At 48.8% G+C, this 88,098-nt stretch carries 86 protein-coding genes and 1 pseudogene (1 of these 87 running past the window's edge); 69 read left to right on the top strand and 18 right to left on the bottom strand.

Features of this window, described 5'->3' with window-relative positions:
* Positions 1–57, top strand: a pseudogene (locus MK323_05555) (hypothetical protein); it begins 1,470 nt to the left of the window's first position.
* Entirely contained in the window at positions 54–1,235 is a 1,182-nt protein-coding gene (locus tag MK323_05560) for a hypothetical protein (GenBank protein ID MCH2481623.1), read from the top strand. The pseudogene MK323_05555 and the gene MK323_05560 overlap by 4 nt, the downstream one beginning before the upstream one ends.
* A 27-nt stretch (positions 1,236–1,262) precedes the next feature.
* Here MK323_05560 and trpA read toward each other — a convergent pair whose 3' ends face one another.
* Together trpA and trpB are read right to left on the bottom strand one after the other, a co-directional pair.
* Positions 1,263–2,099 carry a tryptophan synthase subunit alpha gene (trpA, locus tag MK323_05565; GenBank protein MCH2481624.1) on the bottom strand — a complete coding sequence of 279 codons (837 nt, stop codon included), beginning with the start codon at positions 2,097–2,099 and terminating at the stop codon, positions 1,263–1,265.
* Entirely contained in the window at positions 2,096–3,316 is a 1,221-nt protein-coding gene (trpB, locus tag MK323_05570) for a tryptophan synthase subunit beta (protein ID MCH2481625.1), read from the bottom strand. The genes trpA and trpB overlap by 4 nt, the downstream gene beginning before the upstream one ends.
* A 210-nt stretch (positions 3,317–3,526) precedes the next feature.
* Between trpB and truA the strand changes: the two genes are divergently transcribed.
* From truA to purF, 7 genes are all read left to right on the top strand, one after another.
* Positions 3,527–4,324, top strand: a complete 798-nt coding sequence (truA, locus tag MK323_05575; protein ID MCH2481626.1) for a tRNA pseudouridine(38-40) synthase TruA — start codon at positions 3,527–3,529, stop codon at positions 4,322–4,324.
* A 64-nt stretch (positions 4,325–4,388) separates the two neighbouring features.
* Positions 4,389–5,039, top strand: coding sequence for a phosphoribosylanthranilate isomerase (locus MK323_05580; protein ID MCH2481627.1), 651 nt, complete (start codon positions 4,389–4,391; stop codon positions 5,037–5,039).
* Positions 5,040–5,041: 2 nt separating this feature from the next.
* Positions 5,042–5,929 carry an acetyl-CoA carboxylase, carboxyltransferase subunit beta gene (accD, locus tag MK323_05585; protein MCH2481628.1) on the top strand — a complete coding sequence of 296 codons (888 nt, stop codon included), beginning with the start codon at positions 5,042–5,044 and terminating at the stop codon, positions 5,927–5,929.
* A gap of 70 nt (positions 5,930–5,999) precedes the next feature.
* A complete protein-coding gene (locus MK323_05590; protein ID MCH2481629.1) occupies positions 6,000–7,298 on the top strand; it encodes a bifunctional folylpolyglutamate synthase/dihydrofolate synthase in 1,299 nt (432 codons plus the stop codon).
* Positions 7,299–7,880, top strand: a complete 582-nt coding sequence (locus MK323_05595) for an SPOR domain-containing protein (protein ID MCH2481630.1) — start codon at positions 7,299–7,301, stop codon at positions 7,878–7,880. It abuts the gene before it with no gap.
* A 41-nt stretch (positions 7,881–7,921) separates the two neighbouring features.
* Positions 7,922–8,437 carry a CvpA family protein gene (locus tag MK323_05600; protein MCH2481631.1) on the top strand — a complete coding sequence of 172 codons (516 nt, stop codon included), beginning with the start codon at positions 7,922–7,924 and terminating at the stop codon, positions 8,435–8,437.
* A gap of 56 nt (positions 8,438–8,493) precedes the next feature.
* Positions 8,494–10,011 carry an amidophosphoribosyltransferase gene (purF, locus tag MK323_05605; GenBank protein ID MCH2481632.1) on the top strand — a complete coding sequence of 506 codons (1,518 nt, stop codon included), beginning with the start codon at positions 8,494–8,496 and terminating at the stop codon, positions 10,009–10,011.
* Here the strand turns inward: purF and MK323_05610 are convergent.
* Positions 10,005–10,760, bottom strand: a complete 756-nt coding sequence (locus tag MK323_05610) for a UDP-2,3-diacylglucosamine diphosphatase (GenBank protein ID MCH2481633.1) — start codon at positions 10,758–10,760, stop codon at positions 10,005–10,007. The genes purF and MK323_05610 overlap by 7 nt on opposite strands.
* Before the next feature lie 369 nt (positions 10,761–11,129).
* Between MK323_05610 and ilvB the strand changes: the two genes are divergently transcribed.
* The 17 genes from ilvB (at position 11,130) to radA (ending at position 27,446) form a co-directional block, all read left to right on the top strand.
* Complete coding sequence (ilvB, locus tag MK323_05615; protein ID MCH2481634.1) at positions 11,130–12,866, top strand: biosynthetic-type acetolactate synthase large subunit; 1,737 nt, start codon at positions 11,130–11,132, stop codon at positions 12,864–12,866.
* Between the two features lie 4 nt (positions 12,867–12,870).
* Positions 12,871–13,362 (top strand): acetolactate synthase small subunit, encoded by a 492-nt coding sequence (ilvN, locus tag MK323_05620; GenBank protein MCH2481635.1) that lies wholly within the window; start codon positions 12,871–12,873, stop codon positions 13,360–13,362.
* A 67-nt stretch (positions 13,363–13,429) separates the two neighbouring features.
* On the top strand, positions 13,430–14,446 hold the full coding sequence (ilvC, locus tag MK323_05625) for a ketol-acid reductoisomerase (protein MCH2481636.1): 1,017 nt from the start codon (positions 13,430–13,432) through the stop codon (positions 14,444–14,446).
* Between the two features lie 56 nt (positions 14,447–14,502).
* Positions 14,503–15,138 carry a phosphatidylserine decarboxylase gene (locus MK323_05630; protein MCH2481637.1) on the top strand — a complete coding sequence of 212 codons (636 nt, stop codon included), beginning with the start codon at positions 14,503–14,505 and terminating at the stop codon, positions 15,136–15,138.
* A 2-nt stretch (positions 15,139–15,140) separates the two neighbouring features.
* A complete protein-coding gene (gene pssA / locus MK323_05635) occupies positions 15,141–15,968 on the top strand; it encodes a CDP-diacylglycerol--serine O-phosphatidyltransferase (protein MCH2481638.1) in 828 nt (275 codons plus the stop codon).
* A gap of 294 nt (positions 15,969–16,262) precedes the next feature.
* Positions 16,263–17,810 (top strand): 2-isopropylmalate synthase, encoded by a 1,548-nt coding sequence (locus MK323_05640; GenBank protein MCH2481639.1) that lies wholly within the window; start codon positions 16,263–16,265, stop codon positions 17,808–17,810.
* A gap of 79 nt (positions 17,811–17,889) precedes the next feature.
* A complete protein-coding gene (locus MK323_05645) occupies positions 17,890–18,501 on the top strand; it encodes a uracil-DNA glycosylase (GenBank protein ID MCH2481640.1) in 612 nt (203 codons plus the stop codon).
* Positions 18,485–18,703 (top strand): hypothetical protein, encoded by a 219-nt coding sequence (locus MK323_05650; protein MCH2481641.1) that lies wholly within the window; start codon positions 18,485–18,487, stop codon positions 18,701–18,703. The genes MK323_05645 and MK323_05650 overlap by 17 nt, the downstream gene beginning before the upstream one ends.
* Before the next feature lie 353 nt (positions 18,704–19,056).
* Positions 19,057–19,764: a class I SAM-dependent methyltransferase gene (locus tag MK323_05655; protein ID MCH2481642.1), complete on the top strand. Its 708-nt coding sequence runs from the start codon at positions 19,057–19,059 to the stop codon at positions 19,762–19,764.
* Positions 19,765–19,799: 35 nt separating this feature from the next.
* Entirely contained in the window at positions 19,800–20,240 is a 441-nt protein-coding gene (gene rnhA, locus MK323_05660) for a ribonuclease HI (GenBank protein ID MCH2481643.1), read from the top strand.
* Between the two features lie 33 nt (positions 20,241–20,273).
* Positions 20,274–21,011 (top strand): DNA polymerase III subunit epsilon, encoded by a 738-nt coding sequence (gene dnaQ / locus MK323_05665; GenBank protein ID MCH2481644.1) that lies wholly within the window; start codon positions 20,274–20,276, stop codon positions 21,009–21,011.
* Between the two features lie 113 nt (positions 21,012–21,124).
* Positions 21,125–23,062 (top strand): acetate--CoA ligase, encoded by a 1,938-nt coding sequence (gene acs, locus MK323_05670; GenBank protein MCH2481645.1) that lies wholly within the window; start codon positions 21,125–21,127, stop codon positions 23,060–23,062.
* Between the two features lie 115 nt (positions 23,063–23,177).
* Positions 23,178–23,702, top strand: coding sequence for a 30S ribosomal protein S6 (gene rpsF / locus MK323_05675; GenBank protein ID MCH2481646.1), 525 nt, complete (start codon positions 23,178–23,180; stop codon positions 23,700–23,702).
* The gene (rpsR, locus tag MK323_05680; GenBank protein ID MCH2481647.1) at positions 23,699–23,920 is read left to right on the top strand and encodes a 30S ribosomal protein S18; all 222 of its coding nucleotides are present in this window, start codon (positions 23,699–23,701) and stop codon (positions 23,918–23,920) included. The genes rpsF and rpsR overlap by 4 nt, the downstream gene beginning before the upstream one ends.
* A gap of 36 nt (positions 23,921–23,956) precedes the next feature.
* On the top strand, positions 23,957–24,442 hold the full coding sequence (gene rplI, locus MK323_05685; protein ID MCH2481648.1) for a 50S ribosomal protein L9: 486 nt from the start codon (positions 23,957–23,959) through the stop codon (positions 24,440–24,442).
* A gap of 154 nt (positions 24,443–24,596) precedes the next feature.
* Positions 24,597–25,979 (top strand): replicative DNA helicase, encoded by a 1,383-nt coding sequence (gene dnaB, locus MK323_05690; protein MCH2481649.1) that lies wholly within the window; start codon positions 24,597–24,599, stop codon positions 25,977–25,979.
* 111 nt (positions 25,980–26,090) lie between these two features.
* Complete coding sequence (radA, locus tag MK323_05695; protein MCH2481650.1) at positions 26,091–27,446, top strand: DNA repair protein RadA; 1,356 nt, start codon at positions 26,091–26,093, stop codon at positions 27,444–27,446.
* A gap of 1 nt (position 27,447) precedes the next feature.
* Here the strand turns inward: radA and dapD are convergent, their stop codons facing one another.
* From dapD to map, 3 genes are read right to left on the bottom strand one after another with little or no spacing between them, the layout of a single operon-like run.
* Positions 27,448–28,269, bottom strand: coding sequence for a 2,3,4,5-tetrahydropyridine-2,6-dicarboxylate N-succinyltransferase (dapD, locus tag MK323_05700; GenBank protein ID MCH2481651.1), 822 nt, complete (start codon positions 28,267–28,269; stop codon positions 27,448–27,450).
* Between the two features lie 30 nt (positions 28,270–28,299).
* A complete protein-coding gene (gene glnD / locus MK323_05705; GenBank protein MCH2481652.1) occupies positions 28,300–30,954 on the bottom strand; it encodes a [protein-PII] uridylyltransferase in 2,655 nt (884 codons plus the stop codon).
* Between the two features lie 3 nt (positions 30,955–30,957).
* Complete coding sequence (map, locus tag MK323_05710) at positions 30,958–31,725, bottom strand: type I methionyl aminopeptidase (protein MCH2481653.1); 768 nt, start codon at positions 31,723–31,725, stop codon at positions 30,958–30,960.
* A 271-nt stretch (positions 31,726–31,996) separates the two neighbouring features.
* On the opposite strand from map, the gene rpsB reads away from it, so the two are divergent.
* The 20 genes from rpsB (at position 31,997) to ftsB (ending at position 55,254) form a co-directional block, all read left to right on the top strand.
* Complete coding sequence (rpsB, locus tag MK323_05715) at positions 31,997–32,884, top strand: 30S ribosomal protein S2 (GenBank protein MCH2481654.1); 888 nt, start codon at positions 31,997–31,999, stop codon at positions 32,882–32,884.
* A gap of 18 nt (positions 32,885–32,902) precedes the next feature.
* Positions 32,903–33,784: a translation elongation factor Ts gene (tsf, locus tag MK323_05720; GenBank protein ID MCH2481655.1), complete on the top strand. Its 882-nt coding sequence runs from the start codon at positions 32,903–32,905 to the stop codon at positions 33,782–33,784.
* A gap of 451 nt (positions 33,785–34,235) precedes the next feature.
* Positions 34,236–34,793 (top strand): ribosome recycling factor, encoded by a 558-nt coding sequence (gene frr, locus MK323_05725; GenBank protein ID MCH2481656.1) that lies wholly within the window; start codon positions 34,236–34,238, stop codon positions 34,791–34,793.
* Between the two features lie 63 nt (positions 34,794–34,856).
* The gene (gene uppS / locus MK323_05730; protein ID MCH2481657.1) at positions 34,857–35,594 is read left to right on the top strand and encodes a polyprenyl diphosphate synthase; all 738 of its coding nucleotides are present in this window, start codon (positions 34,857–34,859) and stop codon (positions 35,592–35,594) included.
* 104 nt (positions 35,595–35,698) lie between these two features.
* On the top strand, positions 35,699–36,535 hold the full coding sequence (locus MK323_05735; protein MCH2481658.1) for a phosphatidate cytidylyltransferase: 837 nt from the start codon (positions 35,699–35,701) through the stop codon (positions 36,533–36,535).
* Between the two features lie 4 nt (positions 36,536–36,539).
* Complete coding sequence (gene dxr / locus MK323_05740; protein ID MCH2481659.1) at positions 36,540–37,781, top strand: 1-deoxy-D-xylulose-5-phosphate reductoisomerase; 1,242 nt, start codon at positions 36,540–36,542, stop codon at positions 37,779–37,781.
* 2 nt (positions 37,782–37,783) lie between these two features.
* A complete protein-coding gene (gene rseP / locus MK323_05745) occupies positions 37,784–39,124 on the top strand; it encodes an RIP metalloprotease RseP (GenBank protein ID MCH2481660.1) in 1,341 nt (446 codons plus the stop codon).
* A 4-nt stretch (positions 39,125–39,128) separates the two neighbouring features.
* The gene (gene bamA / locus MK323_05750; protein ID MCH2481661.1) at positions 39,129–41,426 is read left to right on the top strand and encodes an outer membrane protein assembly factor BamA; all 2,298 of its coding nucleotides are present in this window, start codon (positions 39,129–39,131) and stop codon (positions 41,424–41,426) included.
* Positions 41,427–41,437: 11 nt separating this feature from the next.
* Positions 41,438–41,962, top strand: coding sequence for an OmpH family outer membrane protein (locus MK323_05755; protein ID MCH2481662.1), 525 nt, complete (start codon positions 41,438–41,440; stop codon positions 41,960–41,962).
* An 86-nt stretch (positions 41,963–42,048) separates the two neighbouring features.
* Positions 42,049–42,495 (top strand): 3-hydroxyacyl-ACP dehydratase FabZ, encoded by a 447-nt coding sequence (gene fabZ, locus MK323_05760; GenBank protein MCH2481663.1) that lies wholly within the window; start codon positions 42,049–42,051, stop codon positions 42,493–42,495.
* Positions 42,492–43,262, top strand: a complete 771-nt coding sequence (lpxA, locus tag MK323_05765) for an acyl-ACP--UDP-N-acetylglucosamine O-acyltransferase (GenBank protein MCH2481664.1) — start codon at positions 42,492–42,494, stop codon at positions 43,260–43,262. Before fabZ ends, lpxA begins: the two co-directional genes overlap by 4 nt.
* Before the next feature lie 24 nt (positions 43,263–43,286).
* Positions 43,287–44,423, top strand: a complete 1,137-nt coding sequence (gene lpxB / locus MK323_05770; protein ID MCH2481665.1) for a lipid-A-disaccharide synthase — start codon at positions 43,287–43,289, stop codon at positions 44,421–44,423.
* Between the two features lie 4 nt (positions 44,424–44,427).
* Complete coding sequence (locus MK323_05775) at positions 44,428–45,009, top strand: ribonuclease HII (protein MCH2481666.1); 582 nt, start codon at positions 44,428–44,430, stop codon at positions 45,007–45,009.
* A gap of 21 nt (positions 45,010–45,030) precedes the next feature.
* Positions 45,031–48,525, top strand: a complete 3,495-nt coding sequence (gene dnaE, locus MK323_05780) for a DNA polymerase III subunit alpha (protein MCH2481667.1) — start codon at positions 45,031–45,033, stop codon at positions 48,523–48,525.
* Between the two features lie 65 nt (positions 48,526–48,590).
* Positions 48,591–49,553, top strand: coding sequence for an acetyl-CoA carboxylase carboxyltransferase subunit alpha (locus MK323_05785; GenBank protein ID MCH2481668.1), 963 nt, complete (start codon positions 48,591–48,593; stop codon positions 49,551–49,553).
* Between the two features lie 20 nt (positions 49,554–49,573).
* Positions 49,574–50,935: a tRNA lysidine(34) synthetase TilS gene (tilS, locus tag MK323_05790; protein ID MCH2481669.1), complete on the top strand. Its 1,362-nt coding sequence runs from the start codon at positions 49,574–49,576 to the stop codon at positions 50,933–50,935.
* Between the two features lie 168 nt (positions 50,936–51,103).
* Complete coding sequence (locus MK323_05795; protein ID MCH2481670.1) at positions 51,104–52,756, top strand: CTP synthase; 1,653 nt, start codon at positions 51,104–51,106, stop codon at positions 52,754–52,756.
* Positions 52,753–53,574: a 3-deoxy-8-phosphooctulonate synthase gene (kdsA, locus tag MK323_05800; protein ID MCH2481671.1), complete on the top strand. Its 822-nt coding sequence runs from the start codon at positions 52,753–52,755 to the stop codon at positions 53,572–53,574. The genes MK323_05795 and kdsA overlap by 4 nt, the downstream gene beginning before the upstream one ends.
* Positions 53,575–53,619: 45 nt before the next feature.
* On the top strand, positions 53,620–54,954 hold the full coding sequence (gene eno, locus MK323_05805; GenBank protein MCH2481672.1) for a phosphopyruvate hydratase: 1,335 nt from the start codon (positions 53,620–53,622) through the stop codon (positions 54,952–54,954).
* A 6-nt stretch (positions 54,955–54,960) separates the two neighbouring features.
* On the top strand, positions 54,961–55,254 hold the full coding sequence (gene ftsB / locus MK323_05810; protein ID MCH2481673.1) for a cell division protein FtsB: 294 nt from the start codon (positions 54,961–54,963) through the stop codon (positions 55,252–55,254).
* Positions 55,255–55,278: 24 nt separating this feature from the next.
* On the opposite strand, the gene MK323_05815 is transcribed toward ftsB, so the two are convergent.
* Positions 55,279–56,163 (bottom strand): hypothetical protein, encoded by an 885-nt coding sequence (locus MK323_05815; GenBank protein ID MCH2481674.1) that lies wholly within the window; start codon positions 56,161–56,163, stop codon positions 55,279–55,281.
* 320 nt (positions 56,164–56,483) lie between these two features.
* On the opposite strand from MK323_05815, the gene MK323_05820 reads away from it, so the two are divergent.
* The 12 genes from MK323_05820 to pdxJ all read left to right on the top strand — a co-directional run bounded on the left by MK323_05820 (position 56,484) and on the right by pdxJ (position 67,480).
* On the top strand, positions 56,484–56,702 hold the full coding sequence (locus MK323_05820) for a DUF1674 domain-containing protein (GenBank protein MCH2481675.1): 219 nt from the start codon (positions 56,484–56,486) through the stop codon (positions 56,700–56,702).
* A gap of 46 nt (positions 56,703–56,748) precedes the next feature.
* Positions 56,749–57,129 (top strand): succinate dehydrogenase, cytochrome b556 subunit, encoded by a 381-nt coding sequence (gene sdhC / locus MK323_05825; protein MCH2481676.1) that lies wholly within the window; start codon positions 56,749–56,751, stop codon positions 57,127–57,129.
* Between the two features lie 373 nt (positions 57,130–57,502).
* Positions 57,503–59,290, top strand: coding sequence for a succinate dehydrogenase flavoprotein subunit (gene sdhA / locus MK323_05830; GenBank protein ID MCH2481677.1), 1,788 nt, complete (start codon positions 57,503–57,505; stop codon positions 59,288–59,290).
* Between the two features lie 12 nt (positions 59,291–59,302).
* Positions 59,303–60,076, top strand: a complete 774-nt coding sequence (locus tag MK323_05835) for a succinate dehydrogenase iron-sulfur subunit (GenBank protein ID MCH2481678.1) — start codon at positions 59,303–59,305, stop codon at positions 60,074–60,076.
* A 4-nt stretch (positions 60,077–60,080) separates the two neighbouring features.
* Positions 60,081–60,347 (top strand): succinate dehydrogenase assembly factor 2, encoded by a 267-nt coding sequence (locus tag MK323_05840; GenBank protein ID MCH2481679.1) that lies wholly within the window; start codon positions 60,081–60,083, stop codon positions 60,345–60,347.
* A 90-nt stretch (positions 60,348–60,437) separates the two neighbouring features.
* Positions 60,438–61,415 (top strand): N-acetyl-gamma-glutamyl-phosphate reductase, encoded by a 978-nt coding sequence (gene argC, locus MK323_05845; protein MCH2481680.1) that lies wholly within the window; start codon positions 60,438–60,440, stop codon positions 61,413–61,415.
* 224 nt (positions 61,416–61,639) lie between these two features.
* A complete protein-coding gene (lepA, locus tag MK323_05850; protein ID MCH2481681.1) occupies positions 61,640–63,445 on the top strand; it encodes a translation elongation factor 4 in 1,806 nt (601 codons plus the stop codon).
* A gap of 1 nt (position 63,446) precedes the next feature.
* A complete protein-coding gene (gene lepB, locus MK323_05855) occupies positions 63,447–64,244 on the top strand; it encodes a signal peptidase I (GenBank protein MCH2481682.1) in 798 nt (265 codons plus the stop codon).
* A 136-nt stretch (positions 64,245–64,380) separates the two neighbouring features.
* Positions 64,381–65,052 (top strand): ribonuclease III, encoded by a 672-nt coding sequence (gene rnc, locus MK323_05860; GenBank protein MCH2481683.1) that lies wholly within the window; start codon positions 64,381–64,383, stop codon positions 65,050–65,052.
* A 77-nt stretch (positions 65,053–65,129) separates the two neighbouring features.
* On the top strand, positions 65,130–65,957 hold the full coding sequence (gene era / locus MK323_05865) for a GTPase Era (GenBank protein ID MCH2481684.1): 828 nt from the start codon (positions 65,130–65,132) through the stop codon (positions 65,955–65,957).
* A 14-nt stretch (positions 65,958–65,971) separates the two neighbouring features.
* Complete coding sequence (gene recO, locus MK323_05870) at positions 65,972–66,730, top strand: DNA repair protein RecO (GenBank protein MCH2481685.1); 759 nt, start codon at positions 65,972–65,974, stop codon at positions 66,728–66,730.
* 27 nt (positions 66,731–66,757) lie between these two features.
* On the top strand, positions 66,758–67,480 hold the full coding sequence (gene pdxJ, locus MK323_05875) for a pyridoxine 5'-phosphate synthase (protein MCH2481686.1): 723 nt from the start codon (positions 66,758–66,760) through the stop codon (positions 67,478–67,480).
* A gap of 7 nt (positions 67,481–67,487) precedes the next feature.
* Here pdxJ and MK323_05880 read toward each other — a convergent pair whose 3' ends face one another.
* A complete protein-coding gene (locus tag MK323_05880; GenBank protein MCH2481687.1) occupies positions 67,488–67,763 on the bottom strand; it encodes an oxidative damage protection protein in 276 nt (91 codons plus the stop codon).
* Positions 67,764–67,897: 134 nt separating this feature from the next.
* Between MK323_05880 and MK323_05885 the strand changes: the two genes are divergently transcribed.
* The gene (locus MK323_05885; protein MCH2481688.1) at positions 67,898–68,254 is read left to right on the top strand and encodes an iron-sulfur cluster assembly accessory protein; all 357 of its coding nucleotides are present in this window, start codon (positions 67,898–67,900) and stop codon (positions 68,252–68,254) included.
* A 60-nt stretch (positions 68,255–68,314) separates the two neighbouring features.
* The gene (locus tag MK323_05890) at positions 68,315–69,613 is read left to right on the top strand and encodes an ATP-grasp domain-containing protein (protein ID MCH2481689.1); all 1,299 of its coding nucleotides are present in this window, start codon (positions 68,315–68,317) and stop codon (positions 69,611–69,613) included.
* On the opposite strand, the gene MK323_05895 is transcribed toward MK323_05890, so the two are convergent.
* Both MK323_05895 and MK323_05900 read right to left on the bottom strand, forming a co-directional pair.
* Complete coding sequence (locus tag MK323_05895; GenBank protein ID MCH2481690.1) at positions 69,588–70,148, bottom strand: hypothetical protein; 561 nt, start codon at positions 70,146–70,148, stop codon at positions 69,588–69,590. The genes MK323_05890 and MK323_05895 overlap by 26 nt on opposite strands.
* Positions 70,149–70,341: 193 nt before the next feature.
* On the bottom strand, positions 70,342–71,745 hold the full coding sequence (locus MK323_05900; GenBank protein MCH2481691.1) for an aldehyde dehydrogenase family protein: 1,404 nt from the start codon (positions 71,743–71,745) through the stop codon (positions 70,342–70,344).
* Positions 71,746–71,845: 100 nt separating this feature from the next.
* On the opposite strand from MK323_05900, the gene MK323_05905 reads away from it, so the two are divergent.
* Both MK323_05905 and MK323_05910 read left to right on the top strand, forming a co-directional pair.
* Positions 71,846–73,162, top strand: a complete 1,317-nt coding sequence (locus MK323_05905; GenBank protein MCH2481692.1) for an FAD-dependent oxidoreductase — start codon at positions 71,846–71,848, stop codon at positions 73,160–73,162.
* A gap of 145 nt (positions 73,163–73,307) precedes the next feature.
* Positions 73,308–74,507, top strand: a complete 1,200-nt coding sequence (locus MK323_05910; protein ID MCH2481693.1) for an ABC transporter substrate-binding protein — start codon at positions 73,308–73,310, stop codon at positions 74,505–74,507.
* Between the two features lie 74 nt (positions 74,508–74,581).
* Here the strand turns inward: MK323_05910 and MK323_05915 are convergent, their stop codons facing one another.
* The 5 genes from MK323_05915 to MK323_05935 are packed head-to-tail and all read right to left on the bottom strand — an operon-like array spanning position 74,582 to position 78,901.
* Complete coding sequence (locus MK323_05915; protein ID MCH2481694.1) at positions 74,582–75,592, bottom strand: branched-chain amino acid ABC transporter permease; 1,011 nt, start codon at positions 75,590–75,592, stop codon at positions 74,582–74,584.
* Position 75,593: 1 nt separating this feature from the next.
* Positions 75,594–76,484: a branched-chain amino acid ABC transporter permease gene (locus MK323_05920; protein MCH2481695.1), complete on the bottom strand. Its 891-nt coding sequence runs from the start codon at positions 76,482–76,484 to the stop codon at positions 75,594–75,596.
* A 10-nt stretch (positions 76,485–76,494) separates the two neighbouring features.
* Entirely contained in the window at positions 76,495–77,199 is a 705-nt protein-coding gene (locus MK323_05925; GenBank protein ID MCH2481696.1) for an ABC transporter ATP-binding protein, read from the bottom strand.
* Between the two features lie 3 nt (positions 77,200–77,202).
* The gene (locus tag MK323_05930) at positions 77,203–77,976 is read right to left on the bottom strand and encodes an ABC transporter ATP-binding protein (protein ID MCH2481697.1); all 774 of its coding nucleotides are present in this window, start codon (positions 77,974–77,976) and stop codon (positions 77,203–77,205) included.
* Positions 77,977–78,034: 58 nt separating this feature from the next.
* On the bottom strand, positions 78,035–78,901 hold the full coding sequence (locus MK323_05935; GenBank protein MCH2481698.1) for a dihydrodipicolinate synthase family protein: 867 nt from the start codon (positions 78,899–78,901) through the stop codon (positions 78,035–78,037).
* A 340-nt stretch (positions 78,902–79,241) separates the two neighbouring features.
* On the opposite strand from MK323_05935, the gene MK323_05940 reads away from it, so the two are divergent.
* Positions 79,242–79,661, top strand: coding sequence for a RidA family protein (locus tag MK323_05940; GenBank protein MCH2481699.1), 420 nt, complete (start codon positions 79,242–79,244; stop codon positions 79,659–79,661).
* A 36-nt stretch (positions 79,662–79,697) separates the two neighbouring features.
* Here the strand turns inward: MK323_05940 and MK323_05945 are convergent, their stop codons facing one another.
* Positions 79,698–80,162 (bottom strand): VOC family protein, encoded by a 465-nt coding sequence (locus MK323_05945; protein ID MCH2481700.1) that lies wholly within the window; start codon positions 80,160–80,162, stop codon positions 79,698–79,700.
* 386 nt (positions 80,163–80,548) lie between these two features.
* Positions 80,549–81,520 (bottom strand): ABC transporter permease, encoded by a 972-nt coding sequence (locus MK323_05950; GenBank protein MCH2481701.1) that lies wholly within the window; start codon positions 81,518–81,520, stop codon positions 80,549–80,551.
* 209 nt (positions 81,521–81,729) lie between these two features.
* On the opposite strand from MK323_05950, the gene MK323_05955 reads away from it, so the two are divergent.
* The 4 genes from MK323_05955 to MK323_05970 all read left to right on the top strand — a co-directional run bounded on the left by MK323_05955 (position 81,730) and on the right by MK323_05970 (position 86,280).
* Positions 81,730–82,770, top strand: coding sequence for a Gfo/Idh/MocA family oxidoreductase (locus tag MK323_05955; GenBank protein MCH2481702.1), 1,041 nt, complete (start codon positions 81,730–81,732; stop codon positions 82,768–82,770).
* A gap of 41 nt (positions 82,771–82,811) precedes the next feature.
* Positions 82,812–84,071 carry an aspartate aminotransferase family protein gene (locus tag MK323_05960; GenBank protein ID MCH2481703.1) on the top strand — a complete coding sequence of 420 codons (1,260 nt, stop codon included), beginning with the start codon at positions 82,812–82,814 and terminating at the stop codon, positions 84,069–84,071.
* The gene (locus tag MK323_05965; GenBank protein MCH2481704.1) at positions 84,064–85,077 is read left to right on the top strand and encodes a phosphotransferase; all 1,014 of its coding nucleotides are present in this window, start codon (positions 84,064–84,066) and stop codon (positions 85,075–85,077) included. Before MK323_05960 ends, MK323_05965 begins: the two co-directional genes overlap by 8 nt.
* 591 nt (positions 85,078–85,668) lie before the next feature.
* A complete protein-coding gene (locus tag MK323_05970) occupies positions 85,669–86,280 on the top strand; it encodes an alpha/beta hydrolase fold domain-containing protein (protein ID MCH2481705.1) in 612 nt (203 codons plus the stop codon).
* Positions 86,281–86,737: 457 nt separating this feature from the next.
* Here MK323_05970 and MK323_05975 read toward each other — a convergent pair whose 3' ends face one another.
* Positions 86,738–87,130 (bottom strand): DUF4440 domain-containing protein, encoded by a 393-nt coding sequence (locus MK323_05975; GenBank protein MCH2481706.1) that lies wholly within the window; start codon positions 87,128–87,130, stop codon positions 86,738–86,740.
* A gap of 159 nt (positions 87,131–87,289) precedes the next feature.
* Between MK323_05975 and MK323_05980 the strand changes: the two genes are divergently transcribed.
* Both MK323_05980 and MK323_05985 read left to right on the top strand, forming a co-directional pair.
* A complete protein-coding gene (locus MK323_05980; protein MCH2481707.1) occupies positions 87,290–87,475 on the top strand; it encodes a hypothetical protein in 186 nt (61 codons plus the stop codon).
* A 198-nt stretch (positions 87,476–87,673) separates the two neighbouring features.
* Positions 87,674–88,098 (top strand): hypothetical protein (locus MK323_05985; protein ID MCH2481708.1); only part of this gene is annotated, 425 nt, incomplete at its 3' end.

Below are 88,098 nucleotides of genomic sequence, written 5' to 3' on the forward strand. Positions count from 1 at the left end.
ACAATGAGAAGAATGCCTCTCAGCAGGATAGCAACACTTCAGAGCGCGCCGTGGTGACCACCTCAAATACAGTCGATGACGAGAAAGTTAAGAGTACAGGCAGCCTGGCTGTCGCAACAGAGAAGGAATCTGGACAGCAAAATACCGCTGATCGTGGACCTGTGGAGGCACTGACAGGGGTTCTTCGCAACCTAACCACAGTTGACGAACTCAAAAAGCTTTACCAAAAGGACGAGCAGCTTGTTGCTATGTTAAGCGCAGCAATCATACTGATCCTATTGCTGTTGCTACTGGTTCTGCGCAGACGACGCTTGGCCAATCAAGATAATTCGGCGTCAGCGGCGATGCCCATCGTGATGCCGGCGGTGACCGGTGGGCGTGATACCGAAATTTCTACCCAGCAGCTCCCTGGTGCGAAGCCAGGAGAAGAACCCAACGCTAGGTCTGAAGACCCAGGAATAGCAGAGAGATCAGGTGACGCGTCGCCTGATGGCGGTAAGGCGACCACCGATCCGATTTCTGAGGCGGACATCTATCTCACCTACGGCCACCGTGATCAGGCTGAGCAAGTGCTGGCGTCCGCGATTGTCAGCGAACCGACCAGAGTTGATCTCAAGCTGAAGTTGCTCGAGGTGTATCAGGCGCAAGCGAACTTGGAAAAGTTCGAACAGACGGCCAGCCAACTGTCTACATCCCTGTCGGCGGATACCCCTGAATGGGTATCGGTCGTTCAAATGGGTCGTGCCATGTCCTCGAACAATCCACTTTTCACAGCAACGTCTCTCAGTCGTCATGATCCAGACAACGACATAGCCAGTGACGACGATAGCGGGATTGAAGAAATCGGGATTGATCTTGAACTTGAGGAGCCAGGAGTGGAATTATCGACCTCTACGGCCAGTTCACAGTCAGACGTGCAAGCGAATGAAACAACGCGCTCATCGCCGGCTGATCTGGAATTTGCAGAGGACCCGGTTAAGGCAGGCGATCCGGTCAAACACCCTGCAGACGAGACAGCGTCCGGTTCGAGTGCTTCTGGTACGGAAGCTTCAACCGAAGATCCAGATAATGCCGATAGTATGGATGTTGGGACCCGTCTTGATCTTGCCCGGGCCTATGTTGAAATGGGAGACAACAGTACCGCCAAGAATTTACTCAACGAAGTGATACAACACGGCGATGCGGGTCAAAGGGCAAGTGCTCAGGCGATATTGACGAACCTCGACAGCAAATAACCTACAAATTCCCGGTTCATGGCTTGATCAGGTTCGTGCTGTACCGCTAGCCAGGCCCTGAACAAACTCGATAACGTTATCACACAGTTCTGTGGTCGGTTGCCCGCTATCATCCAGATTTGCCTTGATCTGATCGACCAGTGCGGAACCAACAACCGCAGCATCTGCAAAAAGATTGACAGTGCGAACCTGTTCGGCTGTTTTTATTCCAAATCCAACTGCAAGCGGTAGGTTGGTCATATCGCGCAGTTGAGTGATCGCCTGTTTGACACGTTCGGGATCGGCGGAGTGTGTACCAGTAATACCGGTTATCGATACATAGTAAACAAAACCACTGGTATTCTGTAGAACAGTTTTGAGGCGTTTATGGTTTGTGGTTGGAGTAACCAGGCGAATCCAGTGAAGGCCGGTCGTCAGGGCAGGATGACAAAGCTCTTCATCTTCTTCAGGAGGCAGATCTACGATAATGAGGCCATCGACACCCGATGAATAGGCATCATGCACAAATTTCTGAGTACCATACTGATAAATAGGATTGAAGTAGCCCATCAAAATAATGGGTGTCTGTGAATCTGCGCGCCGGAAATCCCTGACCATGCCAAGAGTGCTTTTCAATGTCGCACCTGCTTTCAAAGCGCGCTGACTGGCTGCCTGTATAGCTGGCCCGTCAGCCATGGGGTCAGAAAAAGGCATGCCTAGTTCAATGACGTCTGCACCGGCTGCGGGCAACCGGCTCAGAAGATCTCTGGATATGGATGGACTCGGATCCCCGGCCGTCAAAAAAGTAATCAGTCCACCCCGGGATTCACTGGCGAGCTGAGCGAATTTTCGTGTCAGCCTGGTTTCTACCCCAATGGCCTTCACAGTTCCACTCCCAATGCGTGAGCAATAGTGAAAACATCTTTATCTCCGCGGCCGCACAAATTCATGACTATCAGGTTGTCCTTATCAAGCGTAGGCGCAATCTTGGCAACGTGTGCCAGCGCGTGGGCAGGTTCAAGAGCGGGGATTATTCCCTCTGCTCGGCAACATAATTGAAATGCATCCAAAGCTTCGCTGTCAGTTACAGACACATATTCGACCCGACCAACATCATTTAGCCACGAGTGTTCAGGACCGATTCCAGGATAGTCGAGCCCGGCAGAAATAGAGTGCGCATCGATAATCTGTCCGTCGGAATCCTGTAGTAGATATGTTCGGTTACCGTGCAGTATGCCCGGTGTGCCACCTGTGAGCGATGCAGCATGTTTACCTGATTCTACGCCAAGACCTGCTGCTTCCACGCCTATGATCCTTACATTATCGTCGAGGAAGGGGTGGAACAGGCCCATAGCGTTTGAACCACCGCCAATACAGGCAATTAATATATCCGGGAATCTGTTTTCCGCCTTGAGGATCTGCTCCTTCACCTCACGACCTATCACACTTTGAAAGTCTCGAACCATGGCAGGGTAGGGATGTGGCCCTGCAACGGTGCCGATGATATAGAAGGTTTCTTCCACGTTAGCGACCCAGTCCCGAAGCGCTTCATTCATTGCGTCCTTAAGGGTCGCTGTCCCGCTCTCCACCGGGATGACTTCGGCTCCCAGTAGTTTCATTCTGAACACATTTGGCGCCTGGCGTTCTATGTCCGTTGAGCCCATGTACACAACACAGGGTAGATCGAAAAGAGCGCAAACCGTAGCAGTTGCAACGCCATGCTGACCCGCGCCTGTTTCTGCGATAATTCGTTTCTTGCCCATTCGGCGAGCAAGCAGAATCTGACCCAGTGTGTTGTTGATCTTGTGGGCGCCAGTATGGTTCAGCTCGTCGCGTTTGAAGTAAATACGAGCACCACCGAGTTCTTGAGTCAGGCTTTCAGCGAAGTAAAGCGGACTTGGGCGACCGATGTAATGTTCTGCAAAAAAGTCGAAATCTGACTGAAAGCTTGGGTCAATCTGGGCCTGGGCATAGGCCTGTTCGACCTCAAGAACCAGTGGCATGAGTGTCTCCGCCACGAAACGACCGCCAAAAATTCCAAAATGACCGGTTTCGTCCGGACCGCTACGATAAGATTCCGGCTTTGCGTTATTTGTTGACATCAGCGCGTTATAGTGTGTAGATAGATCGTGAACTATGGTCTATTGTATCAGCGTCCGCCAAGGCAACAGTAATGAACCTTGGTTTCAAATGGGGCCATATAGCACGACCCATTCACAACTGGTAGGGCTATTGTTTAGTCCGACGTTGAGTGTTTTCCCTCCAAACTTTCATTTCAACGTAACCAGGTGTTCCCGGGGGCAGTGTACAAGATGATTTCAAATAGTATATTTCGATTGGCCATGTGTCTCGAGTACGATGGTAGTCATTACCATGGATGGCAGATACAAAGTGGGGTAGTAACCGTACAAGAGACGTTGGAAGGGGCCGTGTCCAGCGTAGCAGATGAGCAGGTTCAGGTGATTACGGCGGGTCGTACAGATGCAGGAGTGCACGCGACGAGTCAGATTGTTCACTACGATACTCGGTCCGATCGGTCGAGCCAAGCGTGGCTACGGGGTATCAACTCTAATTTGCCACATTCGGTTGTTGTATCGTGGGTGGTACCGGTGCCGGCTACTTTCCATGCACGGTATTCTGCGCTCACTCGGTCCTATCGCTATGTCCTGTTGAATAGACCGGTACGGCCGACCTACCTGTCCAGGCGGGTTTCCTGGGACTACAGGCCGCTTGATCTAAACAAGATGAGGGCAGCTACGAAACCTTTGCTTGGCGAACACGACTTTAATGCATATCGTGCAGTTTCATGTCAATCAAATACATCGACCCGCACCATTCACGAGCTTGAAATCAATCAGAGAGAAAGCTGGATTTGGTTCGATGTAAAAGCAAATGGATTTCTCAAGCACATGGTTCGGAATATTGTCGGGGTCCTCGTGGCCATTGGCGCCGGTGAAGCCGAGCCGGACTGGGCCAGGGAAGTACTGGAAACACGTGACCGAACGATGGGCGGTGTAACAGCCCCTGCCGATGGACTGTATCTGTGCGGTGTTTCCTACCCGGACAGGTACAACTTACCCACAGCACCGCCGTCATGCAGGTTCTGGTAACATGAAGTTGGGACCATGTTGACATGGTTCGTCGGTTGCAAATTACGTTAACCAGTAAATCACCTTGCGAACTCGTATAAAAATCTGTGGAATTACCCGGGTTGAGGATGCTGTGACCACGGCCTCTTTTGGTGCGGATGCAATTGGCCTTATGTTTTACGGTCCGAGCCCTCGTGCAGTTAACATACGCCAGGCTGCAGATATCGTTGACAGTTTACCCGCGCTGGTTCATGTTGTTGGTGTGTTTGTGGACCCGACCGAAAAAGACGTTGATGCGGTACTCAGTGAAGTAAAGCTTACCGTGCTCCAGTTTCATGGCAGTGAGTCTGCCGAGTTTTGTAACGGCTTTGGAATACCATACATCAAAGCATTGAGGATGTCGGATGATGCCGACCCCGAATCCTATGCACGTTCCTATCCGCAAGCGTGTGCGCTTTTGTTGGATGCCTATGAATCAGAAAGATACGGTGGCACGGGTATGGTATTTTCGTGGGAACGGGCCAAACAATGTCAGAGCAGTCCCGTGATTATTGCTGGTGGTATAGACGCGAGCAATGTTTCGGCTGCGCTTTCGATATCCGGGGCCTATGCTGTTGATGTTTCAAGTGGAGTGGAAACTTCACCCGGTCAGAAGAACGCACAAAAGATCCAATCATTGATCTGTGCGGTTAGGGATCATGATCAGATTCAAAGACATGACGGTAGGGCAGACTGACCATGAACTGGTTCGAGAGACTGATACCACCTAAGATCAAAGTCCGCAGTGCAATAAATAAACGCAGTGTCCCACAGGGTTTGTGGCATAAATGTGGGGCCTGCAATGCTGTGCTGTATGGTTCGGAGCTTGAAAGGACCAGCCAGGTTTGTCCAAAGTGCGGGCATCATATGCGACTGAACGCCCGTGAGCGATTGCGGACATTGTTCGACGAGGCTAAGTTCACTGAACTGGCAAGCAGTCTACGACCCGTTGATCCGTTAAGGTTCAGGGATTCTAAAAGGTATAAAGAAAGGCTCAGTGATGCCCAGAAGGGCAGTGGGGAGTCCGAGGCGCTGATCTGTGCTCATGGAAGAGTTGATGGGTCAGAATTGGTCGCGGTCGCCTTCGAATTCAAGTACATGGCAGGATCGATGGGATCAGTGGTCGGTGAGCGTTTCGTCAGGGCGGTCGATCATGCCCTACAGACTCAGACACCTCTGGTCTGTTTCATCGCCAGCGGTGGTGCCCGAATGCAGGAGTCGATTTTGTCGCTGATGCAAATGGCAAAAACAACTGCCGCACTGAACAGACTGCACGAAGCTGGGCTACCCTACATTTCAGTTCTTACAGACCCGACAATGGGTGGTGTGTCGGCAAGCATTGCCATGCTGGGTGACGTTATCATCGCCGAACCAAACGCGCTGGTTGGGTTCGCAGGACCTCGGGTGATTGAACAGACGGTACGCGAGACTTTACCGGAAGGTTTTCAACGTGCTGAATTTTTACTTGAACACGGCGCCATTGATATGATCGTGGCAAGAGATAAAATGTCCGACACTATCGCCAGCTTATTGAAAACGTTAGCGCCTAATTCCGAGCGTAGCATAGAGGGGGAGTTGGTGTTTTAATTCTAGAGACGGTGTTTACTCTTTATCATCCAGTGTGGAAAAGAAAGTACTGCCAACAACTGAGCTGACCGTGTCCTTATCATCTCGAACACTGGATCAGTGGCTCGAATATATTCAGTCGATTCATTTTCGGTCTATAGATCTTACCTTGGATCGTGTACGGCGCGTGCTTCACCGAATGAGGCTTCGGTTGCCATGCAAAGTGATCACATTTGCCGGTACGAATGGCAAGGGTTCAACAGTCAGATTTGTCGAGTCAATTTATGTGTCGACTGGTTATAGGGTGGGTGCTTATACCTCTCCTCATCTGGTTGCCTATGGGGAAAGGATTCAACTCAATCAATGCCCTGTCGAAGAGGGCGAGTTGGTGGAGTCGTTCGCAGTAGTTGACCAGGCTCGGCAGGGCATTCCCTTGACGTTTTTTGAGTTTGGGACCTTAGCGGCGCTTTATATTTTTTCGATCAACAAGCTGGATGTGGTACTGCTAGAGGTCGGATTGGGCGGTCGATTGGACGCTGTTAATACGATGACTTCGAATCTCAGCTGTATTACCCCCGTGTCACTTGATCACGAAACCTGGCTCGGACGATCTTGTGAGCAGATAGGATATGAGAAAGCCGGCATCCTTCGCTTCGGTGGTAAAGCAGTGCTCAATGACCACAACGTGCCAGCTTCCATCGTCGATAGGGCGGTTCTGTTGAAATGTGGGATAAAACGAATCGGCATAGATTACAGTCATACAGCATTCGACGGCTACTGGGCCTGGAAACCGGATCCGTCGCGATGGGGCGGCGCAAGAACACACGATAGCCTGCAGATCCCTGGATCGGGGGGCGATGCTGTCCTGCACAACGCAGCAGGTGCGGTTGCAATCGTTGAATCGATGAACGCAGATTTGCCTGTCGATAAAGATGCAGTCGGCGAGGGTCTCGCAAACACAGAATTACCTGGTCGGATTCAGGTGTTGCCGGGCAGGGTCGAACGAATTTTTGATGTCGCCCATAATCCGGCTGCTATAGTTAATCTGGCCGCGTTCATTGATAAGCGTGATCCTGTTAGGCGTAACCTGGCTGTGTTTTCCATGTTGAAAGACAAAGACGTGGCTGAAGTCGTCCGCCTTATGGGGCCTAGAATTGCCGGCTGGCACCTGACCCAGCTGGACAGTCCTCGGGCGACTCCATTACAGGAACTGGCTGATGTAGTGGCCACTCATTCGAGTTCGGACATAAAGATGTGGTCTGATCCTTTGCATGCCTACAAAATGGCTATGCAGCTTGCACGTTCCGGCGACAGGGTAATTGTTTTCGGATCATTTTATCTTGTGGGTGCTATACTCAAATCAGTTTCAGAAGATCCTCTTCAGGCGTGAATGCCACAGCCCACCGATCATTTATTTGATTTAAAGCATCGACTTATTGGCGCGGCAGTTTTAATAATCGTTGCTGCAATTGTTCTCCCCTCGGTCCTGACTGGTCAGAAACACGATTATCGCCGTGCATCAATCAATAATGGCGAAGTGGTAGTGCCAATTCAGCAGACGTTTATCTCGCGGATTGAGGCGGGGAAGCGCGATGTTTCTGCACAACCCAGTCCTGCTGAAGCCGATAAAGATAAATCTGAATCAAGAAAGGAGTCCAATACACAAGGGCCCACTATGGATGTAAATGATCTGGGAAATAACTACAATCAGCCTGTGGCCGGCCTGGTTGGGTTGCCCTCCGGCTGGGTGGTTCGGGTGGGTGTGTTTCAGATACCTGAAAATGCGAAGAAAAGGCGATCTCTGCTTGACGAAAACGGATTTAACGTCAATCTGGAGGAAACTAAACTGAATGGCAAGACAGCGATCAGGGTATTTCTGGGCCCGTTTTCGACCGAGGAGGAGGCCGAACGTATGAAAGCTCGAGCAGTCATGGTCACAAACGATAAAGCATTTGTCGCACGCTACCCGTAGATGCCGAACAGATTAAGATCTAAGACACGAGGTAGATGCTGGTGTTGGACTCGATAAATCTCGATCAGATCGTCTGGGTTGATGCCGTCGTGCTTGCGGCCCTCGTCCTATCGCTTGGATTAGGTATTTTCCGCGGGATCGTGCGTGAGATACTGTCCTTGAGTTCTTGGATTATCTCAATATGGTTGGCCTATGTGTATGGGGACGATCTGGCCATTGTGGTCGTACCCTGGGTCGAGTCGGAACGACTCAGTGGGCTGATCGGCTACGTGGTTGTTTTTGTGACAGTTCTGGTTCTGCTTTCGCTGGTTGGCGCCCTACTGCTTAAGCTTTTTCGGATAGCCGGGCTTTCCGGTACCAGTCGTTTGCTGGGTGGGTTGTTTGGGTTTCTAAGAGGTCTCGTGATCGTAACAGTCTTGTTATTTAGTGCAGAGTGGACGCCAGCAACCAGTCAGGCATGGTTCAGAGACTCCCAGATCGTGCCATACTTCGATGTGCCGCTCACTTGGTTCAAATCCAGGGTAGTGGATCAGTTGAATGCAGCGACCTTCCAGTAAGGTAGCGAAAAGTAGAACAACAATAGTTGAACCAATAGGAATCAGAGTAACAAACCGTGTGTGGTGTCATAGGTATAGTCGGGCAATCTCCGGTCAACTATGCGATCTATGAAGCCCTGACCCTGGTGCAGCATCGAGGTCAGGATGCCGCAGGTATAGTGACCTGCGACAATCTTCGTGTCCATCTACGTAAGGACAGTGGCCTGGTCAGGGATGTGTTTCACTCCAGACACATGGAGCAGTTGGTCGGCAATATTGGCCTAGGCCACGTACGATATCCAACCGCAGGTAGTGATTCCAAAGCTGAGGCACAGCCGCTATATGTGAATTCTCCATTCGGTATTGCCCTTGGTCACAACGGTAATCTGACTAACACTGCCGAACTGAGTGAGGAATTATTTCGGGAAGATCTAAGACAACTGAACACCAACTCAGATTCTGAGGTCTTGTTGAACGTTTTTGCACATGAGCTTCGTGAGTCCGTCGGTGCCAGTCGACTCCAATTGGAGCCTGACGATGTTTTCAGGGCGGTGGGTCGTGTGTATGAACGTTGTCATGGTGCTTACGCGGTGGTTGCGATGATTGTGGGGTATGGGCTTGTTGCTTTTCGAGATGCCAATGGTATTCGCCCGTTGGTTCTCGGTGAGAAACCCGATGCTGATTATAATTCCGTGCTGATAGCGTCAGAAAGTGTTGCTTTAGATGTTCTTGGCTACAGCAATCTAGGCGATGTCGGTGCAGGAGAAGCAGTTTTCGTGGACCTTAGAGGCAATATTCACAGGAAAATATGTTCTGAGCGGTCGAGCCTTTCGCCCTGCATATTCGAATACGTGTACCTGGCCCGCCCAGATTCAATTATTGACGATGTTGCCGTCTACAAAAGTCGTTTGAGAATGGGCGAAAAACTCGGTTGGCGGCTTTTAGAGATGTGGCCGGACCACGACATAGAAACAGTGATACCCGTGCCTGATACCAGCAGAACATGTGCTCTGCAGCTGGCAAATGTTATTGGTGTTAAGTACCGCGAGGGGTTTATAAAGAACCGTTACATCGCGCGGACATTCATCATGCCGGAGCAGGCTGAACGACGTCGATCTGTCAAACAGAAACTCAATGCGATTGATCTTGAATTTCGAGGCAAGAATGTATTGTTGGTTGATGACTCGATAGTTAGAGGGACGACCTCACAGCAAATCATTCAGATGGCACGAGAAGCCGGAGCGCGAAGTGTGTACTTCGCCTCCGCTGCACCGCCGGTCAAGTATCCCAATGTATACGGAATTGACATGCCCGTGGTGGGAGAGTTAGTTGCAAATAATCGTACTACAGAAGAGGTCTGTCAGCACATAGGAGCAGACTGGTTGATGTATCAACAACTGGAGGATCTAGTTGACGCAGTTCGGGCGGGAAATCCGTCGATAAAAAGTTTTGATTCTTCCTGCTTCGACGGTAATTATGTCACTGGAGATGTTACATCGGATTACCTGAGCGAGTTAGAAAAGCAGAGAAGCGGTTCGAAAAGAAGCAGCAGGCGAAATGAACTAGACTCTATTGAGCCGAGTGTAGCTCACTGAGTAAGGACAAGCTCCTCTCGACAATCCCCGTAGGAGAGCGAGATCACATTATCGTTGAGCACTGCAGCACTGGGTCCGTTTGCCCAGTCACCAAGGACTATACGGTAAGCAGTGTCGCTGTCATTCAACTCGATCCGGTGTATACCCGGGCGGTGTGTGTGCCCGTGAATCATCACCCGGGCATTAGTCTTATTGAATTCATCTACGACTGCTGATTGATTCACATCCATTATGTCCAGGGGTTTTATTGACTTTCCATATTCACTGCGGTATCGGACGGTTTGGGCGAGCTTGTCTCGCTCCATAATGGGTTTTCGTAGAAAGTTGCGTTGCCAGTCTGGGGCTCGGACCATGTTGCGAAAGGTCTGATGCTCAATGTCATCAGTGCAAAGACTATCTCCATGGAGAAGTACCGCTTGACAGGTCTGAGTCACAAGTAAGAATGGTTCTGAGATTAAAACACAACCGGTTCGTTCGCTGAACTCAGAACCGAGTAAAAAATCACGGTTACCGTGGAGCACAGAAATCGCCATACCGATATCCGAGAAGTCTTTCAGAATCGTCTCATAATCAGATTGCCCAAGATGTTCAGATGCATCGTCACCTAGCCAGTACTCGAATAAGTCACCCAGAATAAACAGGTTTTGTATTCCCAATGACGCCAAGTCGCTGAGGTAATGCTTAAAGCGGGGTCCCAAGGCCGACTCGTCCGGGGTCAGATGGAGGTCGGAGATGAAAGCGATGCTCAATTCAGGTGTAATCCATTAAATGCACTTCGTGAATCCATGATCAGTAAACAGTTTCACCTGCCTTGGTGATTTCGTCAAATTTCAATTGCCGAGGTGCATCGAGTCGACACGTATAGTGGTTGCGAGCTACAGTCGGAGAGGCAGGGATCTCGCCTGACTCCGAAGTGACTAGAGCGTATGCGACCTACCGATCGGGGCAACCTAGTTTGGTCAAGTATGCAATTGTTTTCTTCTCGAATTCCTGTAAATGGCCCAGAAGAATCAATTTACAGCGACTCAATCATAAAGATATACTTTAAGGTTTACGGGAACTCAATTGAATAATAGTTTAAAAGCTTGCTTCGGCAGGCAGTTCGAAGAGGTGAGTACGTGACATTGACTGGTGCGGAAATCGTTGTCCAGAGCCTCAAGGATGAGGGCGTGGAATTTGTGTTTGGCTATCCAGGTGGTGCGGCTTTGCACATCTACGATGCGCTCTACAAGCAACAGGATGTCCGACATATACTTGTTCGTCATGAGCAGGGCGCAACCCATGCGGCCGATGGATATGCTCGGGCGACCGGAAAGACGGGTGTTGTGCTGGTAACGTCAGGTCCGGGCGTGACTAACGCCGTGACCGGTATTGCAACGGCCCACATGGATTCCATTCCGATGGTCGTACTGACGGCCCAGGTTCCGACTGCACTGATTGGAGATGATGCGTTTCAGGAGGTCGATACGGTCGGAATTACACGACCATGCGTTAAACACAATTTTCTCGTCGGCAGGGTTGAAGATCTTGCGGAAATAATAAAAAAAGCCTTTTATATTGCGAGTACCGGGAGACCGGGGCCAGTGGTTGTCGACATACCTAAAGATGTGACTGCGCAGATTACTGAATACGAATACCCCACCAGCGTGGAGATTCGTTCCTATGCCCCTGTCTTGAAAGGTCATCCGAAACAGATAAGTCGAGCCGCCGACCTGTTGCTGGGCGCGGATAAACCCATAATTTATAGTGGTGGCGGAATTATTCAAGGTAATGCCGCAGACGAACTGACCCAGCTTGTCAGGGAGCTCGAATTTCCATGCACTAACACCCTTATGGGGTTAGGCGGGTTTCCGTATAGCGATCCGCTGTTCCTCGGGATGCTTGGCATGCATGGTACCTACGAAGCCAATATGGCGATGTACGACTGTGATGTCATGCTGGCAATCGGAGTGCGTTTCGACGACAGGGTAACCGGAGACCTAACCAAGTTTTCTCCTAATTCAACAATTATCCACGTGGACGTTGATCCTTCTTCTATCGGAAAGAATGTAAGTGTGGAAGTGCCGATTGTGGGTCAAGCCGCATCGGTGCTCCGTGAAATGCTCAGTGTTGTGAAAGCCAGAAAGGCTGATGGGTTAATGCCTGAGATCGCACAGTGGTGGGACAGAATCAAGGATTGGCGCGCATTGAAGTCATTCGAATATGATCGTGATACCGTGGAGATAAAACCACAATATGTAATCGAAACGTTACATAAAATCACCAATGGCAGCGCTTTTGTTACTTCCGATGTAGGTCAGCATCAAATGTGGGCTGCGCAGCATTATGGATTTGGCGCCCCCCGGCGTTGGATTAATTCCGGTGGACTCGGCACCATGGGGTTCGGCCTACCGGCTGCCATGGGCGTGCAACTGGCATATCCCGATGAGCAAGTCGCCTGTGTCACGGGCGAGGCCAGCATTATGATGTGTATCCAGGAACTGTCTACCTGTAAGCAATACGATTTGCCTGTAAAGGTGATTAATCTGAACAATCGATATATGGGAATGGTGAGACAGTGGCAGGAATTTTTCTACGACAAGCGTTACTCTCATTCCTACATGGACGCATTGCCCGATTTCGTCTCTTTAGCGGAAAGTTTTGGTCATGTGGGGATGCGGGTTGAAAATCCTGCTGATGTCGAGGCTGCGCTGGAAGAAGCATTTGCACAAAAGACCCGCCTGGTCTTTATGGATTTCATTACTGACCAGACGGAAAATGTCTATCCAATGATAGCAGCTGGTGCAGGACACAACGAAATGCATCTTAAGCCTTCTGGAGCGGATAATGTTCCAGTCGAACGGGAACTTGCCTAACTGAATGAGAAGAATCATTTCTTTGCTCGTGGAGAATGAGTCTGGGGCGCTATCCAGAATAGCAGGCCTTTTTTCGGCTCGCGGTTACAACATCCAATCCTTAACTGTTGCACCTACTGAGGATGAAAGCCTCTCCAGGATGACTATAGTTACGCAGGGCTCTGATGCCATTATCGAACAGATCACCAAGCAGTTGAACAAGCTTATAGATGTTGTTCGATTGGTGGATTTAACTGAAGGTCGTCATATCGAGCGCGAGTTGATGTTGATAAAGGTTATCGCAGAACGTGGCGAGCGAGAAGAGGTTAAACGACTGACTGACATATTTCGGGGTCGAATCATTGACGTCACTAATGGCACTTATACCATCGAGTTGACTGGCCCGGGTGGAAAACTCGATGCATTTATTGAGGCGCTACAGGGAACGGAAGTGGTCGAAGCGGTTCGCTCGGGTGTATCTGGTATATCTCGCGGGGATCGAGCGTTGCGATACTAGGTTTTACCTTGCGTTCTGATCTCACTAAATCTACTGATAACTTATCCAGAATAAGGAGCATTTGTTTATGAAAGTCTTCTATGACAACGACGCTGATCATGGTGTCATCCAAGGGCGAAGGACCGCAGTTATTGGTTATGGTTCTCAAGGACATGCACACGCGAATAACCTCCGTGATAGTGGTGTAGACGTTGTTGTTGGATTGCGAAAAGAATCTTCATCATGGGGTAAGGCTGAAAACGCTGGATTAACCGTAGCTACTGTGCCTGATGCAGTAAGTGGGGCAGACGTTGTCATGATGCTGGTGCCTGATGAATTGCAACCAGACCTATTTGAATCGGAAATTATTGGCAACCTTAAACCTGGAGCGGCGCTGGCTTTTGCCCACGGGTTTAGTGTTCATTTCGGCTTTATAAAACCAAGTAAGGAGGTGGATGTCATAATGATCGCGCCGAAAGGCCCAGGTCATCTGGTTCGATCGACTTATGTGGAGGGCGGTGGTGTGCCGTGCCTGATCGCCATCAAGCAGGATGCGACGAGCAATGCCAGAGAAATAGCTTTGTCATATGCATGTGCGATCGGAGGTGGTCGTGCAGGCGTGATCGAAACGACCTACAAGGAGGAGACAGAAACAGACTTGTTTGGCGAGCAGACTGTACTTTGTGGTGGGATCACTTCTTTAATCCAAGCTGGATATGAAACGCTGGTCGAAGCTGGTTATGCTCCGGAGATGGCGTACTTCGAATGCCTTCATGAAACGAAACTGATTGTCGACCTGATTTATGAGGGTGGAGTTGCGAACATGCGTTATTCAATATCTAACACGGCAGAATATGGCGATGTTACGCGTGGGCCGCGAGTAGTCAATGATGAAACCAAAGCAGAGATGAAACGTATACTCTCCGAGATTCAGTCTGGCGAGTTTGCCAACGAGTGGATGGCTGAAAGCCGGTCAGGGGGTGAGCGGTTCAAGCAACTTAGAGCTGAAGCCCAAAGCCACCCGATAGAAGATGTCGGAGCACGATTAAGATCAATGATGCCTTGGATTCAGAAGGGTAAGCTTGTTGACAAGGATGTAAACTAGACTGGGAGATCATGCTCAGGCGTGAGATGCTTGGTTTTTTGGAAGCCTATTGACTCATGATTGCCCGAGAAGGCTGGACGCGTATAGCTTTTTTTGCGGTGTTGGCGTTAGGAGTGCAGATTTTCGCAGGCACTTTTTGGGCGCTACCCTTGTGGTTGTTGCTTCTGTTGGTAATACAGTTTTTCAGGGACCCTGATCGCGAAATACCGCAGCAGCCCGGGGCGATAGTCTCGCCAGCTCATGGGCGCGTTATTGCGATTGAAAATGTTATAGACCCCTATATAGAACGCCGGGCACTCAAGATCAGTATCTTTATGAACATATTTTCTGTTCATTCTAATCGAACTCCGGTAGATGGAGTTGTGGTTGAGAAGTGGTATGAAAAGGGTCGATTCTTGAACGCTTCACTGGATAAGGCATCTCAATTAAACGAGCGATCTGCCGTGCACTTTCGTACCAGGGATGGTTGGGATGTCACGAGTGTTCAGATTGCTGGCCTGGTTGCCAGGCGTATACTTTGTTATCTGAAAAAGGATCAGGAGGTAGTACGGGGTGAGCGTTACGGGTTTATCCGTTTTGGCTCACGAGTCGATCTATATCTGCCCGAGGATACTTATGTGGTTGCGCAACTCGGTCGCTGGGTATTGTCTGGAACCGACATAATCGGTTTTTTACCGGTCTCTGAACACTAGTCATGGAAACGGGAAAGAAAATCCACAAGCTAGAGCGAGCTGACAGAGGTCGCAAGGGGATCTATATATTGCCGAACCTGTTTACGACCGGCAGTCTTTTTGCTGCATTTTACGCGATCGTGCAGGCTACAAACGGCTTCTATGAACATTCTGCTATCGCTATAGTCGTTGCTGCCGTGCTCGACAGCCTTGATGGTAGGGTCGCGCGGATGACCAATACGGTAAGTGATTTTGGCAAGGAGTACGATAGTCTTGTTGATTTGGTAGCGTTTGGGCTAGCCCCGGCTTTGGTTTTCTATGCATGGGGACTGAAAGATTTTGGCAAAATAGGATGGTTGACTGCATTCATCTACGTCGCCACCACGGCACTGAGACTCGCCCGCTTTAATACTCAAGATACCAAAAGCGATAAATATTTTCGCGGGTTACCTTGCCCGGCGGCGGCGGTGCTGGCAGCGACAACTCTTTGGACAGTGCAGAGTTATGGCTTAACGGGTACCTGGACTGTTGTTACGGCGTTGCTGGTGATGATTCTTCTGTCAGCAGCGATGGTGAGTTCTTTCCCTTATAGGAGCTTTAAGGATCTTGATCTAAAAAACCGGGTACCATTCATGACGCTTCTCGCGCTCGTGCTAGTTTTTGTACTGATTTCATTTGATCCACCCGTCGTGCTCTTGCTGCTGTCAGTTGGTTTTGCACTATCTGGTCCAATCTTATGGTTATTTGGAAAGAAACCAGAATCTTCCGATATTGCCGATGAAGATGACTTTGAGGCTGACGATGAAGTAACAGAAATCGGGACAACAGTCAGCGGGGTTGATAAATTATGATTCGTCGTTATACTGCCCGTCCAAGGAACAAGGCCATTTAAAGTGTATCCAAGCACCTACAGATTTTGTCTTGCTAAGGAACCGCGAACAGGGTTGACACGCTCTCTTCCGCTGGGTTTAGCACTGTGTGGTCTTCTGCTGCGCCGCTAGGCGCACCATATCCCCCCTCCAACTAAAACTCAACCAGATCGACTGCTTACATCGTTGTAAAACGATGCCGCACGCAGGTTAATGAGGTGTGGCCTCTGGGTGTCAGTCTGGTATTCAGACAAATTAGCAGAAGTGAGGTGCATCATGACTGATCGGTTAATTGTTTTTGACACAACGTTGCGTGACGGCGAGCAGAGTCCTGGCGCATCGATGACGGCAGATGAAAAAATGAGGCTCGCTCGGCAACTGGAACGACTAAGAGTAGACGTTATAGAAGCCGGATTTCCAGCTGCCAGTCCCGGAGACTTTGAAGCGGTTCAAAGAATCGCAAAGCAGGTGAGAGAAAGTACGATCTGTGGTCTGGCCCGGGCTAATGCCCGCGATGTCGACCTGGCAGCCGATGCCGTCAAGCCGGCGGAATCTCCGAGAATACACACGTTTATTGCTACCTCTCCCATTCATATGCGGGAGAAGCTGAGAATGTCACCTGAACAGGTGTTGGAACAGGCGGTGTTGTCGGTTAAACAAGCCAGAAATAGCACGGGAGATGTGGAGTTCTCGCCTGAGGATGCGGGTCGTTCTGATGAGGATTTCTTGTGTCGACTACTTGAAGCAGTAATCGATGCCGGCGCAACGACGATTAACATACCAGACACTGTAGGCTATACGATGCCTAGCCAGTTTGGAGAGTTGATAGGCAATCTGATGGAGCGGATACCGAACTCCGATAAAGCAATATTTTCAGTACATTGCCATAACGATTTAGGGATGGCTGTCGCCAATTCGCTAGCCGCAGTGCTGAAGGGAGCGCGTCAGGTCGAGTGCACTGTCAATGGACTCGGAGAGCGAGCAGGCAACGCATCACTCGAAGAAATTGTGATGGCAGTCAGGACAAGACAAGATTTTTTCGACTGTGATACCAACATAGACTCGACACAGATTGTCCCAGCAAGTCGCCTGGTATCGACTATTACCGGATTTCCTGTTCAGCCCAATAAAGCGATTGTGGGTGCTAATGCGTTTGCTCATGAAGCCGGCATACATCAGGACGGTGTTCTAAAAAATCGTGAAACTTACGAAATAATGCGTGCGGAAGATGTCGGCTGGTCAGCTAACAAGCTTGTGCTCGGCAAACATTCGGGTCGTACAGCGTTTACGAAACGTCTTTCAGATTTAGGGATAGAATTTGAGTCTAAGGTCGATCGGGATGAGGCCTTTGCAAGGTTTAAGACATTGGCTGACAAGAAACACGAGATATTTGATGAAGACCTTATAGCTTTGGTCAGTGAAAGTGATTCTGAACAGGTGAATGAAAAACTTCAATTGGTGTCGTTAAGGGTATGTTCGGCAACCGGTGAGATACCGAAAGCTGTCGTTACGCTAAATATTGAGGGTACTGAGGAAACAGGATCAGCGACGGGCGACGGAGTTGTAGACGCTTCATACAAGGCTGTAGAAAGTATTGCTCCTTCAAAGAGTAACCTGCTCTTGTATTCTGTGAACAACATTACGACTGGTACAGATGCACAAGGAGAAGTCAGTGTGCGTCTGGAAAAAGATGGAAGAATCGTCAATGGTAACGGAGCAGACACCGATATTGTAATTGCCTCAGTAAAGGCGTACGTGAATGCGCTAAACAGGCTCAACCAGAGTCAATATTCCGTTCATCCACAATTGAGTGGTACGGAATAAGGTGGGCCAGCAGCTGTTGGCAATACGTTACAGATCGCAGTACTTACGGGAGATCGGGATTGTTCGCTGGCAAAGGAGAGTGTCGAGAACATCTCCAGTTAGGGCAGATGGTGACGATATCGAACTGGAGGCGCTTGCGGATAAGGTTCGGCAGTGTCAGGCATGCGGCCTTCATACGCACCGACAGAACACGGTTTTCGGTCATGGCTCCATAGACGCAGACTGGTTGTTCGTAGGTGAGGCACCCGGTTCGGAAGAGGATAAACAGGGCCTACCGTTCGTGGGTCGTGCGGGCCAGTTGTTAGATTCAATATTGTTTAGCATCGGATTGGCGCGGGACGAGGTTTATATCGCCAATGTGCTCAAATGCCGGCCGCCGCGGAACAGAGATCCGATGGGTGAAGAGGTGATTCAATGTGAGCCCTATCTGCACAAGCAGATCGACCGCATCAGACCTGAGATTATCATCGCAATGGGTCGCTTTGCAGCCCAAGCACTACTGAAGTCGACAGCGTCGATAGCGGAACTGCGTGGCCAAAGACATGAGTATTCAAAATTCAGGATTCCTTTAGTAGTAACCTATCACCCGGCATACTTACTCCGCTCACCGTTAGAGAAACAGAAGGTGTGGAAAGATCTTCAGTTCGCGCAGGTTCTGTTGCACGGATCTGAAAGTGAACGGTCAACATGATCTGGGTATAGTGCGGCCTATGGGGCATTCAGATATACCTCAAGTTGTGGAGAAAGAGCGACCAATCGTAATTCATCCGTGGTCGCAGAAGATATTCTCCGAGTGTCTTAAAGTGGGTTATCGGTATTGGGTTGTCGATACCGATGATCAGATCATCGCTTACCTCGATCAGTCGGTTCGTGGAAAGAATCGCACATCTTGAATTTGGCTGTAATATGCAATCGGCAAGGTCACGATCTCAGCCGTGGTCTTGTCAAGAAGGCATGCGATTATGCCGGCAAAAGCGGAGCGGAGAGGGTTCTGCTGGAGGTTTCCCCAAATAATTGAATCGCGCGACAGTTGTGTGTAACAGAAAGGTTTATGGTCTTTTGCCGCAAAAATAACGACTATCGTTCTGTTGGTCACTCGTCTTGGAGCGGGTTCTAGAGCCTGCTTCGGCAATGACGCATTGAATTTGATTTGTTATCCTGTAGACCGACTGATAGCACCATGATGACTAAATCGCCGGCATTAACCAGTTGTCGTGGGCTACCGGATAATTTGGGATCGTAGTTTATGCACAATTGGTTTAACACCGAGCTTGGAAACTGTTTCACTGCCGAAGCATGTGCTCACATTCCCAGTCTGGTTCCTTATGGTTATCATGGAGTGGCATTGCAGATTGGGGCAGGGGGGCAGGATTTACTGGCCGACATTGACTGTGGTGAGCGAATCTATGTTGTTCCCCCAGGCTGTAAACTGAACGGAGCGCGAGTCTGTTCTGATTGGGACGCGCTGCCTTTCGAGCGCAGGTCTATGGATCTCGTTGTCCTGTTCCACGCGTTAGATTTCGGGAAAGATCCCGGCGGAGTATTAAGAGAAGTTAGCGAGATCTTGGCGCCCGAAGGGTATTTGGTTGTCCTGGGGCTCAACCCCTTTGGTATCTGGGGTATCTGCCGGTTGCTCAAATTTCATAAAAACACAATTCCGTGGACGGCAAACTACTTTCCGCTGACGAGGGTCCAAGACTGGATAAACTTATTGGGGTTCGCAACGGTAGGAGGGACAATGTATTTCTATCGACCACCTGTCAATAATGAACTTATATTGCGTCGGCTAAAATTTATGGAGGCGGCCGGCCGGCGTTGGTGGCCCGCACTTTCTGGTGCTTATATTCTGGTTGCGAAGAACAAGGCCCTTAACACCCACACAAAACATCTGAAGAACGTGTTAAGAGGGCGCCGGCAACGACACCGGCTCCAAACATTATCGCGAAAATCCTGACTACAGTCGACAATCAGGGAAACCAGTAGAAAACAGTGGCTGAGCGATGGTTAATCTATACGGATGGGGCCTGTCGCGGCAATCCAGGGCCAGGAGGCTGGGGTGCGGTTCTGTATCGGGTAGGTGAGAAAAATGAACTCAGTGGTGCCGAGTCAAATACGACCAACAATCGGATGGAACTGACAGCACCAGTAGAGGCCCTTGACGCACTTCCGGCCTCCAGCCACGTATCCGTCTACACAGACTCACAGTACGTCAAAAATGGTATAACTCTGTGGATATCAAACTGGAAGCAAAACGGCTGGAAAACATCAAATGGCAAGCAGGTAAGAAACCAGGATCTCTGGCAAGCACTTGATCAATCCACACGGCGCCATGTTGTCCAGTGGTATTGGGTAAAAGGCCATTCTGGCGACGCTGGGAACGAAAGAGCAGATGAGTTAGCCAATGAGGCGATCGAAAGAATGCTTGCTTAGATGGCCTAAGATCAGGTACGCGACAGCAACGACATGAGACAAGTCTTTTTAGATACCGAGACAACTGGTTTAGATTGGGAACTAGGTCATCGCGTCGTCGAGATAGGCTGTATCGAGGTGTCAGCCCGGCGGATTACAGAAAATTCTTTTCATAGTTACGTCAATCCCGAAAGGCAGGTCGAGTCGGAAGCGCAAGAAGTGCACGGACTCACCACAGAATTTCTGTTGGACAAGCCAAGATTTTCAGAACTCCTAGAGGAATTCCTGTCATTTATAGAAGGCTGTGAATTGGTTATCCACAACGCATCCTTTGATATCGGGTTTTTGAATAACGAAATAAGGTTGGTGGATCCAGCGCGTGGGAAAATTGATGATTATTGCCAGGTCGTAGACAGTTTGGCACTGGCTCGACAACTGCATCCCGGCCAGCGCAACAGCCTCGATGCTTTAGCCAAGCGCTATCAGGTCGATACCAGTCAGAGGACTTATCATGGTGGTCTACTGGATGCGAGAATTTTGGCAGAGGTCTATCTCGCGATGACCGGTGGACAGGCAGACCTCTCCTTTATGATGAATGACCAGCAGGCGAAGTTAAGAGAGGACAATCTAGATATCGGTCGGAGTTCTGCAAGAGGCGCCAGAGGCAGCAGTGACTACTCAGACGAGAGATTCGTGGTCATTTCGGCCAGCGATGATGAGATTTTAGAACACAATGAATGGCTCGATAGGTTAGGCGACAACTGTGTCTGGAGGTCTGATGTAGAGTCCTGATTGGGCCACGCTGAGGATGAATTTTCGTTGGAAAAGTTTTGATATTGTGGGTATGTGTGCCTTAAATCATTAGAGGGTTATTGTTTCAGGCAAGAGTTAGCGAGGAGAAATAGATGAATGATGACCGAAAATATCCGGTCGACTTGGAATATGCGGAAACTGCCTACATTGATGAGACCCGCTACCAGGAGATGTATCGTCGGTCAATCGATAATCCCGAAGAGTTTTGGTCGGAGCAGGCGGAAAAATACCTGACTTATACCAAGAAGTGGGATCAGGTGATGAAGTATGACTTCGTCACCGGAGAGATTGCATGGTTTAGTGGTGCAAAACTCAATGCAACGGTTAATTGTATAGATCGTCATCTTGAGTCTCGGGGCGATCAAGTTGCGATCATATGGGAGAGCGACGATCCATCTGAACAGCAGCATATTTCTTACAAAGAGCTACATGAACGCGTCTGTCGATTTGCCAATCTTCTGAAATCGCGCGGAGTGAAAAAGGGGGATCGGGTTTCTATCTACATGCCGATGATTCCTGAGGCTGCAGTCGCTATGTTGGGTTGTGCCCGGATCGGAGCAGTGCACTCCGTGGTATTCGGCGGCTTTTCGCCAGATGCGTTAAGAGACCGCATCCTGGATTCAGATTGCCGTGTTGTTGTAACTGCAGACGAGGGCCCACGTGGAGGGCGACCAGTGCCGCTCAAAGCAAACGTTGAGACAGCGCTTAAGGAATGTCCGGATGTGCATACCACTATCGTTGTGCGAAGAACGGGCGCTAAGGTGCCTGGTGACGCAAAACGAGATGTCTGGTATCACGAAGGTATAGCGGGTGTATCACCGGATTGTGAGCCTGAAGAGATGGATGCAGAGGATCCTCTGTTTATTCTCTATACGTCAGGTTCTACCGGAAAGCCTAAGGGCGTGTTGCACACTACCGCGGGTTATCAACTCTACGCGGCGATGACTCATCGATTGGTATTCGATTATAAAGAAGGAGAAATATATTGGTGTACAGCTGATGTGGGTTGGATCACAGGCCACTCATATATTGTTTACGGCCCTTTGGCCAACGGTGCAACTACATTGATGTTTGAGGGAGTGCCAACCTATCCAGACGCGAGTCGTTTCTGGGATATTGTGGAAAAACATTCTGTCAACATTTTCTATACCGCACCGACGGCAATTCGAGCGTTGATGAGTTTAGGAGATGGTCCTGTGCTGGCTGCTGATCGTACAAGTCTTCGCATATTAGGCACCGTAGGTGAGCCGATTAACCCAGAGGCCTGGGAATGGTATTACCGAGTCGTTGGGGACCAACGGTGTCCTATCGTGGATACGTGGTGGCAGACAGAGACTGGTGGTATTCTAATTTCGCCCCTGGTTGGTGCAACGGCACTGAAACCAGGTTCAGCAACCCGACCGTTTTTCGGAATTCAGCCAGCGCTTCTGGACGATGAAGGCAATGAAGTACATGGTGCAGGTGTGGGTAATTTGGTTATCAGGCACTCATGGCCAGGACAGATGCGAACGGTGTACGGTGATCACGACCGCTTTATATCGACCTATTTTGCCACGTACCCTGGATACTATATGACCGGAGACGGTGCACGCAGAGATGAGGACGGTTACTACTGGATCACAGGTCGAGTTGATGACGTTATCAATGTTTCGGGTCATCGAATGGGAACCGCTGAGGTTGAGAGTGCTCTGGTATTGCATGATTTGGTCGCGGAGGCAGCTGTTGTCGGGTATCCGCACGAAATCAAGGGACAGGGGATCTACGGCTACGTTACTTTGATGGTGGGTAGTGATCCCAGTGACGAACTTAAGAATGACCTCGTTAATCTCGTGCGAAAGGAAATAGGTCCGTTTGCGGCACCCGATGTAATCCAATGGGCTCCGGGGTTGCCGAAAACCCGCTCGGGAAAGATTATGCGTCGAATTTTGAGAAAGATAGCCGCCAATGAAATTGATGACTTGGGAGATACGTCGACCCTGGCAGATCCTACTGTCGTAGACGAGCTGGTGTCTAAGCGACCGAATCGCTAGCCCAATCAGTTGTTCTCGAAGAGAAAGGCGGTTAAAATCCGGGCCCCAAATAAAGTCCGATTAACTCCTTGCTTCACTGCGAAGAGCAGGAAGCACGATCCATAGGGAGAAACTTATGCGCCATTACGAGGTAGTATTTCTCGTCCATCCTGATCAGAGCGAGCAGGTCCCTGCAATGACCGAACGATATAGGGGCGTTATAGAGAACGCCGGCGGTCAGCTACACAGGCTGGAAGATTGGGGTAGGCGTCAGTTGGCCTATCCTATTGAGAAGGTTCACAAAGCACATTACGTGCTGATGAACGTAGAGTGTGATCAACCAACGCTTGATGAAATAAACAACCTGTTTAAATTCAACGATGCAGTTATCAGAAATCTAATCATCAAGAAGAAAATTGCCGTTAGCGAACCGTCATTCTTGGCACAAAGCGGGGACAATAATGATGCTGCTTCTGAGCCTGAGAGGCTTACTAGCGAGGCCGTAGAGACGGCGGACGCCGACAAGAACCCGGGCACTGATAGGGAAGCGGACGGTGAGGTGGTAGATGATCAGCCGTTGGAAAAATCAGCGTCAGCGGACGGAGATTCTGCTGCGGTCTCAGATCCTGAAGCTGAGGAAGTTGAGGAGCCCCAGACATGAGAAACAACCGCCGTCGTAAATTCTGTCGTTTTACTGCCTTGGGTGTAACCGAGATAGACTATAAAGATTTGGACACCCTCAAATCCTATATTACCGAGACGGGAAAAATAATTCCCAGCAGGAATACCGGAACCAAACCGCGCTACCAGCGTCAGTTGGCCACTGCGGTCAAAAGAGCGCGTTACCTGGCTTTACTTCCTTATAGTGATCAGCATTAGCACCGTTTCAGACCAGTGTTTTGGAGAAAATGAGATATGGAAATCATACTACTGGAAAACATACAGAATCTGGGAGAGCTAGGAGACGTTGTACAGGTGCGATCTGGTTATGCCCGGAATTATCTTGTGCCACAAGGCAAGGCGGTATGGGCGACTCAAGACGCGAAGGGGCAGGTTGAAGAACGCCGTAAAGAGCTCGCAAAACTAGACAGTGAAAGAATGGATGCTGCAAAGGCTAAGATCGATTTGTTGCCGGCGTCTGTGACTGTTGCTCGTAGAGCAGGTGAAGAAGGCAAACTGTTCGGTTCTGTATCAGCGGTAGATATTTCGGAATTGTTGCAAGGTGCGGATTTAGCCATCCAGCGTTCCGAAATCGATCTGCCTGAAGGGCCGATCAAAGCCTTAGGGGAACATGAAATTCACGTAATACTTCACCCACAAGTCAGGCAATCGCTGAAGGTTGTGGTGATTGCTGAACAGGAAGAAGATGGCGACGACGTTCAGGAAGACAACATCTCCTGAGTCGTATACGTTATTTGCCCCGCGAGCCGGACAAAATGTCCGGCTTTTTCGTGTATCCTTATCTGGCCAGATACTGCGACCGAATAGTGACTGTGCCCAACTGATTTACTGTAAAGTTGCCAGCTTGTAACGCATTGAATTTTGAGCATACGCGATGTCAGAGACCCAGGCAATAATCTCAAACAGACGCGAATACCCTGTACCGCCGCAAGCACTTGAAGCAGAGCAGTCGGTTCTGGGTTGCCTGCTTTTGGATTCCAGGCGGTGGGATGATGTGGCAGAGGTTGTATTAGAAGAAGACTTCTACACTAAGGCGCATCGAGATATATTTTCGGCTATAAAAGCGCTTCATGCTGCGGACGAACCGGTAGATGTAGTTACAACAGCAGAGTGGCTGGGCAATAGCGGTGTGCTCGATAGGGTCGGTGGCCTCACTTACTTGGGAGAACTGGCTAAGAATACACCGGGTACAGTTAACGTCATAGCTTATGCTGCGATCGTCCGAGAACGGTCTGTGTTACGGCGTTTGATCAACGTTGCCACACAGATTTCTGAAAAAGCTTACAACCCTGAAGGTTCCAATGTAGAAGACTTATTGGGGTACGCGGAAAAGCTGGTGTTCGATATAGCTGAAGCCGACAAACGCCAGAAGGGTGGGTTTATGCCGATTCAGGGTCTTCTGACAGAGGCATTAGACAGAATAGAGGAACTCTATGAATCCGGACAAACCATTACAGGCGTATCGACGGGGTTTGGCGATCTGGATGACATCACATCAGGCCTTCAACCCTCGGATCTGATAGTTATCGCTGGTCGGCCATCGATGGGTAAAACCAGTCTTGCAATGAACATAGTTGAGAATGCCGCGATCGGGAGCAAACTGCCTGTTGCGGTATTCAGCATGGAAATGCCTGGCCAGCAACTTGCAATGCGAATGCTTTCATCTTTGGGCAGAATCAATGCACATCACGTCAGGACAGGAAAACTTTCCAAGGATGACTGGCCTCGTCTGACCTCGGCCGTGGAGTTGCTTGATTCTGCTCCTATATATATTGATGATACTCCCGCGCTTACACCGGTTGAACTAAGATCTCGCATTCGCAGACTGTCCCGGGAACGTGGGCGACTCGGTATGATCGTAGTCGACTATCTACAGTTGATGCAGACCGGTGATAACAGCGAGAATCGAGCAGTTGAGGTATCTAACATCACCAGGGCACTAAAGATTATTGCTAAAGAGATGTCTGCCCCTGTGGTCGTGCTTTCACAGTTAAATCGGAGCCTGGAACAAAGGCCTAACAAAAGGCCTGTTATGTCCGATCTTAGAGAGTCTGGCGCGATAGAGCAGGATGCCGATGTTATATTTTTTATTTATAGAGATGAGATCTACAATGAAGATTCTAAGGATCGTGGTACAGCCGAAATTATCATAGGTAAACAAAGAAATGGCCCCACGGGTACCATTCGACTGACATTCCTGGGCGAATACACTCGGTTTGAGAACTATGTTTCTGAGTTTTCAGAGCCTCTGTATTGAGTTGTGGGGAACCTCGTTAGACCTGGGTACTGGATCGGGATAGGGATAGGGACCATATGGCGGCTGCAAATTAAATCTTTTCGTTTGTGATCATAGGGAAATCTTGGGGCAATGCCAGCGAAAGAAAAGGTTGCCTACATCTGTGCCTCGTGTGGATCCAAACACCCCAAATGGACCGGCCAGTGTAATGAATGCGGAATATGGAATTGCTTGACAGAAACCAAGATTGCCCATTCAACAAAATTTATTCACGACGTTAGCCGGACAGACAGTGTCCCAATAGATCTATCGAGCATCCAAGTGGCAGAGATTGCTCGAATGTCGACAGGTTCTGGTGAGTTCGATCGAGTCCTTGGCGGCGGGTTCGTAGAGGGTGCAGTAGCTCTGCTTGGAGGTGAACCAGGAATAGGTAAGAGCACTCTGGCTCTTCAATGTGCTGGTTGTCTTTCGGCCGCCGGCTCGGTTCTTTATACCACCGGGGAAGAGTCCCTGCAGCAACTTGCCTTAAGGGCAAGCCGTACAAAGGTAAAGAGTTCGAACATTAAGACGTTAGCAACTTCAGAACTCGAAACCATCTTGCAAGTCGCTAAGTCGACTGGCCCTAAACTCATAGTCATTGATTCGATACAAACCCTGTTTTCCACTGAACAGGAATCTGCACCCGGTAGTATCAGTCAAGTTCGGACTTGTGCGGATCGATTGGTGAGGTTTGCCAAATCGACAAATACTGCGATTCTTATGATAGGACATATAACCAAAGATGGCGTGCTTGCTGGGCCTAAGTTACTTGAGCATATAGTCGACACCGTTCTGTATTTTGAAGGAGACCCCGATAGCCGGTTACGACTGGTAAGAGCTTTCAAGAATCGATTCGGCGCTATAAATGAGGTAGGTGTGTTTGTGATGGCCGATTCAGGATTGAAGGGCGTAGAGAATCCATCGTCTATCCTCCTTTCTTCGGATGACACAGATAAGTCTGGGAGCGTCGTCCTGGTCGCACAGGAAGGCACCCGCCCATTGCTGGTAGAGCTTCAAGCGTTGGTCGATGATGCCGTGCTTGCGGCTCCTCGCAGAATTTCCATAGGTCTTGATGGTGGGCGCATTAACATGTTGCTGGCTGTGCTAAGCAGGCATGCTGGTGTTACCTTGGGGAATAGGGATGTTTACGTTAATGTTGCCGGGGGAATAAAACTATCGGAAACAGCCGCAGACGTGGCCATAGCTTTAGCGGTGTTATCTAGTTATTTTGACAAGCCGCTACCAGCCGGCACAGTATGCTTTGGTGAAATAGGATTATCTGGTGAGATCAGACCGGTTCAACGAGGCCAGGAGCGACTTAGGGAGGCGCAAAAACTCGGATTCAAACAAGCAATAATCCCGCAGGCGAACCAAGCTGCTCAAAGTCCGGAGAATCTGCAGGTTGTTCCAATTAAACATATCGGTGAGTTGTTGGAGTTGTTCCATTGAATCAGATATCGCGCAGCAACTCATTAATCCCGACTTTCGACCGCGTTTTTTCATCAACCTTCTTGACGATTACAGCACAATACAAGCTGTGTGTGCCGTCTTTTGCCGGCATTGTTCCAGATACTACGACAGAGCCTGCAGGGATTCTTCCATAACTGACGTCACCATTTGCACGATCAAAAATTCTGGTGCTCTGGCCAATATACACACCCATTGAGACTACGGAACCTTCTTCAACGATCACACCTTCAACGATTTCGCTGCGCGCACCAATAAAGCAGTTGTCCTCAATAATAGTAGGGGAAGCTTGAAGAGGCTCAAGGACCCCGCCGATACCCACGCCTCCCGACAGATGGACGTTCTTTCCGATTTGGGCGCAGGAGCCAACCGTTGCCCACGTGTCTACCATAGTTCCTTCGCCTACGTAGGCTCCAATATTGACATAGCTTGGCATGAGAATGACATTGGGCGCGAGATAAGCGCCATGACGAACCATGGCTGGCGGCACAACACGGTATCCACCAGTTTGAAATCGCACATCGTCGAAACTGTCGAACTTGCCGGCAACCTTGTCATAGTACTTGGAGTCTCCAGATTCTAATACCCTGTTTTCAGCAAGTATGAATGACAACAGCACCGCTTTTTTGAGCCACTCATTGACTACCCACCCGGTAGCTGTTGGTTCGGCAACCCTGGCATCACCGTTATCCAGGAGTTCAAGTGCGTCTTGTACTGCCTGGATCAACTCGGCACTGACTGAAGAACGGGTCAAGGATGCACGATTTTCGTATGCCTCAACAATAAGTTCTGTAATGTTGTTCATGATATGGATGGCTGAAGGAGAATCAAGGCGTCAGGAAGGCAGCGCGGCGCAAACGGTTTCTGCAATTTTGTTTCTTTCTTCTGGGTTATTTATCGGTTGGCCGTCACGGTCCGTAATATAGAAAATATCTTCCGCTCTTTCACCGAAGGTACTGATTCTAGCGCTCACCAGATGTGTTTTACACGCAATGAATGCCTTCGCAACTTGATGGAGTAGCCCGGGTCGGTCTTGGGCAATGACCACCATAATGGTTTTGTCCTGATCTCTTGGCTTGGGAAATGTCACCTTTGTGCCTATAGGAAAATGCTGCAGGGTGCGAGAGAGTCGAGTCCGCTGGGGATCTTTGCTGGGTTTTGGATCTATTATCTGCGCCCTCAATGCCTGTTTTGTAGACTTTATGACTCTTTTGGTCAGTTTGTTACGGCCCACGTTCAACACAACAAATATCATCATAACCAGGCCAGAACGGGTACGGTGGACGCGAGCATCGACGATGTTCAGGTTTTCTCGATCAAAACCCGCAGTCACATTACACAATAGATGCTCCGAGTCAGGCGCGCAGACAAACACCTCGGTGGTGCCAGATTCACTATTGTCTATCGTGTCTATAATTGGCAGGGACGCTATAGAGGAAGATGACAGAAGGCTCGTGTGCCAGGCAATGGCGGCTGGGGGATTCCGAAGAAAATACTCGTCTTCCAATATCGACCATACACTTTCGGCTGTCTCTCGCTTGATCGATGCGTCCTTCAGATAAGTCAGCGACTCGCTTTTCAGATCTTCTATTCTTTCTGATGGCAGTAGCGGGGACCCAACGTCACGATGAAGCGCCTGTGTCGTTGCGTTGTAGAGGTCACCCAGAAGCTTCGCCTTCCAGTCATTCCATACATGAGGGCTGGTGCCCCTTATATCAGCAACCGTAAGCAGATAAAGATTGTCCAGGTGTTCCTGATCTCCAACCAGGCGCGCAAAGTCATCTATTACGCCAACATCTGAGATATCTTCACGCTGTGCTGTCCACGACATGGTGAGATGGTGGCGGACCAGCCACGATACAAAATGACAGTCATAATCACTCATGTCGTGTATTCTGCAGAATCGATAAGTCTCAGATTCACCCAGCTTGGAGTGGTCTCCTCCTTGCCCTTTTGAAATATCGTGAAACAGTGCCGCTATAAAAAGACGATGCCGCTTGAAAATCGTACGCATTAGCCTGCTTTCTGCCGGGTACTCGTTGTCGTGTTCGGGCATCTCAAGTCGTCGGAGATTTCTTACGACAAAGAGAAGATGTGCGTCGACTGTATAGACATGAAAAAGGTCATGTTGCATCTGGCCTTTGATTCGCCCAAATTGGGGTATATAGGCCCCTAGAATACCGTAAGCGTTCATTTGTCGGAGTGCGCGTGTCTGTCCGAGCGGTGCTTTCAGAATCTCCATAAATAGACTTCTACACCGGAGGTCTTGGCGAAATTCAGAATCTATTCGAAAAAGATTCTCTCGAATTGATCTGATGGTGACTACGCTGATGCCTGTGAGATCCGGGTGCTGTTGCAAAAGCAAGAAAACTTCCAGAAGAGCGAAAGGGGATGTCTGAAATACAGTAGAGTTGCGTATTTCAATAAGACCGTTTCTTGTACGAAAGCGACGATTTAGGTCGGTAGCTCCATTTTTTCCATCCTTTGTTTTTGGTTTCGCGGCTGCTTGCAACTGCTGCAGTACAGTGGTATTGAGCAGTTGTACTTCACCAACTGTTCGGTAATACCGTTTCATGAGTTTTTCGACTGCCAACGTCGTTGTATCTTTATAACCGAATTGTTGGGCGATTTCGCGCTGGTAATCAAAAAGAAGCCGGTCTTCAGCTCGACCTGACGCGAAGTGCAATGCATTGCGAATTTTCCACAGGAAGTTCCGCCCTCTGATCAATTCCCGATATTCGTGCTCGGCTAGGTAATTGTGGGAAACAAGGTAACGGAGACCCTGCTGATTAAGAACCCGGTGAGCAACCCAGCCAATGGTCTGGAGGTCTCTTAAACCACCGGGTCCTTCTTTGATCTGAGGCTCGAGGTTATAGGCAGTGTCATCGTAGCGCAGGTGGCGGGCTGACTGTTCGTCGATTTTGGCTTCTAGGTATTTTGCAGCTGGCCACATCATGTCGACCCCGGTTCGCAACTTGAGTTGACTCAGCAGTTCGGCGTCGCCAGCAAGTGCCCTCGATTCCAATAAGTTGGTCATTACAGTCACATCATTCCGTGCCTGAGAGGTACAGTCGCGAAGTGTGCGAACGCTGTGACCGATTGTGAGTCCGACATCCCAGAGTGTTCGAACCAGCGATTCAGTATTTCGTTGTTGTGTTTTAGTGGGTGCCTTTTGAAAGAGTACCAGTAAATCGATGTCCGACCCCGGATGAAGTTCAGACCTGCCATAGCCACCAACGGCAACGAGTGCGACCGACCGACCTTTTTCCGTCGAAGGTGCGTGATGTTCCCAGATGGCTTTGACGACCTGATCTACAAGCCAGGCATGAGCAGTGACGATATCCTGTGAAGGGGCACCACCCAGATGGTAGCTCCTTAATACGTCGTTACTTTCGTTCAGCAGTGTTTTGAGCTGGCCGACTTCATCCGAATCCTCTACCAACCGGTGCAGAGCCCGGGTATCCAGGATACGGTTGCGTGATAACCGCATAATTCAGACAGGTTGAGACGGGTGGCCTGTTAGAATTTCATGACCGTCTTCGGTAACTGCTACCGTATGTTCCCATTGTGCGCTCAGGCTATGATCTCTGGTAACAACGGTCCAGCCGTCCGGGAGCAGGCGAGTTTCCTTCTTTCCCGCGTTGATCATTGGCTCAATGGTAAAGGTCATCCCAGGGGTGAGCTCCAAGCCGCTTCCAGACCTACCGTAGTGCAGTACCTGTGGGTCTTCATGAAACACACGCCCAATGCCATGGCCACAGTATTCGCGCACAACGGAAAACCCGTTGCCCTCAGCATATTGCTGGATCGCAGCACCGATGTCTCCAAGGCGGGTGCCAGGGCGTACAAGACGGGTAGCTGTTTCAAGGCACTCACGAGTGACATTTATCAGGCGTTGAGCTCGAATTGAGATGTCGCCAATCGCAAACATTCTGCTGGCGTCCCCATGGTACCCATCTTTTATCACGGTGATGTCGATGTTAATGATATCGCCTGTTTTGAGCTTTCTCTTGCCTGGAATACCGTGGCAGACCACGTGATTCACACTTGTACAGATCGATTTGGGGAATCCCCGATAGTTTAATGGCGCTGGTATCGCATCGAGCTCATCGGTGATGTATCGGTGACAAATCTGATCCAACTCATCCGTGGTGACACCAGGCGTCACGTGAGGCGTTATCATATCGAGCACCTGTCTCGTTAGTAGGCCAGCTACCCGCATTTTGGTTAATTCATCGGCAGTTTTTATCGTTACGGACATGGAACACGGAAAATTGGTTAATTTCGGGGCAACCTATCCTACACGAACATTTCGCCAGATGTGCCCTCAAGTGCTGTTTTCAGAACACTTAACCGGACAGTATGGGTAGTGCAGAAACGTCAGCCACTGGCGATTTTCTCAATGTTCGGATACAATCCCGCCCCCAAAATCCTGGCAGGTAACATAATCAATCGCCCGGGTGCCCATTTGCATACAAACAGATGGGTTGGCGATAGAGGTACCTGTCGAAACTGAACCCGAAGGAGATTACATGGCAGACATCAATATGCGTCAGATGCTGGAAGCTGGCGTTCATTTCGGTCATCAGACCCGTTACTGGTCACCAAAGATGGCACCCTATATTTTTGGTAGCCGTAACAAAATTCATATTATTAATCTGGAAGCCACGTTGCCCCTATTTCAGGAGGCGATGAACTTTCTAGGAAGCATTACCGCTGCAAAAGGAACGGTGTTGTTCGTTGGCACAAAGCGTCAGGCGAGCAAACTGGTTCGGGAGCAGGCTCAACGGTGCGGTTGCCCTTTTGTGGACCACCGCTGGCTTGGGGGTATGTTAACGAACTTTAAGACAGTCAAGAATTCTATAGCCAGGTTGATTGAGCTTGATGAGTTAAATAGTAGTGGTGCTATAGCCCGGCTAAGCAAAAAGGAAGCGCTTAGTTTGGAGCGACAACGAAGTAAGCTGGATCGCAGTCTTTCCGGTATACGGGATATGAAGAGTCTTCCAGACTGTGTTTTTATCATAGATGTCGAACATGAAAAAATCGCGGTTGCCGAGGCTAAGAAATTGAAGATCCCGCTGGTCGGTATAGTCGACACAAACAGCTCACCAGAGGGAATCGACTACCCGGTTCCTGGTAATGATGATGCAATAAGAGCGATACGCCTTTATCTTTCTCATGCCGCTGATGCTATTTTGGAGGCAAAAAGTATTCTCCCAGAAGTTATCGGTGGTGACGCTGAAGACTATGTAGAGGTTTCTGAAGACATGGGGGTAGCTGGTATGGTTGGGGGCGGCCAGATTGAAGTGTCTGAGCCTCTTGTTGCCCCGGAAGAGGTTCCCGAGGCTACACCTGCCCCAACAGGAGAAGGTGCGCTGTCAACGGAAATCGAAAAAAGCACTGATGAACAAGCGCAGTGACCGGGTGAGGACCATTACATGACTATATCAGCCGTCTTGGTCAAAGAACTGCGTGAGCGTACTGGTGCAGGCATGATGGACTGCAAAAAAGCTCTTATTCAGACAAATGGCGACATAGAGCAGGGCATAAAGCTGCTGCGAAAGATAGGCGTTGCAAGTGCAGAAAAGAAGTCGGGACGAATCGCAGCTGAAGGAATAGTCGTCCAGCTTTCTTCGGAGGACAACTCTTTGGGCGTGTTGGTCGAGATAAATTGCGAAACCGACTTTGTGGCCAAAGACCGCTCGTTTAAAGAATATGCAACGGCAGTCGCGCAGTGTGTGCTTGCTGGTGAACAAAACACGATTGAAGAACTGGGGGAATCTGAACTTCATCCAGATATGTCCGTCGATCAGGTACGCCAGGAGCTGATCTCCAAAATCGGTGAAAATATTTCTGTTCGCCGTTTCGATAGACTGAGATCTCCCGATGGTCTGGTGGCTGGTTACCTCCATGGGGGAAGGATCGGTGTACTGGTCTCCATGGATGTGTGCGATGCGGAGCTCGGTAAAGGTATTGCGATGCATATTGCAGCCAGTCACCCAATTTGTATCGCCGAGGCTGACATTCCTGAGAAAGTCATCGAGGCGGAGCGGTCAATATTTGTTGCGCAGGCAAAAGAGAGCGGCAAATCTGATGACATCGTTGCACGTATGGTCGACGGCAAGTTAAAAAAGTTTATGAAGGAGAATACCCTGCTGGGGCAGGCTTATGTAAAGGATCCAGATACAACGATTGGCGATTTGGTCGCCGGTGCTGGCGTAGCGGTAGTCGAGATGCTTCGCTATGAAGTGGGTGAAGGACTTGAAAAACGTGATGATGACTTCGTCGCCGAAGTGATGGCACAAGCTAACCGTGGATAAGATAATGTGGAAGAAGAAAACGTCCACCACAGATGTTGTCTGACGATTTTATCGGCAAAAGTCTGACTTGAAAACAAGCTGCCTGTAATACCCCGCATGTCCTCAACCGGACAGATGCAAATCTCATAGCGGGTATCGGGCGTTTACGGGCATCACGGATTCAATACCGATTTAACTGTACGTCTCAAGGCTATTGAGCCACCCGAATCTCCCTGAATAAACAGACCGGTCCCACCGTGGTCATGAGTGGGTCCGCCACGCCCGTAACAAAATTGGTCGTATTATCTTTGACATTGTTACCAAATCTAGTCGTAATGCGCTGAATTGAATAAATATTTCTGGATGCTGAAACCCAGCCTGTTAATCCACTTGGACAGTATTAAAATATCGAGAAGCCCCGATAGATATATACAGATTCCGAGGGGCAGTAGGTGATGAAGGGAGGAAAATGATGATCGATGAAATCATGTTGGACGCAAAAACTCGCATGAAAAAGAGCATCGCTGCAGTCAAGGTTGAATTGGCAAAGATCCGTACCGGTCGGGCCACCCCAGCGCTGCTCGACCATGTTGTGGTTAATTATTACGGCAACGATGTGGCGCTTAATCAGGCTGCAACAATCAGTGTGTCTGATGCCCGCACCCTGTCAGTGCAGGCTTGGGAAAAGAGCATGGTACCAACAATAGAGAAGGCTATTCTAGAATCACAGTTGGGCCTAAACCCTGTTACAGCTGGCGAGGTCATGCGCATTCCTATACCGCCGTTGACAGAAGAAAGGCGTCGGGAGATGAGTAAGCTGGTACGCAGTGAGGGAGAACACGGGAAGGTCGCCATTCGAAATATAAGGCGAGATGCAATTAGTCATGCCCGTGATTTGGTTAAAAGCAAGGACATCAGCCAGGATGAAGAAAAAAAAGGAGTAGAGCAGATACAATCGCTTACGGATCAGTACAGCGCAGAAATTGATGCACTGATCAAAGAGAAAGAATCCGACATTATGGAAGTGTAGTCAAATAGAAAGCTGATCAGCTGTATTATCTTGTCAAACATCTAGTCATATATAGTCGAACCTATGCCGGGTGAAGATCTGTGTGAAGTGCCATACCATGTTGCCATCGTGATGGATGGGAACGGTCGTTGGGCGCAGCGAAGGAAGCAGTCCAGAATTTACGGCCACAAGAAAGGGGTAGAGGCACTACGCCGCATCATAGAATGCTGTGGATTTCATGGTGTTTCAATATTGACTATATTCGCTTTCAGCAGTGAAAACTGGCGTCGGCCACCAGCAGAAGTCACCGGACTGAAACGCCTCTTGTTTTCCAGCCTTGCTGCTGAAGCTGATAGTCTGGTCAGCAATGGTGTCCGGCTTCGTGTTATCGGTGATTTAGGACCGTTTGGAACTGATGTCCTGCACTTGGTTCAGGACACGGAACGTAGAACAGCCAGTAACCACAAGCTGGAACTGGTCATTGCAGTGAATTATGGGGGTCGCTGGGACATCGTCTCTGCCTGTCGAAGGCTGGCTATGAAAGCGGTTGAAGGAAAACTTTCTTGCGATGCTATTGACGAACAGTGTGTTTCTGAGGCGCTCAGTACATCGACACTACCCGACCCGGATTTGTGCATTCGGACTGGCGGTGAATACCGAATTAGCAATTTTCTACTCTGGCAACTCGCCTATACCGAATTGTATTTTACTGAAACACTCTGGCCTGAATTCACCGAAGATGATTTTGTTGAGGCCCTGAATTGGTACGCCACGCGGCAAAGACGGTTTGGCAAGATCCAGGAACAGGTCAGGGTCTCCTGACTGATCAGAGTTTAATTGGAGTCACAACAAGAGACGATCTGGTTCTAAAGGTAGGTTGTTCTGAGTTACCTGACAGCACAGTGCGGCCCTGCTGAGCTTATGGAATGAAAAAACGGTTAGCAACAGCAACAGTGCTGGCGGCACTCGTAGTCACAGTTATCCTTTGGTTACCAGGCGCCGTATTTACCGGATTTCTAGTCGTCACCAGTGGATTGGCTGCTTGGGAGTGGTCCCGGTTGATTCCAGGTGGGTTGTCCTCGGCAGTACGGGGCGTATATTCTGCCGTGGTCCCTATGGTTTTGCTTGGAAGTGCATTGTATGAGCCGAGTTGGGTGCCCCTGACGATAGGCGCATCAATGGTTTGGCTCGTGCTTAGCGGGGTTATTTTGTTTCAGATATACCACCGATCTCAGGTGCAGATACGTTCCGGGCTTCTTCTTGGTTTGATCCTGCTCGTACCGGGCCCCGTTGCTTTGATTGCCATTCAGCAGAATCTGGAACAAGGGCGTTTGCTGGTTTTGATGATCTGCGTCGTTGTCTGGGCGGCTGATACTTTTGCTTATGCAGTCGGTAAACGATTTGGGCGACATAAATGGACGCCAAGTATCAGTCCCGGAAAAACACTGGAGGGCACACTGGGTGGTATAGTGGGTGCTATTGGAACGGGGATCATCTTCTTTTTTGTCCTGATGGAAAACTATAAGGTCGGCATCATTGGATTTGGCCCGTGGTGCTTAATCGCTGCATCAGTTGCCGTAATGGCAATCATTGGTGATTTGGTGGAGAGTGCTGTAAAACGCTCAGCGCATCAGAAAGACAGTGGCACCCTTTTGCCGGGGCATGGTGGGGTGCTTGACCGGATCGATAGCCTGTTGTGTGCGGCACCAATATTCGGCAGTTGGATGTTTTTGTGGGAAAAGGGCGCAACAGTCGCGTTGTAGTGAGATGATCAAAAACATCGCAATTCTGGGTGCAACAGGTTCTATCGGTACCAGCGCACTAGATGTTATCGCAAAACATCCTGATCGTTTTGCTATCTGGGGCTTAACGAGTCATTCTCGTATAGACAATTGCTGTGCAATGATCGAAAAATTCCAGCCGAAGATGGTGGCGGTTTCTGCTGCGATGACGGGTGATGTGGCTAACTTTTTGGCCAGTGGTTTTGGTTCGGTAACGCTGCTGGAAGGTGAACAAGGAATCAACACGATAGCAGCTGCCGAGGAGGTTGATATTGTTATTGCTGGGATAGCAGGCGCTGCGGGATTTGCTTCGACACTGTCTGCGATCAGAGCGGGAAAGAAGGTCCTAATTGCAAACAAAGAACCTCTGGTCATGCTTGGCGAGATGCTGCGAAAGCTGGTTGCGGACTCGGGTGCTCAGATAATACCGATCGACAGCGAGCACAATGCGATATTTCAGTGTCTCCCCAAAGCTGCACAGATCGATTGTATGAGCGGTGAAATAGACGCTGATCATGGATTACTGCGACATGGCGTACAAGGAATTACCCTGACGGCATCGGGGGGGCCGTTTCTGAACACACCACCAGAAAGAATGTCAGACATTACGCCTGATCAAGCCGCTGCCCATCCTAGATGGACTATGGGGCGCAAGATATCAATTGATTCTGCGACAATGATGAACAAGGGCCTGGAAATGATCGAGGCCTGCGCTCTTTTTGGTGTTAGCCCACAGAATGTTGAAGTGGTCATTCACCCAGAAAGTATTGTCCACTCTTTTGTGGAGTACCTAGACGGGTCGATACTCGCTCAATTAGCAAGCCCTGATATGCGTGTGCCAATCGCTGCAGCTCTGGGCGATTGTGAACGTATTGATTCGGGTGCCGAACGATTAGATCTTGTCCGGGTGGGGCAGCTTAATTTTCAAAAGCCCGATGACCGGAAATTTCCTTGTCTTGTACTCGCTCGACAGGTTGCAGAGACTGGTGGCGCGGCTCCTGTGGTACTGAATGCCGCCAACGAAGTTGCAGTCAATGCATTCTGTGCGGGTAGGCTACGATTTACCGATATCCCTGATCTAATCCACTGCGCGCTTGAAGACTTTAGCAATCTGGCAGTTGATGATGTGGAATCCATAATCCGGCTAGATCAGCAGGTTCGCGATATCCTGCAAAATAGGTTAGACACAAGCGCCAATTCATCACAGCAGACGGCGGCAGAATGCTAATCATGGAAGTTGTCGAGAATGTGGTCTGGTTTCTTGTTGCTGTATTCATCTTGGTTACGTTTCATGAATTGGGACATTTTGGTGTTGCACGCCTTCTTGGTGTAGGTGTATCGAAATTTTCTATCGGTTTCGGCAAACCCCTGTATTCTTTTCGATCTCGGCGTTCCGGCACTGAATATGTGCTCGGCGCATTACCTTTCGGCGGGTATGTAAAATTCATCGATGAACGGGAAGATCATGTCGATTCCCAGGATCTGCCTCATGCATTCAATCGCCAAAATCTGTGGGTCAGAACGGCAGTTGTCATCGCTGGCCCAGCTGCTAATTTTGTATTAGCAATATTCTTTTACTGGCTTGTATTCGGGATAGGCGTTCCAGGTGTTGAGCCAATAATCGGTTATGTGCAACCTGGGAGTTCGGCAGAAGCGATTGGGCTACAACGTGGAGATCGAATAGCCCAGATCAACGGTAGGAAGGTTCGCAGCTGGGGTGAGCATCGTTATTACCTTTTGGACCAGGTTCAGAATGGTGAAACGTTAACGTTCACTATTGAGACACCCACCGGTGAGAACAAAACTGTTTCTATAGAATCAAGCAGATTGGAGTCGGGTCAGATGAATCCATTGATTCTGGAGCAAAAGATTGGAGTACTACCACGAATAGCACCCGTTGTCGGGACTCTGATTCCAGGGGAAGTCGCGGACGCCGCAGGTATACAGGTGAATGACCGGTTTATGTCGATTGAGGGTGTGCCTATCAACGGGTGGCGTGATGTGGTCGAGATTATATCGTCCAGGCCCGAACAGACGACCCGATTATCTGTACTTAGAAATGGATCAATTAAATTGGCCGTAGTGGTTCCAAAAGCGATAAATTCCATGAACGAGGTTGTCGGTAGGATTGGTGTCGGACCTGCAAATCATGTCAATGTGGTGATTCGACTGGGCGCTGGTGAAGCGATCGTTCGCGCTGTTGAGGCTACCTGGCTTCTGAGCAAATTGACTGTTGGAATGATTGTTCAGATGATCCAAGGTAAAGAGTCAACAAAAAGCATTGGCGGACCCTTGTCAATTGCAAAATACGCTGGCGCATCGGCTGAATACGGCTTGACTGCTTTTCTGATGTTTTTGGCTATTCTGAGCATCAGTCTCGGAATTCTAAATCTATTGCCAATTCCTGTTTTGGATGGGGGGCACTTAGTCTATTTTCTTATCGAGGGTATAAAGGGTACACCAGTTTCTGAAACATTTATGTATAGGTCTCAGCAGCTAGGTTTCGCAGTTCTGGCTGTACTCATCAGCTTTGCTCTTTACAATGATGTGCTCAATATTTTCAAATTCTAGACCTATGAAACTCAACCTGATATGCAGAGTACTTTGTTTGGTCGCGATGTTTGTCCTCTGCGGACCAGTGCACGCATTTGATCCTTTCGAGGTCAAAGATATACGGGTTGAAGGTGCTCAAAGAATCGAGGTAGGCACGATTTTCAATTACCTCTCAGTCAAAGTCGGGGATGAGATAACCGACGACATAGCTCGAGACTCGGTGCGTATACTGTTTTCAACCGGATTCTTCAATGATGTTCAGCTCAAGCGGGAAGGGGATGTGCTCATAGTTGTCGTCAGTGAGAGACCGTCGATCGCCTCGATAGAGTACCTGGGAAACAAAGACATTCGAGATGAAGAGATCGAAGAAGTCCTTCACTCAGTAGGATTTGTCGCCGGTAAGGTGTTCAGTCAACCAATGTTCGACAAACTATTGAAAACCCTACGTGAAAGATATTTCTCGCGGGGCCGATACTCTGCGACTATAGATTCGACCGTAACGCCATTAGATGCCAGTAGGGTGCGCATTCGACTACAGATCGACGAAGGCCGCGTGGCACGTATCGAGAAGTTGCGGATTGTTGGTAACAATAAATTTACTGATCGCGAACTTCTAAAATTACTTGAACTGCGAGAGGATTCCTGGCTAGGTTTTCTTTCATCAAAGAGAAATTATTCAATTGATAAGTTGAATGCATCGTTGGAGGCGCTAAAAAGTTTCTACCTGGATCGTGGATATATCAATTTTGACATTGATTCCCATGATGTCGCGATCAGTCAGAACAAGCAAGACATATTTGTGACCATCTCCATAACAGAGGGCGAGCCTTACACATTCGGTAAGGTCGAACTGGATGACACGCAGGGGTATATAACTAAAGAAGATTTTGATGCAGTTCGACCCCATTCCGGAGCACCGTTTTCTCGGCGCCAGGTGTTGTTGGCAAGATCAACATTGGAGTCAATACTCGCTGACGTCGGTTTTGCATTTGGCATTGTGAATGCAATGCCGGAAATCGACAGAGAGCGTAATCTTGTTGATTTTATATTTGCTGTTGACCCGGGTCCTAAGGTTTACGTCAGGCAAGTCAATGTCCGCGGAAATCAGGCCACGCGAGATGAAGTTATCCGTCGGGAAATGCGTCAGGTCGAGGGAGCTCTCTACTCTGCGAAAGATATTCGACGATCACGTGAACGAATTCAGCGGCTGGGGTACTTTGATGAAGTGAAAATAGATACGCCGGCTGTGCCGGGTACTATTGACCAAGTCGACATCAATGTTACTGTCCAAGAACGATCAACCGGTAACTTTATGTTTGGGGTCGGGTATGCTGGTGCTGATGGGGTCCTACTACAGGCAGAGGTCAATCGGGAAAATCTTTTCGGCTCCGGTCGGGAGTTGAAATTCAAAGTTGAACAATCTTCGGTTGAGCAGGTATACGAGGTTGCCTATACCAATCCTTACTTCACGAAAGAAGGCGTAAGTCTGGGCTATTTTGTCGATTATAAAAATGTTGATACAGCTAAGACGACCAGTGCAGACTACGAATCTATCAGTAGTGTATTCGGTGTACGGACTAAGATACCGGTATCGGAGTACAACTCTCTAAACTTAAGTGTTGGTTATGAGCAACTGGATCTGGAAGGCACCACAACGACACCAACCGAATTCAGTTCATTTATCACTGACCACCCCAACAGTCAAAATCTAATTTTATCGGGTGGTATCACAAAGGATACCAGGGACAGCATATTTTTCCCCCAAAAAGGGTACCTTCGCCGGGCTTTATTCGCGTTTACTGGTCCTGGCAGTGACCTGGAGTACTATAAGGTGACCCTCCGTGGACGGTGGTATAGACCCTTAGGTAACAATCTGACAATGAATATACGCGGTGTGGCTGGCTATGGAGACGGGTACGGTGATCTTGATAAGTTGCCCTTTTTCAGAAATTATTATGCTGGAGGCGCCGGGACGGTTCGAGGATATGGTCCTCGTTCCCTTGGTCCTAGACCAAGCGATAGTTCGGGCGACGCCTTGGGAGGGAGTAAAAGAATAAACGCTACCACAGAACTGTATTTTCCGGTTCCTGGACTGGATGACTCTAAAGATAAGCGGCTTAGTTTTTTTGTCGATGCAGGCCAGGTTTACGGGTCTAGCCAGAGTGTTGATCTTGCAGAACTACGTTATGCGGCCGGCATCACCTTCCACTGGTTCACCGCAATCGGACCTATGTCACTATCGTATGCAATGCCGTTTAATGACGAGTCGACTGACAACATTAATAAGCTTCAGTTCACCCTTGGCGCCATGTTTCGGTAGCGAGAGCTAAGTTGATTCTGAGAACAATCAAAATTGTCACGCTGTGCTTGCTATTTGTCAGTTCTGGGATGCTGTCTGTACAGAGCAGCTATGCAGGCGGACATCAGCTCAAGATAGGCTTTGTCAATCCTGTCAAATTACTCGAACTATCACCACAAGGAGAGAAGGCTCTGCTGCTGTTGGAAGAGGAGTTCCGGCCGAGAGATCAAGAACTGATCGACATTCGGGAGAAGGTTGTAGTGCTGGAAGATGATCTGGACAAAAATCGTCTAGTCCTTCAGGCTTCTCAAATCAAGAAAAAACAAAGAGCTATTGATAGTCTTAAACGCAAACTGAAAAGAGATCAACAAGAAGCCCGAGAAGATTACAATATTCGCAGAAATGAGGAGCTCGCCAAGCTGCAACGACTTGTTCGTGAAATGATCGTTACAATTGCGAACGAAGAGGGGTTCGATCTAATAGTTGAACAGGCTGTTTATGTTAGTAATAGAATAGATCTGACTGAACGGGTTTTGCAGAGACTGTTGGAAGAATGACCCAACTCGGTGCCATTTCACTTAAACTAAAATAGATATCGTTTGATCCGATACTGCTTTGTTCCTACTAAAGTCGGTAATTCCATTTGACTGTACTAGATATTAACCGTATTCGGGAAATTCTTCCCCATCGTTACCCGTTCCTGCTCATAGATAGAGTTACGCAGGTGGTTGACGGGAAAAGTTTGACAGCGGTTAAAAACGTAACGGTAAACGAGCCTATTTTCACTGGTCATTTTGAGCATCGCCCAATATTCCCCGGCGTTTTGATGATCGAGTGTATCGCTCAGGCATCGGCTCTGCTGGCAAGTCTCATACTGGATGCCACGGCAAATCGACAGCGTCTTTACCTGTTTGCCGGAGTCGATCGAGCCAGGTTCAAGAGGATCGTTGAGCCTGGTGATCAGATGTCCATAGAAGTCGAGCTAAAGAATCATAAACAGCAGGTGTGGCGTTGCAATGGAACCATTTCAGTAGATGGTGTTCTGGCATGTAGTGCTGAAATTCTTTTTACTCACAAGGATTTGCCGTGATCGACAAGCGCGCATCGGTTGCGCAGGGAGCGAGTATTGGCAAAAAGGTTTCTATCGGCGCTTTTTCTATTATTGAGCAAGAGGTTGAGATCGGTGACGATACCTGGATTGGTTCACATGTCGTTATTCGAAACGGAACAAAGATCGGCGCCTGTAACAAGATCTACCAGTTTTCGTCGATAGGGGAAGATCCACAGTTCGCAGCCTACAACGGAGAAAAAACCTCGTTGATCGTGGGCGATGGGAATGTTATCCGGGAGTACGTAACGCTAAATCGTGGTTCACCAGCAGGAACCGGTATAACGCAAATCGGTGACAACAACTTTTTGATGGCTTACGTGCATATTGCGCATGATAGCCGATTAGGGGACAACATTACTTTCGCTAACGGTGCAAGTCTTGCCGGGCATGTTGAGATAGGAGACTGTGCGATACTCGGTGGATTTACACTGGTGCACCAGTTTTGTCGGGTTGGCGCTCACGCCATTACAGGCATAGGCACCGTTTGCCTTAAGGATATACCGCCATTTTTGATGGTGTCTGGAAATCCAGGAAAACCCTACGGCATAAACAGCAAGGGGCTTCGCCGACGCGGATTCAGTGAGGATGTCATTTCGGCGATTAAAACCGGCTATCGCTGTCTTTACCGATCAAACAATGATTTGCAGACTGCTATCGAGGAACTTCAGTTGCTGGGTGCAACCCAAAAAGAATTAGAACAACTCGCGTCATTCGTCATGGCCTCAGATCGGGGTATTGTTCGTTAGAATGAACTAGAGGGAGCAGTAACAATGCATGTCGCTGTGGTGGCCGGTGAAACTTCCGGGGATCAACTCGGTGGCGGTGTTCTGGCTTCTCTTCGTGATTTAGTGGGAGACTTGAAGGTCACCGGAGTTGGTGGGAACGCCATGGCAGCTCAAGGTCTTGAATCCCTGCATGCAATGGAAGATATTTCCTTGATGGGGCTTGATGGCGTCACAGAAAAGCTTTTAAAGGCCATTCGAATTCGTAAATCACTTTTCAATACGTTTTTGAACGACCCGCCTGACGTATTCCTGGGTATTGATATACCTGATTTCAATATCTCACTAGAAGAGAGGCTGAAAGCTCACCGGATACCTACTGCGCACCTGGTAAGCCCTACCGTATGGGCGTGGCGGTCGTACAGGATTCGGAAGATCAGAAGGTCCGTTGACCGAATGATGGTGTTATTTCCATTCGAGGAAACCTTTTATAGGTTACACGGCGTATCGGCAAAATTTGTTGGCCATCCTGCGGCAGATGAAATCGATCAGATCACCAGGAAGCAAGCAAGGGAAAAGCTCACTGGAGAAGGCTTAGAAGTCGATCGAACAACTGTCGCTCTTCTGCCGGGAAGTAGACGATCGGAAATAGATAGCCTGGGCAGACTGTTCCTAGACACCGCAGAACGACTTGCACAAGTAAACGCCGAAATACAATTTATTTTGCCAGTTGCGAATACCTCGGTTGCCCAGCAACTTCGAGATCTTGTCGATACACACAAAGGAGGCCAGAATGTCTTTCTGACTGAGCAGAATGCAAGGCTCGCGATTGCAGCGGCCGATGTAGGCCTCATCGCGTCAGGCACCGCGGCGCTGGAAGCTGCACTCCTTGCTAGGCCGATGGTCGTGGCTTATAAGGTCTCACGGTTGTCCTACCTGCTGGCAAGGCTGTTTGCCAAGGTGAGACATGTTTCGATGCCTAACCATCTGACTGCTGAGCCTATGGTAAAGGAATTTCTTCAGGATGATGCCAACGTAGATAATCTGTGCGGTGAGATTCAGCTTGTGTTGACTGACAAGATTTACAGGGAAAAAATAGAACACGCCTTTCAGGGTCTAACAGGGATGCTTCGCAACAATGCGAGTGATACGATCGCGAAAGAGCTGATTTATATGACAGACTAGAGGTGTGAGCACTACGGATCTTTGGGGAGGCGTTGATGAAGTGGGCAGAGGCCCTTTGGCCGGTCCGGTTGTCGCCGCAGCGGTAATATTGGAACAGGGCGTACGCCTGAGCGGAATACGGGACTCAAAGAAAGTTCCTGCTAGTCGAAGGCAGGAGCTTTCCGATCTGATACGCCGCATGTCGGTCTCTTGGGCGATAGCCGCTGCGACTGTTTCTGAAGTAGACCACTATAATATCCACCAGGCCACATTGCTTGCCATGCGGCGGGCGGTCCTTGGCTTGAATGTGGCTCCAACGTATTTGTATGTTGATGGCACTGTATACCCAGATATCCGTTGCCCGGGTGAAGCTGTGGTGCGAGCTGATGAGAATATCCACGTAGTGGCGGCGGCATCGATACTGGCAAAGGTGGCAAGAGATCGTATCATGATAGCCATGAGCAAAATATATCCTGGTTATGGCTTTGAGAGGCACAAGGGATATCCGACATCTTCGCACTTGGATACGCTAAGTCGGCTGGGGCCCTGTGCAATTCACCGGACAAGTTACCAGCCGGTGAGAATCCTGCTGGAAGGGCGGGTCTGATCGTTTGCACCTGGTAGACCAATGAACAAGACAGCATTTCTTCACTTGGATGTACACACCGAGTATTCGCTTGGCGACAGTATCGTCCGGGTAAAGGAGTTGGTTAAAACGGCGAAGTCAATGTTGATGCCGGCAGTCGCGATGACGGACCTGTCAAATCTATACGGGGGCATCAAATTTATCCGTGCTTGCGTCGATAATGGTGTCAAGCCATTGATTGGTGTCGATGTCGAGGTTGTGGAAGAAAATGGCATGACACAAGGACGCCTTATCCTGCTTTGTCGAAATAATGCCGGGTATCGACATGTTTGTGAATTGCTGACGAATGCTTATACGCTTGATGTAGATTCTGCAAAGGTCGCTATCGGGTTTAGTGAATTAAGCAAAGGCTGCGGCGATCTTATAGCAATCTCGCCCAGCATTGACGGCGCAATTGGTAAATTGATGTACGCAGGAAAGTCAGATCAGGCGAGAATGACTGCCGAGAAATATTCTTACATGTTTCCCGAGGCTTTTTACCTGGAAATCACCAGAACAAACCGAAGGGGTGAAGGCGAGTATGAATTGCAAGCCTTGCGACTGGCATCTGAGCAAAAAATTCCACTCGTTGCAGGCAATGCTGTGCGATTCTTGAGTCGCGATGATTTTACCGGCCATGATATTCGAGTATGTATTCATGAAGGTAACGTACTGCAAGATCCCCGGCGGGTGAGACGCTATACCGACCAGCAGTACTTTAAAAGTCAGTCGGAAATGGTTGCCCTATTTAATGATATTCCATCTGCTCTTGGAAATACCCTAGAAATTGCGAAGAGATGTAATGTCTTTCTTGAGATGGGTAAAACCTACATGCCGATGTACCCATCTGTGACGCACAAGTCTGAAGATGAAATGCTGAAGGAAGCTACCCGCGCAGGCCTGAAATACAGATTTGAGCAGCACGCAGTAAAAGATGCGGACTACGACCACTACTCGAAGCGATTACAGATTGAGCTGGAAACAATTGTTCAGATGGGATTTTCCGGGTATTTTTTGATCGTTGCAGACTTCGTTAAATGGGCAAAAGAAAACGATATTCCTGTTGGTCCGGGTCGAGGCTCTGGAGCTGGATCTTTAGCTGCTTACTCACTGGGGATAACAGCTCTCGACCCAATTCGCTATGGACTTTTGTTTGAACGCTTTCTCAATCCGGAACGGGTTTCCTTGCCCGATTTCGATATTGATTTCTGTATGTACGGGCGTGACAGAGTTATAGAGTATGTGAGTCAGAAATATGGCAGGGACCGGGTCGCTCAGATTATTACTTATAACACCCTGGCTGCCAGGGCCGTCGTTCGAGATGTTGGCCGTGTGATGGAGCACCCATATGGGTTTTGCGACACCCTGGCGAAAATGATTCCATTTGAGGTCGGGATGACACTTGATAGAGCTCTGGATCAAGATGAAGGGTTAAAGGAGCGATATACCAACGATGCCGACGTCACCCAGTTGATTGATAACGCAAGACTGCTCGAGGGGCTCCCGCGCAACGCCGGCAAACATGCAGGTGGCTTGGTAATCGCACCTGACCCGATCACTCGCTATACGCCTTTGTACCAGGAACCGGGTATGAGTCAGCCTGTAACGCAATACGATAAGGACGATCTGGAGGCAATAGGCCTCGTAAAATTTGACTTCCTGGGGCTAAGAACCCTAACGGTTATTGACTGGTCGGTAAAAAATATTAATCTTAAGCGATCAGATACGGGCCGTGAGTTGATTGATATCGAGCAACTTGCTCTTGATGATCAGAAAGTATATTCGCTTATCTGCACTGGTTATACAACGGGACTGTTTCAACTTGAATCCAGAGGTATGCAGGAACTTATCCAGAGATTAATGCCCGATCACTTTGACGAACTGATTGCTCTAGTGGCCTTATTTAGACCGGGACCGCTTCAGTCCGGAATGGTGGACGACTTTGTCAGCAGGAAACACGGTCATGAAGAGGTTCGCTATCCTCATCCAACTCTCATCGAGATCTTAAGGCCAACATACGGAGTGATTCTCTACCAAGAGCAAGTAATGGAGATCGCTCGTGTTTTATCTGGTTATACACTGGGATCTGCCGATTTGCTTCGACGAGCGATGGGAAAGAAAAAACCTGAAGAAATGCGTGAGCAACGTCAGTCGTTTGTTGAGGGTGCTGCTGAAAGACAGGTCGATCGAGCGAATGCAACGTATATTTTTGATTTAATCGAAAAATTTGCAGGTTACGGATTCAATAAATCTCATTCAGCTGCCTACGCACTTCTGAGCTATCAGACGGCATGGCTCAAGACCCACTACCCATCGGAGTTCATGGCGGCTTGTATGTCTGCAGATATGGAACACACGGACAAACTCGTCGTACTTGTTAATGAAGCAAAGCGAATGGGTATTCCGCTACTTGCTCCTGATATAAATCAGTCCGACCGCGAGTTCAAGGTCGATGAGGGTGGATCTATTCGTTATGGACTTGGTGCCATAAAAGGCATGGGTGAGCGAGTAATCGACTCACTGTTAAATGAGCGTGCGGCCCATGGTGAATTTAGTGACTTGCACTCGTTATGCCGCAGAGTTGACCAGTACCGCGTTACCAAGAAGGTGTTTGAAGCGTTGATTATGTCTGGGTCTTTAGATTGTCTTGGTTCGATCAGGGCTGCACATTGGGCGATGCTGCCCCAGACCGTCGAACTGGTTGACCAGATGGCTGAAGATCAGTCTTCCGGGCAAAATGATATGTTCGGTCTCGAGTCTAGTGCAATGGTCGGTGATCTAGCAGTATCAGTACCAGACTGGTCCTCAAGGAAAGCCCTAGAGAATGAAAGGCAGGCACTGGGACTGTATCTAAGCGGTCACCCTATCGATCATGTACATGATGAACTTGATGCCCTAGTAGCTGGAAGCATTGCTGAGACTCGTCCAACCCCGGAACGAAGAATATGTTTAGCCGGTCTGGGTTCTGCTTTACGCGCCTTCAACAACAAAAGAGGTGAAACCGCAGCGTTCTTTAGCTTGGATGATGGATCTGCCTGCGCGGATGTCACAGTATCAAGCGATCTTTATCAAAGCGTAAGAAACATCATTGAAACATCTGAGATCCTGCTGGTTGAAGGTCTGTGCTCCTTGGATGATCGCACCGGACAATTGCGGTTAAAAGCTGACCAGATCAAAACTCTGCGGCAGATTCGAGAAGCGGGACTCACCAGGTTGGTCGTGCTACTGGACATAAAGGGTAATATCGAGAGCCAGATAGTTGATCTGCAAGCCGTGCTGGATAATTACCGACCGGGTTCAACTTCTGTCTGTGTCGAGTACTGTAATGCGAAAGGTGATAAGGCTGTCATAAATTTGGGTTCTGACTGGACAGTTCAAGTGGGTGAAGAGACGATTGAACAACTGGTCGAGATATTTGGCGCGGGATCACTCCGTTACATCTACGATAAAACCAGATTCAAAGATCAACCGGACTTGCTGTCATACCGGGCCGCTTGAAACACGGTTAAAGTGTGGGAATTGGGATAAAATGAACTGGTCCGATGTGAGATTTAGGTAACTGTGTGGTGGATAATTTTCTGGAGTTCGAAAAGCCGATCGAAGAACTTTCGGCAAAGATAGAAGAGCTTGAAAGGGTCAGTCAGACTCAAAACCTAGATCTGAGCGAACAGATCAACAATCTTGAAGACAGAAGACAGAAAGTCACACACGACATTTTTTCCTCTCTCGATCCTTGGCAAATCACTCAGATTGCCCGTCATCCGATGCGTCCCTACACCCTTGACTACGTGGGTTTCGTTATTGCCGGGTTCCAAGAACTTCACGGCGACCGTATGTTTGCCGATGATAGATCGATTATTGCGGGTATCGGAAAGATCGACCAGCGGAACGTTGCGCTAATTGGGCACCAAAAAGGTCGGAATACACGGGAGAAACTGCGACGCAACTTTGGTATGCCTAAACCGGAAGGATACCGAAAGGCGCAAAGGGTTATGAAACTCGCAGAAAAATTTGGCCTCCCTATTGTGACACTGATCGATACGCCAGGAGCTTATCCTGGCGTTGATGCGGAAGAGAGGGGTCAAAGTGAGGCAATAGCTCGTTCGCTCTCAGTAATGATTGCCTTAAGGGTCCCTGTTATTACAGCAGTTATCGGGGAGGGAGGATCCGGGGGAGCCCTGGCTATCGGGGTTTGTGATCGCTTGATAATGATGGAGTATTCCACCTATTCGGTGATTTCACCGGAAGGTTGTGCGTCTATCTTATGGAAAAGTCCGGATAAGGCACCCGAGGCCGCAGCAGCTATGAAGATCACATCAGCCGATCTAAAGAAGTTAGGATTAGTTGATGAGATTGTTCCGGAACCTTTGGGGGGGGCGCACCGCGACCCCGAGCAGGCAGCTGCGCATCTAAACGCCAGTTTGGTTCGCCATCTTGAAGAAGTTTCAAGTTGGACAATCCCGGAGCTGCTGGGCAAACGTTACGAACGACTACAGTCATTTGGCCAATTTCAGAACGGAATATAAACGCGACAAGTAGCGTGCCTATGTTTGATAGTGAAGTAGTACGATTTGCACAGGACAAAAACGCTCGTCGACTATTGGTGGCGTTAAGCGGTGGTGTAGATTCGATTTCTCTACTGCACAAGTTGTGTGAATTACGTACGCGTTACGACCTTAATATAGTTGCTTTGCATGTCGATCATCAGATTCAGCCTGAATCTGAACAGTGGATGAGACATTGTCAGGCTCAGTGTGATGAGTTCGAAGTACCTATAAAAACAGTAAGACTCACATTGCAGGAGTCCGGACACGGACAAGAGGCGGCTGCAAGGCAGGCCCGCTACGATTGGTTCCGCTCTCAGGTCGGCCCTGCGGATGTCTTAGTGATGGCGCACCATATGGGGGATCAGGTCGAGACCGTCTTGTTGCGGCTATTTAGAGGATCGGGTTTGCTGGGACTCGGGGCAATGCACGAGATGAGAAAATTCGGTTTGGGTTGGCTGGCACGACCACTGCTGAAAGTGTCCAAGGAAGAGATCGTAGCTTATGTTAGAGAAAATGATCTTCGGTACATAGAAGATCCAAGTAATTTCGATATCCATATTGATAGAAATTTTGTACGGCACGAGCTACTACCGCTGATTCGCTCACGTTGGTCCGGTGTCGATCAAACAATTTCCCGAAGTTCAGATCATCTCAAATCAATTCAGTCCAGCTTAGACAAGAGTGCCAGGTCGGATCTTAGAATGTTTCTTTACCTTAATAGACCTACTCTATTGGGCGACTATGGCTGTGTGAGAGTCAGTGACCTGATCAGACTCGATCAAACTCGAGTTGTTGAGGTATTACGCTACTGGATCCGGTGCGAGGGGCTTGATCTACCGAGTACTGGAAAAATGAATGAACTGATTAGACAAGTTGTTGGGAACGGCACTAAAGGCCGTGGAGGTATACGATGGCAACAGGGCGAATTTCGTGTGTATCGGGAATTTCTCTACCTACTTCCGGCACAGCCCAAGTTATGCAGTCCAACGCCACAACGCTGGCAGGGACAGGATGCCATGTGCATAAAGGAAGTCGATATAGCATTGTCGTTACGCCGTTGTCGGGGTAGGGGAATCAGGCTATCTTCAAATAATAACTCGCAATTTATTCTTGATTGGCAGCATAGGGACCGTGTTTTCCATCCTTACGGGTCTGTTCACAAACGAACCATTAAGAATCTGTTCCAAGAAAAAGGAATTCCACCATGGGAGCGATGCAGACTGCCTTATGTGTATCTGGATGACGATCTGGTCTGTATACCAGGCTTGGCAGTGGAACAACACTATGCCGCTTCGGGCACCGAAATAGGGCTGGAAATCAATATTTCTGGAGCTCAAACGCGTCGCCCAGATTCGGGATGACGCTTAACCGTTGTTCTCGGTGGCCATGTCTGGTAATCTAACCGTCCGTCAGGTATGGCGGAGCACGTTCGTTCGAGTGTGCTGTTTTATCTCCGCGAATCCTTAAGCGTATCTGTACCCTGACGTATAGTATGCGAGTACATGACGTTGTTTGTGCCAGAGGGAATAATGACTAAATACGTTTTTGTGACCGGTGGTGTGGTCTCGTCATTGGGGAAGGGTATTTCATCGGCTTCTTTGGCGGCCCTGCTGGAGGCGCGCTCTCTCAAGGTAACGATGGTCAAGCTGGATCCCTATATCAATGTTGATCCCGGTACGATGAGTCCGTTTCAGCATGGCGAAGTATTCGTTACCGATGACGGAGCAGAGACGGATCTAGACCTGGGTCACTATGAGCGATTTGTCCGTACGCGGATGACTCAGTTGAACAACTTTACCACTGGACAGATTTACGAGCGCGTAATTCGAAAGGAACGACGTGGTGACTATTTGGGAGGGACTGTTCAAGTTATTCCCCACATTACTAACGAGATCAAAGATTCAATAAAAGCGGCGGGCGTGGGATACGACGTTTGTTTGGTCGAGATTGGTGGTACGGTCGGTGATATAGAATCGCAACCGTTCCTCGAAGCGATTCGGCAGATGAGAATTGAGGAAGGCCGAAGCAATACTGCATTTGTTCATTTAACACTTATTCCGGAATTACCTTCGGCGGGTGAAATTAAGACCAAACCCACTCAGCACTCGGTAAAAGAGTTGCGCAGCATTGGCATCCAGCCGGACATTCTTGTGTGTCGGGCACACAAGCCTATTCCCGATGAATCCCGAAAAAAGATATCTCTATTTACGAACGTAGAGGAGTTTGCGGTAATCTCAGGAGAAGATGTGGATAGTATCTATTCCATTCCCCGGCGATACCACGAGCAAGGAATGGACCAGATCATTGTTGATCATCTTCATCTATCGGGCAGTTCTGCGGATTTGACCGAGTGGAACAGGGTCACAGATGCGCTGGAGAATCCAACTTCAGAAGTCAATATTGCAATAGTTGGCAAGTACGTCAGCCTTACTGAATCCTATAAATCGCTGTCAGAAGCACTTGTACATGCCGGGATAGCGAACGACTGTAAGGTTAATGTCAACTACATAGATGCAGAAAACATTGAAACGGATGGCACCGGTGAATTGGAGCAGAGTGATGCGATTTTAATTCCTGGCGGGTTTGGAATCAGAGGCGCTGAGGGAATGATTGAGGCGGTTCGTTATGCGCGTGAACGACACGTACCGTACCTGGGTATCTGCCTTGGACTCCAGATAGCTGTGATCGAATATGCGCGCAATGTTGCTGGCCTGTCCGGTGCAAATAGCACTGAGTTCGACAGAGAATGCAAACATCCAGTGATTGCCCTGGTTACCGAGTGGAGAAACCAAGCAGGTGAAACAGAGAATAGGGACACAGATAGCGAACTCGGCGGTACGATGCGGCTAGGGGCTCAGTACGCGAACCTGAAGAAAGGCAGTATATGTTCAGACATTTACGAACAACGAAAGATCCGTGAGCGTCATCGTCATCGATACGAGGTGAACAATCGATTCATAGATGTCTTGGAGGCGAAAGGGCTTACTTTTTCCGGCAGATCAATGGATGATCTTGTCGAAACGATTGAAATTTCTGAACATCCTTGGTTTATCGCCTGTCAATTCCACCCCGAATTTACCTCGACACCGCGGGATGGACATCCTTTGTTTACGCGCTATGTGCAGGCGGCCATGACCGTTTCCGGGAGTCAAACAGGCTTTAAGGAGGCTGCGACACTGTGAATTTGTTGGGTAGAGAAATCGGGCGTAGTCATCCGTTCTTCCTGATTGCTGGACCGTGCGTTATCGAATCACGACAGGCCGTTCTGGAGGTGGCTGCAGCGTTGCGGGAAATCTGCGATCGACTCGACATCCTTTTGATTTTCAAGTCTTCCTTCGATAAGGCAAACAGAACGGCGAGCGAGAGTTACCGTGGACCAGGGCTGAGTGAGGGCCTTGAAATTCTCAGTGAAGTGCGGAGCAGCAGCGGTTTACCGTTGCTTACCGATGTACATTCTGTGGATCAGGTGTCTGCTGTTGCGTCGGTTGTTGATATTCTTCAGACACCGGCATTCTTGTGCAGACAGACTGACCTCATTCAGGCAGTGGCGGCCTCTGGTAAACCAGTCAATATTAAGAAGGGCCAGTTCATGTCGCCCCACGAGATGAAATCTGTGTTGGCGAAGGCTCAGATGGCCGGAGGTTCAGAAATCATGCTCTGTGAACGAGGAACTTCGTTTGGTTATAACAATCTCGTCGTTGACATGCGTTCTCTTGAGATTATGGCGGGTTTTGGCTGTCCAATCGTTTTTGATGCAACTCACTCGGTGCAGCTCCCGGGTCAGGGCGGAGATAAATCAGGTGGTCAGAGGGAATTTGTACCGGTTTTGGCGCGTGCCGCTATAGCGACTGGGGTGTCTGGCCTTTTTATGGAAGTACACCCGGACCCGGATAAGGCGTTGAGTGATGGTGCCAATTCCTGGCCACTCGATCAGCTGGAATTCCTGTTAACTGAACTCGTGGCACTGGATGGAATAGCCTCGAGATCCCACGAACTTTAGTTTTGCGCCGATTATTTCGTTGACTTGGGAGAGAAAGAGGTGGGCGTGAGGATTGCCGGTGTCACTGGGCGTGAAATTATCGACTCAAGAGGTAATCCGACAGTACAGGCAGTTGTAGCCTTAACCGACGGATCAATAGGTACTGCCGCAGTGCCTTCGGGCGCTTCAACCGGCAGCCTTGAGGCGGTGGAACTCAGGGATGGCGACCCATCAAGGTATTCTGGCCTTGGTGTTTTGCGTGCAGTTGAAAATATAAATACTGAGATCTCAAGATGCGTTTTTGAGCAGGATCCATTTGAGCAATCCGAGATAGACAATGCGCTTGTTGTTCTTGATGGCACGCCCAACAAATCACGCCTTGGCGCCAATGCCATCTTAGCCGTATCACTTGCGATAGCCCGTGCGAGTGCATGCAGTATCAGATTGCCACTCTATCGGTATTTGGCCAAGATGTTTGGCGGCGGTGCTGGTGATAGTGTTCTGCCTGTTCCCCAGATAAATATTCTGAATGGAGGAGCTCATGCAGACAATCGTATTGATTTCCAGGAGTTTATGATCCTACCGGTCGGTTCGACTAGTATTGCCGATGCAGTCAGGGTGGGTGCCGATGTATTCCACATGCTGAGAACAATTCTTAAGCAAATGGGTCTGAGCACTGGAGTGGGTGATGAGGGTGGATTTGCGCCTGAAATATGCTCCAATGAACAAGCCATAGAGGTTGTGCTCGAGGCGATTACCCAGGCAGGCTATGTACCCGGCGTAGATGTTTACCTCGGTCTGGACATTGCGAGCTCAGAGTTTTTTCGTGATGGCCGATATTGTTTAGAAGGTGACGATCAGACTTATACATCGGAAGAATTTGTTCAATTGATTATGACCTGGGTAGAGCGGTATCCGATTTTGACTGTTGAGGATGCGATGGCAGAAGATGACTGGGAGGGTTGGGAATCGATTACGCGAGTCGTCGGTGATCGTATACAACTCACAGGTGATGATCTGTTTGTAACCAATCCTAAAATACTTGCAAAAGGGATAGAGCGTAAAATTGCAAATTCAATATTAATCAAAGTTAATCAGATCGGCACACTGTCCGAGACATTTGAGGCGATTCGTATGGCCAAAGCAGCGGATTATGGTGTCACGATCTCACATCGATCGGGTGAGACTGAAGACACTACGATAGCCGATCTAGCCGTTGCCACAGGTGCTGGACAGATTAAAACAGGTTCTCTGTGCAGATCGGAACGTGTTTCAAAATACAACAGGCTGATGGTGATAGAGGAGGAACTGGGTTCGGCATCATCATTTGCTGGGCTGAATGGTTTTCCTCATTATAAGAAGGGCGTTTCGACACCCAACCCTGCGACATACAGTCGATAGGAATGCATGTCCCACAGAGTATTGCTCGGCACCTTGTTATTGCTTTTTGTCCTTCTTCAATACGCTATATGGGCTGGAAAAAATAATGTGCTCGATCTAATCACCCTCAATTCAACACTGAGCGAGTTGAGAGAGCAGAACAAGAAGCTGCGAAAAAGAAACGATCAGCTACATGCTGAGGTGATTGACATAAAAAGCAGATTGAGTGCGATAGAAGCACGCGCGCGATCAGAACTGGGCTTGATCAAGCCTGGCGAGACGTTTTTTCAAATCATTGAAAAAAAAGAAGAAAAGAAGTAGACAATTATTCGCAGACAGCAATCCCTATCTAGGTTCTTGAAGCCTATAGGGCAGGGGCAGAGTTGTGAACTGTTCGTTACCTTGAACTCTATAGCAGTAAACGTTTTTGGCTTCCAAGAAACCGGAAACACTTAACAGGCACTCCGTGTTGATTCCGTCCAGGGCGCTGGCGTTTACGATGGTACCAGCCTTTTCGTTCAGTGCATCAGCCAAATAAACAGGCTGACCCACGCTGACTTCACCCGCGCTATTGATCTTTCCCCGTAGTACACGTTGCTTGACTCGACCGAGGTATCGCAGTCGTGCAACAATTTCCTGACCTGGATAACAACCCTTGGTGAAACTTACACCAGATACCAAATCAAGGTTGATGTTTTGTGGTGTAAAGAGACCACTGGTCAATGCAGTTACAGTGGCAATGCCGTGGCGGATCTGGAGCAGGTTCCAATAATCCGAACCTAGAAGCGTAATATTTTCGCCAGTTTCTTCAATAAATTCGATAGCATCAGTCACTGGAACAACAATAAGTTGAGCTGGTGGGCCAGGCTCTGAATCACCATGGCATTCTTTGGGCCACGCAGATCCAATTTGGCACGAGGTAGATGTTGAAAACCGATCAAGTTCTACATCTCCGCTGAGGCACATAACTGCTAAGTCAGAACAGACTCGGAAGGTCACATCCGCGCGGAGGACGAACATCTTCAGTCGATCAAGCAAAGGAGTGACATTTGAATGATGAGTCACCATGTAGATAGCGCCATTCATCGGAAAGAGGCGAAACGTTGCGAGAACCCGTCCTTTGGGGTTGCAATAAGCTCCAAAAAGAAATCGTGTGTCTCCTAAATCTTTGATATCACAAGTTACTTGGCTTTGCAAAAAAGATTCAGCATCCTTTCCTTCGCAGCACATAACAGATTCCTGTGTACACGGGACGGCGAACTGACCAGGCACCTGTTGTTGAGATTGGGGGAATACCGTTCGCTGTCCCTCTGCAATTGCCCCGCCCTTTGACTCGAGTAACGCCAGCCAGGAGGGGTCAATTGACGATTTATGGGTCTTGCTTGTCACAGGGAGATGACTCATGAATATTCATGTTGTTTCTGTATAGAACAGGGTAATTTGACTAAAGACTCGGGTCGGTAAGCATATCATGCGCTCTCAAGGCCAATGGTTCACAATCGACCTCTGCCGAACTTGTATTATAGTCACAAAGCGGAGAAAATTAATCTGTGGACATCAAAGGTATTAATCAAAAAACAGAAGTCTTGTCGGGAGCTGCGAGTAAACGCGGCAATAGGATTCCGGACTCTGTCGTCGATGTTCTAACGTCAAAACAGCCCGAAACTAACGCTGCGAAGCAATCTGCCTGCAGCAGCCCAATAACATCTCACCCCGACCCGACTCGGTTTGGTGACTGGGAACACGCTGGCCGCTGCATAGATTTTTGACAGTCGATCAGCTTACATTAATTTCTCGTACCATCGACAATCGAAGATGCCAGTTAAGCAACGTCCCGTCTCACCCCATCTTCAGATTTACAGACCGCAGCTGCCATCGTTTTTGTCAATTTTGCACCGGGCGACCGGCTTGTTTTTGGTGCTAGGGCTGATGGTTATCTGCATTTGGCTAATCTGTGTCGCACTAGGAGAGGATTATTTTCAGATATTCAATTCAATCGGATCAACGGCATTGGGGAAGATGTTCTCTCTGGGGCTGGTATTCAGTTTGGTCTATCATTTTTTTAACGGTATTCGCCATCTTGTCTGGGACTGTGGTTATGGCTTCGAGCTAACGAGTGTCTATTTCAGCGGCACAATAGTTCTTCTAGTGTCGATTTTTGTTACATTGCTCGTTGTCGCCCGGATCTGGTTTTAATAGTTTCGAATAAGATATGGACGGTAGGGTGTGGTAAACGATTTAGGATCAAAGCATTGGAAGTATCAACGCTATTCGGCTTTGGTACTGGCGCCAGTAATACTTTGGCTGTTAGTCAGGATTATTTTTCGCCCAGAACTGAGTTATGTTGAAGTAAAACAGTGGTTAACACTGCCCGCATCATCTTTGCTTTTGGCCCTGACGATAGGTGTACTGTGTTTCCATGCCGCAATTGGAATCCAAGTCATCTTAGAGGATTACGTATCTAGCGATCGTCTGCAAAAGCAGCTAGTCAATCTGGCCAGGTGGGTTGCTGTTCTAATGAGTGGCTGTGCGGTTTGTACGATTCTTTTTATGTGGACCCAGTAATTACTTGACCAAAGCATACACAATCATCGACCACACTTATGATGCAGTGGTGGTCGGAGCCGGCGGAGCCGGCCTCAGAGCCTGTCTTGGCCTCGCCGAGGGCGGTCTGAAAACAGCGTGTCTAACCAAAGTGTTTCCGACTAGGTCGCACACCGTGGCGGCTCAGGGCGGCATGAGTGCTGCATTGGGCAACATGGGGGAAGATGACTGGCGTTGGCACATGTACGATACAGTTAAAGGTTCTGATTGGCTGGGTGATCAAGATTCGATCGCATATATGTGTAAAGAAGCCCCCGCTGCCGTGATTGAGCTTGAGGGTTACGGAGTGCCTTTTTCGCGGACTGAAAACGGCAAGATCTATCAGCGGGCGTTCGGTGGTATGACGACCCATTTCGGAGAAGGGCGAGCCCAGCGAACCTGTGCAGCAGCCGATAGAACGGGCCACGCGATATTGCACGCCCTCTATCAACAATCTTTACGACACGAAGTCGAGTTCTTCATCGAATATGTAGCACTTGATCTAATCATGCGCGATGGCGCCTGTATAGGTGTTATTGGTTGGAGCCTGGATGACGGTACTTTGCATCGATTTTCCTCTAAAAGTGTAATTTTAGCGACCGGAGGTTACGGTCGAGCCTATTTCTCCGCAACTTCAGCACATACCTGCACCGGTGATGGCAATGCAATGGTGCTACGGGCCGGACTGCCTCTTCAGGATATGGAGTTCGTGCAGTTTCATCCAACAGGTATTTATGGATCGGGTTGTCTGATAACAGAAGGCGCCCGAGGTGAAGGCGGATATCTGACCAATTCTGACGGCGAACGGTTTATGGAGCGCTACGCGCCTAATGCGAAAGACCTTGCGTCACGTGACATTGTTAGCCGAGCGATGACCAAGGAAATTCGTGCCGGTAAAGGTGTTGGCCGAGATAAAGATCACCTGCATCTTCACCTTGAACAGCTCGGGTCCGATATTTTGTCTGAACGTCTACCAGGGATCTCGGAGACAGCACGGGTGTTTGCTGGCGTCGATGTCACACAGGAGCCAATACCCGTACTACCGACGGTACACTACAACATGGGCGGTATCCCGACAAATTTCTGGGGCGAGGTGATTACCCAGGGATCCGGTGGAGATGACAAGGTCGTCACAGGTTTGTTCGCAATTGGCGAAGCGAGTTGTGTATCTGTCCACGGAGCCAATAGACTGGGATCGAACTCTCTACTGGATCTTATCGTGTTTGGCCGGGCTGCCTCAAAAAGGTTGATCGAGATCCTAGATCACCGGGTTTCGTGCCCAACAGCAGGGGATAGCGACACCGAAAGGGCGTTAACACGGTTCGACCAGATTAGGCATAGTCAGGGTGACTATCCAACAGCGGCACTCCGACTGGCAATGCAAAAAGCAATGCAGGATAACTGCGCTGTATTTAGGACAGAAGAGGTGTTGAAAGAAGGTATCGAAAAAATCCAGACTATCAGAGGTCGATTTATGGAGGTCAGGGTCACTGACAGATCCATGATCTGGAATACGGATCTGGTTGAGACGCTCGAGCTTGAGAATCTCTTGCTTCAATCCGTTGCGACTATTCACAGCGCCAATCGGCGCCAGGAGAGTCGTGGAGCCCATGCTCGGGAGGATTATCCGAATCGTGACGATGGGAAGTGGTTAAAACATACGCTTACCTGGACCGATGCAGGCGATGATCCCGTGATAGCTTATCGACCTGTCAGGCTCTCGACTGGCACCACCGAGGTAGAATCGGTTCCACCTTCAGACAGGGTCTATTGACGAGAACGCGTTGTGGCAGATTTACGGTTACCAAAAAACTCTAGGGTGCGACCGGGCCACACCCACAAAGGCACCGGAGGCGCGGACGCTCGAGAGTTTCAAATCTACCGCTGGGATCCCGATAATAACGACAATCCCCGGCTTGATATTTATCATGTTGATATCAAAGACTGCGGGCCGATGGTGTTAGATGCGATTATAAAAATCAAAAACGAGATAGATTCTACGCTCACTTTTAGGCGGTCTTGTCGGGAGGGAATCTGCGGATCTTGTGCGATGAACATAGATGGCATGAACACTCTGGCATGTACAAAGGCAATCGCGGAAGTAAAGGGTGCGGTAAAAATATACCCCCTCCCTCACATGCCGGTCATTAAAGATCTTGTGCCGGATCTGACCCAATTCTTTCGCCAACTTGCCTCGGTGGAACCATGGCTCAAAACAAAAGAGTCGACTGGACTAATCGAGAATACCCAAACTATAGACGAAAGAAAACGCCTCGATGGCCTCTACGAGTGCATTCTTTGTGCTTGCTGTTCAACGAGTTGTCCGAGTTATTGGTGGAATAGTGACCGCTATCTCGGACCAGCGGCGCTCCTGCAGGCATATCGATGGATTGTTGACAGTCGTGACATGGCAACCGAAGATCGGCTTGAACAACTAGATGACACCTTTAAATTGTATCGCTGTCACACAATCATGAATTGTACTAGCGCGTGCCCGAAGGATCTGAATCCAGCTAGGGCCATTGGGCAGATAAAAAAGATGATCGCTCGATCTCAATAAGAGGATGAGGGCAGATCGGGCAAAGGTGCTCTGGCGATGTCGTCGAGGTATTCGGGAGCTCGACTCGGTTTTAAGGCCCTTTGCCGAAGACTGCTACGATGAACTGTCGCCGCTAGAAAAGACCCGACTGCAGACGCTTCTTGGCTGTCAGGACACCCAGATCCTTGACTGGGTTCTCGGGCGGGAAATACCCGATGAAGAAGGCCTACAAAGCCTGGTCGACTCGATCATCCGGTATTCGCAAAAGTCGAGGCTAACCGGAATGGTATGAGAGTCTGGATCTGGATAATAGCGAGTATTGTTTGTGGCATAACCCGCTAAAGACTGGCTACCCAATAGCGCTATATCCTGATAGACAGTAGTGATAGAATCGCCCACCGTTTTGAGATCGAAAATATTTATAGATGGTCAGGCCGGGACAACCGGCCTTAGGATCAGGCAATGGACTCAGCATCGTAGCGATTTTGAGCTCCTGACTCTTGCTGAAAATGACCGACGTTCCGTGACAGCACGGCAGGAAGCCATATCGCTAGCCGACCTCACCATTCTTTGTCTGCCGGACGCCGCCGCTGGAGAAGCTGCCGTCTGGGCACAAAATGCCGGTACCAGGGTTCTCGATGCCAGTACCTGCCACCGTGTTGCAGATGACTGGACATATGGGCTTCCTGAACTATGTGAAGAGCAACGTGCTAGGATTGGTTCGGCTGATCGTGTGAGTAACCCAGGCTGTTATTCCTCTACCTTTATTCTGTTGTTGCGACCCTTGATAGATGCCGGACTGATACCAACAGATGTTCCGATATCTATACATGCCTTATCCGGTTATAGCGGCGGCGGTAAATCATTGATCGAACGCTGGGAAAACCATGATAATGAGTTGGCGGACCTCCAGTATGAAGCGCCCTACGCATTGGGGTGGGTCCACAAGCACATTCCTGAGATGCAGCGATACACGGGCTTGACGGTCCAGCCCCAGTTCCTGCCAGCTGTGGGTCCGTTTCACAGCGGCATGCGGGTTCAGGTACCTCTTCACGAAAGTATTTTTTACAACAGGCCCGATGGTGAAGAGATCTGGACACTTCTTAATCAACGTTACGCTGGTGAACCGTTTATTCAGGTCGCACCGTTTGCCGGCTTTGAAGCGGTCAGTGAAAACGATTTGGATCCAACTGGGTTTAACGGGAGCAATCAACTCCAAATTCATGTATTTCCGAATCCCGCGGGGCATATTCTGCTGGTTGGCTTGCTGGATAATCTAGGTAAAGGTGCTTCCGGAGTAGCCGTACAGTGCCTTAATCTGATGTTGGGTCTGCCGGAGGAAGCGGGGCTACCTGTTTAACCTACACAGCTACAGGATCAAGTGCGCTCTTTAGCTGACAGCCGAGTATGCGATTATTTAGCCCCCCAGGGGAAAGGGCTCACCAGTTAGATGTGTTAGAACTTTTCGCTACGAGTCTTTAACGGGTACTGTCTAGCCGTTAGAATACAAAAGGCTTGAAGGCTCGACAAATCTTACAGTCGTCAGCTGTACACCTCCTACTCCATAGACTCGACTGATAACCTATGCTTCCCAGGAATCAAAAGAACGTTCGCAACTTCGCGATAATTGCCCATATCGATCATGGGAAATCAACGCTATCGGACCGATTAATTCAGTTGTGCGGCGGTTTGACTGACCGGGAAATGTCAGAGCAGGTACTTGATTCGATGGAGCTTGAACGCGAGCGGGGGATAACGATCAAAGCTCAGAGTGTCTCCTTGAAGTACACATCGCGTAAAGGAGACCAGTATTCGCTTAATTTTATTGATACGCCGGGTCATGTGGATTTCGCTTATGAGGTTTCCAGGTCATTAAGTGCGTGTGAGGGTGCGTTGCTCGTGGTTGATGCCTCACAAGGCGTGGAGGCACAGACACTTGCACACTGTTATGCGGCGGTCGACTTAGGCCTAGAGGTGATCCCGGTACTCAACAAGATCGATTTGCCTTCCGCAGAACCCGAGCGGGTGTTGCGAGAAATTGAAGACCTTATTGGCCTAGACTGTTCAAACGCTCTGTCGATCAGCGCAAAAACGGGTGCCGGAGTTGAAGAGGTTCTAGAGTCCATTGTCTCCTCTCTGCCCGGGCCCGAAGGCGACGCAAACGACCCCTTAAGGGCGCTCATCATTGATTCGTGGTTTGATAATTATCATGGCACGGTTTCGTTGGTTAGGCTGGTAGACGGCAAGATTGCCAGCCGCGACAAGATCAAGATCAGTTCTACTGGGGGTGAGCACCAGGTGGCGGAGGTAGGAGTATTCACACCGAAAAAGCAAGTAGTTTCGCAGCTGGTAGCTGGTGATGTCGGCTATATGATCGCTGGCATTAAAGATATAAAAGCGGCGAAGGTCGGTGACACAATAATCGATGCCAGATCGGTAGGCACGGTAACTCTGCCTGGGTTCAAAGAGGAAAAGCCCACTGTTTTCGCCGGCCTGTACCCGGCGAACAATGCCGATTACGACAGTTTTCGTGATGCGCTGGACAAGTTGGGTCTGAATGACGCATCGTTGCAATATGAACCGGAAGTGTCGCCAGCTTTGGGATTTGGATTCCGGTGTGGGTTCCTGGGTCTGCTTCACCTCGAGATAGTTCAGGAGCGCCTTGAGCGTGAATATGACCTTGAGTTGATTACCACAGCGCCTACGGTCTTGTATCAGGTTATAACAACTGAACAGAAGCTGGTAGGGGTGCAGAACCCTTCCGACCTTCCGGATCCGGCGATGATCAGAGAAATACGTGAGCCATTTATTCGTGCGCGCATACTTTCGCCGCAAGATCAAGTCGGTCCAATCATCTCATTGTGCATTGAAAAGCGTGGGGTTCAGCAGAACATCAATTACCACGCGAGACAGGTCTTGATCGAGTTTGATTTGCCACTGGCTGAGGTGGTGTTTTATTTTCATGATCAATTAAAGTCAGTAAGCCGGGGATTCGCTTCGTTGGATTATGAGTTACTCGATCATCGGGTGGCTGATATGGTTAAGCTTGACATATTGATTAATGGTGATCGGATCGATCCTTTATCCCTTCTGGTGCATCGCGAGCAGGCGAAATATCGCGCACGGGATCTAGTCAGCCGAATGCGTAAACTTATTCCGAGGCAGATGTTTGACGTCGCAATTCAGGCTTCCATTGGTTCGAGGGTCATTTCGAGAGAGACAGTCAAAGCTTTGCGAAAGAACGTCACTGCAAAATGCTATGGCGGCGACATTACGCGAAAACGCAAACTGTTAGAGAAGCAAAAAGAAGGAAAGAAACGGATGAAACAGGTGGGCTCCGTAGCCATACCCCAGGAAGCATTCCTATCAGTCCTGAGGATGGGCAACTAACATGGATTTTGCATTTGCTTTGTTTAGTGGGCTGGTAGTAACCGGCGGGATTGTGCTTTGGGATCGCCTGCAAAGACGAACAGGCACTGACTTTAAGGATAAAGACACTATAGGTGCGGGATCCAGAACGGCTGGTATTGTTATCGAGTATGCGCGTGCCTTTTTCCCCGTGATACTGGTTGTGTTCGTCCTTCGATCTTTTGTTGTCGAGCCGTTCAGGATCCCCTCTGGTTCAATGCTGCCGAGTCTCTATATCGGAGATTTTATTCTCGTATCAAAATCTAGCTATGGCATAAGACTGCCTCTGGTTAATCAGAAAATCTTTTCGATCGGAACTCCTAAACGAGGTGACGTGATGGTGTTCAGATACCCACATGACGAGAAAACAAATTTTATCAAGCGGGTTGTTGGATTGCCGGGCGATATTGTTGATTACAAAAACAAAAGACTTCGAATTAATGGCAACGTTGTTGATATTCAAAAAGTGGATCGGGAAGACACCGAACAGGGTGCACGACTCAGTCACCAGGTTGGGGAATACATTGAAAGTCTCGGCAAGTCATCGCATGGGATACTCATCGATGCGAGTCGACGCTCCAGAGATATGATGAGAATAACCGTTCCACCGGACCATTTCTTTGTTATGGGGGATAATCGAGACCATAGTAATGACAGTCGGTTCTGGGGATTTGTACCAGAAGAAAACATCGTAGGGCGGGCGTTCTTCGTCTGGTTCAGCTGGGATAGTGTTGGTGGTGGGGGTGTCAACTGGCCGAGAATAGGAAATCGTATAGACTAGACTTAAATCTTTTGCCTAAAGACCAATCGGTTATTGAAGTCAGCGAATCAAAGCACCTGACCTCATGCTGAAAAACGGATACGAAAAAGTCGAGTTTGGCTGTTTCGAAGGCCATTAACAGTCCAGCATTCCTAATATGGCAAGCAATCAGGATAAGCTTGAGTCAGTAATCGGTTACCAATTTCTTGACTCAGGATTACTTGATCGCGCACTGACGCATCGCAGTTTCAGTGCGCTCAACAACGAACGACTGGAATTCCTTGGGGATAGTGTGTTGGGGATTATCGTGTCTGCAGTTCTCTACCGTCTTTATACCGAAAGTGAAGAGGGTGAGCTGACCAGAATGCGCGCACAGGTCGTCAAAAAAGACACTCTTGCACAGATAGCGCGTCGGCTCCAACTTGGAAGCTATCTAAAGCTGGGTGGTAGTGTGGTAAAAGGTGGCGGAGCGGATATCGATTCTATATTGGCCGATGCGCTTGAAGCTCTAATCGGGGCTGTTTATCTGGATGCGGGATTAGAGCAGGCTCAAATCAGTGTAGCGGAAATTTTCAAGGAAGAACTTGATGCTATTGATCCCGGGTGTATGGCGAAAGATCCCAAAACGGAGTTGCAAGAACTTCTCCAGAGTAAAGGAATGTTGTTACCTAAATACATAGTAGAAAGTATGTCGGGTTCTTCCCACGAACCGAATTTTGTAGTCAGCTGCCATGTTGAAGATGACCAGTTGGTGAAAAGTGGAACAGGCCCAAGTCGAAAGAGTGCAGAGCAAGCAGCAGCGCGAAAATTACTGCGTATCCTCCGTTGAGATAGATGGTCACAGAAAGCTTTAGATTTGGCATGGTAACGCTAGTCGGCAGGCCGAACGTCGGCAAGTCGAGCATAATGAACAGGCTTATAGGTCAAAAAATCAGTATTACATCGCGTAAGCCTCAAACAACCCGGCATCGGATACTGGGTATCTGTAGTACGGATGAATATCAGATCGTTTTTGTCGATACACCCGGAATTCATGAAACAACCGGTGTTGCGATGAATAAGGTTTTAAATCGTACCGCTCGTTCGTGCCTTAATGAGGTGGATCTAATTCTGATGGTGGTGGATGCTAGAAGGTGGACATCAGGTGATACTCGGGTTCTGGCTGATGCAGGGATAGCTGGAGCATCGGTTTGGTTAATTATGAATAAAATAGATTTACTGGATAAACCGAATCTTGTGCTTCCGAGAATTGATCAGGTACGCCAGCGTTACGACTTTGAAGAGATCGTCCCTTTGTCTGCAAAAACGGGGGACAATCTAGACCGCTTGATTACATTAGTGGGTGAAGTGATACCCGAGGGGCCACCAGGTTTCCCCATAACACAAATAACGGACTCGAGTGTAGACTTTATTGCTGCAGAATTCATCCGCGAGCAGATATTTCGCCTTGTGGGGGATGAAGTTCCCTACGAGACAGCAGTAGAGATCCGTAGCTGTAGTGAGCGAAAAGACGGCTTGGTAAGTATTGAGGCACATATTTGGTGTGAGAACAAACGTCAGCGATCTATTCTGATTGGTGAAAATGGTGATCGATTGAAGACCATTGGTTCGAAAGCTCGAGATCAGATTCAACGCTACTTGGGCAAGAAGGTCTACCTAGAGCAGTGGATCAAGGTGAAAAAGGGCTGGGCAGACGATAGAAGGCTGCTCGCTAAGCTGGGATACAATAGGTGAGACTGAGTACGACTATGGCCACCCAACGGTTCCAGAGCCAACCCGCTTTTGTGCTACAGCATCGTCCTTATTCGGAAACCAGTCTGTTGGTTGATTTATTTACACAGAAAACTGGTCGAATCGCTGCAATCGCAAAGGGAGCCCGACGACTTAAATCAAGGTACCGTGGCGTCTTGCTGCCTTTCCAACCGTTAGCTGTTCAATTTACTGGTAAAGGTGATGTAAAAACTTTAACGGGGGCTGAACCGGCCGGCTCGCAGATCCTTCTGTCAAGAGATCACTTGATGTGTGGGTTCTATCTGAACGAACTGATCATAAAGATGATATACCGTTACGATCCTTATGAAACCCTCTATACAGTCTACGGGTGTGCACTAGATGAACTATACCGCACGGCGGATGCTGAATTCACGTTGAGAAGGTTTGAAAAAATATTGCTTGCGGAGGTCGGATACGGCCTTCATCTGCAGCGAGATGTATCCACCGGGTTGCCGATTGAAAAACATTTTGTGTACCGTTATCTGCCTGAGACAGGTCCAATTGTCGATGATAATAGTCGGAGTGATGGCGTTCTGATTCACGGCGATGCGTTAATCGCACTTGACCAGGAGGAAATGTTTACTGAACGTGTTAGACGAGAACTCAAACAATTAAATCGAACAGTACTCGCAACACACCTGCAGGGCAAACCACTTAACAGTCGTCGAATGTATGCTCAATTGTATCCCGAAAAGGGTTCGGCCGCAGCACGGGTCAAGCGGGTAGAATTTTGATTCATTCACTCTAGGGAGGGTAATTCATTGATTGACTTAGGTGTAAACATCGACCACGTAGCAACCCTAAGACAAGCCCGGGGCACGTCTTATCCTGAGCCAGCGCAAGCGGTTGTAATCGCCGAACAGTCGGGTGCTGATCTGATTACGCTGCACCTACGAGAGGATCGCCGTCACATAGTGGACAGAGATGTTTACCTGCTGAAACAAATCATCCAGACACGCATGAATCTGGAAATGGCAGCGACCGAAGAAATGGTGAGAATCGCATGTGACGTTCAGCCGGAAGATGTCTGTATCGTGCCCGAAAAGCGTGAAGAACTGACCACCGAAGGCGGGCTCAATGTAATCGCCAACAGGACAGAACTAGAAGAACATATCGCCTGCCTAAAAGAGGCTGGGGTACGTGTCTCGTTGTTTATCGATCCGGACCCGGAGCAGATACACGCATCTTGTGAGGTCGGTGCGGAAGCGGTTGAGATCCACACTGGTGCTTTCGCCGATGCCGGCCGAGACAATCGTGAGGAAGAGCTCGGTCGGATAAAGGATGCTGTAGGTGTGGCATCAAAACTACCGCTTCGGGTAAATGGAGGCCACGGACTGCATTATCATAACGTGAGGTCTGTCGCGGCAATAGCGGGTTTTGCCGAGCTCAACATCGGCCATGCCATTATTGCACGGGCGGTGTTCTCAGGTCTCGGAGAGGCAGTGGCCGAAATGAAAAGGCTAATTGATTCGGTATCTTGCTAAAAAGGGTCTATTTCTTTTTAGGTCCAAATCCTTGTGGCACGTCCCCGAGGTCGCCCTCGCCAAAGAGGAAACCAACCATATGCTGTTCAATGTGGTCGAGATTTTCTGGATCAGCCGAAGACAGTTGATTTTCATTAATGATCAGGACGAGTCGTTCAAGCCACTGCGTCCAGCCCTCTTTTGAAACGTTCTCAAGAATTCTCTGGCCGAGTTCGCCCGGGTAGGGTGCTGTGTCGAGTGCATCAGCTTCTCGTTCGAGAACAACGCATTGTACAGTTGCCATGGTAGAATGAGCGTATATTGATTGTGGCGTTAAGCAGCCATCATAACCAGTATCCGCCACATTCGGCAAACTAGGGATGGTCTCAGAGTTGGATTGATCTGCGTGCCAACCTTATAAAATACGGGGACTATGCTATGAATTCGATTTTACCTGAACAGTTGGCGGTCACTGCGCCCGCGCGAGCTAAAATCGCACAAATGCTGCAAGAGGCCGACGAGTCGATTGATTCGGTCAGAATATTTGTATCTGGTGGTGGTTGTGGCGGTATGAATTATGGTATGACCTTTGCCGAAGCTCTGGAGAAAAGGGATTGTGTTCTAGAAGATGCGGAAGGTTGTAAACTGGTTGTTGATCCAATAGCACTTTGTTATTTACAGGGTGCAGAAGTCGACTATGTCAACGATGGGGTTAACACCAGTTTTGTATTCAATAATGTGTTTAAGGCAGTTGGTGGCAGTGGCGCCTGCGGTGGTTGCGGTGGGGCACACTAGGTAGGTTTCGCGCTCCCCCAGCGGGCCTGATTTTAGACGAATGTTCTACCGAAGGCTTCCGTGAAGCAGGCAAAGCGGATACTGCTCATTACACCTTATGGAAGTTATAGAACTGCCGCATATGTAACAGTAACAGGGCAATTGGGTTTTGACTGTATCATTGCTTCAACCGGGTACCATGCGGTTTCACATGCGCCGGGTAGCACAATTATCAGTTTAGAGGGCGGCAGTACCAATTTAGATTTGGGCCGACTGCAGAAGCAACATCGCCGTACTCCTTTTCAGGGTGTTATCGCAACAGACGATTCTGTCGTAGAGATCGCTGCTGCGTTGACTGAACGTTTACGTCTACCGGGGAATTCAGTCGAAGCCGTTCGTCGCACCTGTCGCAAAGACTTGCTCAAGAAAGCATTGCTTAACTCCCCTGTACTTTCCCCAAAGGGATTCGAAGTAGGGCTAGATCGTCCCTATGAATCCCAGATTTTATTTGCCTCTTATCCCTGCGTCGCCAAGCCTTTGACGTTATCAGCCAGTCGAGGGGTGATAAGAGCCGATAATTCTGAGCAGTTGAAGGCAGCACTGGCAAGAATCTGGAGGCTGATTCAAAAAGAAGGCGAAGACGACTACCCTGTCGCTCTGGTAGAGCAATTTATATCAGGAAAGGAAATCGCTGTAGAAGGATTACTTTCGGACGGTGACCTGAGCACTTTAGCAATTTTTGACAAGCCGATTCCATTAAATGGCCCCTACTTTGAGGAAACGATATACGTCACACCATCGGCATTGAGTGAGACTGAACAACAAGAGGTGCAAGCAGTGCTATCCCAAGCCTGTCAACTGCTAGAACTGCGGCAGGGTCCCGTACACGCCGAATTTCGGTTGAATGAGCAAGGAATCTGGATAATCGATATAGCCAGCCGATCGATCGGTGGGCAATGTAGTCAGCTGATAAGGGCCGGTACCGGCGTTACGCTTGAAGAGTTGATTGTCAGGAATTCAGTAGGCGAAAATGCCACAAACCAGGTAATCAAAAAGGCGGTCGGTGTGATGATGATACCAGTACCTGGAAGTGGGGGAATTCTTAGAAGGATAGAAGGACTCGGAAATGCAGCCCGGGTATCCGGTGTCACGGGCGTGGAGCTAGATGCCAGGCCGGGCCAGATTCTGACGCCCTGGCCAGAGGGTTGCGCCTATCCAGGATTTATTTTTGCTGAAGCAAAGTCAACAGACAAAGTTATCAGAGCACTGAAGCTTGCACATGCAGAACTGAAATTTGTATATTCGCCATCTTTGCCGGTTCGTGTGGCGGCAGCAACATCTAGGTCGCAACAAACTAGAACTGGTAACGTGCGCCAATAGAAATTATGTTGGCCTCACCTGTCAAACGATTGCCCAGGAATTCAAGTTCTATATTGAAGGCGCCATGCTCACCTAGACGCAGGCCAATTGCGCCTCGGTACTCTAAGTCGATATTCTGAGTATCATTAAAGTAGTTTTGAAGACCATTTGTGTTTGTATACAATGGTCCGCCGACGAGTCCTCGAAAATAGAAGTTACCGCTAGATCTATACGACAGATACACACCAACATCTTCAAGCGAAAAAGACTGCTGATAAGGATCAGTACGAAGTGCAGTGGTGGAGGCTGCTGTTCCATTGGTCCTTCCCACGAGGAAGGATAGAGCCGGGAAACGACTATGAATATGGAAAAGGGGTTGCTGACTGGCATCGCCAGAAAAGCTATTGAAGATGATTGTGTCCCCGGTCGCGGTATAACCAGTCGGATATCCCCAGTCACTCAATTGCAAGGCTTGCAGACCGGTTTGCCCGAATGTGAGTCCAGATACGCACAGACACAGCAGCCCTAGGAGCAGTCGTATCAATTTTGTATGCATGGGTATAAGGGTTAACGCTTATTGACAGAGTCAATTATATCACGGTGCGTTCATCTATGTCGAAAGGATCATATAAATGATATGCGTGTAATCAACTATTTACAGCTGTTATGTAAAATAGAATGTCACATTGTTGGTGGAAATATCTGTGCAGGACAGAAAGCGAATTTCACTGGGTTGGTGCTCGAATCCGCTACAAGTCTTTTATTGTCGCGCCGCCGCCATGCTGGAATACCACTGATTGTTTGCGGGTAAACCGTGTAATACCTTCTGGGCCATATCGTGATCCACCAAGACCGGAATTCTTGAAGCTCATCTTTTCCGCCGACTCGTGTGCACTGCCGATCAGGTCGACATCGTTGCAATAGATCCCACCAGCGTCTAGGGTCAGAGCCACGGCTTCGGATTTATCCAAGTCGCCAAAAACTGCCGCGCTAAGCCCGTACTCTGAATCATTGGCCAGATAGACTGCTTCCGAAGTTTCTTTAAACGTCATGATGGGTATGATGGGTGCGCATGTTTCTTTTCTCATCAATAACATTGAATGATCGACATCGGTGACGATCGTCGGTCGGAGCCAGCTGCCGCCGTGTTGTTCAATGACGCCACCTGTCAAAAAGCTGGCATGTTTTTCCTTTGCATCGTTCAGATGCTTGTCTATGATCTGAATCTGCTTAGCAGAAATAATCGGCCCTATAGCGCCCTTGGCAGGGTCTTCTATATTGAGTGTAATTTTCTCAGCCAAGGACGAGATGAGATGGATGAAATTCGAAGCTAACGACTCGTGGACGTATACTCTTTCAATTGAAAAACAGGCCTGGCCTGTGTTTACGGTCGCGCAATGCAAAATCGCCTGTGCGGCGCGTTCAATATCAGCACTTTCCAGAACGATAGCGGGGTCTTTCCCACCAAGTTCCAAGAACGCCGGTTTTAACTGGCTGGCTGCACGTGCAGCAACCTGTCGGCCTGTTTCAACACTGCCGGTGAAATTGACCGCATCCACAAGATCGATGAGATTGTTTCCAGTAAACGCTGTACCCGGAACAACATCGACTACGGTATGTAATCCAGCTATGTCACCCAGGACTTGATTAACGGCTTCGATAAACCGAGGCGTGATTTCACTGGGTTTGACGATGACAGAGCAGCCAGCTAGAAGCGCTGGTACAGCATCCAGAAACGAAAGAATCAGAGGATAGTTCCACGGCGAAATGACGCCAACGACAGAATAAGGCACAAAGACCTGCAAATGAGAAACGTCTGCGCTGCCGGATTGCATACGTTTGCTCTGTAGTATGTCGATCGCTTGGCTCACTCGGCCGTGTGTTATTGCTTGGAGAGCGTCAACTTCCATCACCGACAGGCCCCAACGGCCGGTGTCGACACACAGTGCCTGTGTCAATTGATCTTTATGCCTGGCAAGTCCATCGGCAAACTGCCTGAGAATCTCTCCCCTGTCGCTGACATGTAAAGAAGACCAGTCGACCTGATTGTCGCGAAGTCGGGATATTCTGGACGCGAGTTCACGTTTTGTGGGTTCCACGAATGCATAGTCGATGTCGCCCGTATGGGGGTTTCTTACCGGTATTTGTGTCATAGCGAGGTGAGTATTTACTAGAGTCAAAATAACGCTGTTGCTTTAAGAGGACATTACCGGACTTAGGATAACTCAGATTGTTGCAGAATACGGTTTACGTATGAAGATTACAGTGATCGGTGCTGGACTGGCTGGGTTAACCGCAGCACATCGACTTCAGCAGGCAGGATTCTCTGTCAATGTTCTCGAGAAATCGCAGTCTCCAGGGGGCAGGATGGCAGAAGCCCACGACCTTGGATTGAATTATCTAACTGGTGCGCGGCTGATCTACTCATTCAGTAAATCTGTTATGCGGTTGGTTCGAGAACTTGATCTGGCAGGCCAACTCCGTCATGGACTGACGACCCCTGTATCGACCTGTTCACTGATGGGTGAACATCCAGTCCAGATGAGCCCGGGACCTCGGTTGATCTTCAACTCGCCACTGAGTGGTGGCCAGAGGTGGCGCCTCCTGCAACTGGCACTGTGGTTGGCTGCGCGGCGTTTCTCAGTAAATCCAGATCGGTTATTGGATTGGCATGATTACGACGAAGGATCACTGTACGAGTTCTTCAATCAAAGGTCTCTGGGTCAGGTTTCTAAGATATACATAGAGCCAATTTTTCGTGGTGCCCGGGGCTGGCGCATGACCGATGTATCTCCAGTATTTTTTCTCAGCACGGCAGCTCATATGCATGGAGCCAGCGCTTACACGTTCGACGATGGAATAGGTGCGCTCACCGAGCGACTCGCACAAAGCTTAGATGTAACATATTGCGCAGATGTCAAAAATGTGATTCGAACTGTATCGGGGGGTTGTGAGCTCTCTTATGAGTTGAAAGGCTTGTTGTATTCAGCATGCGCTGATCTGGTGATCTGTGCGGTACCCGGTCCTTTATCGGCAAGGATTGTCTCAGAGCCTACGCTTGAAGAGGCTCAGTTTTTCAAGTCTGTGAAATACAGCAGTGGGTATATTGTGCATTTCGGCATCAACCGATCTGTTGAACCGTATGTCCGTTTCCTTAGTCGGGATGTAAACACTTCAATAGCGGCGGTAGAAGTTGTCGATCAATCTAGAACTGCCTCAAGTTATCTTAGTCGCATATCTGTTTATTTATCACCTGAGATGGTTATAGATCTGAAAAATAAGCCGGTAGTTGATGGAGAGTTGCCTTCTATTTGGAATGATTTGCCGGATGATGTCGCAAGGCACCTCGAGCCTGGTTATGGGCATGTTGTTCAGCAGAGGATACAAAATATGTTGCCCCTGTTCTATCCGGGTTACCTTAAGGAACTGAGTGCGTTTGAACGTTATCAAACTAATAGTAGAAAGCAGATCTATTATGCGGGTGACTATCTGTCCCATGCTCTCCTCGGAGGCGCCTGTCGAAGTGGTGAAGACATAGCACAAGCTGTTATTTCCAATTGGTCTGGCTGAATCTTTAGCTCATTGGCATTGGGCTGATCGAGAACCAGCCCCTTAATACATGCTATGATTGTCGGGTAGTGGCGTTGGTTTGTAACGACGCTGCTCTGATTAATAAACCAAACAGAAGTGTGAGGATATGAGTATGAGACAAATGATGAAAAAGACAGTGAGTACAATGCGACGCACGATGGTCGCAGCTGCACTCGTATCGATTGCAGCAAGTCCAGTCTATGCCGGTGAGGTAAAGATTGGCGTGTTGAACGGTTTGACGGGGCCAATTCCAGATCTTTCTGCCGTAATCCTGGAAGCGGAACTAGCTGCTGCGGCATACATCAATGCGAACGGCGGTATGTGGGGAGGCGACACCCTCGTATTGGCGAGCGGTGATTCTGGTTGCGACGCGAAAGCTGCCGTAGACGCAGCAAATAAGATCGTCAATGTGGAGCAGGCTTCTATTATCGTGGGGCCTCTTTGTTCAGGCGCGACGATTGGTGCAACCCAAGCTGTAACCATTCCAGCAGGCGTGGTGAATATTTCACCGTCGGCGACTTCGCCTGCAATCACTGGACTAGACGATAACGATTTGGTATTCAGGGTCTGTCCCTCCGATGCGTATCAGGGTGTAACGATCGCAAAACTTGCGCGAAGCATGGGGTATTCGAAGCTGGCCACCACTTATGCAAATGATGACTATAACGCTGGTCTTCATGATGTTTTTGTCAAAGCATTCAAGGAGCTCGGTGGGACAATAACGGGTGATCAGATGCATGAGGCGAATAAGGCATCTTACCGTTCCGAGCTTGCAACACTCTCGTCCGGTGGCCCTGAAGCGCTGGCTCTATTTGCGTATTACAATGGCAGTGGGATTACGATCATGCGTCAAAGCCTAGAAAACAGTTTTTTTAGTAAGTTTATCGGTGGCGACGGGATGATAGCGCAGGAGGTGATCGATGAAATTGGCGCCGACAATCTTGGCGATGCAGTTTTCACAAAAGGAACAGCCGACCAAAGTTCAAGCCATTTCAAGACCTTTGCCGGTCTGTTTGATCGGCCATCTGATCCTTATACCGCCCAAGCCTGGGATGCGGTAATGATCGCTGCACTGGCGCTGGAAAGTGCCGGTAGTGCAACACGAGATCTCATCGCTCATGTGCGGTCAGTAGCCAATGCACCAGGTGTTGAGGTGGGACCTGGGGATTGGGCTAAAGCCAAAGCACTCCTGGCTGCTGGGAAAGACATCAACTATCAGGGCATCGCTGGCGAAAATGAGTTTGATGCTAACGGCGATGTTGCCGGTATCTACGGCAAAAGTGTTGTAAAAGATGGAAAGTGGGCGGAAACCTTGATCGATTAGGCATCCGCAGTTTAAATTTGTTGAAGAAGATAGCCCCCATTTAGTGGGGGCTATTTTTTCTAGTAAATATATGGTTAGGTGAGCTTCGACTGGTTCGGTTTGGACAAGTGCGATCCGCTAAGAGGTTGCTTCTGCGCTCTGTTATCAGTGGTTGGCCGACGTTCGGGCAGGATGCCACCTGCATAGCGTTGTAGTACAACCTGCAACAGTAAACCAATCAGAAATATCCTGAAATAGGCGGCTTTAACGGCCAACTCTGCGGGCAAGCGACCAGTGAGTACCTCGCTGAACGACCAAATCCCCCACAAGAGGAATGCCCCGAGTACGGCGCCTCGGTTATTACCGCTGCCACCGGCGATCAGCATAACCCAAACAAGGAAGGTTGTTGTCAAGGGTTCGGTCGCGCCAGGGCCAATGAACTTGATGTAGTGGGCCGTAAGTCCTCCCGCCAATCCCATTAATACGGATCCACAGACAAATGCTTCAATACGAAACCGTTCTACATTCTTTCCGGCAGCTCTTGCAGACTGTTCATTTTCTCGGATTGCAGTCATCAGACGACCCCAGGGCGCCAAACGTGCTCTTTCAATCAGAAAATAGAATACCGCGACTACAGCCAAGACTAACAACATGAAGCCGATTTTGTTCCAAGGTTCGGATAGGGTTTCGAAAGGAAGAGGAATTTTGGCAATGCCGCGCGCACCGTTAGTGGCCCAGATCTCGTTTTTTAGGATCAGCCGGAAAATCTCACCGATCCCAATTGTTGCTATTGCTAGATAGTCACTTCTTAGGCGTATACACAGCAAGCTGACGAGCCAGGCAATAACTGCAGTCACGGCCATCGCGCCGACCAGACCCAATGCGATGGGTAGATCGTAACCGCCTAGATGAGACGTAGATTCAGCGGTGGTTAGGATGGCTGAGACATAGGCGCCTATAGCAAAAAATCCAGCAATTCCCGCGTTAAAAAGACCTGTGAAACCCCACTGGATGTTGAGCCCCAGGCACATAATGGCGTAGATGCCACCCATCGTCATCAGTGACACAAAGTACAACATGTAGCCGTAGGCTTGTGCTGAGTCCATCCTAGAAAACCCTTCCGCGAAATAGACCGCTGGGTCGCCAAATCAGCATTATGATCATCAGCGCAAATGCCACCCCAGCCTTATAGGCCGGTGAAAGCAGTGGGGTATCCCCCAACCACGGGTATGCCGACAATTCCTCTGCCAGGCCGACCACGAGGCCGCCGACCATCGCGCCGTAAGGTTGCCCGATACCGCCCAAAATTGCAGCGGCAAACATTGGCAGCAACATGTAAAACCCCATCATCGAGTGCAGATGAGAATCCCAGCCCAGAAACACGCCTGCAGCTGTAGCGAGCGAAGCACCAAGCACCCAAGTTGCTTTAACAACACTTTCAGTCCTAATGCCAGTCAGTTGCGCTAATTCAGCAGAATCACTCATTGCACGCATCGCCTTACCGGTTTTGGTATGGGTCAGCACCACATGTACTACGATCATCAGTACGATAGAAAAACAAACTATCCAGATGTGCTTGGGAGAAAGACGCAGTGTGTCAAATAGAATCATAGGCATCTGGATTCGACCGGGTGAATAGGAGAACGTATCAACACCCCAGATTATTTGAACTGCCGACCGCGCCATCAAAGCGATGCCAAACGATGCAACTATGAGAATTGTGGATTTAGAGGCTCGAAATGGTTTGTAGAAAGTATGATCGATGCCGAGAGCGACGAGGCTCGTGAACAACATCGCGATCGGCAATATGACTAACGGATGCAACCCGGAAAACTGCATCAGCGAATAGGTGGTATAAGCGCCGATCAACATAAGTTCACCATGGGCAAAATTAGCAAACCGAAGGATACCGAAAACCAGCGAAACGCCAATCGCGCCGAGTGCATAGATGCTGCCGAGCACGACGCCGGGAATCAAATAAAAATTAATAAAATCCACGCTAAAACCGTTATCCACCTAAAAACATTTTTGCGATTTCTGGGTCGTTCAATAGGTCGATCCCCTTTCCCGAGGTGCGATTCTGACCATCGACAAGAACGTATGCCCGGTTGGCAACAGCGAGCGATTGTTTCGCATTCTGCTCTACCATCAGGATCGGTACACCAGAGGCATTGATCTGCCGTATGATTTGAAAAATTTCATTTCGATAGATCGGACTTAACCCCGCTGTAGGCTCATCCAGCATCAGGATCGTTGGTTCGAGCATCAGCGCTTTGCCTATCGCGACCATCTGCCTCTGCCCACCCGATAATTCACCAGCTACCTGCTTCTTTTTCTCTGCTAATGGCGGAAACATCTCGTATATTTCCTGTAGACGCGGCCGAAAATCATCTTTTCTGATATAAGCGCCCATCTCGAGGTTTTCCTGTACGGTTAGAGTCGGAAATACATTGTTAGTCTGGGGGACATAGCAAACGCCTTTGTTAACAACCTGTGCGGGATCCATGTTGGTGATCTCTTCACCGGCGAGATGAACTGACCCGCCGGACAAACGGAGTAGCCCAAATACGGCTTTCAAGGCTGTGGACTTTCCTGCCCCATTGGGACCGATGACGACAACAATCTCGCTGGTATTTACTTGCAGTGAGACCCCGTGGAGAATATCGGCCTCGCCGTAGCCCCCCGATAAATTATCTATGCTAAGTACAGGCATCGGTCAGCTCGACGCTACGTCTATATCGCCACCAAGATAGGCATCTAGTACGCGTGGGTCGGCGCGCACAGACCCCATGTCGCCTTGCGTAAGTACTGCACCCTCTACCATGACGATAACAGGATCACACAGACGAGCGATCATATCCATGTTGTGCTCAATGATGCAAAAGGTGTAATGCCTCTCTCTGTTAAGTCGCATAATCATTTCTGCCAGATCGCCGAGCAGCGTCGGATTGACGCCAGCTCCTGGTTCGTCCAGTAAGACAATATCAGGATCAGCCATCATCGCACGGCCAAGTTCAAGTAGTTTTTTCTGGCCGCCCGAAAGATTGCCAGCGAGCTCATCAATCACGTGGATGAGGTGTAGGAACTCCAGTACATCCACTGCTCGATCGCGAACTTCTTTTTCGCGTTTGGCGACGTTGCCAGGCGACAGCAAGGCATGAAACAGGTTCTCACCTGACTGTTCTGCTGGCACCAGCATAAGGTTTTCAAGGACGCTCATCGCAGCAAATTCCTGTGGAATCTGGAAGGTACGCATGATTCCGAGGTGAAACAATTCATGAGCTGGTCGGCCAGTAATATCAGCGCCTTGAAATTGGATTCGACCACTGTCGGGTTTCATTGCACCAGCGATCAGATTAAAGATTGTTGTCTTTCCCGCGCCGTTGGGGCCTATGAGGCCGGTAATAGATTGGGCTTCGATGATAAAGCTGCACCTATTGACGGCGGTCAGTCCACCAAAACTTTTGGTGATTGCGTCTACGGTTAGCATCGGACCGACGAGTCAGTTAAAGAGTAAGAAAACTATTATTGCAAACAGAACAAAATATTTAACCGATCTTGTCTAGATTCTGAGTCAGGATAGAAAGGTCCTGATTGTTCAGAGGCAGTACCGGTTCTCGACACTGGCCCACGTTAAAGCCTCGATAATTTGCAGCACTCTTTACAGCCGAGTTGTAGACATGGGTCCAGATGAAAAGCTGGGAAGGCAATAGGCGTTGCCAAAGAAGATTAGCTTCACTGAGCTTGCCTTCCTGTACTAATCCATACAGTTCGACTGCTTCTTCTGGAATGAAATTGATCGCTCCCCAGACGCAGCCGACACAGCCAGCGGCCAGAGCTGGGTAGGTTATGGGGTCTCCTCCATTAAAGACCTTTCCTTCGGTCTGCAATAGCTGCTGAATACGCACCAGATCCCCAGTACTGTCTTTGATGTAATTAATGTTGTCGATCTCCAGCAATTTTCTGAAAAAGTCTGGTGTTATGTCGAAACCGGAATGTACTGGGATGTTGTAGACCATGATTGGGAGGTCTGTAGATTCGGCGACTTTCTCAAAGTGGTGATATACACCAGCAGCATCAGGCCCTTCAAAATAGGGGGGTAGAATCATGGCCGCATTGGCCCCGTGATCAGCTGCGTGCTTGGTCGCATCAATCGTGTCACGTAAGCTGATCGCAGAGGTCTGTGCAATAAATTCGGCTCGGTTTTCTACGTGTTTGCCAGTGATTTTAACTAAGTGACGTTTTTCTTCAGTGGTGAGGTAAGCAAACTCACCAGTGCCCCCGCAGGCGAGGATGATGTCGGTTTTTGCCTCTATCATTCGATCAATGTGCAGTAAATAGCCCCGCTCGTCGATGGTGTCATCGTCTTTGAAGAGTGTGCATACTGGGACGCAGACGCCTGATAGTTCGCTCATCAATCTATTCCTTAAAACAACGATAACTCCAATTAGGGCTAAAAGTTTACCTAATTACCAGGGCAGTATACACACTGCCCTAGGTCAGCTTCGCTCGGACACAACGCATATAACAGTTATGGCGCTCGGGTTCTGGCATAAGCGTAGCAGTTCGATGGTCAACTGGGTCATTGTGCAGATTGGCAGGTTACAGGCAGTCCGGTTACATTAGTAGCTTGAGTGTGAGAGTAGACCAAGTGTAACGAACGTGGGTCGTTATGAACTGATTTATTGGGGTGAATGTGCTGCTGAATTCGGTCGACTCCTAGGTAGTTTTATACGCTCAGAAGGAGTACATACTTTGCCTAACAAAATTCAGATCCTGAATCCGCCGGGGCTGGGCCCGGCGCAAGGTCTTTATTCACAATTAACTTATGTTCCACCTGCTACGGCTACTTATCACATCGCGGGGCAGTTGTCGGTAGGGAAAGATGGTGCGGTTGTGGGCAGGGAAGACTTCGCAACACAGTTTCACCAGGTCTATGCCAATCTCGGTGATGTTTTAAGCGCGGTTAGAGAAGGTTATGACAGTATAATTACCATGAACACGTATCTTACCGACGAGAATTTAGTCCCAGAGTTTATGAAACTGCGAACTGTTTTGTTTGCCAAGATTTTTGCAGGGCCCAATTACCCTCCAAACACATTGCTCATCGTCAACCGACTTGTTAAGTCAGAATTTCTTATTGAGGTTCAGGCTGTCGCTGCTAAGACTTCTTAAATCGTCAACTGTGCAAATAGAGTAGATCTATTGTCTCTACTCAGAGTCCTCTATTGTACTGAGGCCACGCTTGTCCAGTTCGGCTAGGACTTTGTCTGTTTTTTGCAAATGATCCATACCCATCCCTCGTAGGATGGGACTGGTTTTGCTGAACATGATATTGGTGTAGGTGGTGATTTCTATACGGTTACCCCATGGGTCAAGAAAATCTAGAAATCGGCCATTGAGGAGAGTAACGTCCATGTTGATCAGAGTTTTACGGACCAGTTCTTTGTCATCCACGGCAATGCCGAAGTGACGTTTGTCATCGGGCGTTTGCGTTCTACCTTTTGCAAAATTGATGAACTGGTCACCGAAATAGATAAATGCGGCGTCCTCGGTCTGACTCGTGATCGTAAAATTGAGAAAACTGCCATAAAAGGCCAATGCTTCGGCGATATTACCAACCTCTAGAGCTAGATGATTGATGCCAATGGCAGTTGCTTTGGTGGGGATAGTCATGAATCAGTTTAGCGTGTCGTTTTAGGTGTTGGTGTCTTGTCTGAATTATGAGCCAAATTCAGCTAGTTACGATTTATCGCAGCGCCAGTGTACCTGCTCCAGTTAGACCGTATTGGACCAGGCTTTTCTATTTCTGTCACCAGGAACCGTAATCCTGAAATGGATATCTCTAAACCTCGCAAGCGGTAAACGGGCCTGAGTCAGACCGCTGCCCATTTCCCTGGTGGCCCCAGGGTCTTGGCCAGGGATAACACAATGCTAGGCGGAGAACAATCGACGACAATATCATTACCCACAATTCGAATATTGTGGATTTGAAGGTGAGTTATCCTTAGACAAGAGCAAATACTGCCAATCGGGTCATGAACTCATATGTTTCATTTACGTCACATATAACGGATACGTGGGTCAAGTCGGGCATAGGAAATATCGACTACGAAATTGACTAAAACGAAAACAGACACAACCAACATGGTTAATGCCTGAATCAAGTTATAGTCTGAATACAGTACCGAGTCGACCAGCAAACGCCCTAAACCGTTCAGGTTAAACACCTGTTCTGTAACCACCAGACCGCCCATAAAGAAAGAGAACTCCATCCCAATTACGGTGACAACCGGCAACAATGCATTCCTAAGCGCGTGGCGATTGATCACTCTTCTATGAGCGATACCTTTCGCGTATGCGGTTCGTACATAGTCTTCTCGCAGAACGTCGAGTAATGCGGAACGGGTCATTCGCGCAACCACTGCGGAGTATCGGTATCCTGTCGCCAGCGCTGGCCACACTAGGTGCGCCATATTTCCCCAAAAATCATCAAGCGGTGAAACATATTCTATTGGCGGTAACCAAGGCTCTCCGAATAAGTTTTGGCTCGTAATAAGGAGTCCTAAAATGATCATAATACCCAACCAGAATGATGGAATGGAGACGCCCGCAATAGAGATGATGCGCACGACATAATCGATCCACGTGTTCTGCTTAAGGGCTGCAACTACACCAAGCGGTACAGCAATTAGCACAGAAAACATGGTTGCCATAACAGCAACCTGGAGTGATAGTGCAAACCGAAGTTCGAACTCCTCCAAAATAGGGCGCCCGGTCCACATAGACTCACCAAAGTCCAACCTTAAAATCCCACCAATAAACTCAAGAAATTGAGTTAACAGCGGATCATTCAGTCCGAGTTGGTTTCGGCAGAGTTCCAGTAGAGACGGATCGAGGTCCATACCGTAGTCGACCCACCTGGCAAGGCAGATATCTCCAGGCAATACTCTCATTAGAAAGAAAACCAGAATCCCAGCGCCCAGCAGGGTCGGAATCATCAGCAGCAGGCGTTTTAGAATATAGTGTCTCAAAACAGCTCTCTGGTGCGTCGCAGATATCAGGAATCGCGTTGCATTTGGTAGGGTGAAGTCTGGTTGAATGATGTATCTAATTTGTTTTCCATGAGATATCTTGGTATCAAGTCCGAGTCGGGGATAACTGTGCTTGTTGTCTGACAATCGTAACTTTACTAAACAGCAAGTGAAACACTAATTTCGTGGGTTTCTGATGAACAATAACCGTGGGATTGGATAAAACTAAACTGGGCCTGATCGGTGCCGGCACTATTGGCAAAAGACATCTGCAGGCGATCTCTGAGGTGACTGAAGCTGAGCTGGTGGCGATTGTCGATACAGACCCGCTAGCCGAATCAACCGCCGTAGAAAACGACGTCAGTTTCTTTGCATCAGTTAGTCATATGCTGCAAGACAAGCAGCCCGACGGCGTTATTGTCTGTACCCCGACCGAAGTACATCTGGGGCCAGTTCTGTCGTCGCTCAAGCACAACACCCATGTGCTAGTGGAGAAGCCCATTGCACCATCTCTTGAAGAAGCACAACAGATTATCGAGTGTTCAAAGGTATTCAATAGGCAGGTATTGGTCGGACATCACCGGCGCTATTACGAAGTAATAGAACAAACAAAGTTAGTGATTGAAAACGGGGTTTTGGGTCAACTGGTTGGCGTGGGCGGCATCTGGGCTGTTCGAAAAGCAGATTCATATTTCGAGCCAGAGTGGCGCAAGCAGCGAAGTTCAGGACCGGTTCTAATCAATCTAATTCACGAAATTGACATGCTCAGATATGTTTGTGGAGAAATTGTCTCGTTGTCAGCCAAAGTCAGCAGAGGACTTCGAGATCACCCTAAAGAGGAAACTACTGCGCTTTTGTTAGAGTTCCAGTCAGGGGCGCTAGGAACATTTTTGTTGTCGGATGTTACACCTTCTCCTTGGACCTGGGAGCAGGCTACGGGAGAAAATCCGAATTTCCCCAAGACCTCACAAAATGTCTACCGGTTTATCGGTTCTAAGGCGTCGCTGGATTTTCCGAATCTGGTTCTGTGGAGGCATAGTGGTGGTGATCCCGACTGGCTCCACGAAATTAGCTCTGAAGTTATCGAGGGTAAGATCGGAGATGCTTACGCTGACCAGATTCGTCATTTCTGCGCGGTGATTGAAGGCACAGAGCAGCCTAGAATCAGTGCCACGGATGCCGCGAAGACCTTGAAGGCCACTTTGACAGTTTTTGAAGCATCGGAAAAAGGAACGGAGATTCAATTATGAGAGCCTGCTCTCAAAGCCTTTTCAGGGCAAAAGGATAACAAATGACTAACACCACACTTCTCAACCGACGAAACCACTTATTTGGTAAGGGGTCGACTCTGTTCTATGAAAAACCCGTACAACTCGTGCGAGGGGAAGGCGTTTCTATGTACGATGAGTCTGGACGCCGTTATGTTGACCTTTACAACAATGTACCGTGTGTAGGTCATTGTCATCCCCATTTTGTAGAATCTGTATCACGCCAAATAAATACTTTGAACGTCCATAGCCGGTATCTGCATCAATCGATTCTAGACTATGCTGACCGACTAATTAATACTCATCATGAGTCAATTGAAAGTGTAATTTTTAGCTGCACCGGTACAGAGGCCAATGAAATCGCTTTGCAAATGGCGAGAATGGTAACTGGAGGCCGAGGTATTGTATGCACCGACGCTGCTTACCACGGAAACAGTGTTGAGGTTTCGAAGCTAACTCGTCCAAAGGACAATCGGGGCGAAGTGCGATCCATACCGTTTCCAGAGACCTACCGCACTGATACTGATGATCTCAAGGAACATTTTCTCAGAGAGCTCCAATCAGTGATCGACTCTTTTCGTGAAGACGGTATACCGTTTGCGGGTATGCTCGTATGTCCAATACTAGCTAATGAAGGCCTGCCAAATATTCCCGTGGGATATATGAAGGCGGCCGTTAAACTTGTTCATCAAGCTGGTGGAGTATTTATCGCTGATGAAGTTCAGGCCGGGCTTTGTCGTACTGGTCTGTGGTGGGGGTATGAGCTAATGGACTTCGTGCCCGATATTGTCACCATGGGTAAACCTCTAGGAGGTGGTATACCCCTTGCAGCAACAGCTGCATCAACGGAAGTTACTGAAATGTTCCGTCGACATACCCGTTATTTCAACACTTGCGCATCAAGTCCAGTGCAAGCCGCGGCTGGAAATGCTGTGCTTGACGTAATTGAACAAGAAAATCTCCGTGAAAATGTGACTACTGTTGGCCAGTTTCTACACGAACGATTCCTTCAAATCCAAGCGAAACATAAGTCAATTGGAGATGTTCGTGGGCATGGTCTTTTTCGGGGGCTTGAATTTGTTACAGACTTGAAAAGTAAAGCTCCAGATAAACAGAGTGCAGTACGCGTGGTTAATGAACTTAAAGATCGAGGTTTTCTGACAGGAAATGCTGGCGCATACAACAATGTTCTTAAGGTTCGCCCACCTCTTGTGTTTTCAATAATTGATGCGGAGGAGTTTTTAGGTGCTCTAGAACAGACACTTGAACATTTAGATGCTTAATGATTTGTCGTGGGCGGCCGCTCACAATGCACTTGCAAGCTGGGATATCCAGACCCAGGATATCGAGTCCCTAACTCTTACCGAAAACATCGTTTTCAAGATTACGGATGGCACAAAACAGTCTTTTGTTCTTCGCTTACACAGGCCTGGCTATCATAATCTGAACGAACTGCTTTCTGAGCTACAGTGGACTGCGGCTCTTCTGGACGCCGGACTCACTGTTCCTGTGCCCCGGACCACTCGAGACGGTCGACAATATGCGTCTGTCTATCTTGGTAATCAACACCGTTATGCGGGACTTCTCGAATGGGTGGATGGTATGCCAATGGAGAATCTCATTGAAAACAATCCCGATTTAACATTTGTTGAAAATTCTTTCTCACTTCTGGGTGAGGTCATGGCTAAGTTCCATAATCAGGCGGTTTCTTGGACCATACCATTAAAGTTCTCGCGACATTCTTTCGATGCCGACGGATTAATGGGTGAAGCACCATTCTGGGGAAGATTCTGGGAATCCTCTGCTTTAACCCCAGATCAAAAAACATATATTGATACATTGCGGCACAATATTTATGACCTCCTTATTGAGCTCGGTAAAGACCCGCGCACTTACAGTATCATCCATGCCGATCTGCATCCCGCCAACATCGTCGTTGAAGGGAGTCGGTTGCACGTAATTGATTTTGATGATTCAGGTTTCGGCTGGCATCACTACGACATAGCGGTCGCTCTTTTTAACTATGACCTCGACAAGCCCATTGAACATCTGCAGGCAGCTATGATCACTGGTTACCGCAAGTTCCGGTCCATCAGTGACAATGATCTAGCATACGTGCACGTTTTCATGTTGATAAGAGCGATGGTATGTATTGGATGGTATTCGGCACGGCCGGAGGTTACGGCAGGTAGAATAGCTTTACCTCATCTTATCGACTACGTGCGATCAAAAGCCGTCAGGGTAATGGCAAGCCATGGAATTTTGATCGAGCCGATGCCGAGCATTTGAAATAGTTACAAACCGAAAAAGTTAGGTGTTGGAAGGGTGAATCAGAATTGTCTATAAAACTAGCTCCCCGGGCTGGACTCGATCCAGTGACATATGGATTAACAGTCCACTGGTCTTACTGGTTCTATCCCCCCCAAAAGCCCTGAATCTCAAGTCTACCTACGCAATCTGACTCTGCGCATTATGCTGATTCAGGACATGAGATGACAGTAAGCGACATCAGATAGGTACATTTTAGGTTCAGCACAACAATACTGGGAATCGGTTCAGATATAGCCGTAGGGTTTAGCGGGTGGTTCCCGCTAGGCCTGGCCCAGTGATAACAACAAGGAGTGAGGTCGCGCGATGCTCTATAGAGGTCTGGGAAGGGAAGCTTTAGATGTAGCGTATGACAATACCAATGCAGTTGGAATGGAAAAGCGGAATGCCTACATATCAGATTGGGTGAAACGTAGTGAGACGGTAAGCAATGCTTGGTCGCCGAGGAGCAACATCTCATATGGCTCGCGTCCGAGACAGCGACTAGATGTGTTTCCGTGTGGTAGCACTGATGCGCCTACGTTGTTGTATATACATGGCGGCTATTGGCAAATGGGCGATAAAGAGGCCTATGGTTTTATTGGTGATGCGTTGTTGGCGTCCGGCTTTAACTTCGTTCTGGTTGAGTACACACTGGCTCCCGAAGTTCAGATGGATGACATCGTTTCAGAAATTTATGCAGCCATTGATTGGGTGATCGAAAAGATCAGCAAGTACGGCGGAGATCCACGACGAGTTTTCATCTGTGGCCACTCTGCTGGCGGACATCTAACCGCGATGGCCATGAATGACCGGCGCATTGCAGGAGGTATTGCGATTAGCGGGCTGTTTGACCTAGAACCGATTCGGCTGAATTATCTTAACCAAAAGCTGGGATTGGATGAGGCCGAAATGCTACGCAACTCACCCATTCGTCACATTCCAGCCGAATCCAGCCCTCTTATCGTAACGGTTGGGCTGGATGAGTTGCCGGAACTGATACGGCAATCCGAGGACTACTACAATGCGTGGCAAAGTCGAGGCCACGATGGTCAATATCTCCCGATCCCTGGACACGATCACTTCTCAGTGTTGGAGGAACTTGCCAGGGCAGACGGTCTGATTCTGAAGGCTTTAAAGAATCTTGCAGTTAATGGAGGTAAGCCAGAAATGATGGCTTACTGAAAAGGCCTGAACGCTACACTTGGATATATCCATACTGCCGATGAAAGATTGCACTAAGCCCTGGCAAACTTACCAACAATAGTCTGAATATAGTCAGAGTGGGTGAGAGGACAGCCGATGGGAGCATCAAAAACTGTTGGAAAATCTGGCTCCCCGGGTTGGACTCGATCCAGCGACATATGGATTAACAGTCCACCGTTCCAACCACAGCTAATTCAAATAAACGCCTACAAACAAGCATAAACCTAAACTCTGATCCTGTGCTTGTAGGTGGTTTAAGGTCGTTTCGCGACAGAAAGGTCGTTAAGTTAGCAACATTTTAGCAACGGTAGCTAAATTCTTAACTCCGACATACACCTGTTTATTACAGATACAACACTGGCATGGGCGAACTACTGGATTACTTTGATATAGATGAGCCTGATTTAGAGTAGTTGTAGATGGTATTAGTTAGGACTTAACCCAGTTCGATTCTTCCAACATTTGATCGGTGGAAATGTACATTCTTCCAACTACCGTCAATCTTGTGCCAGACACGAGTTTCTTCAAAGGCTGTGGTGCTGTGCTGACCATCACTGGTCGTGCTTTGTACCAGTCTTACATAGGCGACCACAGCAGTATCGCCTAGTAGTCGTGTGTGAGGAGACCTGACACTCGACTTGCGTTTACCTGAGGCAGGACTACCGAAGTAAGTTTCATGGAAACCTAACCCTTCCACTAAGTTACCGAGTGCTTCCGGCTCGAAAGCTGTTAGGGAAAAATCACATAACTCGCGGTAAGTTTCCCAGTCGCCATTATCAATGGCATCAAGTAACAGCATATTTAGCGTTTCCACGTTATTGGTAGTCATGGCTGGTCTCGGAAGATTTGTTTGTGTCTGACTGATCGACCATAAAGTCTAACAGTAGTAACCATTCTCGGACTGTTCCAGTCCATTTAACAAAGTATGCCAAAGGTAGGCGCTGGCCTACCTGTGGGCATCCTATTGCCTATTAAACGGAGAAATCTTATGAAACAAGACGATTATTACAAAGAGTTAGTGAACACAATCCTCGATGAACAAGGTAACAAGCAGCTACCGCCCACCGACAGTCCTCAAGCTGTGATGCTTGCCACTCCAGCACCACCATTCCTAGAGGCTATTAGTCCTAACCAGGCTAGATGGTCGATCCCACCCATAGAGGAGTTCAAATAATGCTGCTACTACAACGACATCAGAACGAATCCATCGTTATCCACAAGGATGGTGAAGCAGATTAACCGATAGTGGTTCGCGTCACCGAGGTCCTACCTACTGGTGACGTAACGCTAGGTTTTATAGGTGACGGCTACACCGTAGTTCGTCAAGAAATATTCTCACAAGAGGATTCACATAAAAGGAGAGGTAAAGAAAATGGACACAAGATCAGTGGTTATTACTCATAACCAATCATCAAGCAATGTAACCGCTCTGCATCCAGAGCAATCAGAAGTTCAACCGCCACCGATGTGGCCAGTGATAACACCTCATCCCGATCCAGTCGGTACTGAAGTCTTCATGGACATCATGACTGACCTCCAAAGGTATCTATTCATCGGTGAAGAAAATGCCCTGACCGTGGTGTTATGGGTGGCTCATACCATGATGTTTCCTGAGTTTGAGCATACTTCAAGGCTGGTGATTACGGCACCGATGAAAGCCTGTGGCAAGACGGTGTTACTGAATGTCATAGATGCGATGACCAATCACTCCATCCCAACCGGAAAGATTACACCTAGTGTGTTTGTAAGGTTATCCGGCAGAGGCGACCTGACATTCTGTATGGATGAAGCGGATAT

Source organism: Gammaproteobacteria bacterium (assembly GCA_022450155.1).
GTDB lineage: Bacteria > Pseudomonadota > Gammaproteobacteria > Arenicellales > UBA868 > REDSEA-S09-B13.

Excerpts from the sequence above, each read along its gene's own strand:
- MK323_05840 (MCH2481679.1), top strand. The coding sequence starts at position 60,081 with ATGAGGGCAGATCGGGCAAAGGTGCTCTGGCGATGTCGTCGAGGTATT.
- dnaQ (MCH2481644.1), top strand. The coding sequence starts at position 20,274 with ATGAGACAAGTCTTTTTAGATACCGAGACAACTGGTTTAGATTGGGAA.
- MK323_05895 (MCH2481690.1), bottom strand. The coding sequence starts at position 70,148 with ATGCATACAAAATTGATACGACTGCTCCTAGGGCTGCTGTGTCTGTGC.
- MK323_05945 (MCH2481700.1), bottom strand. The coding sequence starts at position 80,162 with ATGACTATCCCCACCAAAGCAACTGCCATTGGCATCAATCATCTAGCT.
- MK323_05885 (MCH2481688.1), top strand. The coding sequence starts at position 67,898 with ATGAATTCGATTTTACCTGAACAGTTGGCGGTCACTGCGCCCGCGCGA.
- rpsF (MCH2481646.1), top strand. The coding sequence starts at position 23,178 with ATGCGCCATTACGAGGTAGTATTTCTCGTCCATCCTGATCAGAGCGAG.
- MK323_05965 (MCH2481704.1), top strand. The coding sequence starts at position 84,064 with ATGCTTAATGATTTGTCGTGGGCGGCCGCTCACAATGCACTTGCAAGC.
- MK323_05910 (MCH2481693.1), top strand. The coding sequence starts at position 73,308 with ATGAAAAAGACAGTGAGTACAATGCGACGCACGATGGTCGCAGCTGCA.
- accD (MCH2481628.1), top strand. The coding sequence starts at position 5,042 with ATGAACTGGTTCGAGAGACTGATACCACCTAAGATCAAAGTCCGCAGT.
- rseP (MCH2481660.1), top strand. The coding sequence starts at position 37,784 with ATGGAAGTTGTCGAGAATGTGGTCTGGTTTCTTGTTGCTGTATTCATC.
- MK323_05595 (MCH2481630.1), top strand. The coding sequence starts at position 7,299 with ATGCCACAGCCCACCGATCATTTATTTGATTTAAAGCATCGACTTATT.
- uppS (MCH2481657.1), top strand. The coding sequence starts at position 34,857 with ATGCCGGGTGAAGATCTGTGTGAAGTGCCATACCATGTTGCCATCGTG.
- MK323_05795 (MCH2481670.1), top strand. The coding sequence starts at position 51,104 with ATGACTAAATACGTTTTTGTGACCGGTGGTGTGGTCTCGTCATTGGGG.
- pssA (MCH2481638.1), top strand. The coding sequence starts at position 15,141 with ATGGAAACGGGAAAGAAAATCCACAAGCTAGAGCGAGCTGACAGAGGT.
- tsf (MCH2481655.1), top strand. The coding sequence starts at position 32,903 with ATGACTATATCAGCCGTCTTGGTCAAAGAACTGCGTGAGCGTACTGGT.
- glnD (MCH2481652.1), bottom strand. The coding sequence starts at position 30,954 with ATGCGGTTATCACGCAACCGTATCCTGGATACCCGGGCTCTGCACCGG.
- lepA (MCH2481681.1), top strand. The coding sequence starts at position 61,640 with ATGCTTCCCAGGAATCAAAAGAACGTTCGCAACTTCGCGATAATTGCC.
- recO (MCH2481685.1), top strand. The coding sequence starts at position 65,972 with ATGGCCACCCAACGGTTCCAGAGCCAACCCGCTTTTGTGCTACAGCAT.
- lpxB (MCH2481665.1), top strand. The coding sequence starts at position 43,287 with ATGCATGTCGCTGTGGTGGCCGGTGAAACTTCCGGGGATCAACTCGGT.
- radA (MCH2481650.1), top strand. The coding sequence starts at position 26,091 with ATGCCAGCGAAAGAAAAGGTTGCCTACATCTGTGCCTCGTGTGGATCC.
- rpsB (MCH2481654.1), top strand. The coding sequence starts at position 31,997 with ATGGCAGACATCAATATGCGTCAGATGCTGGAAGCTGGCGTTCATTTC.
- MK323_05960 (MCH2481703.1), top strand. The coding sequence starts at position 82,812 with ATGACTAACACCACACTTCTCAACCGACGAAACCACTTATTTGGTAAG.
- ilvC (MCH2481636.1), top strand. The coding sequence starts at position 13,430 with ATGAAAGTCTTCTATGACAACGACGCTGATCATGGTGTCATCCAAGGG.
- MK323_05905 (MCH2481692.1), top strand. The coding sequence starts at position 71,846 with ATGAAGATTACAGTGATCGGTGCTGGACTGGCTGGGTTAACCGCAGCA.
- MK323_05640 (MCH2481639.1), top strand. The coding sequence starts at position 16,263 with ATGACTGATCGGTTAATTGTTTTTGACACAACGTTGCGTGACGGCGAG.
- MK323_05900 (MCH2481691.1), bottom strand. The coding sequence starts at position 71,745 with ATGACACAAATACCGGTAAGAAACCCCCATACGGGCGACATCGACTAT.
- ilvN (MCH2481635.1), top strand. The coding sequence starts at position 12,871 with ATGAGAAGAATCATTTCTTTGCTCGTGGAGAATGAGTCTGGGGCGCTA.
- rnc (MCH2481683.1), top strand. The coding sequence starts at position 64,381 with ATGGCAAGCAATCAGGATAAGCTTGAGTCAGTAATCGGTTACCAATTT.
- MK323_05880 (MCH2481687.1), bottom strand. The coding sequence starts at position 67,763 with ATGGCAACTGTACAATGCGTTGTTCTCGAACGAGAAGCTGATGCACTC.
- lepB (MCH2481682.1), top strand. The coding sequence starts at position 63,447 with ATGGATTTTGCATTTGCTTTGTTTAGTGGGCTGGTAGTAACCGGCGGG.
- trpB (MCH2481625.1), bottom strand. The coding sequence starts at position 3,316 with ATGTCAACAAATAACGCAAAGCCGGAATCTTATCGTAGCGGTCCGGAC.
- dapD (MCH2481651.1), bottom strand. The coding sequence starts at position 28,269 with ATGAACAACATTACAGAACTTATTGTTGAGGCATACGAAAATCGTGCA.
- MK323_05735 (MCH2481658.1), top strand. The coding sequence starts at position 35,699 with ATGAAAAAACGGTTAGCAACAGCAACAGTGCTGGCGGCACTCGTAGTC.
- dnaB (MCH2481649.1), top strand. The coding sequence starts at position 24,597 with ATGTCAGAGACCCAGGCAATAATCTCAAACAGACGCGAATACCCTGTA.
- MK323_05930 (MCH2481697.1), bottom strand. The coding sequence starts at position 77,976 with ATGCTAACCGTAGACGCAATCACCAAAAGTTTTGGTGGACTGACCGCC.
- bamA (MCH2481661.1), top strand. The coding sequence starts at position 39,129 with ATGAAACTCAACCTGATATGCAGAGTACTTTGTTTGGTCGCGATGTTT.
- rplI (MCH2481648.1), top strand. The coding sequence starts at position 23,957 with ATGGAAATCATACTACTGGAAAACATACAGAATCTGGGAGAGCTAGGA.
- MK323_05815 (MCH2481674.1), bottom strand. The coding sequence starts at position 56,163 with ATGTGCTGCGAAGGAAAGGATGCTGAATCTTTTTTGCAAAGCCAAGTA.
- MK323_05655 (MCH2481642.1), top strand. The coding sequence starts at position 19,057 with ATGCACAATTGGTTTAACACCGAGCTTGGAAACTGTTTCACTGCCGAA.
- MK323_05630 (MCH2481637.1), top strand. The coding sequence starts at position 14,503 with ATGATTGCCCGAGAAGGCTGGACGCGTATAGCTTTTTTTGCGGTGTTG.
- MK323_05975 (MCH2481706.1), bottom strand. The coding sequence starts at position 87,130 with ATGACTACCAATAACGTGGAAACGCTAAATATGCTGTTACTTGATGCC.
- rpsR (MCH2481647.1), top strand. The coding sequence starts at position 23,699 with ATGAGAAACAACCGCCGTCGTAAATTCTGTCGTTTTACTGCCTTGGGT.
- sdhC (MCH2481676.1), top strand. The coding sequence starts at position 56,749 with ATGCCAGTTAAGCAACGTCCCGTCTCACCCCATCTTCAGATTTACAGA.
- frr (MCH2481656.1), top strand. The coding sequence starts at position 34,236 with ATGATCGATGAAATCATGTTGGACGCAAAAACTCGCATGAAAAAGAGC.
- map (MCH2481653.1), bottom strand. The coding sequence starts at position 31,725 with ATGTCCGTAACGATAAAAACTGCCGATGAATTAACCAAAATGCGGGTA.
- MK323_05935 (MCH2481698.1), bottom strand. The coding sequence starts at position 78,901 with ATGAGCGAACTATCAGGCGTCTGCGTCCCAGTATGCACACTCTTCAAA.
- MK323_05915 (MCH2481694.1), bottom strand. The coding sequence starts at position 75,592 with ATGGACTCAGCACAAGCCTACGGCTACATGTTGTACTTTGTGTCACTG.
- MK323_05970 (MCH2481705.1), top strand. The coding sequence starts at position 85,669 with ATGGGCGATAAAGAGGCCTATGGTTTTATTGGTGATGCGTTGTTGGCG.
- dnaE (MCH2481667.1), top strand. The coding sequence starts at position 45,031 with ATGAACAAGACAGCATTTCTTCACTTGGATGTACACACCGAGTATTCG.
- acs (MCH2481645.1), top strand. The coding sequence starts at position 21,125 with ATGAATGATGACCGAAAATATCCGGTCGACTTGGAATATGCGGAAACT.
- MK323_05925 (MCH2481696.1), bottom strand. The coding sequence starts at position 77,199 with ATGCCTGTACTTAGCATAGATAATTTATCGGGGGGCTACGGCGAGGCC.
- ftsB (MCH2481673.1), top strand. The coding sequence starts at position 54,961 with ATGTCCCACAGAGTATTGCTCGGCACCTTGTTATTGCTTTTTGTCCTT.
- era (MCH2481684.1), top strand. The coding sequence starts at position 65,130 with ATGAACAGGCTTATAGGTCAAAAAATCAGTATTACATCGCGTAAGCCT.
- tilS (MCH2481669.1), top strand. The coding sequence starts at position 49,574 with ATGTTTGATAGTGAAGTAGTACGATTTGCACAGGACAAAAACGCTCGT.
- truA (MCH2481626.1), top strand. The coding sequence starts at position 3,527 with ATGATTTCAAATAGTATATTTCGATTGGCCATGTGTCTCGAGTACGAT.
- MK323_05980 (MCH2481707.1), top strand. The coding sequence starts at position 87,290 with ATGAAACAAGACGATTATTACAAAGAGTTAGTGAACACAATCCTCGAT.
- dxr (MCH2481659.1), top strand. The coding sequence starts at position 36,540 with ATGATCAAAAACATCGCAATTCTGGGTGCAACAGGTTCTATCGGTACC.